Genomic DNA, 115,343 nt, shown 5'->3' on the forward strand with positions numbered 1-115,343 from the left:
ACAACCGCAGAGTCGATTGTTATTCCACCAGTGGAAGCAGTCCAGATCACAGTAGAGACTACTCCTGACACTGAGGAGACTGGAACAGCAGCTGGGGCTGGGACGGAAGCAGCGAATGGAAGCAATAAGGCTGACAATCACGCAGCAGATGAGGCCGATTCAATAATTAAGCTGTTAGAGCAGAAATGGGACCTGGCTCCCGGAGTTATTCAGGTGCAGGGCAATAGCAGCAGTGACACTAAACTTTGAACCTTATACTCTGATGCTTGAATTATAGATGAATGCTTGCAATACGAGTCTTGCGCGAAGAACTTTTAGGAGGGATAGAATGGGCAATTGGCTGAAAAAACTGGAGCAATGGGCTGGGGGCGGTGCTGGGAGTCCGAAGCGAAGTCATACCTTTCGCTGGCTGATTATTCTGGGTCTGCTAGGTGCGGCGATTATGCTGTTCAATTCCTTCGTTAACGTGAAGAAGCTGGACAGTGAGAACACGGGGCGTGAGCCGCCAGTGAATCAATCCACACAGTCCGCATTGCTGCAGGGTGAGACAACGACGCCAAATTCATTCGACAGTATTGAAGAGGCCATGGAGAATCGGACGAAGGAGATTCTGGAAAAAATCGTTGGCGTCGGTACAGTCGATATCATGGTCACCGTAGACTCAACAGAGGAGATTGTTGTGCAACGCAATATGAATGATTCTCAGCAGCTTAGTGAAGAAACCGATGCAAGTGGCGGCAAGCGGCATACGACACAGTATACAAGGGATGGCGAAATTGTCACCTACACGCAGTCGGGGGATGAGACGCCAATCATCACGAAGCGAATTAAACCCCAAGTTCGCGGTGTGCTCGTTGTAGCCAAAGGGGCCGAGAACAAAGTCGTACGAGGACTGATTGAACAAGCCATTGAAAAAGGTCTGAATGTGCCAAGTTATCGCATTTCTGTTGTCCCGCGCAAGCAGGAATAGGAGAAGGCTAACAAAACTAAGCAAATGCTTACGAAGCCAGTGTAATTGCGAAGTAGATCATGGGAGTGAAAGCTCCATTAAATTCAAGTTTATGCTTACGAAGCGATTTTAATGCGAAGTAGATCATGGAAGTATAAGCTCCATTAAAATTTTAGGAGGAATAATCAATGAATGGAAAAAGACAAACAATTTGGTTGGTTTCCATGCTCAGCTTGATGGTGGTCCTTTCGGCATACTATTTATTCACAGAGGATTCTGGAGCTTCGGTTCCAAAAGAAACGGCAGGTACTATTCAGGTAGACTCAGCCAAAAATACTGCGGATGCGGCTGATCCAACGGTTGGTGATTCTGGTGTAGTTGTCAATGAAGTAGTGACACAGGGCGAGGTAGCAGCCGACCCGGGTACCGCTGCTGATAACAGTAATGCTGCAACAGCCAATAGCGACAGCTCCGCAATTCTGGATGACAGCACTGCCGGTACAACCAATAGTGCCGACCCAGAAAACACTGCCACTGATACAACTGCTACTAATGCAACGGATGAAAAATCCACTTCTGACCAAACAGCCACCAATACGGCTGATTCAGGCAAGGTTGCAACAGATCCAGCTGTTACGGATAAAGCTGCAACAGATACGGCGTCAACCTCAAAGACGAAGATTCCGGCCAAAGATGACGCAGCGATCCTGGATGAAGTAGCCTCCCAAAGCGTATCGGCAAGCAGCCTATTCAGTAACTATCTTTACGAACGTGAGCAAAAGAACCTGAAGGATCAAAATGATCTGCTCGCCTTAATCAATGACATGGATAAGACTCCTGCAGATAACGCGGTAGCACAGGAGCAACTCCGTACGCTGGAGGAAAAAGAATCTAAAATCACCGGAATTGAAGAGCAGCTTCAACAAAAATACGGTGAAGCAATTGTGAAAGAGGAGTCTGGAGACTCTTATAAAGTCGTCGTGCTCAGTGACAAGCTGGACGTCAAATCGGCCGTAGTAATTGTGGATCTAGTGATGAAAGAATTGAGTGTATCCCAGGACAAAGTCAGTGTACAGTATGTCACCGAGCAATAAGAGGGTTGCATAAAACATAAGAAAATGACGAAAGAGCTCGGGTTCTCCCGGGCTCTTTCCATTTCTAGCGTTTGTGATATAATACATAAAGTTATCTTGAAATATTAGAAAGTATAAGTTTCTGCTATACTTTGCTTATGTTTCTGCGAGAAACGGATACCGTCCCTCTAAGGACGATGCAGCCGGTTCTTCTTATCCGCGATGAAGAGTGGCTTTGAGAGAAAGCTGAAGGAGTGAACTGATATATGTTCAAGTTAAGCGAAATTAAGGAATTAATTAAATTGCTGGACCAGACCTCCTCTGTACATGAATTGGAGATCGAAAGCGAAGGAATGAAGCTGGCTATTCGCAAACCGGATCGCCCTGAAGCTGATGGATCAGCAATTCAGGCGACTCCTTATGCCTACCCCTTTACGCACGCCCCACAGCCGCAGAGCCCGCAACAAGTTTTTTATACGGCAGCCAGCGAGGCTCCTTCTGCACCGCAGCCGCAGGCTACTCCTGTAGAAGGCACATTACATAAAATCGTGTCTCCAATGGTGGGGACTTTCTATAGTGCCGCATCTCCGGAACTAGGGTCATTTGTAAATGTGGGCGACCGTGTTAGTGAGAAATCAACGGTATGCATTATTGAAGCAATGAAGCTGATGAATGAGCTGGAAGCGGAGATTAAGGGTGAAATCGTGTCTGTACTGGCTGAGAACGGTCAGCTTGTAGAATACGGTCAGCCGCTGTTCCTGGTGAAACCGGAATAAACATCCGCAGATAATGAGGAGCGTAAGCTTCGCACAATTTTGGGAGGAAACGCATGAACATTCAAAAAGTGTTGATTGCTAACCGCGGTGAAATCGCGGTCCGCATTATCAGGGCCTGCCGTGAACTCGGCATTTCCACTGTAGCGGTCTATTCGGAGCCTGACCGGGATTCGTTGCATGTTCGCTTGGCTGATGAAGCCTACTGCATCGGGCCAACGGCGGCCAAGGACAGCTATCTGAATTTTACCAATATTATGAGTGTGGCTACTTTAACAGAATGCGATGCTATTCATCCGGGCTATGGATTTTTGGCTGAAAATGCAGATTTTGCAGAGATATGCGAATCCTGCAATATTATCTTTATCGGACCATCACCAGACGCAATAAACCGCATGGGAGACAAGTCCGTAGCGAAGGAAACGATGAAGCTGGCTGGAGTTCCGATCATTCCAGGCTCTGACGGGATTGTAGATGATATTGAAGAGGCACTTATGGTAGCTCGCGATATTGGATACCCAATTATTGTTAAGGCTACTGCAGGCGGCGGAGGCAAGGGTATTCGCATAGCTGAGGATGAAGAATCTCTGGTGAAGCAGATTACAGCCGCCCAACAGGAAGCGCAGAAGGCATTTGGCAATGCTGGTGTCTATCTTGAAAAATTACTGACAGGTATGAAGCATGTAGAGATTCAGATTATTGCTGATAACCACGGTAATGTAGTTCACCTTGGCGAACGGGATTGTTCCGTTCAGCGTCGCCGCCAGAAGCTTCTGGAAGAAGCGCCTTGTTCTGTATTGACACAGGATGTCCGGGAAGCTATGGGCAATGCGGCAGTCCGCGCAGCGTTGGCGGTTAATTATTCAGGTGCGGGAACATTGGAATTTCTGCTTGGACCAGATGGACACTTCTATTTCATGGAAATGAATACCCGCATTCAGGTCGAGCATCCAGTAACGGAAATGGTTACGGGTGTAGATTTGATTAAGGAAATGATTTCTGTTGCAGAAGGAAACACGCTTTCCTTTACTCAGGAAGATATCGTTATTAACGGCTGGTCGATCGAATGCCGTATTAATGCGGAAGATCCTGAACGTAATTTCATGCCTTCACCGGGCAAAATAGGCTTTTATCTTCCACCCGGCGGACTTGGTGTAAGGGTTGACAGTGCAGCATACCCTGGTTATACGATTTCCCCTTTTTATGATTCCATGATTGCGAAGCTAATTGTCTGGGCACCCACACGTCAGGAAGCTATTGCCAAAATGAAGCGTGCTTTGGCTGAGTTTGCAGTAGAGGGCATACATACTACAATTTCGTTCCATCAGAAATTGCTGGAGCATCCTGTATTTTTGGAAGGCAATTTTGATATTAAGTTTCTGGAAGAATATGAAATTTAGGACGACTTCGCTTTGTTTGTCATAAAGTTCGTCAAATGATATAGTATGTTTAATAAGAGACGTGCTTTACGCTTGAAATCATGAACAACTTTTGTTGAAAGGTGTGAAGTCTAAGATGAGTACATTACCGACTGAATACGAACGGACGGAAATCGGTGAAATTCAGATCGCTCCAGAAGTGATCGAGGTTATCGCAGGCTTGGCAACGGTTGAGGTTAAAGGTGTTGCGGGCATGAGCGGAGGATTTGCCGGAGGCATTGTGGAGCTTCTTGGACGCAAGAACCTGTCCAAAGGAGTCAAGGTTGAGGTTGGCCAACGTGAGGCTGCAGTTGATGTATCCGTAATCATCGAATACGGCAACCGTCTACCAGAAGTGGCTGCAGAGATTCAGCGCAATGTTAAGCGATCCATCGAGACTATGACCGGTCTGACTGTTGTTGAAGTGAATGTACACATCCATGATGTGCAATTCAGAAACAATAACAATGTGGACAAGAATGAGGAAACAGACGTGGTTTTGCGCGTGAAATAACAGTCACCGTTCTTCCATAAACCCCCGACAGCACAGTCGAGGGTTTACTCTAATTTAAGGAGGTTATGAGACTCGTGGCCAAAATTTTGGACAGACTTCTGCTGTTTGTCTACAGCTTAAGTATCGGAATATTATCTGTTATAGCCATCCTCCTGTTAAGTGGAGCTATTCCTAGAACTCTGGAGATTAAAGATGAGCCCACAGCTTATATTGCTGCCATTACTGCAGCGGTTGTCCTGTTTCTGCTCAGCATTCGTTTCTTCTATATCTCGCTGCGCCGTGACCGTGCTTCAATGCCTTCAGTGGATCAGCGTACTGAGTATGGTGACATCCAGATCTCCATGGAAACCATTGAGAACCTGAGTCTTAAGGCTGCTGGTAAAGTAAAGGGAATCAGAGATCTGAAGTCGCGGATACGTGTATCCCAGGCAGGTCTTGAGATCATGATTCGTGCTGTGGTGGATGGAGAACATTCTTTGCCGCTCCTCACAACAGAGGTACAACGACAGGTGCATGATTTCGTGCAAGAGACTACCGGTATTCCGGTAGCTGACGTATCGGTATTTATTGCTAACCTCACACAGTCTCCAAGCTTCAAAAGTCGAGTGGAATAGAGGTGAGTTTCCCTGATGTCTTGGAAAGAACTATGGGGAAGTCACGGGGGTAGAATAGTCGGAGTGAGCTCCGGCATCGTTCTCGGATTGATTTATTTAATTAGCGGGTTTTGGGATATGCTGTTCTTTGCACTGGTAGTGTTCATCGGGTATACGTTTGGCAATCGAAAGGATAAAGCGCAGGCTCCGCTGTTTCAATGGCGGGAACTGGTTACGCGGCTGTCCGAACGCTGGCGTCCTTTCAAATGAACCGCAAATAGTCTTACTCCCGGAGCAGGAAGAATAAGTTTGTGTTGCTAGTTGCCTCGGGAAGTAGGCTGTGCGGTTTTTTATTTACGTTTAATTCCATCTGGATTTGGAAAATTTGCTTACAAGAACTGAATTAGAAGCAGGAACCCATGTTGAATTGAAGTGATGCGTATTTCTTACAATTAAACTCAGGAATCAAGACTACATAAGCTTTTTCCTGAGTTTTAATTGTGCGAAATACAATTAATATCCTAATTGTAATCACATGAGCTTTTGAGGTAACCACGTCACTGGAATTAGGGTTACTGGTGAAGAGAGCGGTACTTTTGATAATGAGTTATCCCTAGTTGAGTCGGCGGTTCAATGGCAACATTTTAATGCGATATAAGATTGTAGGAGGAACACATGAAAAGACGTATAGCAAGAGAGATTATTGTCCAAAGCCTGTATCAGATGGAAATGAATGAAGTGGAAAGTGCAGATGCGGTAGAAATGCTGCTGGAGGAAGCTTCGGAGGAAAATGAGACTGAGCGTGTCATCACTGATGAAATTCAGTTGAAGCATTATGTAGTTGAGCATGTAAATGGTGTCTGGGAACACAAAGTTGCCATCGATGAATTGCTTGAACATTATTTGAAGGGCTGGCAGATGAGCCGCCTGTCACGGGTAGATCGCCAAATTTTACGTTTGGCCACTTTTGAAATGGTATTTTCAAATGATGTTCCGGCCAAGGTAGCTGTAAATGAAGCTATCGATTTGGCGAAGCATTTCGGTACCGAGGATTCCGGTAAATTTGTGAATGGCGTGCTTGGTAAAATGATTCAAGAATTAGATACAATCAAAGCCGATCATGCTTAATATCCATAGAGACTAAGTACACAAAAGGGGAGAAGACTTTCATGACAGCAGCAATCATCAGTGGTAAACAAGTATCCGACGAAATTCGTATCGACATTGCCCAGGAGGTTGCTGGGCTGGCAGAGCGCGGGGTGAAACCCGGCCTTGCCGTCGTTCTTGTCGGTGAAGATCCTGGGTCCCAGGTCTATGTTCGCAATAAGGAGAAGTCCTGTATCAGTCTTGGCTTTTATTCAGAAGTGCACAAATTGGATGCTTCGACTTCTCAGGAAGATCTGTTGGCACTGGTAGAGAAGCTAAATAATCAGGATGATATCGACGGCATTCTCGTTCAGTTGCCTCTGCCTAACCATATTGATGAGAAGGCCGTGATTAATGCCATTTCTGTAGAGAAAGACGTAGACGGCTTCCATCCTGTAAATGTAGGTAATCTGATGATAGGTGCGGATAGTCTGCTCCCTTGTACGCCTGCGGGAGTAATCGAGCTGATCAAGCGCACCGGAACCGGGATGGCTGGCAAGCATGCGGTTGTCATCGGACGCAGCAATATCGTAGGAAAGCCTGTATCACTGCTGCTACAGCGTGAGAATGCTACTGTAACGATGTGCCATTCCCGCACGGCCAATATGGCTGAACTTAGCCGTCAGGCGGATATTCTGGTGGTAGCAATCGGGCGCGCGAACTTCATAGACGGCTCCTATGTGAAGCCGGGCGCGGTAGTAATTGACGTTGGTATGAATCGTCTGGATAACGGTAAACTTGCTGGCGACGTTGATTTCGAAAGTGCAAAGGAAGTTGCTGGTTACATTACACCTGTACCGGGTGGAGTTGGACCGATGACGATCACGATGCTGATGAGCAATACGCTGATTGCGGCTAAGCGCCGCCGCGGCTTGGAATAGGTCAGAGTCATGGCGGTAGAGCGGAAAGTCTACTCGATAAAAGAACTTAACGGTTATATCCGCATGAAGCTGGATTCGGATGTTGTTCTCTCAGACGTATGGATTCGTGGGGAAATATCCAATTTCACACATCATAGCAGTGGGCATATGTATTTTACACTCAAGGATGAGAGCAGCCGGATAAAGTCCATTATGTTTGCTTCGCACAACCAGCGCCTGCCTTTTGTTCCGAAGGAAGGCGCACGTGTTATTGCCAGGGGCAATGTGACTGTCTATGAACGGGACGGGCAGTATCAGTTCTATGCGACACAGATGCAGCCTGACGGGATCGGCAGTCTGTATCTGGCGTATGAGCAGCTGAAGAGCAAGCTTGCGCAGGAGGGGCTGTTCGCAGCGGAGCGTAAGCGTCCGCTGCCGCGTTTTCCCAAATGCATCGGTGTGGTCACTTCACCGACAGGAGCAGCAGTCCGGGATATCGTGATAACGCTCCAGCGGCGTTTTCCGCAGGTGCCGATCGTGATTTATCCCGTACTGGTGCAAGGCAAAGGCGCTGCGCCTGCTATTGTAAAGGCGATCAAGACGCTGAACGCCATGGGCGAAGCGGATGTATTGATCGTCGGACGCGGCGGGGGCTCGCTTGAGGAGCTGTGGGCGTTTAATGAGGAGGAGGTCGCGCGCGCGATTTACCAATCGGCTATTCCGGTTATCTCGGCCGTTGGCCACGAGACCGATTTCACGATTGCCGACTTTGTCGCTGACCTGCGTGCGGCAACGCCCACGGCGGCCGCTGAGCTGGCTGTGCCGCACGCGGGCGAGCTTGCTGCTCAGCTGCGCCAGCAGCAGAACCGGCTGCGCCAGAGCCTGCTGCGCCGCTCCCAACGCGGCGGCGAGCGCTTGGCGTCGCTGCAGCGCTCGCTCGCGCTGGTAGGGCCGCGCCGCTACCTGGCGCAGCACACGCAGCGGCTGGACATGCTGCGCCAGCGCCTTAGCGGTGCAGCGGAAGCCCGGCTCAGCCGGGCGCGCGAGCGCAAGACTGTGCTGCAGCATAGCCTGCAGCGCTATAACCCGCGCGACGGTGTGCTCGCCGCTCGGCAGCGCACAGAAAGCATGCGCCGCGAGCTGCTGAGCGCGATGCAGGCACGCCTGCAGGACAAGCGCTCCCGCTTCGGGGCGGAGATGCGCCATCTGGATGCACTCAGCCCGCTTAAGGTAATGTCGAGAGGCTATAGCCTCGTCTATGACCAAGAGGAACAGCATTTGATCAAATCGCTGAAAGAAGTCGAGCTTGGCGATCTTGTAGTGATAAAGCTAAATGATGGACAACTTGACTGCCAAGTGCGGGGAATAAAGGAGGATGCAAAAGACGATGGCGAAGGAAACGGAACTGGATTTTGAGGGAGCTATGGACCGACTGGAGGATATCGTACGTGAGCTTGAGCACGGCGACGTTCCCCTGGAGAAGGCCATCGATTTATTCCAGCAGGGTATGAAGCTGTCGCAGCTTTGCGGCAGCAAGCTCGAGCAGGTGGAGCGCAAGATCGAAATGATTACCCTTGAGGATGGAGAGTTGCGCAAGAAACCATTCGGCGGACGGCTGGAAGGGGATACCGATGAGGCGTAAGGAGCAGGGCCTTGAAGAAAGCTCGACTAGCAAGACTCTGCACCAGCCATTTCAGGATTATTTTGCGGCGATTTGTGATCTTGTCGCTAGCGAATTAGACAGTACTCTCCCAACTGAGTGGGAAGTGCCAGCGAATCTGCGTGAGGCGATGGACTATTCACTCAAGGCTGGCGGCAAAAGACTTCGGCCGCTGCTGGTTATATCCGCTTGCGAAGCACTGGGAGGACGCCGGGAGGCTGCTCTGCCTGTAGCTGCTGCAATAGAGATGGTCCATACCTATTCATTGATACATGATGATCTGCCAGCCATGGACAATGATGACTACCGGCGCGGCAAGCTGACGAACCATAAAGTATTCGGCGAAGCGACGGCTATCCTTGCGGGTGACGCGCTTCTGACGCATGCTTTTTATAGCGTTGTTCAAGCATCACGGCGATACGACATTCCTGCCGAGCGTACACTCTCTATTATTGAGGATCTGGCAGAGATGTCCGGCCCGCGCGGCATGGTTGGTGGTCAAATTGCCGATATGGAAGGCGAACAAGGGCTTACTGATCTGGAACAGCTACGGTTTATACATTTGCACAAAACTGGTGATCTCATAGTCTTTTCTTTACTGGCTGGTGGACGTATCGCCGGCGCGACTGAGCAACAGTTGGAAGCTCTGCGGCAGTTCGGGACATTAATTGGACTTGCTTTTCAGGTTCAGGATGACATTCTGGATCTGGTGGGGGATGAGGGCAAGCTTGGCAAAAAAACAGGCAGCGATATTAAGCAGCAGAAGGTAACCTATCCGTATTTTATCGGTCTTGAAGCTTCGCAAGAAGAAGTGAAGCGTCTGACTGAAGCAGCCCAGAAGGCTGTGTTGGAAGGCGGTTTTCAGGACAGTACACGACTGCTGGAGATTGCAGCCTTTTTAATGGCACGCGATCACTGATTCTACCTTAACAGGGCTATACTTCGATAGCCCTTTCGTTTGTGTTATAATGGGATTTATATTTTACAACATCTAGGAAAGCGGGGAATACACGTGCTGCTTCCACAAATAAATGATCCGCAAGCATTGAAATCATTGTCGGTCGAGGAACTAGCGACCCTTGCGGATGAAATCCGTCGGTTTCTTATCGAGAAGCTGTCAGTAACAGGAGGGCATCTTGCCTCCAATCTGGGAGTAGTGGAGCTCACGCTGGCCCTTCATTTCTGTTATGACAGTCCTCGGGACAAAATGATCTATGACGTAGGGCACCAAGCCTATGTTCATAAGATACTGACAGGCCGCAAAGACCGTTTCGATACATTGCGTAAGTATGATGGCTTATGTGGTTTTGTAAAGCGTGCTGAAAGCGAGCATGATGTCTGGGAAGCCGGACATAGCAGTACCTCTCTCTCGGCGGCAATGGGCATGGCTCTGGCGCGAGATTTAAAGGGTGAAGATAATAAAGTTATTGCGATCATCGGGGATGGTGCTCTTACAGGTGGAATGGCTTTTGAAGCGCTTAACCATATTGGACATGAGAAGCGCAAACTAATGGTTATTCTGAACGACAATGAAATGTCCATCGCTCCGAACGTGGGGGCAATGCACAATTATTTAAGTAAAATCCGTTCGGATCGTCATTATTTGCGTGCTAAAGATGAAGTTGAGGGACTGCTGAGAAAAATCCCGGCAATCGGGGGCCGACTCGCGAAGACTGCGGAACGGGTAAAGGACAGTCTTAAATATATGATGGTACCTGGTGTGCTATTTGAGGAGCTGGGCTTTACTTACCTTGGGCCGGTTGACGGGCATGATCTGGAGAAGCTGATTGAGGTCTTCCACCAAGCGGATAACGTAGCAGGCCCGGTTATGGTGCATGTGCTTACCACCAAAGGTAAAGGTTATAAACCGGCAGAAGCCGATTCTTATAAATGGCATGGGATTTCACCTTACAAAATTGAATCGGGTCAAGTGCTTCAGGCTGTTGGAAATCCAATGTATACAGAGGTTTTCGGTAAGACACTGATCGAGCTGGGGCATCAAGATAAACGTCTAATCGCGGTTACTCCTGCGATGCCGGGTGGTTCGGGGCTCTTCCCTTTTGCCAAAGAATTCCCGGACCGGATGATTGATGTGGGAATCGCTGAGCAGCATGCAGCTACCCTTTGTGCAGCGTTGGCACTTGAGGGTATGAAACCGGTATTTGCCGTGTATTCTACCTTTATGCAGCGTGCGTATGATCAAATCGTGCATGATATTTGCCGCCATAATGCTAATGTCATGTTCGCTATTGACCGTGCCGGCTTTGTCGGTGCCGATGGTGAGACACATCAGGGTGTATATGATATTGCCTTTATGCGTCATATTCCCAATATGGTTATGATGATGCCGAAGGACGAGAACGAACTGCGCCATATGATGAAGACGGCGTTAGAATATAATGATGGACCGATTGCTTACCGCTATGCGCGTACCAATGGGACGGGTGTGGCACTGGATGCCGAGCTGCGGGTGTTGCCAATTGGATCTTGGGAGAAGCTGCGACCTGGTGACGAATATGCCATTTTAGCCTGCGGCCCGATGGTTCAGGTAGCCGAAGAAGCGGCAGAGGTGTTGAAGCGCGAAGGTATTCAGGTTGGGGTGGTAAACGCTCGTTTCCTGAAGCCACTAGATAGCTCTATGCTGCTTGATCTGGCGCGGGCAAATACCGGAATGATTGTGTTAGAGGAAGCAAGCCAAGCTGGAAGCTTGGGCAGTGCTGTGCTGGAATTCTATGCAGAGCATGAGATTTACGACACTCGGGTGCATCTGATGGGCGTGCCTGATCTATTTGTGGAGCATGGCTCTATTAAGGAGCAACGCCAGGAAACGGGACTTACTGTTGAAGCGGTGTGTGGACGTATCAAGTCAATGATAACTTTAAGCACTTATTCATATAAGACGACTTCGTCTTCCTAAGCGGAAGAACGTTAACCCACCAAGAAGAAACGGCTTCGCCGTCCTTTTATGAGCGGTACCCGTTCCTTCGAGAATATAAGGATAAGTTATCGTGTGAAACATATAAATTCTTATATTGGAACAAATCGGGAGATGACCATGGAACACCGCAAAGAGCGAATAGATGTATTGCTTGTAGAACAGGGTTTTTATGAGAGCCGTGAACGAGCCAAAGCCGCTATTATGGCAGGTCTTGTTCTCGCAAATGAAGAGCGGATCGAGAAGCCGGGGATGAAGGTATCCCGAGAAGCAACTTTGAAAGTAAAGGGCTCCGTGCATCCTTACGTCAGCCGCGGCGGACTGAAACTGGAGAAAGCGCTCCGTCAATTCGGTATTGATCTGCAGGGGCGGAACATGCTGGATATTGGCTCTTCCACTGGAGGATTTACAGACTGCGCACTTCAGAATGGAGTAAGCCATGTGTATGCAATTGATGTCGGCTATAATCAGCTCGACTGGTCGCTGCGCAATGATGAGCGTGTAACGGTAATGGAGCGTACGAATTTTCGTTATATGACTCCTCCTGATATTAAGGGGCCTGTACCGGACTTTGCCAGTATTGATGTATCCTTTATCTCACTTAAGATTATTCTTCCTCCGCTAATGGCACTGTTGCAACGTCCGGCGGATATCGCCGCGTTGATCAAGCCGCAATTTGAAGCAGGAAGAGAAAAAGTCGGTAAATCCGGTGTAATTCGTGATTCGGCGGTGCACAAAGAGGTGCTTATTAAAGTACTGACTATGGCTGCGGACCTGGGCTATATTCTTAAGGGTCTTACCTTCTCGCCGATTACTGGTGGAGAAGGCAATATTGAATTTCTAGCTCACTGGACATTGCTGCCGGAAGAAAAAGTTATCGGAGAAGAAGGTATACAGCAGGTAGAGGATTCTTCACCTGCATCACCTTTGCTTAACTTTTCCTCACTTGCTGACGAAGTAATCAAGGAAGCTACTTCAACCTTCAGTGTCAATACAACTCATGGAAACTCATCGCGTAGATGAGTTTCTTTTGCTAGAAAGGGCTGCAGAATTCGTGGTAAGCAGGATTTTGCAGGGCCTCACGCGAATAAATCACCGAGGTGATGGAAGTGGCGGAAAGCTCTGATAAGGTTGTCATGGGTTTAATTGGAGTAGCCTTAGCTATATTTATACTGTACAGGATCTACATATGGCTGCAGAGCTCTCCGCGTTCCTTTATGAAGGATAAAATCCCCCTCAATAAAGTGATTACTCCTCATCCTTCTATAGATTTGCTGGAGGGGGCAGGGTACGAGATCATTGGCGGCAAACTGAAAATTCCGTTGTCCTTTAAGGTTGACGGGTTATCGTTGTACAGCCGGTTGTTTATTGATTACGTTGCCACCAAAGAAGAGAGTTCGTTCTATTTGGTCATGCTGGCCCGTCCACGCAAGCCGCTGGATCTTACCGGCAGTGGATTACGCGATACCTTGCTGCCTTATCTGCTGATCTATCCGGAATGCAGCGGCGTGTTATATGTGAATGTTACGACTGCAACCATTCAAGTCATTAAGCTAGGTAAAGATGATGGAGAATCGAATTAAAGTTTATCTTTTAAATACGGGAGGCACCAATGAAGGGACAAAGACATATTAAGATTCGCGAAATTATAACGCATAAGGATATCGAGACACAGGATGAGCTAGTGGAGACATTACGTGAATCTGGATTTCAGGTCACTCAGGCTACAGTCTCGCGTGATATTAAGGAGCTTTTGCTAATTAAGGTTCCGATGGATGATGGGAGATATAAATATTCACTTCCAACTGATCAGCGTTACAATCCTACCCAGAAACTGAAGCGGGTGCTGGTTGATAATTTTGTGCAAATTGATTTCTCCGCCAACCTGGTTGTAATGAAATGTTTGCCGGGAACGGCTAACTCCGTGGCAGCTCTGATAGACAATATTAACTGGCCGCAAATTATGGGTACCATTTCAGGTGATGATACCATTCTCATTATCTGCCGCCAGCCAGAAGACAGCAAGAATGTAATCGCGCAAATCATGGGATACATATCCTAACTACTATGCTCCACAAAACTAAGCGTATGCTTTCGAAGCGAGTTTTATTGCGAAGTCAATCAATGGGGTTAAGGCTCCATAAAACTAAGCATATGCTTTCGAAGCGAGTTTTATTGCGAAGTAAATCAATGGAGTGATTGCTCCATAAAACTTTCAGGAGGTGCTCTTTTAGTGTTAGAAACCTTGTCAATTCGCAATCTTGCCGTTGTTGAGGCGGTGGATGTACATTTTTATCCTGGATTTCATGTGCTTACGGGGGAGACAGGTGCAGGGAAATCAATAATCATTGATGCGCTTGGACTCATTGCCGGAGGGCGTGGCTCTGCGGATTCCATTCGTTACGGCTGTGAAAAGGCAGAGATGGAAGCGCTCTTCAGTCTGCCTGAGCGTCATCCAGTCTGGGAGACACTGGAGCGCCTGGGTATCCGGGCACAGAAAGAGGAGCATCTGGTTATACGACGCGAAATCACCTCACAAGGCAAAAGCGCTTCACGCGTAAACGGACAATTAGTTAACCTAAGCATGCTGCGGGAAATCGGTGAACAGCTAGTCAACATTCACGGACAGCATGAGCATCAGAATCTGCTGAAGGCAGAGACACATTTGGGATTGCTGGATACGTATGGAGAAGGCTTGATCAGTCCGCTTAAAGCTGTTTATCAAGAGAGATACTCAGCTTTTGCCAAAGTGGAGAAAGAGCTGCGCGAGCTGCAGGAATCCAGTCAAAAGGGCTACCAAATGCTCGATTTATACCGCTTTCAGCTTGAGGAGATTTCATCGGCTGGTTTAATTGCGGGAGAGGATGAATTACTTTCCGAAGAAAGGGTCAAACTATCCCACAGCGAGAAAATGATGGATTCCGTAACCGGTGCCTATGAGCTGCTGTATGACAATCAGGGTCTGGAGTCCATCAACAATGTCATTTCCAAGCTTGAGGATGCAGTCCGTTATGATGAAAAAGGGTTAAAAGCTGTGCTCGAGCAGCTGCAATCTGCCTACTATCAGTTGGAGGATGCTTCGTTCCAGCTGCGTGATTACCGTGAGGATATTGAGTTCAATCCACAGCGTCTCGAAGACATCGAGAACCGGCTTCATCTGATCTCCGGCTTGCGTCGTAAATATGGGGAGAGCGTAGAGCAGATCTTGGCTTATTATGAACAAATTTATCGTGAAACTGATCTGCTGGAGAATAAAGACGAATATCTTGAGAAATTAACTGTCAAACGGAATGGATTGTTATCGCACTTAATGGAAGCAGCGGAAGCACTCAGTGCCGCAAGACAGCATTGTGCGACTGATTTGGCGGTTCAGGTTGAAGGTGAGCTTAAGGATCTCCAGATGGAAAGAACGTCGCTACAGGTCAAGCTAGACACGCTGGAGGACCCGCGGGGTGTGGAGTATCAGGATCGGCGTATCCGTCTGACCCGACAGGGCATTGATAGTGCGGAATTCATGATCTCCCCTAACCCGGGTGAACCACTTAGACCTCTGGGCAAAATCGCCTCAGGCGGCGAGTTGTCGCGGATCATGTTGGCGATGAAAAGTATTTTTGCACGTCATGATGCCATTCCTGTACTCATCTTTGATGAAGTGGATACTGGGGTCAGTGGACGTGCTGCCCAGTCGATCGCGGATAAGCTGTATAAGCTGTCCTCAACCTGCCAGGTATTCTCCATTACCCATCTACCGCAAGTGGCTTGTATGGCCGATCATCAGTACTTGATTCGTAAAAAGGTTGAAGATGGACGCACCATGACTGAGGTGGAATCCTTGTCAGATGAAGGTCGGGTAAAGGAGATGGCTCGGATGCTGGGCGGCGTAGAAATTACCGAAAAAACGCTGCATCATGCACAGGAAATGCTCAATCTGGCCGAAGCCAGCAAAGCTGCTGCTTTGTAAGCGGGACAATGATTGACAGTAATAAAAGCCTGGGGCAAGGTTATCTTATAGGTACGCAATTGGCGACCACCTTTTTCGTCAAGCGAAAGAAGCAAAAGGGAGCGTGACAGCCATTGAAGCCGAACCTCAGGAAGTTAATGCCCGGCCTTTTACTTGCCTTCTTTCTTAGTTTATCAGGCATAACGGGACCCGTCCGAAGCTTTGCTGCAGCACAGGATGAGCCTAGCCAGGCGGCTGTACAGCGAACCCATCCGGAGCTAAAGGTCATCCCGGGAGGTCAGACGATTGGTGTTAAGGTGAAATCTGCAGGGGTACTGGTTGTAGGACATCATCTGATCGAAGTATCTCAGCAGTCTAAGCTTTCACCTGGAGAGAACAGTGGACTTGTGCCTGGTGATTTGATGATTTCCATTGATGGTATTAAGCTGGATGAAGTATCGAAAGTTGCAAAGCTGGTGGAACGCGCCGGTAAAAACAATAATTTGCTTACCATTGTCTATAAGCGAGGTGGGAAAGAACATACGGCGAAGCTGAAGCCCGCGTATGATCGTAACGATAAGGTGTGGAGGCTCGGTCTGTACATTCGAGATTCCGCAGCAGGCGTGGGAACTTTAACCTTTTATGCACCACAGCAAGGGGTGTATGGGGCATTAGGACATGTGATTACGGACATGAACACGGGAACACCCATCGTTGTTGGCAGTGGACATATTGTGCAATCAAGCGTAACCTCAATTTCCAAAAGCCAGGATGGCGATCCTGGTGAGAAGAGAGCACATTTTTTGAAGGAAAGTCAGGTACTCGGAAATGTTGAGAGCAATACAGACTTTGGCATCTTCGGCAAAATGACCCGCAACCCTGAACACAGTCTTTATAAGGAGCCGATTCCGGTAGCTATGAGCGATGAAGTCAAGGAAGGGCCAGCCCAGATCCTGACAGTTGTAAATGGACAGCAGGTGGAACGCTTTAATGTTGAAATCATCCATGTTGCACATCAGGCGGAGCCTGCTACTAAAGGGATGGTGCTGCGCATTACCGATCCTCGTCTTTTGGACAAGACAGGGGGATTGTACAAGGCATGAGCGGCAGTCCTATTGTTCAGCAGGGGCGATTAGTCGGTGCAGTCACCCATGTGTTTGTAAATGATCCTAAATCCGGTTACGGATGTTTCATTGAGTGGATGCTCAGAGACTCCGGTGTAGCTCAACAAGAGAATATGCTTCCCCACAATCTTAAGGCGGTTTAGCCTTAAGATTTTTTTGTCGAACCAAAGCGAAGAAGAACGAACCTTGAAATAAATTATTAATTATAGTTCAACGTTGAAAAAAAATAAAGAAAAATAATATTCGACAGAAGGGAATTGAATTCCTATGTCGAAACCTTAAAAGGAGAGATGACAAATGTTATTTTCGAATAGCAGATATAATTAAGGAGGAAACAGCCAGTGCAGAATATTGAAGTGTTGTTGGCCGATGATAATAGGGAATTCACGAACTTGCTGTCCGAATATATTTCGGAACAGGAAGACATGACCGTAACAGGCATCGCCTACAATGGAGAAGAAGTGCTTCAAATGTTAAGTGGAGCGCATAAGGTCCCCGATGTTCTTATCCTTGATATCATTATGCCTCATTTGGACGGTCTTGGCGTCCTGGAACGACTACGCGATATGGATCTGAATCCCCAACCGAAGATCATTATGCTGACCGCCTTTGGTCAGGAGAACATCACTCAGAGGGCTGTACAGCTTGGAGCGTCTTATTATATTTTGAAACCATTTGATATGGAGGTATTGGCTAGTCGCATACGCCAGCTTGTTGGCATCCAAGGCAGCCTGACTTCTTCCTCAAATATGACTAATTACTCATCCTCCAGATCGAACGTTGTGCCAATCTCCAAGGGCAAGAATCTGGATGCTAATATTACTGCGATTATCCATGAAATTGGCGTACCTGCGCATATTAAGGGCTATCAATATCTGCGTGAAGCGATCACCATGGTGTACAACAATATCGAGATCCTTGGAGCGATCACCAAGACGCTTTATCCTGCCATTGCCGAAAGATTCAAGACAACGCCTTCACGCGTTGAACGTGCCATTCGCCATGCGATTGAAGTAGCTTGGACCCGTGGCAACATCGACAGCATCTCCCATCTGTTCGGCTATACCATTAATATCTCCAAATCTAAGCCGACTAACTCGGAATTTATTGCCATGGTGGCCGACAAGCTGCGGATTGAGCATAAGGTTTCTTGAAAGGGTAAGGATGAATGAGGGTAGCTATGTATAACCGCTATTCATTGGGTTTCCATAATCCTATGAAGGGCGGTTATTTTATTATGTTACAAGAGGTCTGTACACAAACTGTACAATCCATTTAAAAGCAGTACAATTGAACCTATGAGTTGCAAATACGCAATAAGTGATGAAGAAAGGGGTGCTCCTTGATGACAAATAGTAAACTGAATCCTAAGGTTGATGAATATTTAGGTAAAGCTAACAAGTGGAAGAAAGAATATGAGAAGCTGAGAAATATTGTTCTGGACTGTGAGTTGACCGAAGAGTTTAAGTGGATGCATCCTTGTTACACATTTCAGAATAAAAACATAGTCTTAATACATGGATTTAAAGAATACTGTGCGCTTCTGTTTGTCAAAGGTGCTTTGTTACATGATGCCCGTGGCATTCTAATCCAACAAACGGAGAATGTACAGGCGGGGCGCCAGATTCGGTTCACCGATGTTGAAGAAATTATTGCAATGGAAACCATCTTGAAGGCCTACATTAATGAAGCTATTGAGATTGAAAATTCAGGTGTGGAAGTGGAATTTAAAAAGAATACAGAATTCATCATTCCTGAAGAATTTCAAACTAAGTTTGCTGAGCTCCCTGCCTTGAAACCAGCTTTTGAAGCATTGACGCCCGGACGATAAAGAGCTTACCTTCTATATTTCTCCGCACCCAAACAATCCAAAACTCGAACTTCAAGAGTTGAAAAATATATGCAGCAAATTCTGAATGGAAAAGGATTAAATGACTAGGGGGTTAAGAGTAGGTTACATATGTCCCATTTGTGGTTTTGGTATGTTGGAGAAACCTGCATATGATGAACAGGGCAACGAATCATTTGAAATTTGTTCTTGTTGTGGTTTTGAATATGGAGTGGATGATTATAACTACGGACTAATTAATGCGTTTGAAAGTTATAGAAAGGAATGGATTAATAGTGGCTCTAAGTGGTTTTGTCCATCGCTCGAACCTACAGATTGGAATTTAGACATGCAATTAAAAAACATCACGATAATCAATATGCCTCATTACCTTCGAAATATGTAGTGTGAGGTTGATGAAGTATAAATGGGAGGATTTTAAATAATGGCTATGGTGTATTCAGAAATGTTTATTGAGAGTGTGAAACTTGAATTGTTGAATCGTTTGGGATTAAAGAGGGTATATTATCTGAAGCAAATGCATGATGATTTATTTTATGATGCTGTGGGATCGGAAAAAGGAACGAAACATCGATTTCGGGTTAGACCAGCGACGGGAACATTGGATGAGTTTATTTCGGATAAGTGGATGAGAGTGCATAGCTTTAAGATAAAAAGCGTTAATCACTAATACAGTAATCACCATAAAGAGAAGGATATTGGCCATAGAATCCAACTTGGCACCCAGTTCATTTTGTGAAATTGTTTTGCCGACAAGCGATGATAAAACGTATTGAAAGGTTCATTTATTTATCCATAATAAACAAATACCACTTGTTTTGCTGGTGAAAACCAAGTGAAATGGTGGTTTTTTAATGAATAATTAGGATGTGGACTAAAGAATTTCAGGGATTAATTGTTATATTGAAACACAAATTGTTGTGTTGTGTTATGATATAGGTGAGGTGACTTCTATGAACGTTTTCGAGAATGAACCTGATGAGCTGGGGAATTTCATACGGCACATCAGAAAAACTAGAGGGTTGACCTTAAGAGGATTGGAAGATAAGAGCGGAATAAGCTATTCACAGCTCAGTAAAATTGAACGGGGAGAGAGCATCCCACTTAAAGATAACCTGGACAAAATCATTGAAGCTCTTGGAGCCGATCTTAAGAACCGGATGTATCATCTGGCTGATTATATGCCGGATGTTGAATATATCAAGACCTTGAAGCAAGAGTATCAGTTGCCATTGCATAATCAGTCCCAAGATTACATCTATGAGAAGGCTTTTAACAAGCTCAAAGAATTTCGAGCCAAGGAAGGAAAAGAAACTTCGTATGTTTCCTTTGATTCGAATGAGGTCATAGTTTATGAAACCGAATATGGGGCAGGAATGGTAATAGAGAAAATCGAGAAATACAACTTAACCGATGTCTTGAACGATAAGTTTGAGGGGAGTTTAGACTCGTTAAGGAAGCAGCCCCGTAAAGGGAGGCAAGCATTTATATTTGGTGAATGGCTGCGGGAATGTATTTATGAGTTAAAAGAAGAGGATCAAGACCTAGTCATACAAGAGCTGAAGGAGTTTACCCAATTCAAAGTACAACGAATAAAGGGCACTTTTAAGTAAAGGTCAACTCTTAACCCATAAATTTGATAACAAATGAATAATGTTGCCTTTTTTGCAGCCATCTATTCATCTTGATCCATAAACAAACAACTAAAAATGGTTTGACAGAAAAGGGGATATAAAAACTAATGAGAATTAACATGAAATTTACCAGCAAGGGAAAAGCCGCTATCGAGAACTTCAATAACGAGGAGCTGCTGGAGATATTTGCACGTTACATTAAGACTTTATCGAAAAAGTATGACATTGAAGTAGATGTTCCCCTTGAAGTGAATCAAAATATTGTCGTGGATGGAACAATTATCGCGATGGCAGAGAACGTGAAATGCGACGTGGATACCTTCTTCAAGGAACTCAGTAGAGATATTAAAGTGCCACTGAAGAAAAGACTTGGTGGAAAGCTGGAGAACGTTTTTAAGACGGAGTTTATCGAGTAGTCTTAACAGCATCCGGCAATAATACGTAATCGCACATAAAAAAGATAATGCCGGTTTGATTTGGCACTATCTTTTTTTATGTCTTTCAGACATGCATGCAGAGATCATAATCACATGAGGCCCCGGCCGTTTAGAACAGTTTTGATAATTTCTACGAAATCTGGTGAAGCTTTAGAATTTACTGCTAATTCATAGATATTGAGCAATTGTTCATTAGTCAATAGTTCTAGAGAAGACGGACGCGGAGAAGGATGAAAATGATAATTCATTAGATTCCTCCCTCAGTTATCTGGAATTTAGAAAGCTAGCCTCTCCAAATGGTACCATTTGGAATAAGAACCGTCTCCTGCCATTCGCCCTCTGTATTTATCTTTACATATGATGGTTAATGTGGGATAATATATGATTAAAAGTGATCTGCATCACAATGATCCCGGCACCTAAGCGGTACCGGGATCGTTCGATCAGTGTTAGAAGACATAAAGATGCTTTACCCTGACGGGTTTTTATTGTGTATAGATAAATATTTCTTGATACGAGAGCCATTAGATTCTGATACCGTAGTAAACTGTTCTCCGTGATCGAAAAAAACAATTTTTCGATCGGAATCATATTGTTCGATATTATGAATATTGACAACATTACTGCGGTCAAGCCGTTCGAAGCCTTTATCCCCATATGCAGTGAAGAGATCGGAAAGAGTGGTGGGGAGAACAAACTCGCCTTCTTTCGTATGGACGAATATTGTATTCTTGTAATTAGAGAAATACAATATATCTTCTTCCTGGATATCCCTGGAGGAACCGTCGTTCAGTAAGACACGCATGTTTTCCCCATCCTTGTTAGATTACTTCCGGAGTTCTTTTGGAATTTCTGGGCTGTGGTACAATGGTTTTAAGACGGTAGCAAAAAAACGAGCGGATACTGCTAAGACGGATGATGTTTGCTTAGCGAATGCCTTTTTCATGATTTATTCTCCTCCCTTTAGGAATTATGGTCCAAGATTGGACTAAAAAACTGAGTCCAATTGTAGACGACACAATCAAAAAATTGGATGAAACTAAAAGTAAGGAAAGTATTTTAAGCAGCGGGTATAATCGTAGTGGAATTTGACTGTTGTAATCAGGATTAGGGGCAAATAAGAACATAATAGCTAGACTCAAACTATTTATTATCCAAATATAATTTAGGGTATATCCCGATAAATGCGGGATTACTGTACAGAGAAGGATTGAAAAAATATTACAGGCACGAGCAGTTCTAAAATGAACTCCACCAGATAACATACGCAATAAAGAAAGACAAAAGAAAACAATGATTGTTGCTTCTAACTCTCCAGAAAGCCAGCCTAGTAGCACTGAGATTATGAAGGTAGTCAATGTGTTAAGAATAATGGTGAGAGAATATTTCATAATCTCAATGGAATGTGTTTCTTCGGGATTTATACTTTTAATAGTTCGCGCAATTTTATAAGCCAATGTTTCCATGATCGCTCCGATCTTTTTTATAAGATAAATAAAGATATCCATAGAGTACGAGAGCGTAGGCAAGCGGAATAATGAAATAAAATTGCATAAGATGATTAGAAAAGTATATGGTTGATAACACGATAATAAAAGACGGTAAATTCAAGGCGAACAAAACCTGATCACGAGTTGAGATATTAATTCTTCCGGCGGGCTTGTCAGGAACAAAATCGAAACCTTTACGTTTTTTACTAATATACATGCCAATTATTATAGCTGTAGTGGCTGTTAATATTTGCAATAAATATACAGAAAACAAGGTGGATTGGTTTAACAAAAAGTAATAAAGGGTTTGTATCAAAGAATAGGCCTGATAGGTCATACCAGTCATAATTGCGGCGTAGAAAAAGTGAATCCGAAACAAAAGCCACATAAAACAAAATATTAAAATGAATTGAAGGCAAACGTCCATTTCAATTAATCCATAATCACTTCGCAGCACAAAAGAAATGAAACCCATTATCAAACTTGCGAATACCATTTCTATTGGATACAAGTCAATTTTAAAGGTTTTGAAAGCTAAGAAAAACAATGCGTAGGTTTCCAATACCGAGAAAGCCATATAAAGCACAAAATCCACCATCCCTACACTCCCGATACCAGCTTAACAAATCCCCAATCTTGCAATTATTATACATAATGTTCTAAAATACAACAACGGGAAATTACACTTATCACCATTTATTTATAAAATATTGTAAATGAGAGGGGTTCTACCATGAGCCAACGTCCAGAACGAAGTGAATACGGAGATTTTTATGCCCAGTATATTTCTTTAGTGCCTGCTGAAGGGGAGCTTTATGATATTTTCAGAAAACAATCGGATGATATGTTCGTCTTTCTTGGTGGATTGAGTGAAGTTGAGGGGAATTATCGTTACGCACCGGAGAAGTGGAGCATCAAACAAATCGTTGGTCATTTGATCGATAGCGACCGCATTATGTCATATCGTTTGCTGCGTATCTCCAGAGGAGATACGACGCCATTGGCAGGATATGAAGAGAATGATTATGTGAAGGCCGGTCAATTTGAGAGATTTTCCTTAAATGAGCTGCTATATCAGTACAAGGTAGTGCGGGAGTCAACGCTGGTATTGCTCGCAACTCTGCCGGAGGATGTCTGGGAAAAAGTGGGGATCGCCAATAATGCTTCAATCTCAGCAAGGGCGCAGGTCTGCATATTGATCGGGCATGAGCTTCATCATTGGGAAGTGATTAAGGAGCGGTATTTGAAATAGCTGCCCTACGTTTGATCAAGCTCAGTTTTTTAAAGTGAAAGGCAATCTGCTTGCAGCAGGCATTCGACATCGTTCCAAAATTGAAGGCGGCACACGTGATACGACACATCGCGCATATACTGGAGGCAAGCTTCAGCAGCAGCACAGTCTCTACGTCTGTAAGGAAGATGAGCACCGAGCATTGCCGTTTATCCGCTAATGAGACAGCATTTTGCGCTTCAAGGCTATAAAAGTCACAAACTAGCCAGTCTCCGGATTATGGGATACTGGCTAGTTTTCGTTTTTGATCCATAGCGGCCTGCTTCAACAGGTATGGGACACGGTTTTAGATGTTAGGAGTAGTTTCCGCTGAACCCAGCGGAGAGGACGGAACGATTGCGGAAAAGCGGCAGCGTTCGCCTTTGTCTCCGGATGTACACGGCTAAGTGTAATTCAATACATCTGGAGACAACAGCGATTGGAGCAACGTTCCGTTCGCGGAGCATCCGCTCACAACAACTTATATTATGGCTTTTTGGCTACTACTGTTATAACGGTGGATTCTTGTGACATTTGCGGCATACCGGATAGTAGGCTTCATTTCCACCGATCTGTATTTGTTTGCCACTGTATACGGGTTTGCCGTTTTCAACACGCAGTGCCATAGTGGCCTTACGCTCGCAGAACCAGCAAATGGTCTTCATTTCCTCGATTTTATCAGCGTAAATCAGCATATATTTGCTGCCTTCGAATAGATTGTTCTGAAAATCATTTTTGAGTCCGAAGGCCATTACCGGAATGTTGAGCTCATCTACAATGCGGACAAGCTGGAGAATTCCATCCTTGGTCATAAACTGGCATTCATCAATGAGTACGCAGTGCGGCTTTCGCGGGTTGCTGCTGACGATCCTATAGATATCTGTATGTTCATCGATAGGTATAGCTTCTTTGCGCAGTCCGATTCGGGAAGATACATAACCCACTTCGTCCCGATCATCGATGGAGGGTGTGAAGATGAGCACGGACTTGCCCTGCTCTTCATAATTATGTGCAACCTTTAATATTTCAATAGATTTACCGCTGTTCATTGCCCCGTACTTGAAAAACAATTGTGCCACGACCATCTATCCCTTCTTAAATAACCAGTAATTAAGCTCCGAAAATGCGACTTTATTACAGTATCATATTCGTAGCCTGTGTTACCAGTGAAAATCGTAGGATGAAGGATCTGGATACCTTGCCTCTATAAAGTTCATTCTAAAAGTGTTGTGTTATAATTATTGGAAAATGGTCAGAAGGGAAGTATTGTTCATGCCAGAAAAATTGGTTGAATACAAGGAGCGGCTAGCCGTTCTTCAGGAAAAAGGCGGGATATCCGCAGAGGCTCAAGTCTTGCTGGAGGAGATACTCTTGGATCTTGCCGAAAAAAATCGCAGTAATAAGGCCATGCGCCAGGTGATTTTGAAAACGGGAAAGGCTTCTACGATGTCCACCCGTTTACGGGAAGCGCTGTATGAATAAGTAGAGAACATGGGTAAATATAATATACGATTGGAACCTGAAAATATAGGATGCCTTCTAATAGATATACATCTTCGGAAAGCGGCCGTCTGATGGAGGAATGGTTATGGTCTTTATTTTTTCTTTTCTCAAAAAATACAGGGTTGCCGCTATCGCTGCTCTGGTGATGATGCTGATTGAGCTTGCTGTTGAGCTGTCCCAGCCCTTATTGATTGCCAAAATAATCGACCAAGGCATCCGAGAGCAAAAATCCTCAGTAGTATGGCTATGGGGCAGTGTGCTGATAGGAAGCGCGGTTGTGGCCTTCATTGCGGGGGTGCTCAGCTCTTTTTTTGCGTCTCATGCCAGCCAAGGTTTCGCTTTTGATCTAAGGGACAAGCTGTACGAAAAGGTGCAGTCATTCTCCTACGAAGTCTTTAACCGCTTTGCTGCTTCATCGTTAATCACGCGCCTAACCAGCGACGTATCGCAACTGCAGGATACTCTGTTTATGAGTTTGCGATTTATGACTAGGGTGCCGCTCGTTGTTGTGGGATGTGTCATTATGGCGCTGGTCGTGCACGTAAAGCTGGGATTGGTGCTGACGCTGACCCTACCTATATTAATTATTTTCCTGTATGTGGTTATGAAGAAAGCATCGTCCTTGTTCCGCAAGGTACAAATCAGGCTGGATGGGGTTAATGGCGTAATACAGGAGAATCTTACCGGTATTCGTTTGATTCGTGTATTTGTACGTATGAATCACGAGATTGGCCGCTTTGCTGCTTTCAGTGGGGATCTAATGAAGGTTACGGTGTCTGCACTGCGCTTAACGGAAACTACGATGCCTTTTATTCTGCTAATTGTAAATGCGGGGATATTGGCGGTGCTGTGGTTCGGTAGAATCGAGATTTCAACAGGTGATGCTACATTAGGCCAGACTGTCGCGGTTATCAATTATTCCTTGCGGACGATTGGGGCGATGTCAGCTTTATCCTGGATTGTGGTTACCTTTTCCCGGGCACGCGCATCCTCACAGCGTGTTGTCGAAGTGATGTCCGCTCATACGGAGATGGAGGATCTTGAGAATGCTGTTACACAGACGAATCCACCGGCTGTATTGGGCGGTGTGAAATTTGAAGGTATCAGCTTCCGCTATCCTGGAAGTAATATTTCGGTTCTCGAAGATATTTCCTTTGAAGCCAAGCCTGGTGAACGAATCGCGATTATGGGGGCAACTGGCTCGGGCAAGTCCTCGCTGGTGGGGCTGATTCCACGGTTGTATCAAGAGACTGATGGGGTCATATGGATTGATGGGGTAGAGAGCGCCAAGCTGGAGATTTCCAAGCTTCGGGGAGCCATCGGCTATGTGCCTCAGGAAGTATTGCTCTTTACCGGATCGGTCCGCGAGAACATTGCTTGGGGCAATGAGCATGCCACTCAGCAACAAATTGAGCAAGCGGCAGCGGCAGCGCAGATCCATGCCACGATAACAAGTCTGCCGGGCGGCTATGATACTATACTGGGCCAACGTGGAGTTAATCTATCCGGTGGACAGAAACAGCGGCTGACCATTGCCAGAGCTCTGGTCAGGAAACCTGCAATCCTGATTCTGGATGACAGTACCAGCGCACTTGATGCCGTAACTGAGGGGCTGCTGCTTGCCGCGCTGAAGGAGATATCCTGTACAACATTCCTGATCACACAGAAGATTAGTTCCACTGCATCGGCGGATCTGATTCTTTTGCTGGATGAAGGTCGGTTAATCGGTCGCGGGACGCATGAAGAATTGCTGGAAAGCTCGCAGCTATACCGGAGAATTAATGAATCGCAGATAGGGGGGATGGTGCAGCATGTTCAAAGCATTAGTTGAGCCTTTTCGCCATCCTAAGCCAGTAATTGAGCTTGGAGAGGGAAGAAGCCTGGGTTCGGCCACGGGCCGCAAACCGAAAGCAAAAGCAAAGGATTGGGCAGGTACACTGAAGCGGCTCTGGAGATACCTTGCCAAACGTAAAGCCAGGTTGGGTCTGGTCTTGCTGATGGTTGTGCTCAGTTCAGCGTTAGCGCTGCTTGGCCCTTATATGATTGGTAAAGCGGTCGATGTTTATCTGGAGGGTACAGGTGGACAGTCTTGGGGTATTTTTCTGATCAGCCTAGCACTTGTATATATATTCTACTCTTTGACCTCCTGGCTGCAAAATATTTGGATGATCGAAATTGCCCAGGAAACGATATTCCGGATGCGTACTGATCTATTCAGTTATCTACATAGGCTGCCAATTTCGTTCTTTAACAAGAGACAGCAAGGAGAGATCATGAGCCGATTGACCAATGATATTGAAAATGTCAGCTCAACGCTTAACAGCTCGGCGATTCAGATTTTCTCCAGTATTTTGACACTGCTTGGCACTGTGGGGGTAATGCTGTGGCTCAGCCCCCTCCTAACGCTGCTAACGTTTATTGTTGTGCCTTTGATGGCGATAGGGATGCGCTGGATCACACGGCGAACCGGTCCACTATTTAAGGAAAGACAACGTAACATGGGTGAACTGAATGGTTATATTGAGGAAACGTTATCCGGACAGCGCATTATTAAGGCTTTTTCACAGGAAGAACGGGTTATCAACGGTTTTCGTGAACGCAACACACGGATCATGCTGTCAGGGTATTGGGCACAGGCGATCTCCGGCTTCATTCCCAAGCTGATGAATGGACTGAACAATCTAAGCTTTGCCATTGTTGCCGGAGTTGGTGGTCTGCTGGCGATCAACGGGTCCATCACAGTCGGAGTAATTATAGTGTTTGTGGAATATACACGCCAGTTCACTCGGCCGCTGAATGATCTGGCGAACCAGTGGAACACGCTCTTGTCGGCGATTGCCGGAGCGGAGCGGGTCTTCGAAGTGCTGGATGAGGAGACTGAGGCGAAGGATGAGGGCGCAGCGATCTCGCTGGATAAAGTGGAAGGTGCAGTGCGCTTTGCCGGAGTATCCTTTTCGTACGATGGAGGCGCAAATACACTACAGGATATTAGCTTTGAAGCAAAGCCAGGTGAGATGATCGCTTTGGTCGGGCCAACCGGTGCAGGCAAAACAACGCTGATCGGGTTATTATCCCGGTTCTATGATCCGAACGAGGGCAGCATAACGCTGGACGGGAAGGAACTTACCTCGATCCGACGTGAGAGTTTGCGGAGCAAGATGGCCTTTGTCCTGCAGGATTTATTCCTGTTCAAGGGAAGCATTCGCGATAATATCCGCTACGGCAGGCTGGACGCCTCCGATGCGGAGGTTGAACAGGCTGCTAAACTGGCTAATGCTCATTCTTTTATTATGCGGATGCCGGATGGTTACGAGCGAATGCTCTCAGCAGATGGCAGTGGGATTAGCCAAGGACAGAAGCAACTGCTGGCCATTGCACGGGCCATTCTCGCCAATCCTTCCATGCTGGTGCTCGATGAAGCGACGAGCAGCATTGACACGGTGACCGAGATCAAGATTCAGGAAGGGCTGCAGGCGTTGATGAAGGGGCGTACCAGCTTCGTGATCGCACACCGACTGAACACGATTCGTGCCGCTGACCGGATTCTGGTACTTGAAGGCGGCCGTTTGCTGCAGCAAGGCAATCATGAAGAACTGCTGCGTCAAGGAGGACTCTATAGCGATTTGGTGCAGGGTAAGCGTAGAGTGACCGCCGAGGTTGAAGCCTAAGACAAAGTGAAATGCAGATACACGTGGATTACAATAAATAAGGCGAGAAATCCTATAGCACGCAGGTGCGTCACTAAGGATATCTCGCCTATACTAGTAATAGTAAGAAAAGAAGTTGCTTAAGAACCAGCTTCCGGCGGTGTAGCCTGTTTAACCTGCTGTTTCTCCTTGAAACGTGGGCCGACATAATTGCGTTTGCGGTCGCGGGCTAGAATCCAGCCACCCAGGAAGGTCATTCCAGCTGCAAAGATCAGAAGTCCGCCCCCAAAATGAAGCCATGCAAAAGCAGGGGTTACACTATCATCACCATGCATGGATATATAGTTGAAAATATCGTCTTTCATCATAATAAAGCCCTTCATGGCAAACAAGCCGGGAATGACAAGAATAAGGATGGCAATGAAGCGTGAAATCAGCAGTTTCATAAGTATCTCCTACCCTTCTTAGCCCATTGGATTCCTCATTATGATAACGCTTCAACAGGGAAAAGTCTATTTGAAAGGATTTGTAATCCTATTAAAAGAGAGTACAATATATTAGGTTAAAGAGAACTTAAGTGTATGACTGGAGGATATATCATGACAATTACATGTGACGTGGCCATACTTGGCGGAGGAACCGGAGGTTATGTGGCGGCGATTCGTGCGGCTCAGCTTGGGAAGTCCGTTGTTGTTATCGAAATGGACAAACTGGGGGGCACCTGCCTGCACCGAGGCTGTATTCCAAGTAAATCGCTGCTGCGCAGTGCAGAGGTATATGCTGAAATAAATGAGAGCGAGAGCTATGGCATCGAAACTTCAGGTGTACAACTGGTATTCCCGAAGGTACAACGTCGTAAGGAATCCGTGGTGGAGCAGCTTCATCAAGGTGTACAATATTTGATGCGCAAAAATAAAATTCAAGTCTTAAAGGGCAAGGGGCGCGTCATCGGTCCTTCTATCTTCTCCCCGCGCAGCGGAGCTGTGGCGGTTGAACTGGAAGATGGAGAAATGGAGACGGTAGTGTCTGGAAATCTTATTATTGCCACTGGCTCACGTCCGCGTATTCTGCCAGGGCTGGAACCGAATGGAAGGTTCATCCTATACAGTGAAGAAGCGTTGCAGATGGAAGAACTGCCGTCTTCCATTATTATTGTGGGTGGCGGAGTCATTGGCGTAGAATGGGCCTCGATGCTGGTCGATTTCGGCGTTGAGGTGACGGTGGTCGAAGTCGCAGGACAATTGCTGCCGCAGGAGGATGAAGAGGTAGCTCGTGAGCTGCAGCGATTATTGAAGAAGCGTGGCGTCAAGATATTGACGGGTACAATGGTTGACGCGGGTAGCTGTAAAGTGACTGACGCCGGCATTACAATTGAAGCCCGCAAAGGAGAGCAGAGCCAAAGGTTATCCGCTGAGAAGCTGCTTGTGTCAGTAGGTAGAGTAGCCAATATTGAAAATATTGGACTGGAGAACACAGACATTCATTATGATAAAGGTGTTATATCTGTGAATTCCAATATGCAGACTAATGAACCGCATATTTATGCTATTGGTGATTGTATCGGTGGACTTCAGCTGGCGCATGTCGCCAGCCATGAAGGAATTATGGCAGTCAATCATTTGTCCGGCGAGAAGCAACATCCTTATCATGCACATCTTGTTCCCCGCTGTGTCTACACACGGCCTGAAGTGGCAAGTGTCGGTTATACGGAGAAGGAAGCGAAGACGCTGGGCCATGATATTGTGACTGGGAAATTCCCGTTCTCAGCGATCGGAAAAGCGATTGTATACGGTCAGAAAGACGGATTTGTCAAAGTTGTCGCTGATCGCACTAGTGGTGATATTCTCGGTGTGCAGATGATTGGCCCGCATGTTACTGATCTGATTGGGGAAGCAGCATTGGCACAGGTGCTGGATGCAACACCTTGGGAGATCGGCGAGACGATCCATGCTCACCCGACGCTTTCGGAAATTATCGGCGAAGCGATGTTAGCTGTGGACGGGCGTGCTATCGGGTTCTAGGATTTTCTTATCTTTTCTTTTTAGGTGCAAAGGGATTATAATAAGCCTAAGCCAAGTTTTAGTACCTGGTTATAAGATCAGGGTATGGTTGAACTTCACTAAAATTTTAGGAGGTACCTCTTGTATGGAATCTCAAGGTACTGTAGAAACCGTTAACCGACATAAGCAACTTGGACTCAGCGACGGCCAGGTCATCGATATGTACAGATATATGCTGCTCGCGCGCAAATACGACGAGCGCAGCCTACTGCTTCAACGTGCTGGCAAGATCAACTTCCATGTCTCCGGGATTGGTCAGGAGGCTGGACAAGTGGCTGCTGCCTTTGCGCTGGATCGGCAAAGTGATTATTTTTTACCTTATTATCGTGATTATGCATTTGTGCTTACAGTAGGAATGACCACGCGAGAACTGATGTTATCTGTTTTTGCCAAAGCCGAGGACCCGAACAGTGGCGGACGGCAGATGCCAGGCCACTTTGGAAGTAAGCGACTGCGTATCGTGACGGGCTCAAGCCCAGTAACTACGCAGGTGCCGCATGCGGTTGGTTTTGCGCTCGCGGCCAAGATGCAGAAGAAGAAATTTGTCTCCTTTGTCACGTTCGGAGAAGGCTCCAGCAATCAGGGGGATTTTCATGAAGCGTGTAATTTTGCCGGAGTAAATAAGCTCCCCGTCATTATTTTTTGTGAGAATAACCAATATGCCATCTCGATACCTGCTCATAAACAGCTTGGCGGCAAGATCAGCGACCGAGCGTTGGGCTATGGATTTCCAGGTGTGCGTGTAGACGGCAATGATCCGCTAGAGGTGTATCGTGTAGTTAAGGAAGCACGGGAAAGAGCTATCGCAGGTGAAGGTCCTACGCTGGTTGAAGCCATGATGTATCGTCTGTCTCCACACTCTACCTCTGATAATGATCTGGCTTACCGGACCAAAGAAGAAGTGGACGAGAACTGGAAGAAAGACGGTGTGGCCGGATTCCGCAATTACTTGATCGCACTGGGTTTATGGAGTGACGAGCAGGAACGCGACATGATTGCCGAGTGCAATCTGGAGCTGAAAGAAGCTATCGAATACGCCGACAATGCACCGTTCCCTAAACCGGAAGATACGCTGCTGCATGTGTACGAAGGAGGGGTATAACTCATGGCTATAATGGAATATATCGATGCGATCCGGCTGGCGATGAAAGAAGAGATGGAGCGCGATGAGTCCGTATTTGTGCTAGGTGAAGATGTTGGCCTTAAGGGCGGCGTATTTACCACAACGAAAGGTCTGCAGGATCAGTTCGGAGAAGCACGTGTATTGGATACACCACTGGCGGAATCGGCTATTGTCGGTGTAGCTATAGGGGCTGCTATGTATGGCATGAAGCCAATTGCTGAAATGCAATATTCCGACTTCATGCTGCCAGCGACGAATCAAATTATTAGCGAGGCGGCTAAAATTCGCTATCGTTCCAACAATGACTGGAACTGTCCGATTGTGATTCGTGCCCCGATTGGTGGGGGGATTTTTGGCGGATTATATCATTCGCAGTGCCCGGAATCAATCTTTTTTGGCACACCAGGGCTGAAGATTGTGGCACCTTATTCGGCTTATGATGCCAAAGGACTTCTAAAGTCCGCTGTGCGTGATCCTGATCCTGTCATGTTCTTCGAGAACAAGAAATGCTACAAGCTGATCAAAGGAGAAGTACCGGAAGGCGATTATACGGTCCCGATTGGAGAAGCGAATCTGCTGCGCGAGGGAAGCGATATTACAGTAATCGGCTATAGTCTGCCACTGCATTTTGCCATGCAGGCTGCGGAAGAGTTGGAACGTGAGGAAGGCATTACCGCGCATATTCTGGATCTGCGCACACTTCAACCGTTGGACCGCGAAGCGATTATTGCTGCAGCCCGCCAGACTGGGAAGGTGCTGATTGTCCATGAGGATAATAAGACCGGAGGAATTGGCGGCGAAGTGGCCGCTATTATCGCTGAACATTGCCTGTTCGAGCTTGACGCACCGATATTCCGCCTTTGTGGTCCAGACGTGCCGGCTATGCCAATCAGTCCGCCGATGGAGAAGTTCTTCATGTTGAGCAAGGACAAGGTTAAGGCAGAAATGCTGCGGTTAGCGCAATATTAAATTTAAGTGGATCATGCGAAATCAGAAAAGCGATGCTCCATAAAACTTTAGGGAGTTGAAAAAATGTCAGACAACCAAACGTTGACCGATGTGATTATGCCGCAGTTGGCGGAATCATTGGTATCAGCAACGATCGGCAAATGGCTGAAGAAGCCGGGTGACCGGGTAGAGGAATACGAGCCACTATGTGAGCTTATTACAGATAAAGTAAATGCTGAGCTACCCTCCACTATAGAAGGAATTATGGGCGAATGGTTAGCGGAGGAAGGCCAGACTGTTAATGTAGGGGAAGTTATCTGCCGTATTGCTGTTTCTGTAGCCGCTCCAAAAGCTACCCAAGGTACAAGCAATGCTGCTGTGCAGGCTCCTTCAATGGTGTCTGGACAAAATGCGACCCCTACGGGTGATTCGTCGATGCGGGCACGTTACTCTCCAGCAGTGCAGACCCTCGCTGCGGAGCACGGTGTTAATTTAACGGCCGTATCAGGAACCGGTATGGGAGGTCGTATTACACGCAAAGATGTACTGTCCTTTATTGAAGGCGGTGGAACCTCTGTCGCAACAGCACCAACAGCTGCAATAGCGACACCACCGACACATCAAGTCACTACTGAGGAAGCAAATCAAGCTCTACAGCCGGATCGTCACTCCGGTCTGCACTTAAGCGAATCACCACGTATTCCTACGATTGAAGTAGAGGGTGGACGGGGCAGCAGTTCGGAATTCTTGATCGATGTAACCCCCATCCGAAATACAATCGCCACCAGAATGCGTCAAAGTGTATCGGAGATTCCACATGCCTGGACCATGATTGAGGTAGACGTTACCAATCTCGTGATGCTGCGGAATAGGCTCAAAGATGATTTTAAACGCAAGGAAGGCATTAATTTGACCTATCTGTCCTTTCTGATGAAGGCAGTCGTGAGCGCTATTAAGGATTACCCGATCATGAACTCTGTTTGGGCCGTAGACAAAATTATCGTTAAGCGTGATATCAATATTTCGCTAGCTGTAGGTACAGAGGATTCAGTAATGACGCCAGTGATCAAAAAAGCCGATCAGAAGAATATTGCTGGCTTGGCTCGTGAGATTGATGAATTGGCGCTGAAGACCCGTGAAGGCAAGCTGCGGCTTGAGGATATGCAGGGCGGAACCTTTACAGTTAATAATACAGGTTCTTTCGGTTCGATTCTTTCTTATCCAATCATTAACTATCCGCAGGCAGCAATAGTGACGTTCGAATCGATTGTGAAGAGACCTGTTGTAATTAACGATATGATTGCAGTGCGTTCCATGGCCAATATTTGTTTATCGCTGGATCACCGGATTCTGGATGGGGTAATTTGCGGCCGTTTTCTGCAGCGCGTGAAGGATAATGTTGAAGGATATACACCTGATACCAAACTTTATTAAGAAGAAACAGCTTCACGTGAAAAGGGGACCTGACGGTATGAATAATACAGATGCACGTGAACTGGAAATATTATATATACCGCTAATGGAATATGGTGCGGCCTGGGAGCTGCAAAAAGAGTCCGTCCAGGCCATAGATGCTGGCGAGCAGCCAGAACGGCTTATTCTTTTGCAGCATCCCCCGACCTATACGATTGGCTCCCAGAATCATCCAGAACATCTTCTCCTGAATGGCGAACAGCTTCAGGAAAAAGGAATTGCGTTGTTTGAAATCGACCGGGGTGGAGATATTACATACCATGGTCCGGGTCAGCTGGTTGGATATCCACTGCTTAAACTTGGAGAGGAAGGCAAGGTAGATCTTCACGAGTACTTGCGCAGCTTAGAGGCTGTAATTATTGATTATTTGGCTTCCTATGGAATTGTTGGAGACCGCAAGCCTGAATATACGGGCGTGTGGGTAGGCGACAAGAAGATTTGTGCCATTGGTGTCAAATTCAACAAGAGTAAGCTCCGTAGAGGATTTATCACTAGCCACGGTTTTGCGTTTAATGTCTCGGAGGGCATCGCTGAGAAAGGCTTCCAAGGAATTATCCCCTGCGGTATAACGGAGTATGGGGTAACTTCACTGGAGGAATGCGCAGGTCGGATGTTTGAGCTGGAGGAGGTAGCGAAGGAACTGGTTCCTCACTTCCTGAAGCATTTTCCGTATGATAAGCATAGCGCCTTCAGCAGCTCGGTTCAAGCTGATCAATAAGCAGGCTAATAGCGGCCAGGGAGTCCCTGGCCGCTATTATTAACGAAAGCCTAGGCAGTAATTATCCTGCAAGAAAAGGCTCAATCATAAATAATACGGTAGATGCGATCATAGCTAACAGCATGACGTAAATAACAACACGGAACCATTTTTTTTGACGTTGCATGAGTGACTCCTTTAGTATTAGTTTAAGTTATAAGCATACAGATTTGTTGACGTAGTACAACCATTGTACCGTATCCGTGAAAGAGAGGGAAGTCTAGTGATAGCACAAGATCGATTGATCCAGGAGTTTATGGAGCTTGTACGTGTAGATAGTGAGACAGGAAATGAACGGGGAATTGCTGATGTTCTGAAGAGTAAATTTAACGCCTTGGGATTGGAAGTCATCGAGGATGATTCCCAGGAAAGAACCGGGCATGGAGCAGGAAACCTGTTCGTGACCTGGGCAGCAGAGCATGGTGGGGCTGGTCCCAAGCTGCTGTTCACCTGTCATATGGATACTGTTGTTCCCGGTAAAGGAATTAAGCCAACACTTGGAGAAGATGGTTGGATTACAAGTGATGGCACTACCATTCTTGGAGCAGATGACAAGGCCGGCTTGGCTGCGCTATTTGAAGCCATCCGGGTCATTCAGGAGCAGAGTATTCCGCACGGACAAATACAGTTTGTGATCACAGCAGGTGAAGAATCCGGGCTGTTAGGCGCACGTGCGATGGATCCAAAGTATTTGGATGCAGACTTTGGTTTTGCACTGGACTCCAATGGTGAAGTTGGAGCTATCGCCGTTGCTGCCCCGACACAAGCTAGAGTAACTATGCAGATCTTTGGGAAGTCTGCTCATGCTGGCGTCAATCCAGAGGATGGGATTAGTGCTATTCAAGTAGCCAGTAAAGCGATTTCGGCAATGAAGCTTGGACGTATTGACAGCGAGACAACAGCCAATATTGGCAAATTCGCTGGCGGCGGACCTACGAATGTAGTCTGTGATCATGTACAGCTGGATGCAGAAGCTCGCAGTATTGTACAGGAGAAGGTTGACCTGCAGATAGCTTCCATGCGTGAAGCGCTGGAAACGACAGTTCGGGAATACGGTGCAGAGTGTGAATTCCGCAGCGAAATTATTTACCCTGCCTTCAGCTTTAATGAACATGATCCGGTTGTTCAGCTTGCTGATCGTGCAATATCCTCCATTGGCTTACAGCCTCGGCTGTTTGCATCCGGTGGTGGCAGTGACGCGAACGTGTTCAATGGCCTTAAGGTTCCTACCGTTAACCTATCAGTTGGTTATGAGCATATTCACACCACAAAGGAACGTATTAAGGCTGAAGATATTATAAAAGTTGCCAAACTAGTCGTTGCTATCGTTAAAGAAAGTGTTAAAGCTTAAGACTAGAGCAGCTGATGTACACTAATCAAATGAAGGAGCTGTCCCCAGGTTAACAACCTAAGGGACAGCTCCTTATGTTATACCAACAGATATGAATGAGTTCAAAGTATAGTTTTATTATCCTACTTTAGTGGATGTGCCCCGGTTGTCTGCATGCAGAGATAAAATGTAGGACAGGGGCATATCGCGTCCATATTGCTGTATCCATCCGGCTAGGATAGCTTTTATTTGCTCCGGTTTTCCAACTATGGTTACAGCGGATGAGCTTGTACGGCGGAGGACATCTTTCATATCCGATTCCTTCTTTCACGGTGAATTTGCTATAATACACCCTATGCAGAACAGAGATAAAGGAGACCAGAAAACGATGAAAAATTATGAAGTGATCAGCAACCCCAAGCTGGACGAAGAGACGATTTCCACACAGCCGATTTTTGAAGGTAATATTATTACCTTGCAGGTGGACACCGTAAGAATGCCTGACGGCAATACCGCAACCCGCGAGGTGATTAAGCATCCTGGTGCTGTGGCAGTGCTCGCGCTGAATCAGAATAAAATGCTGGTCGTAGAGCAGTACCGGCAGCCAATGCACCGTACCGAGGTGGAGATTCCGGCAGGCAAGCTCGATAAGGGTGAAGATCCACTTGCAGCAGCCTATCGGGAGCTTCAGGAGGAGACAGGTTTTCATAGCGGTGATATGCATCACCTGAAATCGTTCTACACTTCTCCCGGCTTTGCCGATGAGATCATTCATATGTATGTAACGGAAAATGCGCAAACAGGGGATATGTCGCTGGATGAGGATGAGTTTCTGGAGGTATCAGAGCTTACACTTGAGGAGGCCTACCAATATATAGCGGACGGGCGTATCGCCGACGCGAAGACAATAATGGCGGTATATGCCTGGCATCTGTATACGTTAACCGGACAATGGCACTAGAAGCGGAGCTGAAGAGCTGCTACTGTGACCTGCATGTTCATATTGGCCGAACCTCGGAGGGGCAACCAGTCAAGATCAGTGGCAGCCGCGAGCTAACCTTCGCCAATATTGCTAAAGAAGCGGCGGAGCGTAAAGGGATTGAACTTATTGGCATCATAGATAGCCATGCACCTGGTGTCTTGCGTGATATCCGGGAATCGCTCGAATCCGGAGAAATGGCAGTTGCCGAAGGCGGAGGGATTGCTTACCGAGGGACGACGATCGTGCTGGGAGCGGAAATTGAAATCCGTGAGCCAGGACGAAAGGAATGTCATGTGCTCGCCTTTATGCCGGACGTGGAGACCATGACTGAATTCAGCAATTGGATGAGCCGTCATATGCGGAATGTGAACCTCAGCTCCCAGCGTCTGTATGTTCCAGCCAGAGAACTGCAGGATGAAATCTATGGGCGGGGCGGGATTTTGATTCCCGCACATATTTTCACACCTCACAAAGGATTGTACGGCTGTGCAGCGGAAGTGATGGCTGACATTTTTGATCTCGACCGGATTGCGGCTGTGGAGCTGGGTCTAAGTGCAGATTCGGAGATGGCAGGCTATCTTTCCGAGCTAGACAGGTATACCTTCCTGACGAATTCAGATGCTCATTCTCTAGGCAAAATCGGCCGTGAATACAATGTTATGGAGCTGGCCCGTCCTTCTTTTGCCGAGCTGTGCTTAGCCCTTGAACGTAAAGAGGGACGGCGGGTTAGTGCCAACTTTGGACTGAATCCCCGCCTAGGTAAATATCACCGAACCTACTGTGGGGGTTGTGGCAGCATTATTGACGAAGCTTATGCCACCTCCGAGCGCTGCCCCTATTGTGGAAGCCTCAAGCTGGTGAAAGGTGTATTTGACCGGATTATGGATATTGCTGACCGGGAGTTCCCAGCTGTGCCCGCGTTTCGTCCGCCTTACCATTACCAGGTACCCCTAGAATTCATTCCAGGGTTGGGTAAGGCTAAGCTGAACAAGCTATTGCAGGCTTTTGGCACAGAGATGAACATTTTGCATGGGGCGGGTGAAGACGAAATCGCGGTGGTGGCTGGCGCTGATTTGGCTTCACAGATCGTTGCTGCCCGCTCCGGGACACTTGCGCTATCCGCAGGCGGTGGAGGAACTTACGGCAAAGTTGTCCAGCATCGAAAGTAACCGCTTGTGTCTAAGTTAAGGACAAGTCATAGATTGGGACGTTTCCTCATATGGTGTAACATGTGAGCCAGAAAGGAGAACGTCCTGATGCGTAATTTCCGACAGATGATAAAGGAACAGACGCCTCTATATATTTTTGTTGCTGTATTATTTCTGGTAGGGGTTGTCTTCGGGGCGCTTATCGTCAGTGCGCTGACTATGGATCAGCAGCAGGAGCTTGGGGATTACTTGGGAAACTTCTTCGCGACCGTTGATCAGCAGGGGCTGCCAGCAGCACCGGAATCCTACTGGAGCATCGCTGCACTAAACCTGAAATGGATTGGGCTGATCTGGATTCTTGGATTATCGGTGATTGGCCTGCCGGGCATCTTAATTCTTGATTTTCTCAAAGGTGTATTGATCGGCTTTACGGTTGGTTGTCTGGTCAGCCAATATTCGTGGCATGGGTTGCTGTTCGCGCTTGTCTCGGTCGCCCCGCATAATCTAATACTGATCCCGGTGCTACTTGTGTGCAGCGCGGCGGCTATAGCTTTTTCATTACTAATGATTCGCAGCCGTGTGCTGGGCCAACGCCGGACGACGGTGACTCGTCCATTTGCCATGTATACCTTACTGTCCTTCCTAATGGCGCTGCTGATTCTGGGAGTATCCTGCTTCGAGACCTGGGTAACCCCGTCCATGATGCGCTGGGTGACGCCTATGTTGGTAGTTATAGGGTCGTGAACACTGGAATTAAAGGCTTTTAAGTACAATAAAATTATTCGGGATTTGGAATGTTACCAAAGTGAATTTTCACTTTTTTGGTAGCATTCTTTTTTATTATTAGCTGTGACATGAGTATGTCGGAAAATAAGCTAACTTTATTCAACGCTGCTTTCAAAATCTGCTTTAGTAAGCTGCCTCGACTGAAAGTAATATTTGTTGCCAATCCTGCCTCGTAAATCTGTTCTAAGCACATGGAAATCTTTCTTTTCAACGTCTATTATTCGGAATTCAGGTTCCTCTTCTTGTTCAATATATTTCAGAATTAGATACATCATAGCTTCATTTTTCTTTAATTTCATTTGGGGAAAATCCTTTCAGAACGTTAGGAGATACCGGATCACATCGCCTTTGATTATAATAAAGTTTAATTCCTCATTTCTTAAATGCTCCAGATATACTGTCAGTAATAGGAATATTTTTCTATAAAAGTTTTGTTATATATATCTTAACCGGGTTGTAAAAGCGTTTGACTTCTCAAAGCGACACGCCCTATAATGGAAGAAGCGGTTTGAAGCCCGGTGCGGTAATTATCCAAGGGGGAGGCAGACAATGGAAGCCCGGATAGACAAGATAAAGCAACAGTTACAATCCCAAGGATACAAGCTTACCCCCCAACGGGAAGCTACCTTAAGAGTGCTGCTGGAGAACGAAGAGGATCATCTAAGTGCTGAAGACGTATTCATGCTCGTGAAAGAGAAAGCACCTGAGATTGGTCTCGCTACCGTATATCGTACCCTGGAATTGCTTAGTGAGCTGCATGTCGTGGAGAAGATTAACTTTGGTGACGGAGTTGCCCGATATGACCTGCGAACAGATACGGCGAAGCATCATCATCATCATTTGATCTGTGTACAGTGTGGTACTATGGATGAGATTCGTGAAGACTGGCTGGGGCCGCTCGAAGAACGGCTCGATAAGGAATATAATTTCACAGTGCTTGACCATAGACTGGATTTTCATGGAATCTGTCATCGTTGTAAGGATAAGGACAAAGATAAGAATAATACGGACGGGATTCGTCCTGAGTAATCTTATAGATAAGAATTTACTGTGATAAGCTCTCCCCGGTTATTTTGCCGGAGGGGGCTTTTTAAATGATTAGTCTGCTGTGATCATACATAACCCCCATTGCTGGCGCATATGGTGTAGGACGAGTATAAGCTCCATAAAACTTAAGCGTATGCTTACGAAGTAAGTTTTGCGAAGTGTATTCATGAAGAAGCTTATGCTATCAAAACTTAAAGTTTATGCTTACGAAGTAAGTTTTATTGCGAAGTAACTCAAGTGGAGTATAAGCTCCATAAAACTTTTTAGGAGGAGTCCTTATGATTGTCTCTTTGCCTAAAACGGTACGTCGGCTTTATATGATGATCATGTTTGTTGCTCTGAGTTATCTGCTGTATTATGCGCTGAGTCTGCTCGGGGAATGGGTTAGTCCGATCGAAGATTATGGTATTCCGGAGGGCTCAGCAGTACGGGCGTTTCATGATGGTGAGCCCGTCACACGCAGCGACGATGGTCTTAACACAAGACAGCGACTCCGCTTCTACTACTGGTATGGGGAGTGAAATACTGCTTAGAAGCAGGAAAAAGATAGAACCCTGTCGAATGAAGCTAGGGTGAGTTTCTTGTGATTACTATCTCACAAAGAGTAGCTGCGTTAGACAGGAGCGTGAATTGATGAAGTCACACTTGCAGCCCTTTCTGCTTTATTTGTCCGAGGATAAAGGTTTATCCTTGAATACATTGGAATCCTACGGACGGGATGTATCGCAGTTTCTGGAGTTTGCCGAAGGGCGGGGCGCGACACTACCGGATGAGATAAGAAGATCTCATATTATGTTATATCTCGGTGAACTGCGTGGTGCCGGGCGCGCAACCGCAACACTTAACCGGAACACGGTGTCACTCCGCGCTTTTTTTCACTATTTATTGAAAGAACGTATAATTGGACAGGACCCGACCTTGGATATGGAATCGATTAAGCCGGATAAGAAGCCACCTATGATACTTACTGTTCTGGAAATCGAGCAACTGCTAGCAGCCCCTGATGAGACCACTTCCCATGGAATGCGTGACAAAGCGATGCTGGAGTTGCTGTATGCTACAGGTATTCGGGTATCTGAGTTAATTTCGCTGAATGTAGATGATGTGCACACGGATATGAAATATGCTCGTTGTACGGGTACTTCCGGCAAGGAGAGGGTTGTACCGATTGGTGCTATGGCTGCACAGAGTGTAGAAGTTTATACTGTTGGTAAGCGGGACATGTTGCTGCGGAAGTGCAAGACTGAGCCGGCTCTGTTTCTCAACAGTCTGGGCGGGCGTTTAACCCGGCAGGGGTTCTGGAAGATTATTAAGAAATACGCGCGGGAAGCCCATATCGAACAGGATATCACACCGCATACTCTGCGGCATTCCTTTGCAGCTCATCTGCTTGAAGGTGGTGCTGATCTGCGTTCTGTGCAACAAATGCTGGGTCATGCTGATATTTCAACTACCCAGATCTATAGCGGAATCGCTCGTAAAAATATGAAGGAAGTCTTCGAAACGCATCATCCTAGGGCGCGATAAATGAGTAAGATTGTTATGCTGGAATCATACTGTAAGAAATAGTCTGCGGGATGCCCGCAGGTTATCTAGTTGGCTCGAAACGGATACCTAACCGCGGTACAGAATATCGCTAGTTTTGGAAGCAACGTCTCTCCAGAACACGGTACAGCCGTTTCTTTCTATTGAAATGATGAATCAAATGTTGGAGATAACGAAGGAGTGAAGACGACAATGTCATCTTTTAAACGGATAGGTTTTATTGTTCTTGATAGTGTAGGTATCGGTGAAGCGCCAGACGCTGCGGATTTCGGTGATCTGGGTTCCCATACGCTAGGTCATATATTAGAACGAGTTCCTGGGTTAAAGCTGCCTAATCTGCAACAGCTTGGACTTGCAAATATTGCTCCATTGTTGCCGCTTGAGCCAGTGACTTCCCCGACGGCTTATTATGGCAAGATGCAGGAAGTTTCGGTTGGCAAAGACACGATGACAGGTCATTGGGAGCTGATGGGGCTGAAGATTGAGGTTCCCTTTAATACATATCCTGACGGATTGCCTGCAGCCTTGATTGAGAAGTTCGAAGCAGCAACTGGACGCAAAGTAATCGGCAATAAACCAGCCTCGGGCACAGAAATTCTGGTGGAGTATGGTGAAGAGCAGATGAAGACTGGAGCATGGATTGTTTACACTTCTGCAGACAGCGTGTTCCAGCTTGCGGCACATGAGGACATTATTCCACTGGATGAGTTGTACAGAGCTTGTGCAATCGCTCGTGAGCTGACAATGGCCCCTGAGTTCTCTGTAGGCCGGGTCATAGCCCGCCCCTATGTTGGTGAACCAGGACATTTCGTACGCACCTCGAACCGCCATGATTATGCGGTGAAGCCACCGCAACCAACGATTATGAACGCGCTCGAGGATATCGGTAAAGATGTGATTGCAGTAGGCAAAATCAACGATATTTTTACGGGCGAAGGGGTTACGGCAACCTACCCGACTAAGAGCAACGAGCATGGAATCGAGATTACAATTGCAGAGCTGCGTAAGCCTTTTAATGGATTGCTGTTCACAAATTTGGTCGATTTTGATTCCTTGTATGGACATCGCCGCGATCCGGAAGGATATGGCCATGCGCTGGAGGTATTTGATCAGGCACTTCCGGAGATTCTCGCGAGCTTAGATGAGGATGATCTGTTAATCCTCTCCGCAGACCATGGGAACGATCCAATTCACAGCGGAACAGATCATACACGTGAATTTGTACCACTGCTGATTTACAGCCCAAGATTTACGACTCCAGGCAGTCTGGGTATTCGCCAGACCTTCTCGGATGTAGCGGCGACGATCGCTGATAACTTTGGAGCGAAGGCACCACAGTACGGAGTAAGCTTTTTAGCAGAATTACAATAAGCAGATCGCCCACCATACTTTTAAACTTCGAGGAGGCACATCAATAATGAATGTAGTAAACCAAAGTGAAATTCAGGAAGCAGCCCAATATATTAAAGACAAAAGTCCGGTAGCTCCGGAGATCGGCCTGATCTTAGGCTCCGGTCTCGGTGTGCTGGCTGACCTGATCACGGACGAGATCAGCATTCCCTATCATGAAATTCCACATTTCCCTGTATCCACTGTAGAAGGACACGAAGGCGAGCTGCTGATCGGGTTGATCGAAGGTCGACGCGTAGTGATGATGAAGGGCCGCTTCCACATGTATGAAGGGTACGGACCGGAGACAACGGCGTTTCCAGTACGTGTGATGAAGGAGCTAGGCGTAACCAGTTTGTTGGTTACCAATGCTGCCGGTGGTGTGAATTTGGATTACACCCCTGGTGATCTGATGCTGATTACGGATCACCTTAACTTGACTGGACGCAACCCGTTAACAGGACCTAATGATCCTGCATTGGGTGTGCGCTTCCCAGATATGTCTTCAGCATATAGCCGCCGCCTGATTGAGGTAGCGAAAGAAACAGCTGCTGAGCAGAACTTCGAGTTCAAGGAAGGCGTCTATGCTGGCCTGCTGGGTCCTAACTACGAAACTCCGGCCGAAATCGTGATGGTGCGCCGTCAGGGCGCTGATGCAGTGGGCATGTCTACCGTATCGGAAACCATCGTGGCCCGCCATGCGGGTATAGAAGTGCTGGGCATTTCCTGCATCACCAATATGGCTGCCGGAATTTTGGATCAGCCGCTCAATCATGCAGAGGTTATGGAGACTGCTGAACGGGTGCGCGAGCGTTTCCTGAAGCTTGTACTGGCTTTTATTCCGAAGATGTAGGTTCTAAATACACATACAATTACACCAAATACACAATTCATATTTCAGGAGGATTAACATATGACACAAGTAAATACCCCAACAGTTGCATACGGTGTGCAAGTAAAGGAAGCCGCTGATTATATACAATCTAAATTAGGTGCTTATTCCCCTAGCATCGGTCTGATCCTCGGCTCTGGTCTTGGTGATTTGGGCGATCAAATTGATGATGCGGTATATCTGCCTTACGAAGAAATTCCGCACTTTCCACGCTCAACAGTCGAAGGCCATGCGGGTCGGTTCGTCATTGGCAAGCTGGAAGGCAAGGATGTTATCATCATGCAGGGCCGTTTTCATTTCTATGAAGGTTATGCTATGCGCAAGGTTGTACTGCCAGTCTATGTAATGGCTAAGCTTGGAGTGAGCACCCTTGTAATTACGAATGCGGGCGGCGGTATGAATAGAGCATTTAAAGCCGGTGACTTGATGCTGATTACCGACCACCTGAATATGACGGGTGACAATCCATTGATCGGCCCGAACGATTCCGAGCTGGGTGTGCGTTTCCCGGATATGTCTCGTGCTTACGATCCTGAATATATTGCTCTAGCGAAGAAGTTGTCTAGTGAAGTCAAAGGCACTGACGGTGAAACACTTGTCCTGCAGGAAGGTGTATATGCTGGGATTAGCGGCCCGACTTACGAGACACCAGCCGAACTCAAGATGCTTGCCTACCTTGGTGGGGATGCAGTGGGTATGTCCACAGTTCCAGAGGTTATTGTAGCGAGTCATAGCAAGCTGCGTGTACTTGGCATTACTTGTATTACTGATATGGCTATTGGTGATGAGCTTGAGCCGCTGACCCATGAGCAGGTCGTAAAAGTAGCGAATCTAACCAAGCCGAAATTCATCGGTCTTGTGCGCGCGTTTGTGCGCGAAGTACAGGCATAAGATGAGAGCAGTCGATATTATCCAGAAAAAAAGAGATGGCGGAGAGTTGAGCCGTGAAGAAATAGCATTTTTGATCCAGGGCTACAGCAAGGGTGAAATTCCGGATTATCAGCTTTCGGCTTGGGCGATGGCTGTTTATTTTCAAGGGATGAATGCCCGGGAAACTGGCGATCTGACACTGGAAATGGCCATGTCCGGCGACCAGGTGGATCTGAGCCCAATTGCTGGAATCAAAGTAGACAAGCATTCTACTGGCGGTGTAGGCGATAAGACGACGGTTGTGTTGGCACCCTTAGTGGCATCAGCAGGAGTTCCTGTAGCTAAAATGTCCGGCCGTGGGCTCGGGCATACCGGTGGTACGCTCGACAAGCTGGAGTCGATCCGTGGTTTCTCCGTGGAGATGGACCGCGAGCGGTTCTTTGACCAGGTCGGAGAAATCGGCGCAGCGGTCATAGGTCAATCAGGCAACATCACGCCTGCAGACAAAAAGCTGTACGCGCTGCGTGACGTTACGGCAACCGTGGAATCCATTCCACTGATCGCCAGCTCCGTCATGAGCAAAAAAATTGCTGCAGGCGCTGACGCGATCGTGTTGGATGTCAAAACCGGCAGCGGCGCGTTTATGAAGACGCTGGACGATTCTATCGCGCTGGCACAAGCAATGGTGGACATCGGCACCCATCTGGGCCGCAACACCGTCGCGGTAATTAGCGATATGGACCAGCCTCTGGGATACGGCATCGGCAACGCCCTGGAGATAAAGGAAGGGATCGCAACGCTAAACGGTCACGGTCCTAAGGATCTGCAGGAGGTCTGCCTCATTCTGGGCAGCCATATGCTTGTGCTTGGCGGCAAAGCCAAGGATGAAGCTGAAGCGCGGTCCATTCTCATGAGTCATATTGAGGATGGCAGTGCGCTGGAGAAGCTTAAACAGATAGTTACCGCACAAGGTGGAGATGTCTCACAGATTGAGGCGCCGGATACTTTACCTACGGCCTCCCGCTTCATCGAAGTGAAGGCAGCAACCGGAGGTTATATTGAAGGTATTCAAGCGGAGGAAATCGGTGTTGCCGCTATGCTGCTTGGTGCCGGACGTGAGACGAAGGAATCTGTAATCGATTTGGCTGTTGGAATTCAGCTGTCCAAAAAGGTTGGCGACGCTGTGGCAGAAGGCGAGATCCTTGCTGTTCTGCATGTGAATGATGCCAGTGACAACAAGGTACAGGAAGCAGAAAGCAAGGTGCTGGAAGCCTATCGTATTACTTCTCAACCGGTTGCACCACAGCCGCTGATATTTGCCCTTGTGACTAAGAATGGGGTAACCCGGTATTAGGATTAGGTTATGCTTTTGAGTTGAGGTCGCGGTTCTTTAGATGGCAAATGACGCAGCATTAGCGGGAAATCCTCCCGCTAAATGGGTATATGAGTGATCCTGCGCCTGATAGAAGGCAGCAGCTATATATTTAATCTATACAAAATCCTTACGGACGCAGCAATGCGTTCCGTAAGGATTTTTTTATGTTAGACTCTCAACCTGCCCGCAAAGGCAAACGTAACAGCTCAACGATATAGAAACGGCGGCAAAATATATTTTAAATTTGATAAGTTAACTGAATATCACTATAATTATATGAAAATAAGACTCAGTTGGAAGGAGCTGGATTATAGTTGGAGAAGCGACGAGAACTCTGGATTGATGCTGCCAAAGGCTTGAGTATTATTTTTGTAGTCATGGGTCATTCTGGAGATGGACTGGCCACTCATTATTTATTCTGGTTTCATGTGCCGCTGTTTTTTCTATTAAGTGGAATGGTATTCAAACCAATTGACCCCAAGCAGTACTTAAGTTGGGTATGGAAACGAACGCGGGGGCTGATGACACCCTACTTTGCCTACGGATTGCTCATCACGATGATACTGCTTATATGTACCTTTGACCTCAAGAGTTTTGCCGGGAATATCGTTAGACTTCTATATGGCGGCCTGTCACTGACCGGTCCGTTTGGCGTACTGTGGTTCATCACCTGTCTCTTATTTACACAACTACTCTTCGGTTTCATCGTCCGATTTACAATGAGAACGCAACTCCTCTTGATTGCCTCGTGTTATCTGCTGGCCCACCTGATCGCTCTCACTTCCTTAAGAAGCTTCAACCTCCCATGGAATATCGATGTTGCCCTCTTAGCTATTACATACTACGCCCTTGGATATTACGGGAAAACATGGATCCCTCTACTGATTAGCCGAATAGCTGCATTACCGCTGCTTATTACACTATGCGCCGGTTTTCTATTTCTGGATAACACAGGAGTCCTGAGCTACAGCCTGAATATGAAATATAAGGAGTACGACGCGCTGCTGCTTGATTTGGTCATTCCCATGTTATTTTCTCTACTGATCTGTACGATTTCCTTCTGGTTGTCCAAGTCCCTGCCGCTAAAAGGTTTAGGTTATCTGGGACGCAATACGATAGCAATTATGTATCTGCACCTGCCTGTTAATTATGCACTTAAGTATCTCCTCGGCATAGAGTATGGCCTCATCGTGTTTACTGTTATTGGTATCGGAATACCGGTGCTTATTACGCTGATGGCAAGCCATTCTCCAGTGTTGTCCAAGCTATTTCTTGGTCATAGCGGTAGCAGACGTTCTGTTATAAGTCTTGGGAAGGGTACAGCTGCCCCTCGCTAAAGTTTCTCGGTTGACAATAACAATTATTTACGTCCAATTGGAATAATTTTCACCCTTTCTGACGAAACTGGAACACAGTACCTGTGAAATGAAGGTTAATGTTCAGGAGGGGAACCATTGTGAGAAAAATGCATTTTGCAACGATGTTAATTGTGCTTTGTGTTGTTGTTTCGGCCCTTGGACCGATCTCAGGCGTTTCTGCAGAGGAGAAAAGCAAGGACTCCGGAAGCAAAATAGCTGCTGTTGATCTCGCACCGGGGGCGCGCTCTGCCATACTTATGGATGCCAATACCGGCACTGTGATTTATGAAAAAAACAGTCATGATAAGCTGCCTCCAGCAAGTATTACGAAGATTATGACAATGCTGCTTACGGTTGAGGCGCTGGATGAAGGGCGGCTGCAGTTGACGGATAAGGTGCGGGCGAGCGAATATGCGGCTTCAATGGGTGGCTCGCAGATTTTTCTGGAGCCTGGTGAAGAAATGACGGTGGACGAGATGCTCAAAGGGATCGCTATGGCTTCTGGCAATGATGCATCTGTGGCTATGGCGGAGAAAATCGCGGGTTCGGAGAGCGCTTTTGTCGATCTGATGAATCAAAAGGTGGAGGAGCTTGGCCTGAAGGATACCCATTTCGCCAATTGCAATGGACTACCGGCTGAGAATCACTATTCTTCCGCACATGATATTGCTGTAATGAGCCAAGAGCTGCTGAAGCATGAGCGCATTATTAAATATACCGGCTCCTATCAGGATTATCTGCGCAAGGATTCGACCAAGCCCTTCTGGCTGGTGAATACGAATAAGCTGGTGCGTTTCTATACGGGAGCCGATGGGCTGAAGACTGGCTATACGGCAGAGGCTAAATTCTGTCTGTCGGCTACAGCGGCCAGGGATGGCCTGCGTGCTGTGGCTGTCGTGCTGGGCGAACCGAACACGAAGACACGCAACAGCGAGGTTTCGGGTATGTTCGATTACCTGTTCTCGCAATATAAAGTACACACGATTCATAAGGTCGGAGATACCATCGGCACGCTGAAGATTGAGAAGGGCGTGAAGTCGGAGCTGCCGCTTACGGCGAAGGAGACCTACAGCGTTCTTTTGAAAAAAGGAGTGACTCAGGAAGGTATTCGCAATCAGGTAGTATTACCGGAAAATGTGAAAGCTCCTGTAGCCGCAGGGCAAACGGTTGGCAAGCTGGTTGTCTACCAAGGGACTAACGTACTGAAGGAATATGAGCTGAAGGCAGGCGAAGACGTGCCGAAGGCGGGCTGGTGGAAACTGTTCAAGCGAACGGCGGGCTCTTTGTTTACGATTGATTAATTGGTTGTATTTTGTAGATTGCTTCTATGCTTTCTGTAGATTCATAGGGGTTTTCTTCTAGTTTTGTCGGGAGGCAGGATTCCTGATTTGCCGCGTAGAAACCTAGTCCTTGAAGGGAAGCAACATCGTGTTCAAGGGTGGTTTCAAAGCAACGAAGAGGAGAGTGGCAAGCATGAATTCTCATGTGGAGATGGAGCAACACCGGAGTGTGCTGATTGTCCGTTTGTCAGGGGAACTGGACCATCACGCAGCGGATTATGTACGCATGGAAATGGATGATGCGATTATGCGGGGCCAGGTACTGCATCTGGTCCTCAGTCTGAAGGAACTGCAATTTATGGACAGCTCCGGACTGGGCGTTATTCTCGGAAGGTATAAGTCGATTCGTAGTAAAGGTGGCAAAATGGTAGTATGCGACGCCACCGCACCCGTACAAAGGCTGCTGGAAATGTCGGGCCTGTTCAAAATTATGCCCTTATATGACGACGAGAGCGCAGCTCTCTCGGATCTGGAGGTTGCGTTATGACAAAGAGCCAAGCCAGGAACTTCATGAATGTACAGTTCGCTGCATTGTCTGAGAACGAATCGTTCGCGCGTGTTGTTGTGGCGGCCTTCGTCACCAGGCTGGATCCTACGATGGAAGAGCTGAATGATCTGAAGACGGTTGTGTCTGAGGCAGTCACCAACTGCATTATTCATGGGTATGACAGTGACCCGAACGGTATTGTCACGATATCAGCATCGATCGACAATGAAACGGTACATCTCACCATAGAGGATCAAGGACGGGGCATTGAGGATCTAGAGCTGGCTCAGCAGCCGTTGTACACCTCCAAGCCGGAGCTCGAGCGGTCGGGCATGGGCTTTACCATTATGGAGAATTTCGTGGATGAGTTCGAAGTCACAAGTGAACCGGGTCGCGGTACCTCCATCTCAATGAAGAAAACCATTGTCTCGAAAAAAGCTTTATACAATTAGGGGTTGGAGCCATGGATGCAGAGTCAAAAAAAGCTCCGCCGACCTATTTGGACGATGCGGAGGTCAAACGTCTTATCGCGCTCAGTCAGGCCGGAGATAATCTCGCCCGCGACACGCTCGTAAACTGCAATATTCGCCTGGTCTGGTCAGTAGTGCAGCGGTTTATGAACCGCGGGTATGAGCCTGACGATTTGTTCCAGATTGGCTGTATCGGGCTATTGAAGTCCGTCGATAAATTCGACCTCAGCTATGAGGTCAAATTCTCCACCTATGCCGTACCGATGATTATCGGCGAGATCCAGCGCTTCCTGCGCGACGACGGCACCTTGAAGGTCAGCCGTTCGCTCAAGGAAATGGCCAACAAGGTGCGGAAGATGAAGGACGAAATGTCCAAAACTCTGGATCGCCTGCCGACCATCGGCGAAGTTGCACTGGCGCTCGGCGTGACACCCGAAGAAATTGTCTTCGCCCAGGAAGCCAATAAGCCGCCAACCTCGATCCACGAGACCGTGTTCGAGAATGATGGTGATCCGATTACGCTGATCGACCAGATCGCTGATGAGTCGCAGGAGCGCTGGTTCGACAAGCTGGCGCTGAATGAGGCCATCGGAGGCTTAAGTGAACGCGAGCGCCTGATCGTCTACCTGCGCTACTACCGTGACCAGACCCAGTCCGAGGTCGCGAGTCGTTTGGGCATCTCTCAGGTGCAGGTGTCACGGCTGGAGAAGAAGATATTAGCGAATATACGTGAGCAGATTGCGCAGTAAGTGCAGTAGGTAATGAAGTGACGGGTAGCAAGTGTTGATTAGAATGGAAAGTCTTGAGTGAGTACTTTGTGAAGAGCCGCCCTCGCTGGGCGGCTTTTTGCATGTTATGCTGTCCTTATATTTTCGCGGTATGATTAGTGTGGAATTTATCGAAGTATCGGGGGGCAGGCATATGCTGCATATTGTTAACGAGATAGCATAGGTGAGAAGCTCAAGCAAGGGGTTGTGCAAGGTGATGTTCTGGTGTGGAGAGAAATATATTCGGCCGGGCCAATATTCGAAGATCCTGCTGGGGAAAAAGAACGGTCCCTGCGGGCCCAAGTTCTGGAGGATACTCTAGGCATTCCAACTGGTGAATATACGAGGGGCTGTGAGGAACAAGAGCAGCGCCTCCGCGAATTTAATATGTACGATGAAGTGGTATTGTGGTTTGAACATGATCTATTCGATCAGAGTATGCTGGCCTATCTGTTGCACTGGTTCAAAGGTCAGCAGCTTGGGTATACGAAACTAAGTCTGCTCAACATCGGAGAATTTCCGGGAATTGAACCGTTTCATGGTCTGGGCCAGCTTTCTTCAGCGCAGTTGAAGACCTTATACGGAACCTGGCAGACCCTTGGACAAAAGGAATTGGAACTTGGCAGCGAACTTTGGCAAGCATACGCCGCTCCAGATCTCCGTAAGATGGCTGATCTGCTCGAGCAGAGAAAGGCAGAATTGGCGGCGTCCGCCCTGTCTTTTGCCTACGCTGCTTTTCAGGGACATCTCTCTCGTCTTCCTTCGGTGCAAAACGGACTTGGTATTGTAGAACAGACTACGCTGCAGGCTGTTCGTGGGCGTTGGGACACTTCAAACGGCATGCCTATCCAAGTATAATTTAATTTGTGAAGTTTCAGGTAAGGAGGGGAAATCATCAGAACTTTAGTCATTAGTGACATACACGGGAGTTATCAGGAATTCAACGCGCTTTTGAACAAAGTGAACTATGGTTCCTCCGAAGACCAACTCATCTTGCTAGGTGATTATGTAGATAGAGGGCCTAACAGCAAAGCTATTGTTGAACAGGTTAAGAATCTCCATGAAGAATGCGGAGTTGTCGTTCTAAAAGGGAATCATGACAAAATGGCCTGTGATGCACTGCTGAATGAAGATGATAAACTGGATACACATTGGCTTAATAACGGCGGATTTCATACGCTATTGAGCTACATTGATATGGAATCTGATTTTTCTATGGATGATTTTGGTTGGAATGATTACATGAGAATGAAGGAATTTATCCGACATGAATACAAACATCACTTGGATTTCCTAAGTTCCTTACCGCTGTATTATGAAACGGAAGAGCATATTTTTGTACATGCGGGAATCAATCCAACGGCAGAGGATTGGAAGGATCAGAATGCCTATGATTTTATCTGGATCAGACAACCGTTCTACAGGAATCCAGTAACTGCAACCAATAAGATTGTAGTCTTTGGACATACATCGACAGTTGATTTACATAATAGCGAAGAGATATGGTTTAGCCCACATGGAGACAAGATAGGCATAGATGGTGGTTGCGCCTACGGCCAACGACTTAACTGCTTGGAGATTTGTGACGGTGAATATAGAACGCATTTTGTGAGGCAAGGGGAACGGTAGTGAGTGGGATGTGGACACAATTATGTATAAGAAAAGCCGACCGCATTTGGTCGGCTTTTCCCAAATTAACTAACACCTCTAGAATTTAATGAGATCGCTGTGACATCATATTATTTCTTTTTATTACGTTTTATTAGATAAAGTGTAGAGAGTATCATAAGCACAATCAGTATGGCCTGAACTATAATTGGGTAATCCCCTTCCAAATAAATTAGCATGATTTGTTAATTGTACACCATAGGGGTTGATTAAAGTTTAGGAGTGATATTATTTATATTAATTTAAGACATCTAACAATAAATGAAATATCAAATTTAGAAGGCTTCGCTGAAGAATTCGTCGTTGATGAAGATGTTCCTCTTTCTATTTGGTATGATAGCATTCTCAATGTAAGGCTCAAAGACTTGAATGATGGTGACGTAGCAAAGCTAATAAGACAAATGATACATTTACATTCCATTATTCCAGAAGCATTAGAGAGGTTAAAAGAAAACCCAGTTGCTGGTTATTTAGGGGATGGAGAAGTTTTAGAAGCAATAGCGAAAGTCGAAAAAAGAGAATGGGATAAGAACCCTGACGTATGTGAATCAGTAAGTTCATTTATAGATGGTTTCATACATTTATTTGAAAACAACAAACTGAATTTCCCAGAAGATGAGGAGAGATTCTCTAATCAAGAAAGAGAAGAATACTATCAAATGTTAAAAGAAATAAGGACGACGATCGAAAAATCTGAATAAGCTGAATTGAAATATTCACTACAAGAGGTGTGAGAAAGATGAAGAGATTACAATGTCCATGTTGTGGCTATTTCACTGTAGAAAGTGAGGATGAGGTTATAGTAGATATCTGTGATGTGTGTTTCTGGCAATACGATCTTGTGGCCCATAATTATCCTGATAATAATATAGGTGCCAATCATATTTCATTGAACCAAGCAAAAGAGAATTACAAGGAATTTGGTGTTTGTAAGAAGGGATTTAAAGATATGGTTAGAGAGCCAATGACCCAAGAATTGCAACAAAATAATTTGGAATGAATTGTGGGAAAACTAAGGAGTTAAGTATGCAAATAAAAAAGAGGAACATTCTGAGAGCTATATTTGCGATTGTTATCTTTCTGAATGTAATTATTATTTCTTTTGAATATACTGCATTTGAGCGTAGAATATTGTTGTTTGAAATGATTCGTGGGATGATTATTCTCTATCTGGTTATAATTGAGTTTACCCTTTCAATATTTAAAAACTTCAAAATTCTTAATAAATACTGGAAGAAGACTATAATAATGATTATTTGTATTTTTGCATTATTCACTACAATCGTTTGTAGTACAAGCGTTTATCAACTTTCTGTGGATACATATCTAGGATATCAATCTAAAGTCGTAACTATTCTGGAGCGTAATTGGCAGTATAGTACTAGCGATAAAGTTGAGGTTATTGTTGGCGGAAGAATTCAGACGTACTCACTTGCACCAGGATATGTTGAGGTGAATGTTGGTAGTACATATTCCGCTCATATTTTTGAAAAGTCGAGGATAATTCTTCTAGTTAAAAAAAGTGATTAAAGTTCTGGTAAATCTGTGGAATTGATTGTTCTTCCATTGAACGATGGAATGCCTCTATTTCCCCCCGGATTTCATCCGCTAAAGCGGAATAAAATCAAGAAATCGGGAGACAACAGCGGCCGGAAGTCCAAACATTCACCGCAGTTACGATTAAAGCCGATTCAGCAAAATCTTAAGTAAGCTTATAATTATTATTTTTCTTAAATACCGTGTGTTCAGATACAGAACGGATTCTTGTCCTACATAAAGTGAACCAGCAGTGAGGTCTACTTCTTAATATATTCCGAGAAATGCTCTTGGAAATATAGAGAGTCGATATCCGCGCGCAGATGATGATGCAGCAAATCGTCGATTTTATCACGTTCATCTTGGATGATGTAGTCGGCCATCAGTTGATGTTCTTTTTGGATTTCTGTCAATTTATCTTGTTGTAACATATGCAATTTACGGTAACGGATATAGTGTACATTAAACTGCTGAATCAGATTCCACAGAAATCCACGTCCAGCCAAAACGAATAACGCTTCGTGAAAGGCATCGTCAAGCTGCAGGAAATGATCCGATCCGTCCTCTTGGCTGATGCAGTCTTTTTGCATGGCGAGGATATGTTTCAGTTCATGTACTCCTTTAAGCGACAGATGGCCCGCCAGCCCTTTCATAATTTCTTTCTCCAAGGCACTGCGGAGATAAATGATTTGTTCGACGGATTCCAGATCAATATATGAAACGATATTTCCCTTCTTGGGGTAAATATCTACATAGTTTTCTTGAGACAATTGCTTCAGAATATCCCGAATGGGAGTACGCGAGAGCTCAAACCGTTCAGAAAGTGCGGTCTCGCTGATCATAGTCCCTGGTTTCAGTTGCAGCGACAGGATCTCATTCTTTAATTGGTTCATGATTTCTTCTTTTGAGGCCATTTCAATTCCAACTTTCTTCGTCACTATTTTCACAAACTAGTATACAACAAATCAGAAGATTATAAAGCATGAATAAATAGAGAACGTTTACAAAGAAATAGTATGGTTATCGAATCCTTGTTCCGAAAAGTGTTGACAAAGGTCGTTAAGTTATTTTATGATCAATCTATCTTGTATACAAGATATCGAGTTGTTATTCTATATACATCGGAAAAAGCAGGTTACTCCCGTGGTATTATGTAGCATTTCCTTATTTTGTTGTACACATAACGATTACAAGGAGGATTTTATTATGAATATGACTTGGAGATGGTACGGGGAAGGGAACGACGATATTACTTTGGACCATATACGGCAAATTCCGGGCGTCATGGGGATCGTCTGGTCATTGCATGATAAAGTGGCAGGCGAAGAATGGGATATGGCCAAAATTCAGGAAGTTGCTGACCAAATCACAAGCAAAGGCTTCAGCACGGCCGTCGTCGAAAGTGTAAATGTACATGATGATATTAAGATTGGTCTGCCTAGCAGAGATAAGTATATAGATATTTATATCGATACGATTAAAAAATTGTCCAAAGTAGGCGTTAAAGTCATTTGCTATAACTTTATGCCGATCTTTGACTGGACTCGGACAGAGTTGTACAAGGAACTACCGGACGGATCAAATGCTTTGTTCTATGAGAAGGCTGCTATTACCGATAATCCCCAAGAGATGGTCGACAGAATCCTGCAAGGTTCCAAGAACTTTACAATGCCCGGCTGGGAGCCAGAACGTCTGTCCAAGCTGGATGAATTATTCAAGGCTTATGAAAATGTTACGGAAGAAGTGTTGTTTGACAACTTGAAGTATTTTCTGGAGCGTATTATTCCGGTATGTGAGGAGTACGACGTCAAAATGGCGATTCATCCAGATGATCCGGCATGGCCGATTTTTGGATTGCCGCGTATTATTCGCAGTAGAAACCATATCAGACGTTTCCTTGATCTGGTGGACAGTCCGTATAACGGGTTGACCTTCTGCACAGGTTCACTCGGCAGCAATCCAGAGAACGATCTACCGGCTATGATCCGCGAATTCCACGATCGTATTCATTTTGCCCATATTCGCAATGTTAAAGTGTTCGAGAATGGTGATTTTATTGAAGTATCGCACCGTGGAAAAGACGGAAGTGTGGACGTGGCAGAGGTGGTCAAAGCTTATCATGAGAACGGATTTATTGGATATGTTCGTCCCGATCATGGTCGACACCTCTGGGGTGAAGAGAAACTTTGCAGACCGGGTTACGGCTTATATGATAGAGCGCTGGGCATTATGTACTTGCTTGGTGTCTGGGATAGCTTGGACAATGAAAAGGCTAAAGGAGGCAAATAAATGTTACGTCTGGACAGAAGTAGTCTTCAAAATAATAAATCGGCATGGACAGCAGCGGGCGTAGAATTGCCCCAATTCGATTATGACCAGGTTGCAGCGCAGACCCAGACAAAGCCGGAGTGGATACACTTTGGAGCCGGTAATATCTTTAGAGGATTTGTGGCGAACGCCCATCAAAAATTACTCAATCTCGGAGTTGCGGATACGGGTATTATTGCGGCTGAAACGTTTGATTTTGAGATGATTGATAAGGTATACAAGCCCTATGACAATCTGACTTTACTGGTGCTGATGAATGCAAACGGAGATTTTGAGAAAAAGGTAATCAGCAGCATCGTTGAAGGAATTACAGCTGATCCCACCCGAGTGGAGGATAACAAACGCCTCGTTGAAATCTTTGAGAATCCAAGCTTGCAGATGGCTAGTTTCACAATTACGGAAAAAGGCTATTCCCTGACAGGGCCATCCGGTCAATATATGGGTATTGTGGAGCAGGATATAACGAACGGACTGGATCGGCCGATCCATGCGATGAGCATTATTGCCGCGTTAGCCCATCGCCGCTATGTGAAGGGCCAGTATCCGTTGACTTTTGTCAGCATGGATAATTGTTCCCATAATGGCGACAAGCTGAAAAATGGTGTCGTAACGATTGCTAAAGAATGGGCGAAGAAGGGTTTTGTAGAGCAAGGGTTTGTTGCTTATCTGGAGGATGAATCCAAGATCACATTCCCATTATCCATGATCGATAAAATCACCCCCCGCCCTTCAACTGAAGTGCAAGAAGCGCTACTTAAGCAGGGAATTGGTGAGATGGATGTTATTATTACCTCGAAGAACACCTATACAGCTCCTTTTGTGAATGCGGAAGTCAGTGAATATTTGGTCATTGAAGACAAATTCACGAATGGCAGACCGGCCCTGGAGCAAGCTGGCGTGATCTTTACAGATCGGGATACCGTGAACAATGTAGAAACGATGAAAGTGACTACCTGTTTGAATCCGTTGCACACCGCTCTGGCTGTGTCCGGCTGCTTGCTGGGATATACTTTGATCGCGGATGAGATGAAGGATGTTACCTTAAGAAAATTTGTCGAAATCATTGGCTATAAAGAAGGTTTGCCAGTTGTGGTCGATCCCGGAATTATCAGTCCTAAACAATTTTTGGATGAAGTGTTGAACGAGCGCTTTGCCAATCCCTTTATCCCGGATACACCACAACGAATCGCTACAGATACCTCGCAAAAGGTCGGCATTCGCTTTGGAGAAACGATCAAATCTTATGCACGGAGAGATGATCTGAATCCGGCAGATCTGACAGCTATTCCACTCGCTATCGCTACTTGGTGCCGCTACCTACTCGGTGTTAATGACGAGGGTGAAGAATTTGCTATCAGCTCCGATCCATTGCTGGAAACATTACAGTCTGCCCTGCAGGGTGTTGCGCTTGGAGACACTACCTCTAATGTGCAAGCTATCCTACACGACGAGAAGATCTTTGGTGTTAATTTGTATGAGGTAGGTCTTGGCGAGAAGATTGAGACGATGTTCCATGAAATGCTTGCAGGAACTGGAGCAGTACGCCGCACTCTTGAAAAGTACATTGGGTAACTGAAAGAGAAGAATAAAGTAAAGACGATTGTTCATTGATTTTTAAATGAATGGTCGTCTTTTTGATTTTATGGATTATAATGGGCTCAAAACCAAAATCAGCAGTTGACCTGTGGTGAGAAGAGCCGCTAGGGTTCAGAGGGTTCTTACGATCACTGTTAAAACCCGATTTCCTGATTGAACAATGAATATAAACTTTATGGAGGATTCAATGGAAATTTGCAGTATTCAAAAAGAGCGGTATTTTATGGAGAGATATGATGAATTAGAATCAAATAATAGGAAAGATGAAAAGATAAACAATCTAGATATTTTAGATATTGTTCCCAATCAACTCAGTAAAATAGAAGCCCAAAATATTGATTTTTTAACGCTATATAAAGAATATGAAGAGAACATAAAATCCTTTTTCATAAAAATATTTAAGGCTAACACTCAAAAAATTTATATTAGGCCTCGGCAAATTATTAATATCAGCGCTAATTATCTAGCGGTTAAGGGATTCTCAAGCTACGATAAACGATTTATCAAAGAATTCTGTTCTTACAAAAGAAGATTAATTCTAGTCAATGAACTTATTGAATTCGAATTAATCTTGGAATTATCGATAAGAGAAGTGGTGCTGTCTGATTTTTATACTGACGAAATAGCTATTCAAGGTAACTTTGATCTTTCATTTCCTATATTTTTTCATTCGAATAAAATGAAGGATCTCGCTAAAAAATATGCCAATGAAGAGAATCTTTATATTCGAAGTGTTCAATAGTGATTTCAAAATAATTCTTTACCGTACGTTCTCAATATGCTAAACTGATTTTGCAGACAGAAGCCATAGCGAACATAAGAGAGCGGGAATGCTCATGGTATGCAGGAGCTTGTCACCTACATGGGCATTCAGCGAAGAAGCATGTACGATACGTTTGGAGACAAGCATGCTTTATATATGGAAGTGAGAGGACGTGTTTTTTAAATAATGCATGGGGTTTAAGTGTAATGGTCAAAGCAACTGAAGATACTGAAAAACTAACAAGCATTATGGATACAACCTTAGCAGTGCTCAATTATTTTTTTTGCTAAATGTAGAATGATCATTCTCAATAAGAGACTAAGGAGAATATAAAATGACAACAAATACAGAGAATCTTAAGGGTAAAGTAGCATTTATAACGGGCGGTAATCGCGGGATCGGCTTGGAAACTGCACGTGAACTTGGTAAGCTTGGTGCTAATGTTGTAATTGGTGCACGTGATTTGGAAAAAGGCAAAGCTGCTGCGGAAATACTTCGTTCTGAGGGTATCCAAGCTGAAAATCTCAAATTCGATATCACTCTAGCTGAAGATCGTCAGGGCGCTTATGACTTTTTGGAGCAACAATATGGAAAGCTGGATATTCTCGTTAATAATGCTGGTGTGCAAAAAGAGATGGAACATCTCCAGCCCATTAATGAAACTAGCATCGTTTCGCCAGCAGTTCTACGTGAGACATTTGACGCCAATTTCTTCAGTCTCGTGGAGTTCACTCAACAACTGCTGCCACTCATTCGCAAATCACCTGCCGGCAGGATCGTCAATCTGTCCAGTATTCTTGGTTCACTTACGCTTCAAGCCAATCCAGACGCACCAATATACGGCATGAAATTGCTAGCTTATAACACCTCTAAAGCGGCATTGAATTCATTCACGATTCATCTTGCACATGAACTTAAAGATACTCCAATCAAAGTTAATTCGGCTCACCCGGGCTGGGTGAAGACCGAAATAGGCGGTAAGTACGCGGACACGGATGTTAACGATGGCAGCAGAACAAGCGTGCAGCTTGCGACTTTACCCGCCGATGGCCCAACCGGTAAATTCTTTCACTTAGGTGATGAACTGCCTTGGTAAGCTTTAAGAACTAAATACTGAACATTTACAAACAGTCGCCTCGAGATAGTATCGGAGACGACTGTTTTTTCGTGTTCGATAAGCATTATTTCATTGAATTTTAAAATATTCCATATATTATAAAAATATGAAGGAGGGTAACTAGTGTTGAATTACAGAGAGCTAACCATTAATGAAATTTGTAAGATTGAAGGTTTTCACGAAGAAATAGTAGTGGAGAAAAGGGTGCCATTATCGGGATGGTTTGCAGGCATAATGGATGATAAGCTTAAAGATTTGCCTAATGGTTCAATCGCCAGATTAGTAAGGCAGAATTTCCACTTGAAATATGTGATTCCGGAGGCAATCTTGAGATTGTCCAAGAACCCAATTGCAGGAAAGCATTACGAGGGGGAACTTATTAATTCAATAAATGCGATTGACAATGATTTTTGGAAGAGTAACTTGATTTTATGTAAAGAACTAAAGGAACTATTGGAGAAAATTGAAACTAAGGAAATCAACCTTCCACAAGATTTTGAATGGTTTATGGAAGAAGAGGAGCAAGATTATTATGAGAATGTAAGGAACGTGATTTTAAAAATAGGTATGGAATTGTAGTCATCGACTTAAATAAGGTTGAATCAATGAAAATTCAGCACAATATGAATTTATGGGAACTTACGAACCATTCGAAGTTGAATACGCAGCCGAAATGGCAGAAGATGATAGTAATGTGTCAATTTATAGGTACATACCAATAAGTGCGATAGTGGGGCTGATTCCATGAAAGAAGAATCTGAATTAAAAAATGATATCTCTGCAACTGTGCACAAAATCGTTGTTTTAATGAGGAAAGACAGCAAAATACCAAAGGAGCAAATATTAGTATTGATAAATCATTTGGAGGAATTTAGAAAATTCTCTAAAGGACAGGAAGTTATATCTAAAAGACTGGCTTATGAGTTATTTTATTTATATACAAATATTACCAGTTTGATATCTTACAATGAAGATAAAGATATCAGTATAATTACTGAATTATATATGGTAATTTCCTCAGTATTCAATGACTTTCTATACCAATAATTGGATGATTAGGTTAACGATATTTAAACAAGATATGCAGTAGCATTTGATGGGCAGATTGATAGAGGCTGGTATAGATTCGATACATTATCATACTTTTTAATGGGGACTGGGTAAGACACCTCTAAAACATAACAAATACTTTAAAGGAGAGTATCAGTCGTGAACAAATATATTAATCATATAGATAGCTTTTATCAAGCGCAAAGAGGTTTTGTCTATTTAACTTCATTTCATTTAACACGAGATACAGAGTTAGAGGGATTGAAGGTTTCTGTGCAGATAATTCTTGCCAAATCAACATTTGATCACGATGAACACATAGTAATAACTTTCACGGGAGTACAAGATCTAAAGTTAGGATCTTTAACGATATTATATCCTTTAGCTTTTGATATCATTGATGTTTCTAAAGACCAGTTAGAGGGTGTCAGATACAAAGTTGATGAATCTGAGGGAAATGTATTTAGTTTCTATTGTAGTCAGATTACATTTGAAATCTTAGGGTAGTTTGGTCTTAGTATTTTTCCAATCGGTGTATGGAGTAAATGTGTATTTTGCACGAAAGTATCTGCTTTATTTTAATGAAATATCCGCTATAGTTCGTAACATTGTTATTTTAATAAGAAAAGAAAGAAACATACCAAAGGATAAGATAGAAATCTTAATAAATGATTTGGAAGATTATAGGGTAGAAGGGACATGGTTCATTAATGGGTGATAATAAAGATAATGATATTGTACCTGCTAGGCGAATAGGAATGTATCACATTGGTTGGACTTACGATGAATTAATCGAACATTTATCAGAAGGGTTTAAGCAAAAAGAACTTGAACAACAAATTACTCTTCAAACGAGTAATATTAAGTTTTGGATTAGTAAAGGTAGTAGAACGGTAACACAGATAATGGCGTATGATAGGTTCGACGGGAAATTTCTTGAAGAGATCGGTATTGGAAGTTGCCTTAAAGATATTACACGACTTGGAATTAAGTATAAACAAAATGAAAATGATTATGTATATGAGTTGCCTGATTATCCTGGGATATGCTTCGAGTTAGAAGATATTGATGAATGGGACGAGTTAACAGCTCCTATTGAGTATATATCTATCTATGAAACTAACTTGAATTGAGTTTCTTTTTTTCTTGAACTCCCCTGGTAATCCTCAAAAATTAAATACTGAACATATAAAAACAGTCGCCTCGATGTAGTATCCGAGACGACTGTTTTTCATATCAATCCTTACCATCCAAGCTCCTGTCCCTTAATTTCCTTCGCCCACAACTCCTGCAGGCGCTTCACATGTTCCTCTGGCATAACCGCATCACTGGCGGCGATATTCTCAATAAGCTGGGTGCTATTTCTAACACCTGGGATCACTGTGGTTACTGCAGGGTATGCAAGGATGAATCTTAGCGCGGCCATGGTCATCGTGGTCTCTTCATTGGTAATGAATTTGATTTGCTCAAGCAGGGCGGCGCGTTTCTCAATGATCTCTGGGGACCAACGTTTTCTTACGCCGGCAAAGGTACTCTTGCTGTTGTATTTTCCGGACAGCCAGCCCGAGTCCAGCGGCACCTTGACGATGATCGCAATGCCTTTGTCTTGCGCAAGCTTGAAGGCTTCTGCAGTCTCCTGATAAAAGATATTGAACATGACCTCCATCACGCCGATATTCGTATGCTGAATAACCTCGAGCATTTCCGGGACGGAATCCACAGAGACACCGTAGGATAATATTTTCCCCTCGGCTTTTAGAGTCTCCATTACGTCATAATGACCATACTTTCCATCCAGAACGTTAAAGGGAGGATTATGTAAAATAACGGAATCCACATAGTCGGTTTGCAGTCGGATTAAGCTTTGTTCTACGGAACCTCGGATCTGATCTGCAGCATAATCTATACTGCCATCGGCTCTATGGCCGAATTTGGTGTTAATTACGGCGCCACTCCGTCTTCTGGCCAAGGCGGTTCCGAGTAGCTCTTCGCTTCTACCCTGTCCATAATTGGGAGCGGTATCAAAAAAGTTCAGTCCTCTATCCAAAGCCTCATGCACAAGCGAGATTGCCGCTGTATCCTCCATGGCCTCCCAATCCTGTCTGTTGCCAAGCTGCCAAGCGCCAAAGCCAATTTCCGAAACGGATTTCCCCGTATTGCCATACTGTCTTGTGTTCAATATGCTTCTCTCCCCGTACATATAATAAGGTCCATGCCCCGTATTTTAGACTTTTTTCACCTAGGAAGCAAACTGGATCGTCGGTCAGCGTGCGACTTTAAGCCCGTTGATAGATAGTGTATTGTATAAGAGAAACTTGAACTCAAACCGCTATCCTATTAATAGGTATGCAGGAGGTATTTATGTCTTATTCACAAATTACGAAGAATGCGTTAGCCCGTTCGCTCAAAAAGCTCATGCTGACCCAACCGCTCCACAAGATCACCATTCAGCAGCTTACGGCGGATTGCGGAGTGACTCGGCATACTTTTTATAATCATTTTCAGGATATTTATGAGCTGCTGGGCTGGGTCTATCAGACAGAGATTATCGAGGGTCTTGAGGAATACCGTAACTGTGCTGGCTGGAAGCAGGGCTTCCTGAGCGTGTTGTATTATACGCAGAGCAACAAAACCATTTGCTTGAACACTTTTCATTCGCTTGGACGTGAGCATCTGGAAGATTTCTTGTATGGTATCATTTATGATGTGATTATTAAGGTCGTGAATGAGCTGGATGAGGAACGGAATGAGCAGGCAGCGCAACAGGCCAAACAGGAGATTGCTGATTTCTACGCACTGGCTATATTGGAGCAGGTCATCCATTGGCTAAAGACAGGGGCAAATACGGACCCAACCCAGATCGTGGACAAAGTCGGCAGAATTATGGACGGCAGTATCACCAGAGGTCTGGAGAACTATCAGATCAGCAAATGATAAATGACACAAAACCATACTTATGTGTAAACGCTGCACATTTGCGCTTAGCTGTCCATAGAATTCTTCCTCCTCAGTGGGTATATTGAAGGCAGTTGATAGGCAAACCACCTACTGAAATTGAGAAAGGAAGAAGAGAAATGGGAACATACCAAAGAATTAATCCATTAGTACAGGAAGGTATCGCATCCAAAAAAGCATATTTAGTTGGCGGAGGCATCGCCTCGCTGTCTGCGGCAGCCTTTCTAATCCGTGATGGGCATATGCCCGGGAAGAACATTCATATTCTAGAACAATCCGCCATTTACGGCGGTTCGATGGACGGTGCAGGCAATGCCAAGGACGGTTACAGCGCTCGGGGTGGACGCGAGATTGAAGAACATTTTGAATGTTTTATGGAGCTGTACGGATTTATTCCATCCTTGACCAATCCCGACCGGACGGTGCTGGATGAGTTCCGTGAGCTGAACCTTGCCGAACCGATTGAATCTCATTGCCGTTTGGTTGAAAATGAAGGCCAAAAGGCTGACTTCTCCTCGTTAGGTCTGTCGACCGCACACGCACTGCAGCTAGGCAAGCTGACTTTAGCTACGGAAGAGAAGCTGGGTGCAGTCACCATTGAACAGTTCTTTGATCCGACCTTCCTGGAAACGAACTTTTGGTATTTCTGGCGCTCAATGTTTGCTTTTGAGAATTGGCATAGTGTGGTTGAGGTTAAACGATATATGGAGCGCTTTATGCATCTGATTTCCGGCATGAACCAACTGAAAGGCATCCTGCATACCGAATACAATCAGTATGATTCGTTGATTCTTCCGCTGCTGAAATGGCTGGAAGCGCAAGGCGTCAACTTTGATAAAGGCCATCAGGTGGTGGATCTGGACTATGATATGGCTAACGGTGAAACAACCGTAATTGGAATTCAGCTGCTGGTGAACGGATCACCGAAGACTATTTCGACTACCCGTAATGATCTGGTCATGGTGACCAATGGTTCTATGACGGAGAATTCCACTCGGGGTGATATGGATCATCCGGCCATCCCCAATCGCTCGCTAACGGAACGGGGCTGCTGGAGTCTATGGGAAAATCTGGCGGCTAAGTCTCCTGATTTCGGCCATCCAGAGGTGTTCTGCGGCGATATCGACAAGACTAAATGGTTGTCTTTTACCATGACCTTTACCGATGACGAAATCGTATTCCCGTATTTGTTAGAACTGACTGGTGATTTGCCAGGTATGGGCGGCGTCGTTACGATTAAGGATTCCAACTGGATGATGTCATGGACCGCACCGAAGCAGCCTCATTTCATCAACCAGCCGGAGAACGTCAAGGTACTGTGGGCGTATGGTTTATTCCCTGATGCTGAAGGCAACTTCATCAAGAAGAAGATGGCCGACTGTACCGGCAGCGAGCTGCTTCAGGAGCTGTGCTATCATATTGGACTGAAGGATCGTATCCCGGAAATTCTGGAACATACAACCAACGTCATTCCTTGCATGATGCCTTATATTACTTCACAGTTTATGCCTCGTGTGTTGGGTGACCGTCCGGAGGTTGTTCCGCAAGGCAGCACTAACTTTGCTTTCCTCGGCCAGTTCGCCGAAGTGGCGGATGACTGTGTCTTTACTGTGGAATATTCAGTGAGATCAGCTATGATGGCGTCCTACCAATTGCTGAATCTTGAAAAAGAAGTGATTCCCGTCCATCCGAGCAAGTATGACATTCGTGTGCTGCTGACAGCGCTCAGAACCTGCATGGGCAACAAAACGCTTCCGCTAGATAAAACATTAGGCCAGCTTTTGAGTGGAACTATCATTGCTAAGCTGCTGTAAATATATGAATGAATGAATGATAAGGGCCTGCTTCTTGAAGCAGGTCTTATTTTTTTGCGTGTAGCAGTTGGGAATGAACAAGAACATATTGGATAATTATAGGAGGGAGATGTATAGTGTTAATGAGTTATAGGGAGCTAACCATTAGGAGGCAAATCTATTGACTAAACAATCATAGAAGTAGATTCGATATTTGGTCTCGTTTGGCGTAGTCCTATTCGCAATTTGTATATTTGTTAACCCCCTTTAAAGACTCTACACAGGTTTAATGATGCTTAACTTGAGTTTAGTAATGTTGGTTCAATTGTTTGAGTTGAAAGGTTCAGAGCGGGGACCACGTGGAGATTATCAAAGGGTAGTATCATTGATCGCCTGCGCTGCATATCTTGCTTCTTCACTTTATGCATTCAGTACCCTTTAATTGAAAAAAAAGAGTAAACAAGATATCAAAAATCAGAGGTTGACTTTACGTGAACACAGCGTAGGGTCGGAAGAACCCTCCGAACCCGTAGTAGCTTAATTCACGAGCGATAAAACCAGAGAAAGAAGAGACCCAAATGGCAATTCTAGAAGTAGAGAATCTCTCTAAAGAGTATAAAGGCAAAGCCAAAGGAAAAGGAAATGGAAATGGGTATCAAGCCCTGCGAGACATCAGCCTGAACGTGGACACTGGAGAGTTTGTGGCGATCATGGGGCCCTCGGGCAGCGGGAAGACGACGCTTTTGAATATCCTCAGCGGGATTGACACGGAATATAGTGGGGTGGTACGGATTGCGGAGACCAGTATAAGTGAGATGACCAAGAACGAGCTTGCGCTTTTTCGGCGGCAGCGGATGGGGTTTGTGTTTCAGGATTATAATCTGCTGGACAGTCTGACTCTGCGCGAAAATGTAATGCTGCCGATGGTGCTGGATGAACGTGAAGTTGACGAGATTAACGCTAAGACCGATGAGACGCTGCTGCTGTTCGATATTGATGAGGTAAAGGATAAATACCCATACACAGTGTCAGGCGGACAACAGCAGCGAGCGGCGATCAGCAGAGCGATAATTAATGATCCGGATGTGATTTTTGCGGACGAGCCTACAGGGAATTTGGATTCCAAGTCTTCAAGCACAGTGATGAAATGCTTCAGCCAGCTGAACTCTCAACAAGGAGCAACGATCGTTATGGTTACACATGATCCGTTTGCGGCCAGCTTTTGCAGCAGAGTGGTATTCATTAAGGACGGTACAGTCGGCATGGAGATTGCCAGAGAGGGTGCGCGTAAGGATTTTTTTGACACTATACTGGAAACGCTGGCGGTTATGGGAGGGGGAGAAGATGACCTTTAGGAGAATGGCCTTTCAGATATTTAAGGCTAACTTTAGAAGATATCTATTGTTTTTCCTGTGCAGCAGCTTTACGATCATGATCTTCTTCTCCTACTACATGCTGTACACGAACCCACAATTCAATAATCCTTATGAAGTAAATGGGATGATCTCCAGTAATCTAATTGCGCCTCTTTATGTAATCCGTGTGTTCTCTGTGTTGTTAATTATTTATGCGCAAACGACCTTCGTGAAATTTAGAAAAAGCGACTTTGGGCTGTTTATGGTCCTCGGCATGTCGACTCAAAATATCCGCAAGATTATGTTGTTGGAGAATGGTCTAATCGCCATCATTTCCATCGTTACCGGATTAGTGGCAGGAACGATCTTTGCACCGCTTTTTTATATGATCGTCTCACAAGTGATTGATTTGGAGAATGTCTCATTTACATTAACGTTGGATAGCTATCTTTATACCGCTTTATTTTTTGGCGCAGTGTATGTTATAGCGACTGCCGGCAATCTGCTCTTAACCTGGAGATACAGTATAGTACGTCTATTAAAAGAAAGAAGGACCGCAGACCGCAGTCTGATCCACGGAAAACTGCCCGGTTTCATCGGAATCGCTCTGCTGGGCCTTGCTGTTTATGATCTTCTTAGCCATTTAACTATAAATAACTCCAATGTTATTTTCAGAAGTATGGCCATTACTATGATCGGAGTCTTCTTAATATTATCCAGTCTGGGGGACTGGGTAAAATTCAGCTTGTCTCGCTCAGCAAAATCCTATCATAAGCATATGGTGTTTAGTTCTGATCTGAGCTACAAGCTGGGTCGTTCCCGGATCATCCTTTTGCTAATTACTATCTTGATCACTTTTAGCCTCTTCCTCAGCAGTATGGTCCTTTTTTTATCCAACGAATCGCAGGAAACTGCTGTTAAGCATAACCCATATCAAATCGCGTACATAGAGGCGTTCGGGAAGAACCAAATTTCGGAAGAGACATTAAATAAGATCGTTAATAAGGGTGAAACGCCGCTTACTTCTCATCGAGTGCTGGAATATATCGAGCTATTTCCTACAAAAGTATTTCTGGATCAGAATATTAATACTCTAAGCGGGAGTACTTATAAAGTGGAACAGGGTCACTTTCTAAATCTAGCATTAGTGGACCAGAGTATCGGTGACGCAAATAATATATCAGAAATGTCGACCTACGACATAGAGCTTGCTTCTGGTAAGAAGACGCTGCTCTCGCAAGGCTCAATCGTGAGTATGTTATTTAATCAAGTCCCACTTCTTATTAACGGGCTGCAGATCATCGTCAGTGAACAGGATTATACGGAACTCAAAGCGCTTCATCCAGAGATCGGACAGCTACATCTGCTGAATTTCAAGGATTGGAAGCGGACCGCCGACATCGACAACAAGCTAAATACGGCATTAGCACAGTACAATAAGGATAATACGGATACCTGGTATGGGGATGATCGGAAGGATGCCTTCGCATTTGGAACAGTTTCAAGAATAGGTGAATTTACCACCCTTAAACAAGCGAATCAATTTGGACTTTTTCTATTTGCGTTCGTAGGTTTATTGTTTGTTGTGTCCTCTGCCGTGGTGCTGCATTTTAGTATCCTCATGGAACTGGAGAGAGAGAAGACCAAATACAGGAAGCTTGCCAAGATCGGCATGACCTCCAAGGAAGCCGCAAAAATGATCGTTAAACCGTTTAGGCTGCTGTTTTTTCTGCCCTATGTGCTGAGCATCGCTTTCGCTACTTTTTATTTTGTATATATGGCAAAGGTTATTAATCACAAAGCGCTGGAACCTTTAGGTCTTTCACTAATGGCGGGAGGGTTGTATTTAGTCTTTCAACTGTTTTTTTATCTGCTGTACACAAGGGCTTATACTCGTAAAATGATAGCATACATGGGATTAGACACTTGAGCTGAACAGTTCCCATCATGAGAATTCCTCAGGATAGGTATAATAATTTGATTTTTTTTGATTATAAATGATACTTTTGATCAATTTTTTATGATATATTGATTGAAAACGCTTAAGGAAAGGGTGATATATATGTTAAGAGAACAGAAAATTATCAGTTTATTGCAAAAGGCCTCGCCTTTGACTATAGAAGAGCTCGCATCCTCACTAGCCGTATCGGAGCCTACCATACGCCGCGATTTGGCCGCGATGGAAGAGAAGGGGCTAATTCTTAAACAACGGGGGGGCGCGGCGCTGCCAGGCTTGGGCTTTGAACCGATGTTCAACCAGCGACAGCAGCATAACCGTGAGCAGAAGCGCCAAATCGCCAAGTATGCGGCCAGCCAAATCCTGGAGGGTGAAGTTATTGCGCTTGATGTGGGGACAACGAGTGCTGAGCTGGCTAAAGAATTACTCAAGCTCTCCAATCTGACGATCTTTACTTACTCCCTGCAGATTGCGCTTATCCTCTCCCGTAGCCAGCATAATATATACATTATTGGTGGGCAATGTCGGAAATCGGAACAGTCGATGGTAGGTTCCATCGCAAAGGACACGATTAGCCAGTTTAACTTTGATCGATTCTTCATGGGTCTGGCTGGCTTCAACAAGGAGCAGGGACCCACAGATTTTATCTTGGAGGAAGTTGAAATTAAGCGACTTATGATTGAGAAGTCGAAGCGGGTGATCGCCTTGGCCGATAGCTCCAAATTTGGGGGTTCATCGTTAGTCAAAGTGTGTGAATATGACGCGATTGACGAACTGATCACGAATCAGCTGGACATAACGGCAGAAGATTTAGATTACCGTGGGAAACTTACCTTCGTTTAAAATCGTTTGTCTCTTGTTAAGTTACAAGCCGGGAACCGGACTGAGAAGCCTCTATTTGCTCGAAATCAGACGATTTGGCAGTTTGGCGGACTCCATGGACGCTATTGACTAAATTTTATCCCAAAAGGACCTGTTTTTGCTTCAATAGAGTCTCCTGAGTCCGCTGCATGTTTCCCACACCCCTCGAAAGTGAAATAGCAGCTTTACAGTCCGCCTGGTTGGAACTGCAACTATTCAGGCTTTGTATGTTACACACAATAACTTATATAGATGCAAAAATCCGGTTCCACCTATGCACTATGTGCAAAGGACAGAACCGGATTTTTTATATACTCCGCTTCTTTTCAATTTACCCGAGCTTATTCTCTCAAAAACACACAAATCATAACACATTAAGTAATATTAACTAACGCATATTGATTTTACACACTCTTTCTGATCTTTATTTGCGCATAAATGATAAATATTTGATCAAAAATAGACGTATTTATGATTATTGTTGACAATCTATTAAATTTTGAAATATAATCAATTCAATTCATAGTTACTTACGAATTTTATGTTAAGTAATATAACATTAATGACGAGCATAATACAGCCGCTGATTTTTCTTCCTTTAGAATTTATTTCCTTAATATTCTCTTAAGTTGAAAGGAGCTGATGGATCATGGCTGTCCAGCATCATTTGAGCCCTACCCCAGAAACAGTACATTGGGGTTACATTGGAGGTATTCAGGAGCCTGTTCTTGATGTGTTCCCAGGTGATTCCCTTATCCTTCGTTCTGTATCAGGAGATCCAACAGATCTCGTTCCAGCGGAATGGATTCCCGATGAGTTGCGGTTAATTCATGCCGAGGTCAAGGATCGGGGCCCAGGTGTACATATTCTTACAGGACCTATTCGTGTGATTGGGGCTGAACCGGGTGATACGCTTGTCGTGCAGATTAAACGTGTGGATATCGATGCACCTTACGGCTTCAACTATATCGGTCCAGCGTCGGGGCTCTTTTATCATGAGTTTGATGAACCGGATGTAGAGATTATTACTTTTGATGAAACTAGGCAGTTTGCGGAGATGGGTAGAATTAAGCTTCCGGTCAGACCCTTCTTCGGAATCATGGGCGTAGCTCCACCGGAATCGTGGCGGCGCATCTCTACTGTCGTTCCTGGCCGGTATGGTGGGAATATTGATAATAAACAATTAATTGTCGGAACTACACTTTATTTACCCGTTATGCGCGAAGGAGCTCTCTTCTATGCAGGAGACGGACATGCTGCACAAGGGGATGGAGAGATTGGCGTAACTGCTATCGAAACCGCTCTGGAAGGCGAGTTCCAGTTCGAATTAATTAAAGGAACTAATCAGCGCTGGCCTTATGCAGAGCGTAACAGCTTGTTGATCAGCATGGGCTTTGATGAGCATTTATCAGCCGCCCTTATGGCTGCTGCCAAACAGATGGTTGAGCTGCTGCAGAACCGACATGGGTTATCTTACAAAGAAGCCTACCGCTTATGCAGTGTGGCTGCAGATTTTCATATCACTCAAGTCGTTAATGGTGTAAAAGGCGTTCATGGAATGTTGGATACTTCAGTGATCAGAGGATAGAAGAAAGTTTAAGCGAACAGGTGACAATTAAGGGAGGTAAACGAAATGCTCTCGAAAGAAGATAACCAAAAAATCACTCAGGTAAGTGAAGGAACACCGACCGGTTCTGTATTCCGAAGATATTGGATTCCCGCCTTTCTATCCGAAGAAGTGGAATCAGGAGGGGCACCTTTAGCGGTTAAATTACTAAATGAGAAGCTGGTTGGCTTCCGCAACCCGGAAGGTAAGGTAGGACTTCTAGGTGAATTCTGCCCCCATCGTGGAACCTCGCTGAAGCTTGGACGCAATGATGACTGCGGCTTAACTTGCATTTATCATGGCTGGGCATTTGATGCGGAAGGGGCATGCACGAACATGCCATCCGAACCGGATTATAGCAAGTTCAAGGAGAAGATCAAACAGAAGAGTTATCCGGTGCACGAAGCCGGAGGAATCGTCTGGACTTATATGGGACCTGCAGAACTGCAGCCACCGGTGCCCGATTTTATATGGACTGCATTACCCGCCACGCACCGTATGGTCGCCAAGGTGTATCAGGAGTGCAACTACTTGCAAATCTGGGAGAATGAAATTGACTATATGCATGCCGCTTTTGCCCATCTGGCTCTGAAGGAACAGAATTTTAATGAAGGGGCTCTGAGCACAGAACTGGGAATTAATCCTTCCCACCCACTGGTTACCTCGAAGAACCCATTGCTCTCTGTGCAGATGACTAACTATGGATTCCGCAATATGTTCGTCGGCGAGACTGACAAGGATCACCAGTTCATTCTGGAAGCGCCGGTTCTGATGCCAAGCTTCGCGTTTACACCGCGTGTACCAGAGGAGGATCATCTCTTCCATGCCTACGTTCCTATCGATGACACTACGACTTGGTCCTATGATGTTCACTTCACACTGGAGCGTGCTCTGAATCATGATACGCAGCGTGAGCGCCGAGGTCTGTGGGTTGATGAAAACCATCGGAAAATTTACAACAAAGATAACAATTATAAGCAGGATCGCGAATTGATGAAGGAGGACAGCTTCTCTGGGATTCTTGGAATCAGCAATCAGGACCATGCGATCACTGAAACCATGGGACCTATCGTTGACCGTTCCCAAGAGCATCTTGGAACCAGTGATGTTGGTGTGCTGGCGCTGCGCCGGATGATGCTGAAGAGCATTAAATTGGTTGAAGAAGGTCAACCACCGATTGGGCTAGATCCTTCCATCCCGATCAACAAGATATTCAGTGAAGGGGTCGTAGTACCTAAAGGAATCCCCTTGAAGGAGGCCTGTCCGCTAGATCCGATGTTCTCGCCGATCAAACCGGAAACTCAATTCGCTGAAGAAACGAATTGAACTATATAAATACAGCACTTAGCCGTTAGGCGACAAAAATGCATGCAAACGAGGTGAGAACACTGACATCTTATTCACTGGGTATAGATATTGGCACAACAGCCGTCAAGGTCATTCTTTTGTCTGAGCAGGAAATTGTCTTTCAAACAAGTGCTACCCATGAACTGATGTCCCCTTCTATCGGTTGGGCGGAAGAAGATGCTTCTGTGTGGTGGAGCAACACTATTAAGGCCGTACACGAACTGCTTGAAGCTTTCCCCTCGGCTGTGGATGATATTGTTTCGATTGGGGTTAGCGGTATGGTTCCAGCCATTGTTCTGCTCGGTCCTGACAACGAGCCGCTGCGTAATACCATTCAACAAAATGATGCCCGGGCGATTTCTGAAATAGAAGAAGTAAACCAGACTTTTGATCAATTGAAATTGTTCGCTCAGACTGGTGGTTATACGAATCAGCAACATATACTGCCGCGACTGCTCTGGGTGAAACGACATGAACCGGAAGTCTGGAGCAAGGTGCGTACGGTGCTTGGTTCTTATGATTACATCAATTATAGGCTTACAGGAACAAAGTCTTTGGAGATGAATTGGGCCGTCGAGAGCGGGATGTTCGATATTCGCACCCGTACTTGGCTGGATGAACATATGAAATGGCTGGAGATTTCTGCTGACATGCTGCCCACGGTATATGAATCCGCTGAGATTATCGGAATGGTATCGGAAGAAGCGTCCCGGTTAACCGGACTGAAAGCTGGAATTCCGGTCATTGCAGGCAGCGCGGATCATGTAGCTTCGACATTGGCTGCAGGAATTGTAGAGCCGGGTGACCTGCTAATCAAATTTGGCGGCGCGGGAGATATATTGTATTGCATGGATGAAATTGCGCCATCGCCTCAACTCTTTTTCGATTATCATGTCCATCCGGACTTTTACTTGTTAAATGGCTGTATGGCTTCCAGTGGCTCACTAGTGAAATGGTATGCGCATGAATTCCTGCGTGATGACTCCCCTGATTTGTTCAAGAATCTGGATGAAGAAGCGGAGCAGGTGCGGCCGGGTTCGGACGGGCTGGTGATTCTCCCTTATTTTCTGGGCGAGAAGACGCCGATCTTTGATCCCCAAGCTCGCGGAGTGATGTTCGGCCTCAGTCTTTCCCATCATCGGGGGCATATCTTCCGCGCTGTGCTGGAATCAGTCATTTACGGCTTCAGGCATCATATTGAAGTGCTGCGTGACCTTGGCTATGAGCCAAAGCGAATACTGGCCACGAATGGTGGAGCCAAAAGCCGTTTCTGGTGTCAGATTGCCGCCGATGTGCTGAATGCGGATATTCGTTCTTATCCCGCACATCCGGGATCGGCACTAGGTGTCGCTTTTCTGGCTGGGAAGACTGCCGGGCTCTACCAAGAATGGGATGACATCAATCGTTTCCTGAACGTTTACCGCGATTTCCAGCCGCAACCGTCACACGCCGAAGTCTACGATAAGGCCTATGACGTTTACCGCGCATTATATACGACATTGAAACCGCAATTTACCAAGGTCAATGCATTCTACACCCATTGGAACGATCCTGCAGGAGCGGGAGATGACGCTAAGGAGGAACTGGCATGAAGGGATTATCAGGACAGACGGCAGTAGTGACCGGTGCAGGAAGCGGCATTGGCAGAAGCATAGCGTTGCGACTGGCTATAGAAGGTGCGATTGTCGTTGTGACAGATATGAATGTGGAGTCCGCCAAGGAGACATTGTCTCTCTTGAATGTAGATGAAGGTCAGAAGCATAGCGTGTGCAGTCTTGACGTTACGAAGAAAGAGGGCGTGTTATCCTCCTTCGCAGACATCCATGAGGAGTACGGAGCAATTGATATTCTGATCAATAACGCAGGTGTATCCACCATGAACCGGATTGAGGATTTAACGGAGCAAGAGTGGGACTTTAATTTTGATGTCAACATCAAAGGAATCTTCCTCTGTACACAGGCCGTCTACCCTTATATGAAGGAACAGAAGAAAGGCCGGATCATTAATACCGCTTCTATGGCTGGCAAGCGCGGCGTTCCACTACTAGCTCATTATGCAGCTTCCAAATGGGCGGTTATCGGCTTTACGAAGAGTGCTGCGATCGAGATGGCGCCGTACAACATTACCGTTAACTGTGTATGCCCCGGATTCGTTAACACCGGCATGCAGAGCCGTGAATTGAAATGGGAAGCGGAGCTGCGCGGGATGACTCCAGACGAAGTACGGGAAGAGTACATTCGTATGACCCCACTGGGCCGACTTGAAGAAGCGGAGGATGTAGCAAGGGTAGTATGGTTTCTAGCCTCGAAAGATGCTGACTTTATTACGGGCGAAGCGCTGAATATTACGGGTGGAGCAGATCTGTTATAAGTGGGGGAATGAAGATGAGGTTTGATGCCGCGCACTATCCTAATGCTTCAAGAAGAACGGCTGTGTACGCCAGAAATGGAATGGTAGCTACTTCCCAAAGTCTTGCTGCACAAGCCGGACTGGATATGTTAAAAAAAGGCGGGAACGCCGTAGATGCTGCCGTTGCTACTGCAGCCTGTCTCACCGTAGTTGAGCCGTGTTCCAATGGCATCGGTGGAGATGCTTTTGCATTGGTCTGGATGAAGGATGAGCTGTACGGATTGAATGCGAGCGGCCCCGCTCCTGCAGGTATTTCGGCAGCAAGCTTAAGACAAGAGGGCTTGACGGAAATGCCGATCTTTGGCTGGACGCCCGTTACTGTTCCAGGAGTCCCCTCTGCTTGGGCGGCGCTCTCGAAGCGATTTGGCCGACTTCCCTTCCATGAACTGCTTGAACCTGCTATTCGATATGCAGAGGAAGGATTTGCGGTTTCCCCTACAACGAGTTTTTTCTGGAAAAAAGCGTTTAAGGAATATCTTGAGCACATGCAAGGTGAGTTGTTCAAACCTTGGTATGATCTGTTCGCTCCGGGAGGCCGTCCTCCTGAACCAGGTGAAATCTGGTCCTCTCCAGGGCATGCCGATACTTTGCGCAAGCTTGCAGCAAGCGAGGGTGAATCCTTCTACCGCGGAGAATTGGCTGATGTGATCGATACGTTCTCCCGCGAAACTGGAGGGTACCTGCGCAAATCCGATCTGGCGAACTATAAGCCAGAATGGGTCCAGCCGATCAGCAGTACCTATAAAGGTTATGAAGTATGGGAGATTCCACCGAATGGTCAAGGAATTGTTACGCTGATGGCTTTGAATATTCTAAAAGGGATCGAAGCTCCACCAGCAGATACAGAGGAATTCTACCATCGTCAGATCGAAGCGATGAAGCTCGCTTTTGAAGACGGACTGTGGAGTATCACCGACCCGAAGCATATGGGAAAGAGTCAGGTTGAATATTTGCTCTCCAAGGAATATGCCGACAAGAAGCGCAGCCGCATCACCCATGAAGCTTTGACTCCAATGTCGCTACCAGTCCCGCAAGGCGGCACCGTCTATCTGGCGACAGCCGACAGCGAAGGCAATATGGTCTCTTATATTCAGAGTAATTATATGGAGTTTGGTTCTGGGCTCGTCGTTCCCGGTACAGGCATTGGCCTTCATAATCGCGGCCATACATTTTCTTTGGACGCCGACCATGCCAATTGTCTACAGCCCGGCAAAAGAACATATCACACGATAATTCCCGGATTTCTGTCCAAACAGGGCCAAGCAATAGGTCCCTTCGGAGTCATGGGGGCGTTCATGCAGCCCCAAGGGCATTTGCAGGTTCTGCTCCATAGTATCGATCATCATCTGAATCCTCAAGCTGCGCTGGATGTGCCGAGATGGAGATGGGAGTCAGATAAAGTAGTCATCATCGAAGCTTCCTTTCCGCAAGAATTGGCTGATTCCCTTCGGGCAAGAGGTCATGAGCTTCAGGTAGAAGACAATGTCGGATTATTCGGCAGAGGGCAAATTATTTGGCGCAATCCAGAGACCGGCGTCTTGTGCGGAGGAACGGATCCACGGACAGACGGAGTTGTAGCCACTTGGTAGTTTCATAAAGGAAGTGAGCGCGTTGGCTTTTTTTCAAATAGGAAGCAAGCTCTTTGAAGCAGATTTGGTCGTGTTCGATAAAGATGGTCTGCTCTTTGATTCCCAGTACTTCTGGAAAGGTCTCGCGGAATGCAGAATGCAGGCGTTAGCAGAATGGATCGGGCCGGAAGGACTGGCGGAGTGGTGCCGTTTATTTGGAATAGAGGAGGATCAGGGTGTCGTTCATCATGTGAACTCCAATGGGATTTTCGCCTTGGCACCTCCCGGGGAAGAAGTAATCATAACAGCAGCACTCATTCATAAATACACTGGCAAAGACTGGGGCGAGTCCAGACAATCATCTTTTAACGTATTCGATAGTACGGATCGTACCTTTGATGTTATAAGCGCCTTGAAGCCGAAACCGGGTTTCCCAGATATTTTCACCAGACTAAATACAGCCTCAATTCCGTTTGGGATCGCCACTTCGGATGAATATGAACGGACCCGGCAGTCGGTAGATCATTTTGCAAAATTTGCTGATTTGCAGTTTGTGATTACTCCGTTTGATGTGTTACGAGGAAAGCCTCATACGGATATGCTCGATCTGATCTCAACGCGTACGGGTGTTACTCCTGATCGAATTCTCATGATTGGCGATTCATTTGCAGATATGCAGATGGCCAGCGATGCAGGCTGTATAGGCATCGGTATACCCGATGAGCCGGACATGTTGCGGAAAATGTTGCCTTATGCAAGCTGCATTATCGAATCCTTGGAAGAAATTAAGCTTATCACCATGGAAGATGGACCTAAAAATTGACTACAGGGAGAGATATCCTATGACATGGTTAAAGGAAATCATTGGCACGGAAAAGGCGATTATTGCGATGTGCCATTTGCAGGCATTACCTGGAGATCCTCACTATGATGAGCAAAAAGGAATGGCTTATGTCTTGGAAGCTGCAAGAGCAGATCTGCTGGCTTTGCAGAACGGCGGAGTGGATGCAGTTATGTTCTCCAATGAATTCAGTCTCCCCTATCTGACAGATGTTCGGACCGAAACGGTGGCTGCGATGGCTCGGATCATCGGTGAGCTCATGTGTGATATCCGAATCCCCTTCGGTGTGAATGTATTGTGGGATGCCAAGAAGTCGCTTGATCTGGCTGCTGCTACAGGCGCATTGTTTGTTCGGGAAATCTTCACAGGTGTGTATGCCAGTGACTTCGGTCTATGGAACACGAACGTAGGAGAGACCATCCGCCATCAGAAACAGGTCGGTGCTTCCCATGTTAAGCTGCTGTTCAATATTGTGCCTGAAGCGGCCCAATATTTGGCCGGACGGGATATTGAGAGCATTGCCAGATCTACGGTGTTCAACAACCGCCCCGATGCGCTGTGTGTATCCGGCCTGACAGCCGGAGCAGAGACGGATGCTGAGGTGTTGAAACGGGTCAAAGACAAAGTTCCAGGGACGGTTGTGCTGGCGAACACCGGCATGCGCTTGGACAATCTGGAGCAACAGCTGAGTATTGCAGATGGAGCAGTGGTAGGGACAACCTTCAAATATGACGGCAAATTTGAGAATGCGGTAGATGAGCGGCGGGTAAAAGCGTTCATGGATAAAGTGAAAAGCTTTCGAGCTTCGAGTGGCGTTCTAGTAGAAGCGGTACAGCAGCCTTGAAGAACGTCCATAGTGCTGTGAAGGGCGGGGCAAGGTACAAGACGACGCATGCTGGTACAGAAATGGGTTCCGTCCAACTGAAGATCAGCAATATGGAGGAATCCGTTGAATTCTATACCCGAGTCATTGGACTTGAGGTTCTGAACCGGTATCACGGTCTGGTCCGCTTAACGGCAGACGGCATTCATCCCCTGATTGTATTGGAGGAAATTGCTGATGCCATCATTATGCCGGAACAGAGCTGCGCGGGTCTTTATCATTTTGCTCTGCTTGTGCCAACCAGACGGGATCTTGGCCTTGTACTACGGCATTTGCTGGATCTGAACGTTCAGCCAGGCTCTGCCGATCATGATGTAAGCGAAGCTTTATATCTGTCTGATCAAGATGGCAATGGCATTGAGATTTATTGGGATCGGCCCAAAGAAGACTGGACGATGCTGAGTAGTGGCGAGATTCACATGAGTGCCGAGCCGCTAAATCTGCACAGCCTGCTAGGTGAGGCGGGAGGAGAGACATGGAGCGGTATGGCCAGTGGCACCAAGATGGGACATGTCCACCTGCATGTTCGAAATGTAGTCGAATCCGAAGCTTTCTATAGCCGGCTTCTCGGATTTCAGCCGACGCTCCATTACGGACCCTCGGCGGTCTTTATCTCCGCCGGAGGTTATCATCATCATTTGGGATTGAATATATGGGCAGGGGCTAATGCCCCCTCACCACCGGAGAACGCGGTCGGATTGTCGCACTACACAATTGTTAATCCCGATCCCGGACATATTGAAGAAATTATCAATGAGCTGGAGAAACAGGATATAGCCGTGGATACCCGCGGAGATGGTTGGTACTTTCACGATCTCAATGGAATACAGGTACGCTTGACCACTTGTCCGATTTTATAAGAAACGTCAGGTTACGGGGGAGGGATACTTTTGAGGAATAAAACAGCAGAAGGACTGCGGCAAACGGTTTTTATGGGGCCGGCAATCATAGTCTTTGCAATCGTCGTGTTCTTCCCTTTCATCTACGGTATTTATTTCTCTATGACGGATTGGAACGGGATTTCCATAGGGCATTCCTGGGTCGGTCTGGACAATTACAAGTATCTGCTCAAGGATACTGATTTTCTCCGCGCATTCTGGTTAACCGCTCGGATCGCAGTGGTGATCACATTGTTAATGAACATCGCGGGTTTTGGAGTAGCACTCCTCTTAACCCGGAAACTGCGCTATCGCAACCTATATAGAACGGCATTCTTCTTGCCTAACGTATTGGGCGGTTTGGTTCTGGGTTTCGTCTGGCAATTTATTTTCACCAAAGGCTTTGAGTTAATTGGCGAGAAAACAGGTTGGACTTTGTTTGGAATTCCTTGGCTTGGCAACAGCACGACAGCTTTCTGGGCACTGGTGATCGTAAGCGTCTGGCAAGGCATGGGCTATGTCATGGTTATTTATATCACAGGCTTGTCAGGCATCTCCACGGAACTTCTGGAAGCAGCGCAAGTGGATCGGGCGAGTACCTGGGTGATATTGACCCGGATCAAGCTGCCACTTATTATGTCCTCGATCACAGTATGTCTGTTCTGGACGATCAATGTAGCCTTCAAAATATTCGACCTGAATATATCCCTGACCAATGGCGGCCCCTTTCGTTCCACTGAATTCGTGACCTTGAACATTTATAATGAGGCTTTCCGCAATAGTAATTTTGGTTTAGGCTCCGCAAAGGCGGTCACTTTTTTTATCGCAGTAGCCCTGATCACTTCTATTCAAGCCTATTTAACTAAACGCAAGGAGGTGGAGGCTTGATGAGGGCATCTTTAACGCAATCCCGGAGAATCCGTACAAGCTTGATCAATGATTCAGTGTCTCGCCCTCGCGGGATCCGTATCGGCTGGCTAGAAATTTCAATCGGCATCGTCGCCATTGCCTATCTGTTTCCCTTATACATTGTGTTGACCAACTCCTTGAAACCGATGAATGAATTGCTAAGCGACATGATCTCTTTTCCACAACAAATCATGTGGAATAATTATGTGCAAGCCTGGAATTTTCTCGATTTCCCCAAGGTTTTATCTAACTCTCTCCTCATCACCATCTTTAGTAATGCAGGTGCTGTTGTCTTCTCGGCGATGGCGGCCCACCAGATGGTGCGGCGCAAATATAAATTCAATAATATTATGTTTGCCATCTTTGTGGCATCCATGATTATTCCCTTACAGGCGGTCATGATTCCGCTGGTGATGATTGTTCGGCAAATCGGACTGATGGATTCAATATTCGGTATCGTCGTCTGTTATTGGGGTTTCAGTGTTTCCTTTTCGATCTTCCTGTTCCATGGTTTTGTGAAATCACTGCCGTATGAAATTGAAGAAGCTGCTTTAATAGACGGCTGCAACCCCTACACCCTGTTTGTCCGGATCGTGTTCCCGTTGCTTCGGCCGGTCGTAGCTACAGTTGTTATGCTCAATACCTTATGGTTTTGGAATGATTTTCTCTTACCTTTGCTTCTCTTGCAGAATCCAGATCTCAAAACAATACCCGTAGCTATCAATACATTGTTTGGACAGTATATGAAAAAATGGGATTTGGCTTTACCTGCAATGGTCATGGCGATGGCGCCGGCTGCCCTGTTCTTTCTGTTCCTACAGCGCCAGCTCATCGAGGGAATCACGAGCGGAAGCATCAAAGGATAACAATAAATTCTGTCCTGAAGAACGCAGCTGACTCTTCTATATAATCTGTACCAAACCATATTTCAAGGGGCATTAATCATGGGTAAATCGAAGGTTCTGTTCAAGGTTGCGGCGTTATGTACGGCAGTGATGGTAGTAGTTGCAGGATGTTCGACCAATGTCGCTAGTAATGACAGTGCCACGAGTACCACTGGTGCTTCTACTAATACGGGGGCCAGTGCAGCGCCAGCCTCGGGTGAGAAAGTAACTCTAAAGCTCTTATTGAATAAGACCGAGTCTGTTGAATCCTTTAAAGTATTGGAAAAGGAATATGAAACAGAATTCCCAAATGTAGATCTGCAAATCGACTTGACGATGGGCAGTGAATTCGGAGCTGCGCTGAAGACTAGGTTTGCCTCTGGACAAGGGCCGGATATTTTCTCATCTGCGGGATACAAAGACTTTGAACTCTGGAGTGAACGAGTTGAAGATTTGTCTGCTGAGCCATGGGTATCCGATGTGGTGGACGGTGCATCAGATGGGGCGTCGATCGATGGCAAGCTGTACGGATTTCCATTATCTATCGATGGTTACGGATTTATGTACAATAAAGATCTCTTTGCCAAAGCTGGAATCACTGAGCTGCCCACAACATTTACAGCTTTGAAGGAAGTTGTGAGTAAATTGAAAGCCGCTGACATTGCTCCATTTATTACTCCTTTTGGCGAATGGTACACACCGGGTGTCTTTGAAGCGAATAACCCCGTTGCCAAGCAGGTTGATCCGGATCAATTCTTTGCCGATCTTTCCTCTGGCGCGATCACGATCCCGAAGGCTCCCTTGTTTGATGATTGGTTGAATTTGTTCGAACTTGAGTTTAAGAATGCCCACAAAGAGCCGCTTTCTATCGATTACATGACTATGGTTACGGATTTCGCCAATGGAGAGGGGGCCATCACCAACGGTTGCGGATGCTCCCAGCCCCTCGTACTTGCTGCTAACCCCGATATTAATGTAGGTGTGATGCCGATGCCGATTAATGATGACGCAGTGTTGAATGACAAGATTTTCGTAGGCGTTTCGACATATTTATTGGTTAATAAAGATTCCAAAGTCAAAGACGCCGCTAAATCATTCTTAACCTGGCTAAGCTCCTCCAAAGAGGGTCAACGTCTCATTACTGAAGAGTTCGCCTATATTCCAGCTTTTAAGTCAATGCCTAGTAATGCAGAGAAATTGGGTCCACTCGGAACCGACATCAAAAAGTATATAGATGAAGGAAAGACGTTGGGACTTGAATACAATAAATATCCGGAAGGCTTGTCCACAGAATGGGGCTCTACTCTGCAGAAGTGGGTTGCTGGGGAAATCAACAGAACACAGGTGCTTGAAGAATTCCAGGCTTCCTGGGTTAAATTAGATAAATAAAGATGTTAAGTATCGGGAAGATCATAGCTCAATTGGAAAAAGGCTTACCACCCGCTACCCATGAATACGGCGCTTCAGAGTCTCTGTATGTGGAGATGCGGGATGGCAAGCATCTGATGACCCGTGTATACACACCTGTTGGGCAGGCATTATTAGGCTGGCCGGTGGTCTTGATCCGCTTTCATTATCCCGGCATGCTGGATTATCTTGAGCTGACCGCTAAGCTATGGACACGGTATGGTTATGCGGCAGTGTTGCAGAACTGTCGAGGAACGGGTGAATCAGAGGGAATATGGTCGCCATTTGTCAATGAGGAAGCAGATGGACTGGACACGCTGGAATGGTTAAAGTCCCAAGTATGGATGAACGGAAATATTGGCTTGTATGGTGATTCCTACCTGAGTGCCGTTCAATGGGTTGTAGCTGATAAATTGCCTGCTGAGGTGAAGGCGTTGGTCATTTCCGGCTTTACAACAGAACGCTATAGACAGAACTATATGAACGGAATGTTCCGGCATGATGTGTACACAGGCTGGGCGCTTAATAACGCTGGTGTTGGGAGGCTGGAGAAGTATTCGGCTGAGGAACTTTTTCAGACAGCTCTTTCCGTTCGTCCTCATATAGATATGGATATCCGGTTATTTGGGCAGGAACTTCCCTGGTATCGGGACTGGATTACTAATGTTAGTCCTGATGATGAATACTGGAGCACAGGCTTCTGGGCGGAGATGCAGCAAAAGCCTTACCATATTCAGACTCCTGTTCTGATGATGGATGGCTGGTTTGATCAGCACCTGGACGGCATGCTGCGCGATTATCAGAAGCTTCCGGAAGAGACTAGAGCCAAGAGCCGGTACATTATCGGCCCTTGGGTTCATTCACTGCAGAGCGCAGGAGATCTGGAGTATCCGCACAGTGAGATTAATCCTTTGTTGCAAGCCTTGGAATGGTTCAATCATTATCTGAAGGGCGAGGATTACGCGCAAGCCAAAGGTTGTGGAGAGACCTATGTCATTGGCGATGGAAACTGGAAGAAGTGGGAGGGCTGGATCATTCCATCAAGGGAGCAGGTATGGTACTTTAGTCAGGCCACTGTAGACAGCGGCGCTTTGATGGAGTATCCTACTGCTGAATCCGCTAAAGTATCGTTTCGATATGATCCGTACCATCCTGTTCCAACTGTAGGCGGAGCAGGACTGTTAAGATACTTATCAGGAGCGCCTGATGCTTCTAGAGCGGCAAGCGTGCTTCAGCCTTCTCCCGGGTATCGGCAAGATGTGATAAGCTTCATCTCAATGCCTTTGCCGGAGGACTTAACGATTACGGGTATGATCAAGGTTTATCTGTATATTAGCTCTGACGCTGAAGATACTGCCTTTACGGCTGTCCTCATGGAGCTGTTGCCCGATGGAAGGGCCTTTAACATTAGGGATGGTATTACTAGCCTGGCCTACAGCAATGGCTCAGTAAGACCTAAGACTTATACAGCCGGAGATATTCAGGAAGTTGGGATTGAACTATGGCCGATTACCTGGAAGCTGGGGAGAAATTCAAGACTTCGTCTTGATATTTCCTCTTCCAACTTCCCGGCCTATCATGCACATTTGAATGCGGAAGGTCCATGGGCGGAACAGCAAACTGCGAAAGTGGCTAACCAATCCATTTATTGTGGTGAAGCCTTTCCATCCCGTGTGGTTATCCCTTTCTATAATGAATGACAAGACTGGAGACCAAACATGAGCGAAACGATCAAGAGTTTAGCGGATTTTCCTGGAAATGGCTGGGCATGGATGAACGAGCCTAAGGAATGGTCCATCACTGAGAAGAAGTCAATTGCCATCACCGCCCCGCATGCCGCTGATTTTTTTAATGATCCGGCAACGAGCAGTAATGTATCCACAGCGCCCTTTCTGTATACGCCAGTCACAGGCGATTTTACTGCCGTGATGCAGCTAAGTGTAGTAATGAAAGAACAGTGTGACTCAGCCTGTCTGATGATGTGGCAGGACGAGCAGAATTGGGCCAAAATTTGCTTCGAATATATGGATAAGCAGCCTTCGATCGTTACGGTTATTACACGCGGAAGATCAGATGATTGCGTCTCGCGACAGGTGGCTGTTCCTGATCCATGGCTTCGCCTAGCGAGATTTGGCAACTGCTTTGCCTTTCATTATTCAGAGGATGGCATAGATTGGATGATCGTACGCTACTTTCAGCTAGATGTTCCCCAAGAGGTAAAGGTAGGTGTAGTCGTTCAAGCTCCGTTTGGTGTAGAATGTAAGGCCGTTGTTGATTCCTTGGATATCTATGTGAATACGAATGAGGATGTCCGCGTGGTGGATGGTGCAGTTAGAGCCCATTAGATAAGCGTTCAAAGCTAGTGTGAATTATATAACATCCCCCGAATTTACATGGGTCCCTAAGGGGCTACCCAATTAAATTCAGGGGATTTATTATGAGGATATAGGCGTTTCCACTTTGACTGCCGCGAACTCCCGCTCATAGATAGCATTCACCTTCTCTAGAATGGTCGGACCTTGTTCAATGAACTTCAGCTCTCGAACGTTTCCATTGACCAAGAAGACACCTGATGAATATTTGTCTGCCTGTAGAGCGGCTTCATACAATAATGTTGCACCTTTGGTCGGAGGTGCGAAGAAGAACTTCATCAGCGGCTTCAGATAGATCGGTATACCTGATTTCTTCCCTTTTCGCAGCGTATTGTTTGCTCCGGGGTCCACGCTCAATAGTTTAATTCCTTCGGCGGCAAACAGGGGGGCGAGCTCACGGGTCCATAAGGAAAGCGCCAGCTTGGAAGTGGCATATGATCCGTATAACTTAACGAATACTTCTGGACGCTCAAGCTTGTCGGGAGCAAATTCTTTGAGATATTTAAAAGCACTGGTAGAGGTGTTTATGACCGTCTTCATGTTTCCTCTCAGCAATTTCTCTTTCAGCTCCATTAGAATTACATAAGGCACGACCGTATGCAGCTCGAACTGCTTCTCGCGTCCCTGCTTGGAATAGCTTAATTCCGGCAGACTGCCGCCCGCATTATTGAACAGTAAATCAATCTTGTCTACTTCTGCTGTGATCTGCTTGAGCGCAAGCTGCAAACTGTCGAAGTCGGTTAGTTCTGCCTTATAGAATCGCAGCTGCTTGTTGCGTAGTGCCTCCTTAATTGAAGTATCGTCCTCGGGGAATGCGGAACGGATGAGAGCAATGACCTGCCAGCCGTCAGACAGCAGCTTCCGAGTTATCGCAAGTCCAATTCCGTTATTTGCGCCTGTGATAAGGGCGGTTCGATGGCCTGGTGGGGTTGTCATTAATTATTCCTCCATGGAAAATTGATAGTTAATCAGCTTGCGTTGCTAAACCAACAATCGTTGTTAAGATGCTGCTTATCTAGTATACTAAGGCTTAAGAAATAGGGGGTCAACCAGCAGAATCGATGTTCTGTATACTTTAGCAACACTGAGTCAGATCTGTTGGTAAAGTTGTTCCATACCATGAGGATAGGGTGGATGTATGATAGCTAATGAGAATGATCCACGTGTAATACGTTCCAAACAGTTAATTAAAGATGCCTTTACCAAGCTCATGATGGATCGTGATTTCGAGTCGATCACCGTGAAGGATATCACGGAGCTAGCCACCATTAACCGAGCTACCTTCTATGCGCACTATGTGGATAAGTACATGCTGTTGGAAGTGCTTTTTCTGGAGTTCTTTGACCAAACCCTTGCCAGAAACAAGATTGATGACAGTTCCTTTAGTATTGAAACCTTGGAGAAATTAATAATGGCCGTCTGCGACTACTTCATGTATATTAACAATGCCTGTAGAAAGATTAGTTCATCCGTGATGTCCCTCATGGAAGAGAAAATCATCTCCCGCTTGGCTGCCTTCATTGAGGGAATCGCTAAACCATGCGTTGCTGAGCCGGAGCATTTCTCAGAAGAATTAGAGCTTTCCATTATTATTGTGAGCTGGTCGATTTATGGAGTTGCTTTACAGTGGAACAACCACAAAACTTCTTCGAAAGAGGAATTAGCAGTGAAGTCGGCTAAGCTGATCCAGCATGGAGCAAATGGATTGCTACTCTTATCTACTGCCAAGGGGGTATCTTAAATGAAAAAAATATTATTTAGGATTGCAATGACGTTATTGTTGTTCATTTTTATTGCCATCGTATTGTGCTTCTATTTGAATCAGTTCACGTATGCTTACGGATTAATCATGGTGCTGTTCATCGTATTTGCTGGAATGGGGCAGCTATCTAAGCTGAAGAATGAAGAATATATGTATCATAAGTTAAATAGATCTGATGAATATGAGGATTATACCCGCTAAAGACAGCCAGCCCCGATCACTCGGAGGCTGGCTATTTTTTTACTGTGGTAAATGGCAGATCATATTTGTCCATTGCCAAACTAAGGGAATATAAATTACAATACTATAAAGAATGGTATTGATAATGATAATCAATTTCATAGAAGAGTTGTTATTAAACTCAGATTTGGGGGAGAACAAAGTGAGCAAAACACTGGAATTATATGATGTCACGATTATTGGCGGGGGACCTGCGGGGATGTATGCTGCTTTTTATAGTGGAATGAGAGATTTGAAGACAAAGCTGATTGAAGCGAAAGAAGAACTTGGCGGGAGGATGCTTATTTATCCCGAGAAAATGATCTGGGACGTAGGGGGTGTGACTCCGATTCTATGCCGTCAGCTGATCGATCAGCTAGGGGAGCAGGCGCTGACATTCGATCCAACTCTCGTGCTAGGGCAGCAGATTACGAATCAAGAGCGACAGGAGGACGGAACCTATATACTGACCACGGCCACCGGAGAGAAGCATTGGACACGGACGGTGATTCTGGCGATTGGTTATGGAATTCTGCAAATGGCGAAGCTTGAAATTGCGGGTGCAGATTGTTACGAGGTCACGAATCTGCATTATACCGTTCAGGAGCTGGAGCCCTTTCGAGGCAAGCGGGTGCTGATCTCTGGAGGTGGGGACTCGGCAGTGGATTGGGCCAATGAGCTAGAGCCAGTTGCAGCAAGTGTAACAATCGTACACCGTCGTGAGCAATTCGGTGGCCATGAGCAGAATATCGCGCGCATGAAATCTTCAACGGTCGATGTGCGAGTGCCTTACGCTGTGAGTCATCTGCAGAGCAGCAACGGAGAAACTATTGATCAGGTAACGATCAGTCATATGGAAACGGGGGAGACCGAGCAGCTCGAGGTGGACGCAGTGATCGTGAATCATGGTTTGAAAAGTGATTTCGGGCCGCTGAAGGAATGGGGCCTGGATATGGGTGAATGGTGTGCGAATGTCAACAGCCAACTGGAGACTAATCTGCCGGGTATCTTCGCTGCCGGTGACTTTGTAGACCACAGCAGCAAGGTCCGCCTGATTGCCGGCACTTTCACTGATGCTGTTCTAGCGCTCAACAGTGCCAAGTTGTACATGGACCCGTCAGCTCCCAAAGTGGCTTATGTATCCTCTCATAATGAACGTTTCAAGGAAAAGAACAAAGCGTTAGGCGTAGGCGATGATCATTAGATGAGGGAAATGTAGTCTTCCACTTCGAAGCTGTAAAAGCTACAAAAACGAGTCAGTCTCTGGATTATTGGAGACTGACTCGTTTTTGTTTTATGGAGTAAGCGATTGGAGCAACGGTCCGTTCGCGGAGCGGCCATTTCATGGCTTATAGTTTCTTCTGGATTCCATAAGTTGCATAAAAATAATGCTGAACGCGAATAGTATCTTCAGGAGGTGAGGTTGATGTCTATTTCCAGCAGCTTAACAGATAATCTGGATCAACTCATAGAAAGACTGGGGAACAGTCCTGATATTATCATTCGGAAGTTCACCTTGATGACTGCACAGATTCAAGTTGCTGCTATATATGTTGAAGGCCTTATCGAGAACACTATGGTTGAAAAGTATGTTGGGCATATGATGTCATTTGATTCTTTTGACGATAGCGATCCGGAAATAACCTCAGCGCAAGATATTTTTACATTTATGAAAGAAAAAGCACGAAACATAAATGAAGAAAAGATTATCAAGGATTGGGATGTGCTATTTGAAGCTTTGTTCTCCGGGAATACGATTCTTCTGATCGATGGAATTGGAGAAGCGATAAGAGGAAACACAAGTGGTGGTGAGGTTAGATCGGTTACGGAAGCCACTACCCAGGTAGCGATCCGTGGTTCTAAAGAAAGTTTTACGGAATCCTTAGGGACAAATCTCTCTCTGGTACGCAGGAAAATAAAAAGCCCCAACTTATGGATTGAAACGATGAAAATCGGTGACGTGACCCAAACAAATGTCTCAATCATGTATATTCATGGCATTGTTAACGATAAAGCCCTTCTGGCCTTGAAAAAAAAACTGCAGGCTATTGACGTTGATGCCATTTTGGAATCAGGCTACATCGAACAATTAATTGAAGATAATGTGTACTCTCCATTTCCAACCTTATATAACACGGAGCGCCCGGATAGTGTTGCCGGAAATTTACTGGAGGGTAGGATTGCTATTTTTGTGGATGGCACGCCTTTTGTTTTGATTGCTCCAACTTCATTTTTTATGTTTTTCCATGCTGTTGAAGATTATTATCAACGGTTTGATATTGCCTCATTGATTCGCTTATTAAGATTTATGTGTCTAATTATTTCGTTATTTGGTCCCGCTGTGTTTGTTGCTGCGCTCAATTTTCATCAGGAAATGATTCCCACCTCACTGTTAATTAACTTGGCCTCGCAAAGAGAGGGCGTTCCTTTCCCGGCATTTGTTGAAGCGCTCATGATGGAGGTTACTTTCGAGATTATCCGTGAAGCTGGAATTCGTATGCCATCCCCCATTGGCCAGACTGTATCCATTATTGGCGGCTTAGTGTTGGGACAGGCTGCAGTACAAGCTGGAATTATCTCACCTGCGATGGTAATCGTTGTTTCGCTAACGGGTATCTCCAGCTTTGCGACACCCGCCTTTAATATGGCTCTTTCGATACGAATCCTCCGCTTTTTTATAATGTTTATCGCGGCATTCATGGGGCTGTATGGCATATCGATCCTCCTCTTTATTTTGATTGCTCATATGTGCAGTCTGCGCTCCCTCGGATTTCCATTTATGACTCCTTTGGGTCCATTTATTGCCGAGAACCAGGGAGACTCGCTCATCCGTGTTCCCTTGAAATTTATGAGGAAACGGCCACGAATGATCAGCCAAAAGAATATTACACGTATGGCAACAGATAAGGGGAATCGGGGAGATTCAGATGAAAGTTAAATGGATTATACAACCTCCCATTTATATGGTAATGCTATTACTGTTGACAAGTTGCTGGAACAGCAGAGAACTCAATGATATGGCCATAGTCACTGGTATAGGAATGGATAAAGTCCCGAATACAGAGGAGTATGTGGTTACCTTTCAAATTGTTAATCCTTCAGCAACAGCTACGAGTGTGGGTGTAAGTACAGGCCAGCCGCCGATTACAGTCTACACATCAACTGATCGGACCTTATTTGGAGCCTTGCGTAAAACATCAAAAAAGGTAGCAAGACAGCTTTTTTTTGCACATACACAGCTTCTGGTTATTGGAGAATCTCTGGCAAAGAGCGGAATAAACGGCATATTTGACGTATTTGAAAGATCTCACGAGCTTCGGCTTAACTCTATAGTAATTGTATCCAGGGAAACGGACGCATCTTCTGTTCTGAAAATACTGTTACCCATCGAGAGCATCCCCGCACTGGCTGTGGTTAAGAAGAATAAGAATACGGCTAAATTATGGGGCGAAAATAGGGCAATAAGTGTATTCGAGCTCATTAACAGTATAACTGGCGAAGGGGAACCGGTTATCAGTGGAGTTCGGATCTTTGGGGATTTGGTAAAAGGAAGGAAGAAAACATATCTGGAACAAAGTGAAGTAGAGGCGGTCATATCTGTGAGCGGGTTGGCTGTATTTAAGGAAGGAAAGCTGAAGGGTTGGCTGGATGGTCCAGAGGCTAGGGGGACGTTATGGGTTCAGAATAAAATAGAACAGACCAGTATTAATATCGATTCTGAGAAAAAACAAGATTCGATTGCCATCGATATTAGTCATTCAAAAACAAAAGTGAAGGTTAAGCTTAGGGAAGGGGTGCCGGTCTTTCACATCTACATCGATGAGGAAGGTTCTGTAATTGAGTCGCAAGATTTTGTAGACTTAAGCAAGAGAAAAGAACTCCAAAAATTGGAAGTGGAACTCGCAAAGAAGACAAAAGAAGAAGTGGTGAAATCTTTGCAAGCTGCACAGAGCATGGGCTGTGATATTTTCAATTTTGGAGATGAATTAAAGCGTAAAGATCCAAAGGCATGGGAAACCGTGAAGAACCAATGGTCAGATATATTTGCCAAAGGGGAACTTGATGTCCATGTGCAAGTATACATTCGCAGTACAGGAATGAGATTAAAGCCATTCCTGCCCAATACAGATTAACAGGTATCAGCTGGAAAGGTGGGGCAATCCGCATTATGAGAAAAGAAGTTATTAGTGCCAGTCAATTATTTTCCATGATTTTTTTGTTTGAAATGGGTACGGCGCTCGTTGTTCCAATAGGCCTTGAAAGTGGACATGCCGTCTGGATATCCATATTGTTCGCCCTGCCTGGAGGCATTCTGTTATTTCTTGTTTATATTTATTTACATCGACAATACCCTAAGCTGATCATCAGTGGGTATACTCAGAAAATTTTGGGCAGATTCCTGGGTTGGCCACTAAGCTTATTATATATTCCGATTTTTATGTATAATGGCTCCAGAAACTTACGAGAAGCCGGAGACTTGTTAATAGCTTCTTCCTATGACCGAACGCCCATATTTATCATTAATGCCATGATGATCATCGCGGTGATCTATATACTGCGTAAAGGCATTGAAGTTTTTTCCAGAACAGCTGAAATCTATTTGCTGATCATTTTTGCGATGGGTTTAATTTGCTGCTTTGTGGTTATAGCTGCAGGCCTCATTAAATTCGAAAATTTGTTTCCACTACATGCGAAGGACTGGAGGGATGCATTAACTTCAGCTTATCCTAGTATTTGGATTTTTCCGTATGGTGAACTCGTATGCTTTACTACAATATTAACTCATATCAGCAAGTTTCGTGTGGCCAAGCGGACGGGGATTGCGGCAATCACGCTAAGCGGTCTACTGCTCAGTTTCACACATGCTATCGAAATATCGGCACTTGGAAGCGATATTTACGCCAGAGCTACTTTTCCATTGTTCACAACGATCACTTTAGTTAATTTGGCAAATTTCATTCAAAGGTTGGACGCGCTTGTTATGTTAACCTTAATTATCGGTGTTTTCTTCAAAATGACTATTTACTGTTACACTGCTATGGCAGTGACTGCGGATTTATTTAAGGTGAAGGATATGCGGAAATTGGCGGTTCCTATAGGAATTGTAGTTCTCTTTAGTTCATTTGCCAGCGCAGAGAATTATTCCATTCATCTGGAGGAAGGAAAAGTTTTCATGAAATATATATTGACATACATGTGTGCAGGCATTCCCATAATGCTGTTCATTGTACATTACATACGTAAAAGTCTGGGTTTTTTGAAATGACATCATTTAGTTCTTTGTTTACGTTTCTTAAAGGAATCGGTTATAGCGTTAATAAAGGGAAGGCAAATAAAGACAACCATAAGTATACTTTCTTGTATGTTTGTGTTGACAAAGGCGCCATAGATGGAGTGGAAAGACATCGAAAGACTTAGTCCTGACAATAGATCAATGATGACAATAATAGACAGTCCCAAAAAGGCGAGCAGGAAATAAAGAAATAAGATCTTCATGTTGGGAAATCTCCTTAGAATAGAAATGTGATGATTCAGTCTGGAAATAGTAGACTAAAGCTATTATTTCCACTTGAGTAAGTCCGTAATCATTGAAAATAACCTCGCACATCAACGAGCGGTATTCCTATTGACGCTAAGCACTCTTATTAGTAGAGTTTATAATACTCCGGTAGTGGAGGATTATTGGGCAAGAGGGAGATGATATTCCATGACGACCTGGAATCTGCAAGGGACGGTAAGCCATTTGCTAATCTGTAACGGAAGCAGTTGTAAGAAGAATAAAGGCGAAGAGGTTGCCGAAGCCATAGAGGATGAGATAGAGAAGCAAGGTGCGCAGAGTCTTATCCATACGACTGTGACCCGTTGTAATGGGCGATGCGATGATGCCTGTGTAGTTATCGCTTACCCAGAAGGTGTGTGGTATAAAGAAATAACGCCCAAATCAGCAAAAGCTTTGGTGCGGAAGCATTTGCAAGGCGAGCGGCTTGAAGAGCAGGTTGTATATACCTATGATGAAATGCTGATAGCAGCAACTGAACGGGGTGCTAAAGGCAAGAAGAAAAAGTAACAGTAACAGTAACAGTAACAGTAACAGTAACAGCCCTCTTTTCATACGGACTCAATAAGTAAAAATTACAGTGAATATGATCAAAATACCGTCAAAGTGCTGACGGTATTTTTTTTATAATAAATACATATTCAGGTGAGACCTATAAACGAAACAATTGAGGTGTAGACAATGGGGCAAAATATTGAGACTTTAACGCAAAAGCCGCCAACTGTGCGCAAACGCAAAGGGTGGTCACTGCAAAAAGGGGAAACGCTGTCAGGTTTTCTGTTTGTAAGCCCGATGCTGATCGGAGTATCCATTCTGGTGCTGATCCCGATTATAGCTACGATGGTGCTTGGCTTTGCTGACTGGAACTTTGTTCAAGGCTTTGATGGCATCCGCTGGGTGGGGTTGCAGAATTTCATCAACCTGTTTCAGGATGAGATGTTTATCCGCTCGATTCGCAACAACTTTATCTTTCTGCTGACCGTGCCGATTTACTTGCTGGTGTCCATGGTGCTGGCGGTACTAATCGACCGTTATGTGTATCTGAAAGGTTATTTCAAAATTGCCTATTTCGTTCCCTATGTATCCATGACTGTAGCGGTAGCCGTAGTTTGGCAGGTGCTGTTCCAGCCTTCGTACGGGCCAATTAATGAAATGCTGAAGGCGATCGGAATATCCGATCCACCGAAATGGATTGCTGATCCGCATTTTGCGCTGATCTCGATCATGATGATCTCCATTTGGATATCCATCGGGTTCAATATGATTATCTATATCGCCGGGCTGCAGTCCATTCCGAAGGATTTGTATGAAGCTGCGGATATTGATGGCGCTAACGCCTGGACGAAGTTTAGACGGATTACCTTTCCATTGCTGTCCCCGACTTCTTTTTTCCTGCTTGTAACGGGAATAATCGCTACTTTTAAGGTATTCGATATTATCGCCGTCATGACGCAAGGGGGGCCCATTGGCTCGACAACCATGATGGTTTGGTATTTATATGATACAGCCTTTGTGAATCTCAAAGTCGGTTACGCTTCGGCGATCGCAGTTGTGCTGTTTGTCTTCGTGCTATTGATTACCTTTGGCCAATGGTTGGCTGAGAAGAAATGGGTCAATTACTAAAGAGAGAGTGAGGGGAGAGAAATTATGCAAACGCGCGAAGGCCTCAACTGGCGCAAGCTTGTAGTTACAATTCTTATGTTCGCAGGAAGTGTTCTGTTTCTGCTGCCATTCATATGGATGCTTATTACCTCGTTCAAAATAGAGACAGATGTCTTCACCTATCCGATTCAGTGGATTCCCAAGCACTGGAATGCTATTGAGAACTATAAGGAAGTCTGGTTCGGGGATTATCCATTCCCTTTATATTATTGGAATTCAATTAAAGTGGCAGTGATTACCACAGTAGTATCATGTCTCATATCTGCAATGGCCGCCTACGGGTTTTCCAAAATCAAATTTGCTGCCAGCAACTTTCTCTTTATGATCGTGCTTGTGACGTACATGATTCCAGGACAAGCCATTCTGATTCCCCAATTTATTCTGTATCGTAATATTGGGCTGTTCGACAGCCATCTGGGCTTGATTATGCTCGGCAGCTTTAGCGTATTGGGCACATTCATGCTGCGCCAATTTTTTATGGGACTGCATCAGGAATTTATTGAATCCGCCAAAATCGATGGAGCGGGTCATGCCCGTATTTTCTGGTCTATCGCCATGCCGCTAGTTAAGCCAGCTGTCGCCACTTATGCTATCCTGCGATTTATCTGGACCTGGAATGATTATCAGAATCCGCTAATCTTCATAAGAAGCGATAACCTGTTGACCCTGCCGATTGCGATCCAGAAATTCACTTCAATGAGTGGAGAATTCTATTCCTTAATTATGGCGGCAGCCGTATCTGCTATACTCCCATTAATTATTATCTTCATCATCGGTCAAAAAAGCGTTATCGAAGGCATCGCACTTGGCGGTGTGAAAGGGTAATAAAAAATACGGAATGAATAGCCATTTTAAATAGAAGTAAAAATAGTTTGGAAAAAGTAAATATTGTTTCATGCCCCTTGTGAAAGCGTATTCTATACTTTAGTAGTGAGACAGTGATCATAAATTAAATGCTCATAAAATTGTAGGAGGGTTATACATGATGAAGAGAAAAGTTTGGGCAGGCGCAATTACAGGGGTGCTGATGTTAAGCCTGCTATCCGGCTGCGGTGGCTCGAACAACAATAACGCGGCTAACGGAAATGCGGCCTCCCCGGATGCAACTAAAGGTACAAATGCTGCTGCAGAAAAGATTAATCTGCGCTTGTACACGTACGGCACGGAAGAAGCTTATAACTGGAAGCATACGCTGGATGCGTATCATGCATTAGAACCGAATGTTACGGTGGAGCTTGTTCAGTTAAGTGAAAAGGGCGATACGCAGGAGGCTTCCAAGAAGCTTGACCTAGAGGCGGCATCCTCTGCGCAGATGGATGTTCTGATGTTCAGTGATGCAGCGGGGTATGCTCAACGTGTAGCGCTTGGTATGGCTGAACCACTCGATGATTATATTGCTAAAGACGGTTACAAGGTAGAGGAAGATTACAAGGTGGATACCCATCTGGATGGCAAGGTTTATGCACTTCCAGGCAAGTTTAATCCCTGGTATGTGCTGCTGAACAAGAACCAGTTGGATAAGGCTGGTCTTGCGGTTCCTACCGATTGGACTTGGGATGATTTTGCCGACTATGCGAAGAAATTGACTACAGGTGAAGGGGCTCAGAAACGTTATGGTGCTTACTTCCATGGCCCACAGGCAGGCGGCTGGATGGAATTCCTGAAGCTGAAGATGGAGAACCAACCACAGAATGCTGAATTCCTGAAAGCAGATGGTACTTCCAATCTGGATGATCCTAACTTCAAGGCTACGCTTGAGCTGAGACTGAGAATGGAGAAAGAAGATCAATCTTCGGTTCCCTATTCCGATATGATCTCGCAGAAGCTGGCTTACCGGACTCAATTCTTCAATGAATCCGCCAGCATGCTGTTGATCGGAAGCTGGATGAATACGGAAATCGGCGGAACGGAAAAGGTGCCTTTGAACTTTAATGTTGCGGTTGCTCCATTCCCTAAGAATAATGCTGCGGATGAAAATGGACTGACTCCAGTTACAACGGACTATGTAGCGGTAGCTGCTAAATCCAAGAACAAGGAAGCCGCTTATAAATTTGTACGCTGGTATACAACAGAAGGACAATTGGTTCAAGGCAAGAACATCCCAGCCTGGAGCAAGGTAACTAGTGATCAGGTAGAAGGTATTATCGATACGATCCTAGCTGGCACTAAAAACCCGGAAAAGGTTGATAAAAAATCATTGGTAGACACATTAGTAGCTTCGAAAGCATCGGCTATTATTCCTCCGGCAACTTATCAAGCAGAGGTCTACAAGGCGATAAACGAAGAATACGAGAAAATGATTCTTGGCAATCAGGATGTGGACACAACGGTCAAGAATTCCCAGGACCGGGTGAATAAGATTATTGCCGCCAACAAAAAATAAATTTATTGGTATAATGAACCCAAATTGGGGGCGGACTCCTCGTCCCCCTTTTTTTACTTTAAGGGGGACATCCATGTTTAAGAGACTCAGAGAGCTTGCGCCTACATCCATCCGGCACAAGTTAATTATTGCTTCTATAGCTTGCATCCTTGTTCCCGCGGCCCTAACTCTAATCATATATAATTCTTTGACTCAGGAGGCAGTGCAGAGGCAGGCCATATCCAATGCGGAGGATTCATTAAAGCTGGTGAACGGCTCAGTGATCAACAGGTTGAAGGGCATGCTGACGATTGCCAATTACGTACAGGTGAATCCAGGGTTGAAAGCCTATCTAAAGTTAGTAGCCTCAAATAATGAAGTCGGAGATAAATATCAAAGATTTATGGACGCAAACCGCGTGCTTGAACAGCTGGATAGCCTGACGTTTGTAGGCGAGGCAAGTTATGTCACCGTCTTGCTGACTAACGACTCGTATTTCATGAATTATTCAGTCAGCGATTACAAGCCTTTGGATATTAAGAAGAAAGCCTGGTTTGAGAAGCTGACGGAGTTAAGGGGTTTGGATTCCTATTGGATTGGCGTCGAACCCACGGATTATTCTTATGACAAGTTCGATCATCCGTATCAAGTGACGCTTGCCCGCACCTTGAGGCTGGACAGCGGAGGTATTTACGGGTACGTAGTTGTAACCATCATGGAGGATCAGCTCAATCATATATTCGGCAACCTGTCAGCAGGGCAGAAGGTTGTCCTGCTGGATGAAGCTGGAACCATCGTGTCCGGCGGTGATGCGGGCAGTATCGGTAAGCCCTTTCCCTATGCCGCGGCAACGAATGGTGTGAAGGAATCGTCAATAGTATCCATAGCTGGGGATAAATATCTGGTGGCACAGCAGCAGATTCCCTTCAACGGCTGGCGGCTGGTGCTGATGCAGCCATATAAGGAAAGCATCGTAGATATCAGCTCGATTTTTAATCGGGTATTTGTCATTCAGCTAATTTCATTCTTTATATTTCTACTGCTGCTGATTACGCTGGTTAGAGCTTTCACAAAGCCATTGGTACGTCTGGGTAAAGTGACGACGGCGGTACAGCGTGGCAATCTGATGGTGCGCTCCGGCGTAAGAGGAAATGATGAGATTGGGCGACTGGGCTTCTTGTTCGATCAAATGCTGGACCGGGTTAAGGAAATGATTGTCGAAGTGTCCGATACTCAGGCGCGCAAAAGAAAAGCGGAGCTAAAAATGCTGCAGGCACAGATCAATCCCCATTTTCTCTTCAACGTGCTGAATTCGATCCGCATGAAGGTGATGAAGCGAGGAGACCCGGAGAGCGCAAAGATGATCGGTTCCCTGTCCATGCTGCTCCGTATGACGATTAGCCGTGAGGAGGATGAAATTTCCCTGCACGAGGAAATGGATCTGGTCGCTCATTATGTAGCTTTAATGAACCTGAGGCAAAAGGAAGAGGCGGAGCTTCAGCTGGATATTGCTCCAGAAGCTTTTCTCATTAAAGTACCACGCTTCTTTCTCCAGCCGCTCGTTGAGAACGCACTCATTCATGGGCTTAGCCAGCAGCCTGGGCTGATTAGCATTCGGGCGATCATGCAGGAGAAGTATGTTCTACTTACGGTTGAGGATAATGGACGGGGGATGGATGCCTTACAGCTGGAACGCATCTATCGGAAAATGGATTCGAGTGAAGGTTCGCTTCCTGACAAGGAGGAGGGGAACAGCTCGTTCTCAGGTATGGGCCTGCACAATGTTGTTGAGCGGATGAGAATACTATTCGGGGATGCTTTTGACATTAAAATGTACAGTGAGCTGGGAAAAGGGACCGCTATCGAGATGCATATTCCACATAGGGAGGAGTTGCGGGATGTATAATGTCATGCTGGTGGACGATGATTATCCCGTCATTGAGCTGTTATCCGAGACGATCAAGTGGGAAGAGCTTGGCTTCCGCCTGATGGGAATGCACGAGAATGGCCAAAGTGCCTGGGAGCATGCACAATTGGAGATGCCGGATATTTTAATTACGGATATTGGGATGCCGCGAATGAATGGACTAGAATTATCTGCCCGAATCAAGGAGCGGAAGCCAGGTGTGCGGATTGCAATTTTATCCTGCCATAACGAGTTTCAATATGCACAGGCGGCGATGCGCTTAAACGTGCAGGACTACTTGCTGAAGGATGCGCTGGACCCTGAGGATCTGGTTCAATTATTGCGCAGATTCAAACTATCTATGGACGAGGAGAATCAGGCGGGCTGGGAGAATTCACGCATGAAGCATCGGTTCGGAGAGACGAGAGAGCTGCGCAAGGAGCAGAGCATCAAGAACTTTATTCATCAGCCTTTGCTCTCATCTGAGAAGTGGCGGGTAGAAGCTGCGGAGTACGGATTGTTTGAGAATGGGGAATACTGCCTGCCCGCTATTGCCTATTTGGAGGATTACCGCCATGTTAAATACCGTTTCACTTCAGATCAGACGCTGCATTTTGCTGTGAGCAATGTTATGAATGAAGTGCTGGACGGGATGAAGCCCAAAGGATTGTATGTTGGTTATAATGTGAAGGCTTCGTTTCTGCTATTCTCCTATAAGCCAGGACTCCAGACTAATATCTATGCGGAAGCGGCAGCCAGCCTGAAGATGATTCAGGCTACCTTGTTCCGAGTGCTCAAGATTAACATGTCCTTCATTACAGGCGAGGGTTGTGAAACGCCTGAGGCGCTGAAGATGTGTTTGAATGAGCTGGTAGGCGGCGAAGAGCAGCGATTCTATCTGGAGCAGAGAGAGATTTGCAAGAAGAAGCCTGTGTTGGAAGCGGGCATCAGGCAAAGTCTATTCACCTACTATGATGAGGCTAGTACAGAGTTGCGGGAGGTGCTGCTGGGCAGACAGCCGGATCAGGCGCGCGTGGTGTCAGAGAAGTGGATCTCACTTATCAGACAGGAGCGATATCCGTCAGAGACAGTCAAGGATTGGACGCTAAAGCTACTGCTTGATTTGAAGCTGAAGCTGCATTCGCTGCAGTCCGTCCGCCCTGCCTATTCAGCAGATACCCTGCATAAAGAAATTGTGGATATTGATTCACTGTCGGCTCTGCAGGAGTGGCTAAATAATCATCTGGAATCCATCGTTGCTGCCAAAGGAGCAGGGGCTGGAGCAAGCAAAAGAGTAGAAGTTAAAGAGGCCTGTCAGTATGTTTCCCTCCGCCTCGGCTCAAGGATCAGTCTGGATGAGGTCGCAGATCACCTGCATTTGAATGCGAGCTATTTTAGCAGGCTGTTCAAGAAGGAGACGGGGATTACCTTTATCGAATATATTACTAGACTGAAAATGGAAAGAGCCAAGGAACTGCTCGACGGAACGAATTGCAGCGTGGGTGAAATCTGTGAACAGCTTGGATATGACAACCAGAGTTATTTTATTAAGACCTTTAAGGTGCATACAGGAGTTACTCCGGTGGAGTATCGGGGTTAGACAAGTATTCAATGAAGGGCGGAGTGAAATGGAGAGGTTCGAGTTGTTCCCGATAGTCTCTACAATGGAGCCAGTAGATCTTCGGCTGTATTACCCAGACGGTGATCAGGAAAGCTTCTGGCGCTCGGTAAGGGAGTCCCCGCTATATGAGAACGAGCGCTCTGAGATTCGTGCGGAAGGGAACCGTTTGCGTGGTTTGCCTATTCCTGAGCTCACTTATTCGCTATTTTCAATATATTCTCGTTTGGGGTCAAGGCTGGAATATGAGCGGGTTTATTTTGAACGAAGAAGAATTCTGAATACTTCTGTGTTTCTGACCTTACTAGAGCCGGAACGGGAAGAGCATCTGACTGCTCTTGAAGATATCCTCTGGTCAATCTGCAATGAGTACACCTGGTGTCTGCCGGCTCATGTGGGGGAGAACCCTATTACGGAGACGATTGACCTGTTCTCGGCAGAGACGGGCTTTGCGCTCAGTGAGATAAGCTGTCTTCTTGGAGAACGGCTGCCTTCCTTGCTGCAATTCCGCATTAGGGAGAATGTAATCAAGCGATTGTTCATGCCATATTTAACCAGCGGACCTTACCATTGGGAGACCGCTACACATAATTGGGCTGCGGTCTGTTCAGGTTCGATTGGCGCGGCTGCTCTCCTGATGCTGAAGGACTCTGAAATACTCACCGACATTCTATTGAAGGTGCAGGGCACTATGGAATATTATCTGCAGGGCTTCGGTGAAGACGGAGCTTGTCTGGAGGGACTGGGTTACTGGAATTATGGGTTTGGTTATTTCGTCTATTATGCGGATCTTCTCTGTAAACGCAGCCTTGGAGAAATCGATCGGTTTAAGCGTGAGCAGGTTCAAAGCATCGCTATGTTTCAGCAGAAATGTTTTCTCGGTGGAGAGCTTGTCGCCAATTTCTCTGATTCGCAAGCCGTGGGCAGCGTACAGCTCGGACTTAGTCATTATATAGCAGCTGTTTTTCCTGAAGTGGAAGCGCCACCATTATCGCTTAGAGCTGCATATAGTGAGGATCACTGCAGCCGCTGGGCTCCGGCCTTTCGAAATTTGATTTGGAAAGATTCGATCCATGCACGGGTAGAGTGGGGGAGTGCCAGCTATTATCTGCCAGATGCGCAGTGGCTACTGTCCCGTCATGTTAGTGAAGCCGGAGCGTTTGGTTTCGCTGCTAAAGGCGGCAGCAATGATGAGCCGCATAACCATAATGATCTCGGTCAATTCATCCTCCTCGGGGAGGGGACGGTTTATCTCTCTGATCTGGGCAGTGGTGAATATAAGGCAGGTTATTTCGGGGCAGAAAGGTATTCCCATGATTGCAATGGCTCGCAGGGTCATAGCGTGCCTATTATCGATGGGCAATATCAGATTGCGGGTGCGGAGTCTTCTGCTAGGGTGCTGGAAGCTTCCACTTCTCCAGAGGAAGATATGCTGGTATTGGAGTTGGCGCAGGCTTACGCTCATGAAAGTCTCCAAAGTTTGACTCGTTCCTTTGTGTGGCGGACCGGGGAACTGCCTTCTTTAACGCTGAGTGATGAGTTCCACTTTAACAAAGCTCCGGCAGCACTGATTGAGCGGATGGTGACCTTTTGTCTGCCTGTAGTTGACAAAGGGTTTGTAATCCTTAAAGGACTGAAGACGCGGAGCCTTTGCATTGCCTATGATGATCATCTGTTGCATCCGGAGATTTCGGTACACACCTTCCATGACCACTTCGGAGTGGAGAAGGCCTGGTATGGTGTTGATTTTCAGGTTAGAAAGCCAAGCACGGAAGCACGGTATGAGTTTGAATTCCAATTCATAAATAATTCTAAATAAAAGAATGGCGGTGGCTAAAGATGACGGCTGAAACTAAGCTGGAATGGGTAGAGGAAGCGTGGAGTAAGGCACTGGAGAAGACACAGAAGAACAGCCTGCGTATTGGCGCGGGATTTCCTCATGCTGCCCAAGGCGGGAAATATGTACTGGAGGAGCCATTTTGGTGGACGGCGGGTTTCTGGCCAGGACAGCTGTGGCTGCTATATAACGAAAGTGGAGATGAGTCACTGAAGGTCATTGCTGAAGAGTGTGAGCAGCGGCTGGATGCAGTGCTGAACGAATATGTGCGCCTGGATCATGATCTCGGTTTCATGTGGACATTAACGAGTGTGGCTTCGTACAAGCTGCTTGGGAATGAAGCCTCCAAGATCAGAGCCCTTAAAGCGGCGAATTTCCTGGCAGCCCGCTTTAATCTGAAGGGAAACTTCATCCGGGCGTGGAATCCGTGGTTCGAAGGCGAGGACAATCGGGGATACGCCATCATCGACTGTGCCATGAATATGCCGCTGCTATTCTGGGCATCAGAGGTCACTGGAGATCCACGTTACCGTCATATCGCCGAGGCGCATATGGATACCGTGGTGAAGCATTTCATTCGTCCGGACGGATCGGTGTATCATATCGTCCGTTTTGATGCGGAAACTGGAGCATTCATCGAAGGCATTGGTGGACAGGGTTATGCCGCAGAATCCGCCTGGTCGCGGGGAACCGCATGGGCCATCTACGGGTTGACGCTGGCGTATCATCATACTGGCAAGAGTGAGTATCTTTATACAGCGCAAAAGGTCGCCCATTTCTTCCTAGCTCGCCTACCTGAGGATCATGTGCCGCATTGGGATTTCCGCGCACCGGCGGAAGATCGTGTGTTCCGCGATTCATCGGCTGGAGCTTGCGCTGCAAGCGGCTTGCTGCTGCTGGCTGACAAGGTCGGAGAGCTGGAGGCGCCTGTATATCGGGAGCCTGCTATCAAGATGCTGGAATCTCTGTACCGCAATTACGGTACATGGGGTAATGATGCCGAGGAAGGTTTGATTCTTCACGGTACAAGCAATTATCCGGCTGGACAGAATATTGATGTTCCGTTAATCTACGGGGATTTCTTCTACGTTGAAGGCTTGGCCCGACTGAAAGGTAAAGGTCCTTTCTATTGGGAGTAGGCAGCAAGAATAGTTGTACTTGTGTTGGCTTAAAGCGGGAGTATGCCGAGATTTAGCTGTACGCAATACAACTAAAGTCAATTGATCGGTTCATTTTTCCATAATAAGTGTAAAGAGTGCAGTTACGGCTAACTTGGCGTTCAAACCCTGCGCGGATGCTTAGATGCTTGGATCTAAAACTTTCTATATAGGAGTAACTTGAAGTATTTTTTTGATTGTAAAAAGTACAATAGATATCTCTTTTTTTCGGCTTAAAAGGCATTCTATTGCACTTTGTGCAGTTGAATTCTGGTAATTGAGCATAAAAGGTTTTATTTTAGATTTTCTATTGCACAGAGTGCAGTAGAAATGGAATCTGATACGGTTCGTGTTGAATCTACTGCACAAAGTGCAATAGAACCGTCCGTGTGAGCAGGTTAAGTTTAGCTGCTTATGAGGTTAGGTGCTGAGAACTGGAATCTAGCGAAGCGTGGCTCCGCAAACTTTTAAGGGAGAGAAAAGTGATGAGTAAGTTAATAAGTAATCCTCTGGGGGACATTGCAACAAATCCGCTGGAAACGAAGGCCGATCTGCAAAAGGCATTTCGTCAGCTTGTATATCCGCTGAAACCCCATTACAGCGCGGGAAGAGCTCGATTGAAGCTGGGAGTGACTGGAGTCCACTACGGTCCTGCGATTGCCGAAATGGAGGGATTCTCTAGAGTTTTGTGGGGAATTGTACCTTTGCTTGCGGGAGGCGGAGAAGATGAACTCTGGGGGGTATGTCTGGATGGTATTCGCAGCGGGACAGATCCAGCGCATAAGGAATACTGGGGAGCAGTAGCCGATTACGATCAGCGGCTTGTGGAGATGGCGGCGTTTGGATTCGCACTATCTCTGATTCCGGAACGAATATGGGGTCCATTGAACGAGCGGGAACGCTCCAACCTCTATGAGTGGTTGAACCAGATCAATACTCATCCCTGTTATGACTGCAACTGGTTATTTTTCAACGTGCTGGTCAATATGGGATTCCATAAAGCAGGACTTCCCTATGACGCTGAGCAAATGGAACGTAATTTGTTGCGCATTGATGATTTTTATTTATCCAAGGGCTGGTACAGCGATGGTGTAGGTGGGCATATTGATTATTATGTTCCGTTTGCCCTTCATTATTATGGTCTGCTGTACGCCAAGCTGATGGGGAACGAGGACCCAGAGCGGGCCCGTGTATTCAAGGAGAGAGCTGTGGAATTTGCTGGAGAGTTCCTTCAGTGGTTCGCTCCAGACGGCTCTGCACTTCCATACGGAAGAAGTCTGACTTACCGGTTCGCGCAGTCCGCTTTCTGGGGCGCATTGGCCTATGCTGAGGTTGATGTTCTGCCCTATGGCGTGATCAAAGGTCTTGTCCTGCGTAATTTGCGCTGGTGGTTCCAGCAGCCGATCTTTGATGCTGAAGGTGTGCTGACCATTGGTTATGCCTACCCGAACCTGGTTATGGCCGAGAACTATAATTCGCCGGGCTCCCCGTATTGGTCACTGAAGTCCTTTTTGCCGCTTGCACTAGCGGAGGATCATCCTTTCTGGCAGGCAGAAGAGCTGCCACTTCCTGAACTGGCGAAATTGTCGGTACAGCGCCCTGCTCATCTTGTGATTTGCCGTCAAGTAAGTACAGGCCATCTAGTTGCCTTTAACAGTGGTCATCTCACAACGAATGAGCATACACATACTTCGGCAAAATATGAGAAGTTTGCGTACTCAACGGCATTTGGTTTCAGCGTTCCCCGTTCTGAATGGGGGCTGGCCCAAGGAGCATTCGACTCGATGCTGGCACTTAGTGAAGGCAACGACAATCTGTTTCGGGTGAGAAGAATGAGTGAGGTCTCACAGATCGAAGACAATGTACTATTCGCCAAGTGGAAGCCTTGGTCCGATGTTGAAGTGCAAACTTGGGTCGTGGCCGGTCTTCCTTGGCATATCCGCATTCACCGTGTGCACACTTCAAGAGTTCTGGAGGCTGCTGAGGGAGGATTTACCGTAAAGCTGGATCTTGATCTACAGGAGATTACTCCTGCAGGTGGGACCGGGATTGGGGCAATCTGTAGTCAGGGACGAAGCGAAATTCGCAATATGTTGGGCTACGACCAATCTGAACTAATCCGACCTCATACCAACACCAATGTATTGCAGCCACGAACTGCAATCCCTACCTTGCGGACGACTCTAACACCCGGAACGCATTGGCTCGTCGCAGCAATCTATGGTGAACCTAATGTGGCTATTGAAGCGGCACCACAAGAACCTCCAGCAGAACAATTGAATGTGAGTATAGGTGATCGGGAAATTACCATTACTACTTCTAATGGCAAGCATATAATCATTGCGTTGGACAAGTAGACTTATGTTATAATACTTATTCGAAATGGCAGTTCAGCACCGGAAATTCTTCGGTGCTGGGCTGTTTATTTTTGTGGGAAAGAGGATTATCATTGAAAGAAAGGTATATTTAGGGGGAATCTGATTATGTTTGAAAGATTTAATGCAGATGATAGGGTGTTGTCCGGCAAGGCATTTGCACAAGATGAGCTTCAACACAATTTGATTCATTTTATCAGTGGGATTGTGGATGCCACCAAGCTTAAATCTAGCGACGGAAATCTGATCTTTACCCAGTCCGCTGGGCATAATCCTTGGCTATGGGTGTCAAACGAGCTTGAACCTGAACAGCGGGAAAAGCTTGTACAGGAGTTGGTGGAGTATGTGAAGGATGATGGTTATCGTGGAATATCCGCGGAGCCGGATACGGCGAAGCTGTTTGCCAGAGCTTTTTGTGAAGTTAAGGGAGCTCTCTTTCATACCTCGATGATGCTGGAAGCCTATCATTGTCCTGAAGTGATTAAGCCTCTGAACGTCAGAGGACATCTGCAGCAAGCAGCTATGGAACATACCGCTACGATCGCGGGATTTATGGCAGGTTTCTCGGAGGATGCGTTTGGTATGCAGGCAGCCAAACTTGAGATTTTGCTGTCAATGGCTGAAGAAGCGGCTGGTTCCGGCCAAATGTTTCTATGGATGGTTGATGGAACTCCCGTATCTATGGCTAAGATAGCTCATCGCTCAACCAAGCTCGCCCGCATTAACGATGTGTATACCTTACCGTTTCACCGTAAACAAGGATATGCCAGCGCACTCGTGGCCGAATTATGTGCACAATTACTCCAAGAGAAGTTAACACCGATGCTCTATGCCGATGCCAAGAACCCTGATTCCAACAAGGTCTATCAGTCGATAGGATTTGTGGAGGCAGGGAGAATTGCAGATATAAAGTTTGATTAGTGGAGAATGAAGGTATTCTTATTAGGAGGGCAAGATGCAACGGATTCTAATCATTGGGTCGGCAGGGGCGGGTAAATCAACATTGAGCAAGAAGCTTGGAGCTATATTACATATTCCTGTTATCCATCTTGATAAGTACTATTGGAAGCCGAATTGGGTCGCATCCGAGAATCTGGAGTGGGATCTGTTCGTGGAGGAGCAGACGGCGCAGGAGGCGTGGATCATGGACGGCAATTACTCTCGAACACTTAAGATGAGGCTGGAAAAGGCGGATACAGTTATTTTTTTGGATATGTCGAGAGCACTATGCATTTACCGTGTAATAAAGCGTCGTATTCAATACAATGGATCAACTCGTTCGGATATGAATGAGGGGTGCAGAGAGCAGTTGGATTGGGAATTTATCCGTTGGATCTGGAACTTTAAGAAACGCTCCAGGTTGAAGATTGTTAGTGCACTGAGAGAAACTGACGGGGAGAAGCAGGTGATCATTCTGGATAGCCGTGCAAAGATTCAGATATTCTTGGAGCAACTCTCTTTTCGAGAAATTTGACTTGTAGCGCTCACGTTGACTATGCTAATACAAAGTAAAATCAGTTAACACTTTTGTACAAGTGTTTGCAGTCAGGGGGTTAGGGAAATGGAGAGGCTGCAGGTCTGGCCGGAGAAGTTCAGAAAGTTTTTTTTGAACAATAAATTTGTGGTATCCTTGCTTATTTTATTACTGATAGGAATTAATGTAATGGTATTCTCCAAGATATCGTTTATCTTTAAGCCTGTCATTGTATTGCTGCACACGGTAGCGGGGCCATTGTTGTTAACGGGTATCGCATATTACCTACTTAATCCGCTGGTAGACCGACTGGAGAGAAGAAGCGGGGTCAAACGCGCGTATGGAATTGTAATTCTGTATTTGCTGATTGCCGGGATCATAACTCTGGTGCTGTTGACGGTTATTCCTATTATTCGCACCCAGTTAGTAGGCTTGATCGATAATTTCCCTAAGTACAGCGCTCAGATCCAGGAACAGTTCTGGGATATGACCGGCAGCAAGTTATTTGGGCAGATTCAGCAGAATGTAGGAACCGATTTTACGGATATTACGAGTAGGGTCACAACCTGGACTACGTCCTTCCTAAACAATGCTTTGAATGGTGTGGGAAGTTTTGTAGGAGCATTAACGGAGATTGTGCTGGCAGTGGTGACTACTCCATTTATATTATTTTACCTGCTTCGGGATGGGAAAAAGCTTCCTGAATTCATTCTGAGATTCATTCCTACAAGACTGCAGCATCAGACTAAATTGGTCATGTCTGAAATGAATAGCCAAGTTGCTTCCTATATTCGTGGGCAAATTATCGTCAGCTGCTGTATCGGTGTGCTGCTTTATATCGGCTATCTCATTATTGGTCTGGAGTATTCGCTTGTACTGGCAATAGCTGCTGCCTGTACTGCAGTTGTGCCCTATCTCGGTCCGGCGATTGCCATTGCACCTGCCTTAATCGTAGCGTTAGTCACCTCACCGTTTATGTTCCTGAAGTTAGTCTTCGTCTGGACAGCCGTGCAGTTAATTGAAGGCAAGTTCATCTCGCCGCAAATTATGGGGAAGTCCCTGAAGATTCATCCGATCTCGATTATTTTTGTTATTATATTTGCCGGTAAAATGTTCGGAATTCTTGGCATCATCCTCGCAGTACCTGGTTATGCGGTATTCAAGGTAGTGTGTACACATGTCTTTCAGTATTTCCACTTACGTTCAGGGTTATATAATAAGATTGAAGAGGAAGAGGAAAAAGAATAACACGAAAGGATGATTGCAATGAAAGGACCTGTAGCAGTAACCACTTACGGTGAACTTCAAGGAAGACAAGAGAATGGCGTAAACGTCTGGCGCGGTGTCCCTTTTGCACAACCTCCTGTCGGAGAGCTTCGCTTTCGTGCGCCGCAGCCACCGGAGTCCTGGATTGGACTCCGAGACGCTTCCGAATTCGGTCCGGTCAGCCCGCAGCCCCTAGATAGCCGGGGTACCCGATTTGGCGGGGGGAATCCGCCACATTCGGAGGATTGCCTCTACTTAAATATTTGGGCACCTGCTAATGGTGGCAAAGAGCTGCCGGTTATGGTCTGGATTCATGGCGGGACCTTTATTACTGGAGCAGGCAGTCAACCGTTATTCGATGGGACCAGCTTTGCTGCCCGTGGCAATGTCATTGTGGTATCTATAAACTACCGGCTTGGACCGTTTGGATTTCTGCATTTATCTCCACTGGGAGACGGATTAGCCTCCAATCAAGGACTGCTGGATCAGATCGCGGCGCTCACGTGGGTGCAGCGTGATATTGCTGCCTTTGGCGGCGATCCCAAGCGTGTAACGGTATTCGGTGAGTCCGCAGGCAGCATGAGTATTGCTGCCTTGCTGGCGATGCCTGCCGCGAAAGGTTTGTTCGCTGGTGCAATCATGCAAAGCGGAGCGGCCCAAACGCTGCAGTCCGGACAGGCGGATGCTATTGCAGCTGCATTGCTGGCCGAGCTTGGGATCTTTTCCGCTAGCGGGGCTGGATTGCTCCGTTCTCTTCCGGCAGAGACGATTATTGCAGCCGCTGAACGAATGACCTACAAGCTGTCCGGCGATTCACTCAGCATGTTCTTTCAGCCGGTAATTGAACCGTTCACACTGCCGGAGAATCCGGCGGATGCCTTAGCGAAGGGTTCGGCAAGTGGCATCCCGCTGCTCATTGGAACCAATCGGCATGAGGGGAATCTGTTCTTTCGTGAGGGTTCCGCAGCTGGCTTCGAGCAATCACTTCAAGCACTCGAACTGCTTATGGGAACAGGGAATCTGTCAGAGGTCGCTCGCCATTATCCAGCATCATGGGAGGGGCAGGCTGAAATCCTGACGGATCTTTACTTCTGGAGTAGTTCGGTAGTCTTCGCAGAGAGTCAACAGGCTCATGCTCCTGTCTGGATGTACCGGTTCGACTGGATCGTTCCCGGTCATCCGTTTTTTGGCAAAGCAGTACACGGTGCGGAAATCGCCTATGTGTTTAATAATCTGTCTTTATTGTCACAGTTTGGATTAGAGATTACACCTTCTATGACAAGTATGGCAGAAGCTATGCAGGAGGCTTGGATTGCTTTTGCGCACTGCGGAGATCCAGGCACGACTCAACAACCTTGGCCGCAATACAGACCGGGGGATCGTGCTACTCTTATTTTTGATAAAAAAATTCGTATTGTGCATGATCCTGAACCGGAGAAGCGTAAGCGTCTAATCCATAATATGGGGAGGAACAGTCTATGACAGCTATCCAGGAGGCAGGACACAGGCATCTACAACGTGTATTAAGCCATACTCACTGGGCTAATCTAGAGATATTAGCGGCATTGCAGAAAGCAGATACTGTACCGGAGAAGTTAATCTCGGTATTTGGCCATCTGCTCTCCGCGGAAAAGGTCTGGCTGGAACGCCTGAATGAAAGAGACAGCTCATCCTTGAGCATCTGGCCCATCTCTCGGCTTGCGGAGTGTGGGGCTCTCATTCAGGAGAATTATAGCGGATATCTGATGTTCCTAGAACAGCTTAAGGATACCGATTTGGATACCCTGATCCCTTACCAGAACAGTAAAGGAATAGCTTTTAGCACATCTATTTTTGATATTTTGAGTCATGTATCCTTGCACGGAAGCTATCATCGCGGTCAGATCTCCTCGTACCTGCGTTTGGAAGGTTATGAGCCTGTAAATACGGATTATATAAACTTTTCTAGACTTGAGGAATACGAAGCTTAAAGATCATCCCATAATATACAAAAGGGTCGTATTCAAAGTCATGACAAATGGCTTCGGGTACGACCTCTTTTGTGTGTTAGTAGAACTGCTCAGCTATAGCCCCAAATACTCTTTAATACCGGCAACTACTGCCGCGGCTATCCGCTGCTGATAATCAGCCGAATAGAGCAGAGACTCATCATTGGCATTACTTAAATATCCGCATTCGAGCAGAATGGCGGGCATTTTGGTTTCTCTTGTGACATATAGACTGCTCTTGCGTATACCACGGTCTGAAAGTCCACTGGCGGGAACAAGATGTTTGTGCACAGTAGTGGCGAATTGTAGACTTTCTGGACGAGAGTAATACGTCTCGAAGCCACTAGGATTGCTTGTACTGCCTGTCGGAATACTATTGGCATGGATGGAGAGGAAGAGATCAGCCTTTAAATCGTTGGCAATCTTGGCTCTTTGCTGCAAAGTGGGATAGCTATCATCACTGCGGGTGAGCACAAAAGCGATATTGGGTTCATTTTTCAGTAATTCCGCTACTTTTAGCACTGTTGCTAGAGTGAAATCCTTCTCGCTGTGTTTATTGAGACTGACGCTTCCGGGGTCCTTTCCACCATGGCCGGCATCAATGACAACCAGGCGTTTGCCTGAAGTAGCAGGTGGGGTTGCAGAGGGAAAAGTAATACCTGCCGGATCTGCAATTGTAGTAGCAGTGCCTGTTGGTGAGGCAGGATCAATTCCTGTTCCGTTAAGATCAATAATAATAAGTCCGTCATTGTTATTAATCACACTATAAGTTTTGGCGCTATTTAGATCAATGACCACCCGAATCGCTGCTGGCGAATTGCTGAACAAGGAATACCGGACAGCGGAGACATCTGGATATCCTGTAACAACCATCTGTCCACTCTGACTGTTGGCGAGAGACTGACTCTGACTGAAGCTCGGTGCAAAACGGGTGTTTGGCAAATCTATAACAATCCGGTCTTTAGCAGTCATAGTGAATGTACTCGGGGACAAATTGCCATTCACGGCAATAATAAGCCGGTTGTCACTGAAGCTGAGATTGGTCAACTCTGCCTGATTAGTGTGTTCGCTTGCAGACTCCCCATCAGCGGGTGATCCGCTAATCTCTGTTTTGGTCTCGGGCAGGAGAGAAGGTTCGGAATCCGGTACAGCTACCTGATTGGTTGCAGTAGAAGCGTTATACCCTGCAGCCTTAGCAGTTGAAGTGAGATATACCGTTTTGGTAAGGTTATCCCAACCCACCGTAGTACCTGTCTCCTCCCCAACGAATCTCAAAGGAACAAGAGTAATGCTCCCGCTGAGAAAAGGAGGGTTATCCAGTTGCACCTGCCTGCCGGAGACCTCAGCCGTTGTATTATTCACAACTAGCTTTAGCGTCGTATTAGCCTGCTCAATGATCGCTGTCTTTGTGACATTATCCCATTTCACTGAATAACCAAGCTGTTCGGTTACGAGTCGAAGCGGAACCATAACACTACCGTTTACAATCTGCACTTGGGCATCTTTTGAGATCGTAAGCTCGTTACCATCCAGGTTAATATGTGTCTCGACAGATTCGGCATGACTGCTTCGCGGGAATACCACTATCAACAGGATCAGTAGCATCGCCAAAAAACCATATTTCTTCATGTGTAATCCCTACCATCCCTGTTTATTGGTCCTATGTATTATTCCTGCGTATTTTCTTTGCTGCCACAAGTGGCACATATAATGCTTTAACGACAAATGTTGGCAAAAGTTGCGGGACATTTTAGCTGGGAATATGATTATTTAGACAAGGAGAATAAGGTCTGATCATAGGAGTTATATCGGTAAATAAATAGGAGAAATGAACAGCGGATTTCCTGTCGAATGCTGCTTTAAATGCTGTATTTTGTGAAACAACTATGTATATTTTCATAAAGGACTAGACGAAACGGCAGATGAGGTTTATCCTAAGATTGTGAAAAAAATAACGGAATACAAGATTCTCGGGGTAAGGTGAAATTCCTGACCGGCGGTGATGTTCAAAGCGAACTAAGCCCGCGACTCGTTTTCTCTTTTCTACAGAGGAAGCGACTGATCTGGTGCCATTCCAGAGCCGACGGTAAAGTCCGGATGGGAGAGGATCATAAGATAAAGGCGCCAGGAGTCCTTCCTGTCAGCCTTTATTGATAATGGCCCCCGAACACTACCCTTTAGGGTAATTCGGGGGCTTTTGGTCTCTTATCGAGGGTTTGTATCGACAAGGAGAATTGGAATTATGAGTAATGTAACTGCTACATCATCCGAAGTTCGTACAGCACCTTTACGCAGTGGTTTTTGGCTGGTTGTGCTGGGTGCAGCATTGTGGGGCGTTGACCCGCTGTTTCGCATCATATTGCTAAGATCGCTGACCTCCTCGCAAATTGTCCTGCTGGAGCATGTGGTGCTTTTCCTGGCTGCTGCACCAGTGTTGTGGCGCCATCGCGCCGAGCTAAAAGGCATCCGCCTCCGTCAGGCAGGGGCATTATTGGTTGTTTCCTGGGGTGGATCTGCCGTAGCCACGATCCTGTTCACCATGGCTTTATCCAGCGGAGATCTGAATGCGGTACTCCTGCTGCAAAAGCTGCAGCCGCTGTTCGCCATCGGACTCGCCGCTCTAATCCTTAAAGAACGTCTGCCCAAAAATTTTGGGCCATTGATCTTAGTGGCACTGGCAGGCACGTATTTACTAACTTTTGGCTGGAGTATTCCTTTTGGACATGTTAACAGTTTTATTGGTGTCAGCAGTCTGATGGCGCTGGGAGCAGCCGCACTCTGGGGCGGTTCAACTGTAATGGGACGTTATCTGCTCGGCTCCATGAAATACGAGACCGTGACTTCGCTGCGCTTCATTATGGCCTTGCCTTTGCTGTTTGTGATCACCAGTCTGGAGAATGCTCCGTGGCAGATTCATGGCGGATTGGGTACTTCGGCTGCGATTGCGATCAACCTGCTGCTGCAGGCGTTGCTGCCCGGATTGCTCAGTATGCTGCTGTATTATAAAGGGCTCAGCACGACCAAAGCTTCCTTTGCTACCTTGGCGGAGCTCAGCTTCCCTATGACAGGCATAGTCCTTAACTGGATGGTGTTCGGTCAGTTGGTTACCCTACCGCAAATTATCGGTTTTGCGCTAATCTGGACGGCGTTATTCTTTATATCCAGCCAGCAGCCTAAACCGCAGATACTACCCCAAGCGTAGCCTAGTTCAGATAACTGAATTTAACATAGTACGAGGGATGTCTTAGAGGCCAAATGGTTTTTAGGATATCCCTTTTTTTGTATAGAGGTAAGAATTTAGAGGTTTCATCCATTTCTTCTTGAATAGAATGCTAAAACTGCAGAAATGTTTCAGGAGTGATCTATGGTGTCTTTTATGGAGCGTTTACAATAAGAAAGTTACGATGCAAAGTAAGAGCATTAGTACAGAACAAACGCAGTACAATGCTTTTCTGATGCGGAATATCGCCTATGTGGAAGTCACAGTCACTGGAATGAACAGGTAGGAAATGGGCTGCTGCAAACGATGTGAAAATATGGGGAGTGCCTGCCTATCACACGTTTTGGGGATTTGTGCCAAGCGTTGCTGTGCAGTCTGCTTTTTTGGCTATGCGTCGGCAGGTATTGTTTGTACAATAAGAGCTACGACAATACGCTGGGGTGTGAAGAGAAAGTGTATAAATTCAATTTATTTACCAAAATCGTCAGTGTGATGGTCATCTTACTGATTCCAATTACACTTCTTTATATTTATTCCAATAAGACGACTACTGATGTACTGCGGAGTGAGCTGAATACATCGAATAGTGATCAATTGCGCTTTTTTCAGAACCAGGTGGAGTCTAATATGGAATTGCTGGCCTCATGGCCTATTCTGTTGATCCATGATCCGGATATTCTCAGTCTCAAGGATGAGCAGTTGGAGCTTGGGCAGCTGAATCTTCATACTATGAATCTGATCAAACGGATTCAGACCAAAATCAGCATTCAAGAAAGCTCCTCCAATTGGAAGAGCAAATTATATCTCTTTTCCCCGTCTTTACAACGGCTCGTTGTTGAGAATGATGTCACAACCTATAAAGATGCAGATTTATTGCAGGAAGTGAAAGCAGGCTGGCAGGTGAATAAGCTGCAGGATCAGAGTGGGGATCGATTTCTGTTCTCCTGGTTCTCTTTCACGCCGTTTATGTCCGAATTCTCTCCCAAGAAGGTCAACTCTATCATGAAGGTAGAATTCGACAGCCGGATTATAGAGGATATGCTGGATAAATTCAAAAGTGATGGTCGTAGAGATCCCTTCTACTACAAACAAGGGACCGGGCTGATTTATAACCACAGCGCTAACCTGTTATTTGTCAATAAACTGGTCAGACGGCTGGAGCAGAAGCAGATAATGGGAAGTGAGAACCAGACGCTGGATATTGAGGGTGAATCCTACAGTGTTAATATTGTATATTCTGATAAAATGGGCTGGTATTTGATCGATTATATTCCCTTGTCAGAAATATTACAGCCCATTCATACCTCGAATCGCTTATTTTACATATCCGTCAGTGCTTTGCTGTTAATGGGCAGTTTGATAGCCTATTTATTATATGTCCAGGTGCAGGTGCCTGTAAGACATTTGATAGGGGGCTTTCAAAGGCTGAAACAGGGTGACTATTCGGCCCGGGTCGAACTCAAGGGGAAGAATGAATTCAGCTTTCTATCCGGTCGGTTTAACAGTATGGTTGAACAAACTCAAGAGCTGATCGAGAACGTCTTGATGGAGAAAATTCACGTGCGGGAAGCACGGCTGAAGCAGCTGCAATCACAGATCAATCCGCATTTTTTCTATAATTGCTTGTCCTTTATTACAAGTATGGCGAAGCTCGAGAATATGGGGGCTGTTGTTGCCATGTCGCATAATCTATCCCGCTACTATAGATACACGACAAGACAGGAACGTGATTTGGTAGCTTTATCGGAAGAGACGGAATTTGTGACTCACTACCTGGAAATTCAGGGGATGAGAATGAGCAGACTTCAATATACGGTAAATATACCGCCCCAAATGCTGAAACTGGAGCTTCCTCCATTAGTGCTGCAGCCGCTGGTTGAGAATGCAATTTTGC

Annotated in this window: 114 protein-coding genes, 3 pseudogenes and 1 riboswitch (2 of these 118 only partly in view); of the genes and pseudogenes, 104 read left to right on the forward strand and 13 right to left on the reverse strand. The window is 45.9% G+C overall.

Annotation, left to right across the window (positions count from 1 at the left end):
• The 24 genes and pseudogenes from spoIIIAF to H1230_RS10620 form a co-directional block, all read left to right on the forward strand.
• On the forward strand, positions 1-249 hold the end of the coding sequence (spoIIIAF, locus tag H1230_RS10505) for a stage III sporulation protein AF (protein ID WP_239715418.1). It extends 531 nt beyond the left edge of the window; 249 of the gene's 780 nt are visible here — the last part of the coding sequence; the start codon falls outside the window, past its left edge; its stop codon occupies positions 247-249.
• 79 nt (positions 250-328) lie between these two features.
• Entirely contained in the window at positions 329-970 is a 642-nt protein-coding gene (gene spoIIIAG, locus H1230_RS10510) for a stage III sporulation protein AG (protein WP_239715419.1), read from the forward strand.
• Positions 971-1,137: 167 nt separating this feature from the next.
• The gene (locus tag H1230_RS10515) at positions 1,138-2,043 is read left to right on the forward strand and encodes a SpoIIIAH-like family protein (protein ID WP_239715420.1); all 906 of its coding nucleotides are present in this window, start codon (positions 1,138-1,140) and stop codon (positions 2,041-2,043) included.
• A 245-nt stretch (positions 2,044-2,288) separates the two neighbouring features.
• Complete coding sequence (gene accB, locus H1230_RS10520; RefSeq protein WP_239715421.1) at positions 2,289-2,798, forward strand: acetyl-CoA carboxylase biotin carboxyl carrier protein; 510 nt, start codon at positions 2,289-2,291, stop codon at positions 2,796-2,798.
• A 53-nt stretch (positions 2,799-2,851) separates the two neighbouring features.
• Positions 2,852-4,195: an acetyl-CoA carboxylase biotin carboxylase subunit gene (gene accC / locus H1230_RS10525; protein WP_239715422.1), complete on the forward strand. Its 1,344-nt coding sequence runs from the start codon at positions 2,852-2,854 to the stop codon at positions 4,193-4,195.
• 115 nt (positions 4,196-4,310) lie between these two features.
• Positions 4,311-4,727: an Asp23/Gls24 family envelope stress response protein gene (locus H1230_RS10530; RefSeq protein ID WP_154118567.1), complete on the forward strand. Its 417-nt coding sequence runs from the start codon at positions 4,311-4,313 to the stop codon at positions 4,725-4,727.
• Between the two features lie 74 nt (positions 4,728-4,801).
• Positions 4,802-5,341 carry an alkaline shock response membrane anchor protein AmaP gene (gene amaP, locus H1230_RS10535; RefSeq protein WP_239715423.1) on the forward strand — a complete coding sequence of 180 codons (540 nt, stop codon included), beginning with the start codon at positions 4,802-4,804 and terminating at the stop codon, positions 5,339-5,341.
• A 15-nt stretch (positions 5,342-5,356) separates the two neighbouring features.
• On the forward strand, positions 5,357-5,590 hold the full coding sequence (locus H1230_RS10540) for a DUF2273 domain-containing protein (RefSeq protein ID WP_239715424.1): 234 nt from the start codon (positions 5,357-5,359) through the stop codon (positions 5,588-5,590).
• Positions 5,591-5,995: 405 nt separating this feature from the next.
• Positions 5,996-6,448, forward strand: a complete 453-nt coding sequence (gene nusB, locus H1230_RS10545; protein ID WP_239715425.1) for a transcription antitermination factor NusB — start codon at positions 5,996-5,998, stop codon at positions 6,446-6,448.
• A 41-nt stretch (positions 6,449-6,489) separates the two neighbouring features.
• Positions 6,490-7,347, forward strand: a complete 858-nt coding sequence (gene folD / locus H1230_RS10550) for a bifunctional methylenetetrahydrofolate dehydrogenase/methenyltetrahydrofolate cyclohydrolase FolD (protein ID WP_239715426.1) — start codon at positions 6,490-6,492, stop codon at positions 7,345-7,347.
• Between the two features lie 9 nt (positions 7,348-7,356).
• The gene (gene xseA, locus H1230_RS10555) at positions 7,357-8,742 is read left to right on the forward strand and encodes an exodeoxyribonuclease VII large subunit (RefSeq protein WP_239715427.1); all 1,386 of its coding nucleotides are present in this window, start codon (positions 7,357-7,359) and stop codon (positions 8,740-8,742) included.
• On the forward strand, positions 8,714-8,968 hold the full coding sequence (gene xseB / locus H1230_RS10560; protein WP_154118561.1) for an exodeoxyribonuclease VII small subunit: 255 nt from the start codon (positions 8,714-8,716) through the stop codon (positions 8,966-8,968). The genes xseA and xseB overlap by 29 nt, the downstream gene beginning before the upstream one ends.
• Positions 8,958-9,905 carry a polyprenyl synthetase family protein gene (locus H1230_RS10565; protein ID WP_239715428.1) on the forward strand — a complete coding sequence of 316 codons (948 nt, stop codon included), beginning with the start codon at positions 8,958-8,960 and terminating at the stop codon, positions 9,903-9,905. The genes xseB and H1230_RS10565 overlap by 11 nt, the downstream gene beginning before the upstream one ends.
• A 93-nt stretch (positions 9,906-9,998) precedes the next feature.
• The gene (dxs, locus tag H1230_RS10570) at positions 9,999-11,903 is read left to right on the forward strand and encodes a 1-deoxy-D-xylulose-5-phosphate synthase (protein WP_239715429.1); all 1,905 of its coding nucleotides are present in this window, start codon (positions 9,999-10,001) and stop codon (positions 11,901-11,903) included.
• A 138-nt stretch (positions 11,904-12,041) separates the two neighbouring features.
• Complete coding sequence (locus H1230_RS10575; protein WP_239717251.1) at positions 12,042-12,944, forward strand: TlyA family RNA methyltransferase; 903 nt, start codon at positions 12,042-12,044, stop codon at positions 12,942-12,944.
• A gap of 86 nt (positions 12,945-13,030) precedes the next feature.
• The gene (locus H1230_RS10580; RefSeq protein ID WP_239715430.1) at positions 13,031-13,504 is read left to right on the forward strand and encodes a hypothetical protein; all 474 of its coding nucleotides are present in this window, start codon (positions 13,031-13,033) and stop codon (positions 13,502-13,504) included.
• 29 nt (positions 13,505-13,533) lie between these two features.
• Positions 13,534-13,983, forward strand: a complete 450-nt coding sequence (gene ahrC / locus H1230_RS10585) for a transcriptional regulator AhrC/ArgR (RefSeq protein ID WP_154118556.1) — start codon at positions 13,534-13,536, stop codon at positions 13,981-13,983.
• A gap of 171 nt (positions 13,984-14,154) precedes the next feature.
• On the forward strand, positions 14,155-15,882 hold the full coding sequence (gene recN / locus H1230_RS10590) for a DNA repair protein RecN (RefSeq protein ID WP_239715431.1): 1,728 nt from the start codon (positions 14,155-14,157) through the stop codon (positions 15,880-15,882).
• Positions 15,883-15,995: 113 nt separating this feature from the next.
• Positions 15,996-17,128 (forward strand): annotated as a pseudogene (gene spoIVB, locus H1230_RS10595) (SpoIVB peptidase).
• Positions 17,129-17,326: 198 nt separating this feature from the next.
• The gene (spo0A, locus tag H1230_RS10600; RefSeq protein WP_239715432.1) at positions 17,327-18,139 is read left to right on the forward strand and encodes a sporulation transcription factor Spo0A; all 813 of its coding nucleotides are present in this window, start codon (positions 17,327-17,329) and stop codon (positions 18,137-18,139) included.
• Between the two features lie 191 nt (positions 18,140-18,330).
• Positions 18,331-18,924 (forward strand): annotated as a pseudogene (locus tag H1230_RS10605) (YdeI/OmpD-associated family protein).
• A 334-nt stretch (positions 18,925-19,258) separates the two neighbouring features.
• Positions 19,259-19,504 (forward strand): hypothetical protein, encoded by a 246-nt coding sequence (locus tag H1230_RS10610; protein ID WP_239715433.1) that lies wholly within the window; start codon positions 19,259-19,261, stop codon positions 19,502-19,504.
• A 283-nt stretch (positions 19,505-19,787) separates the two neighbouring features.
• Complete coding sequence (locus H1230_RS10615; protein ID WP_239715434.1) at positions 19,788-20,447, forward strand: helix-turn-helix domain-containing protein; 660 nt, start codon at positions 19,788-19,790, stop codon at positions 20,445-20,447.
• Between the two features lie 128 nt (positions 20,448-20,575).
• Entirely contained in the window at positions 20,576-20,884 is a 309-nt protein-coding gene (locus tag H1230_RS10620) for a hypothetical protein (RefSeq protein WP_154118551.1), read from the forward strand.
• 490 nt (positions 20,885-21,374) lie between these two features.
• Here H1230_RS10620 and H1230_RS10625 read toward each other — a convergent pair whose 3' ends face one another.
• From H1230_RS10625 to H1230_RS10635, 3 genes are all read right to left on the reverse strand, one after another.
• Positions 21,375-21,710 (reverse strand): LytTR family DNA-binding domain-containing protein, encoded by a 336-nt coding sequence (locus H1230_RS10625; protein ID WP_239715435.1) that lies wholly within the window; start codon positions 21,708-21,710, stop codon positions 21,375-21,377.
• Between the two features lie 121 nt (positions 21,711-21,831).
• Positions 21,832-22,371: an accessory gene regulator ArgB-like protein gene (locus H1230_RS10630; RefSeq protein WP_239715436.1), complete on the reverse strand. Its 540-nt coding sequence runs from the start codon at positions 22,369-22,371 to the stop codon at positions 21,832-21,834.
• On the reverse strand, positions 22,352-22,993 hold the full coding sequence (locus H1230_RS10635; RefSeq protein WP_239715437.1) for a hypothetical protein: 642 nt from the start codon (positions 22,991-22,993) through the stop codon (positions 22,352-22,354). The genes H1230_RS10630 and H1230_RS10635 overlap by 20 nt, the downstream gene beginning before the upstream one ends.
• A gap of 135 nt (positions 22,994-23,128) precedes the next feature.
• Here H1230_RS10635 and H1230_RS10640 point away from each other — a divergent pair, with 135 nt between their 5' ends.
• Both H1230_RS10640 and H1230_RS10645 read left to right on the forward strand, forming a co-directional pair.
• The gene (locus H1230_RS10640) at positions 23,129-23,647 is read left to right on the forward strand and encodes a DinB family protein (RefSeq protein ID WP_239715438.1); all 519 of its coding nucleotides are present in this window, start codon (positions 23,129-23,131) and stop codon (positions 23,645-23,647) included.
• Between the two features lie 34 nt (positions 23,648-23,681).
• On the forward strand, positions 23,682-23,846 hold the full coding sequence (locus H1230_RS10645) for a hypothetical protein (RefSeq protein WP_239715439.1): 165 nt from the start codon (positions 23,682-23,684) through the stop codon (positions 23,844-23,846).
• Positions 23,847-24,174: 328 nt separating this feature from the next.
• Here the strand turns inward: H1230_RS10645 and H1230_RS10650 are convergent, their stop codons facing one another.
• Positions 24,175-24,744, reverse strand: a complete 570-nt coding sequence (locus H1230_RS10650; protein WP_239715440.1) for a thymidine kinase — start codon at positions 24,742-24,744, stop codon at positions 24,175-24,177.
• A 193-nt stretch (positions 24,745-24,937) separates the two neighbouring features.
• On the opposite strand from H1230_RS10650, the gene H1230_RS10655 reads away from it, so the two are divergent.
• The 3 genes from H1230_RS10655 (at position 24,938) to H1230_RS10665 (ending at position 28,836) form a co-directional block, all read left to right on the forward strand.
• A complete protein-coding gene (locus tag H1230_RS10655; protein ID WP_239715441.1) occupies positions 24,938-25,147 on the forward strand; it encodes a hypothetical protein in 210 nt (69 codons plus the stop codon).
• Positions 25,148-25,253: 106 nt separating this feature from the next.
• On the forward strand, positions 25,254-26,999 hold the full coding sequence (locus H1230_RS10660; protein WP_239715442.1) for an ABC transporter ATP-binding protein: 1,746 nt from the start codon (positions 25,254-25,256) through the stop codon (positions 26,997-26,999).
• On the forward strand, positions 26,980-28,836 hold the full coding sequence (locus tag H1230_RS10665) for an ABC transporter ATP-binding protein (protein ID WP_239715443.1): 1,857 nt from the start codon (positions 26,980-26,982) through the stop codon (positions 28,834-28,836). Before H1230_RS10660 ends, H1230_RS10665 begins: the two co-directional genes overlap by 20 nt.
• Positions 28,837-28,955: 119 nt before the next feature.
• On the opposite strand, the gene H1230_RS10670 is transcribed toward H1230_RS10665, so the two are convergent.
• On the reverse strand, positions 28,956-29,261 hold the full coding sequence (locus H1230_RS10670) for a DUF2627 domain-containing protein (RefSeq protein WP_239715444.1): 306 nt from the start codon (positions 29,259-29,261) through the stop codon (positions 28,956-28,958).
• A 153-nt stretch (positions 29,262-29,414) separates the two neighbouring features.
• Between H1230_RS10670 and lpdA the strand changes: the two genes are divergently transcribed.
• The 5 genes from lpdA to lipB all read left to right on the forward strand — a co-directional run bounded on the left by lpdA (position 29,415) and on the right by lipB (position 35,137).
• Complete coding sequence (gene lpdA / locus H1230_RS10675; protein ID WP_239715445.1) at positions 29,415-30,836, forward strand: dihydrolipoyl dehydrogenase; 1,422 nt, start codon at positions 29,415-29,417, stop codon at positions 30,834-30,836.
• Between the two features lie 124 nt (positions 30,837-30,960).
• Positions 30,961-31,977: a thiamine pyrophosphate-dependent dehydrogenase E1 component subunit alpha gene (locus tag H1230_RS10680; RefSeq protein ID WP_239715446.1), complete on the forward strand. Its 1,017-nt coding sequence runs from the start codon at positions 30,961-30,963 to the stop codon at positions 31,975-31,977.
• 3 nt (positions 31,978-31,980) lie between these two features.
• Positions 31,981-32,967, forward strand: a complete 987-nt coding sequence (locus H1230_RS10685; RefSeq protein WP_239715447.1) for an alpha-ketoacid dehydrogenase subunit beta — start codon at positions 31,981-31,983, stop codon at positions 32,965-32,967.
• Positions 32,968-33,030: 63 nt separating this feature from the next.
• Entirely contained in the window at positions 33,031-34,380 is a 1,350-nt protein-coding gene (locus H1230_RS10690) for a dihydrolipoamide acetyltransferase family protein (RefSeq protein ID WP_239715448.1), read from the forward strand.
• Between the two features lie 37 nt (positions 34,381-34,417).
• Positions 34,418-35,137, forward strand: a complete 720-nt coding sequence (lipB, locus tag H1230_RS10695; RefSeq protein ID WP_239715449.1) for a lipoyl(octanoyl) transferase LipB — start codon at positions 34,418-34,420, stop codon at positions 35,135-35,137.
• A gap of 61 nt (positions 35,138-35,198) precedes the next feature.
• Here the strand turns inward: lipB and prli42 are convergent, their stop codons facing one another.
• A complete protein-coding gene (prli42, locus tag H1230_RS10700) occupies positions 35,199-35,303 on the reverse strand; it encodes a stressosome-associated protein Prli42 (protein ID WP_154118534.1) in 105 nt (34 codons plus the stop codon).
• A gap of 96 nt (positions 35,304-35,399) precedes the next feature.
• Between prli42 and H1230_RS10705 the strand changes: the two genes are divergently transcribed.
• Positions 35,400-36,527, forward strand: coding sequence for a M20/M25/M40 family metallo-hydrolase (locus H1230_RS10705; protein ID WP_239715450.1), 1,128 nt, complete (start codon positions 35,400-35,402; stop codon positions 36,525-36,527).
• A 117-nt stretch (positions 36,528-36,644) separates the two neighbouring features.
• Here the strand turns inward: H1230_RS10705 and H1230_RS10710 are convergent, their stop codons facing one another.
• Entirely contained in the window at positions 36,645-36,818 is a 174-nt protein-coding gene (locus tag H1230_RS10710; RefSeq protein WP_239715451.1) for a hypothetical protein, read from the reverse strand.
• 76 nt (positions 36,819-36,894) lie between these two features.
• Between H1230_RS10710 and H1230_RS10715 the strand changes: the two genes are divergently transcribed.
• From H1230_RS10715 to spoIIM, 3 genes are all read left to right on the forward strand, one after another.
• Positions 36,895-37,467: an NUDIX domain-containing protein gene (locus tag H1230_RS10715; protein WP_239715452.1), complete on the forward strand. Its 573-nt coding sequence runs from the start codon at positions 36,895-36,897 to the stop codon at positions 37,465-37,467.
• Positions 37,458-38,657 carry an endonuclease Q family protein gene (locus tag H1230_RS10720; RefSeq protein ID WP_239715453.1) on the forward strand — a complete coding sequence of 400 codons (1,200 nt, stop codon included), beginning with the start codon at positions 37,458-37,460 and terminating at the stop codon, positions 38,655-38,657. Before H1230_RS10715 ends, H1230_RS10720 begins: the two co-directional genes overlap by 10 nt.
• 87 nt (positions 38,658-38,744) lie before the next feature.
• On the forward strand, positions 38,745-39,380 hold the full coding sequence (gene spoIIM, locus H1230_RS10725; RefSeq protein WP_239715454.1) for a stage II sporulation protein M: 636 nt from the start codon (positions 38,745-38,747) through the stop codon (positions 39,378-39,380).
• Between the two features lie 137 nt (positions 39,381-39,517).
• On the opposite strand, the gene H1230_RS10730 is transcribed toward spoIIM, so the two are convergent.
• Positions 39,518-39,721, reverse strand: coding sequence for a hypothetical protein (locus H1230_RS10730; protein WP_239715455.1), 204 nt, complete (start codon positions 39,719-39,721; stop codon positions 39,518-39,520).
• Positions 39,722-39,971: 250 nt separating this feature from the next.
• Here H1230_RS10730 and fur point away from each other — a divergent pair, with 250 nt between their 5' ends.
• From fur to H1230_RS10815, 17 genes are all read left to right on the forward strand, one after another.
• Positions 39,972-40,451 carry a ferric iron uptake transcriptional regulator gene (gene fur / locus H1230_RS10735; protein ID WP_239715456.1) on the forward strand — a complete coding sequence of 160 codons (480 nt, stop codon included), beginning with the start codon at positions 39,972-39,974 and terminating at the stop codon, positions 40,449-40,451.
• A 296-nt stretch (positions 40,452-40,747) separates the two neighbouring features.
• Positions 40,748-40,990 carry a DUF4227 family protein gene (locus H1230_RS10740; protein WP_239715457.1) on the forward strand — a complete coding sequence of 81 codons (243 nt, stop codon included), beginning with the start codon at positions 40,748-40,750 and terminating at the stop codon, positions 40,988-40,990.
• Positions 40,991-41,102: 112 nt separating this feature from the next.
• Positions 41,103-41,996, forward strand: coding sequence for a site-specific tyrosine recombinase XerD (gene xerD / locus H1230_RS10745; RefSeq protein ID WP_239715458.1), 894 nt, complete (start codon positions 41,103-41,105; stop codon positions 41,994-41,996).
• A gap of 210 nt (positions 41,997-42,206) precedes the next feature.
• The gene (deoB, locus tag H1230_RS10750) at positions 42,207-43,385 is read left to right on the forward strand and encodes a phosphopentomutase (protein WP_239715459.1); all 1,179 of its coding nucleotides are present in this window, start codon (positions 42,207-42,209) and stop codon (positions 43,383-43,385) included.
• 46 nt (positions 43,386-43,431) lie between these two features.
• Complete coding sequence (locus tag H1230_RS10755; RefSeq protein ID WP_239715460.1) at positions 43,432-44,256, forward strand: purine-nucleoside phosphorylase; 825 nt, start codon at positions 43,432-43,434, stop codon at positions 44,254-44,256.
• A gap of 60 nt (positions 44,257-44,316) precedes the next feature.
• Positions 44,317-45,186 carry a purine-nucleoside phosphorylase gene (locus tag H1230_RS10760; RefSeq protein WP_239715461.1) on the forward strand — a complete coding sequence of 290 codons (870 nt, stop codon included), beginning with the start codon at positions 44,317-44,319 and terminating at the stop codon, positions 45,184-45,186.
• 1 nt (position 45,187) lies between these two features.
• Entirely contained in the window at positions 45,188-46,519 is a 1,332-nt protein-coding gene (locus H1230_RS10765) for a pyrimidine-nucleoside phosphorylase (protein ID WP_239715462.1), read from the forward strand.
• Positions 46,520-46,854: 335 nt separating this feature from the next.
• Positions 46,855-47,877 carry an acyltransferase family protein gene (locus H1230_RS10770; RefSeq protein WP_239715463.1) on the forward strand — a complete coding sequence of 341 codons (1,023 nt, stop codon included), beginning with the start codon at positions 46,855-46,857 and terminating at the stop codon, positions 47,875-47,877.
• Positions 47,878-48,005: 128 nt separating this feature from the next.
• Entirely contained in the window at positions 48,006-49,199 is a 1,194-nt protein-coding gene (locus H1230_RS10775) for a D-alanyl-D-alanine carboxypeptidase family protein (protein WP_481857169.1), read from the forward strand.
• 172 nt (positions 49,200-49,371) lie between these two features.
• A complete protein-coding gene (gene spoIIAA, locus H1230_RS10780; RefSeq protein WP_239715465.1) occupies positions 49,372-49,725 on the forward strand; it encodes an anti-sigma F factor antagonist in 354 nt (117 codons plus the stop codon).
• On the forward strand, positions 49,722-50,177 hold the full coding sequence (gene spoIIAB, locus H1230_RS10785) for an anti-sigma F factor (protein ID WP_239715466.1): 456 nt from the start codon (positions 49,722-49,724) through the stop codon (positions 50,175-50,177). The genes spoIIAA and spoIIAB overlap by 4 nt, the downstream gene beginning before the upstream one ends.
• Before the next feature lie 11 nt (positions 50,178-50,188).
• A complete protein-coding gene (sigF, locus tag H1230_RS10790; protein WP_154118518.1) occupies positions 50,189-50,944 on the forward strand; it encodes an RNA polymerase sporulation sigma factor SigF in 756 nt (251 codons plus the stop codon).
• A gap of 243 nt (positions 50,945-51,187) precedes the next feature.
• Entirely contained in the window at positions 51,188-51,820 is a 633-nt protein-coding gene (locus H1230_RS10795) for a DUF1835 domain-containing protein (RefSeq protein ID WP_239715467.1), read from the forward strand.
• 36 nt (positions 51,821-51,856) lie between these two features.
• Positions 51,857-52,591, forward strand: a complete 735-nt coding sequence (locus tag H1230_RS10800; protein WP_275591246.1) for a metallophosphoesterase family protein — start codon at positions 51,857-51,859, stop codon at positions 52,589-52,591.
• 305 nt (positions 52,592-52,896) lie between these two features.
• Entirely contained in the window at positions 52,897-53,331 is a 435-nt protein-coding gene (locus H1230_RS10805; RefSeq protein ID WP_275591247.1) for a contact-dependent growth inhibition system immunity protein, read from the forward strand.
• 38 nt (positions 53,332-53,369) lie between these two features.
• A complete protein-coding gene (locus H1230_RS10810) occupies positions 53,370-53,630 on the forward strand; it encodes a CPCC family cysteine-rich protein (RefSeq protein ID WP_239715470.1) in 261 nt (86 codons plus the stop codon).
• Positions 53,631-53,656: 26 nt separating this feature from the next.
• Positions 53,657-54,160 carry a hypothetical protein gene (locus H1230_RS10815; RefSeq protein ID WP_239715471.1) on the forward strand — a complete coding sequence of 168 codons (504 nt, stop codon included), beginning with the start codon at positions 53,657-53,659 and terminating at the stop codon, positions 54,158-54,160.
• 266 nt (positions 54,161-54,426) lie between these two features.
• Here the strand turns inward: H1230_RS10815 and H1230_RS10820 are convergent, their stop codons facing one another.
• Complete coding sequence (locus H1230_RS10820) at positions 54,427-55,059, reverse strand: GntR family transcriptional regulator (protein ID WP_239715472.1); 633 nt, start codon at positions 55,057-55,059, stop codon at positions 54,427-54,429.
• Positions 55,060-55,372: 313 nt separating this feature from the next.
• On the opposite strand from H1230_RS10820, the gene uxuA reads away from it, so the two are divergent.
• From uxuA to H1230_RS10860, 9 genes and pseudogenes are all read left to right on the forward strand, one after another.
• Positions 55,373-56,455, forward strand: coding sequence for a mannonate dehydratase (gene uxuA / locus H1230_RS10825; RefSeq protein WP_239715473.1), 1,083 nt, complete (start codon positions 55,373-55,375; stop codon positions 56,453-56,455).
• A complete protein-coding gene (locus tag H1230_RS10830; protein WP_239715474.1) occupies positions 56,456-58,066 on the forward strand; it encodes a mannitol dehydrogenase family protein in 1,611 nt (536 codons plus the stop codon).
• Positions 58,067-58,277: 211 nt separating this feature from the next.
• On the forward strand, positions 58,278-58,832 hold the full coding sequence (locus H1230_RS10835; RefSeq protein WP_239715475.1) for a hypothetical protein: 555 nt from the start codon (positions 58,278-58,280) through the stop codon (positions 58,830-58,832).
• A 99-nt stretch (positions 58,833-58,931) separates the two neighbouring features.
• Positions 58,932-59,027: pseudogene (locus H1230_RS31600) on the forward strand (TetR/AcrR family transcriptional regulator); the annotation flags it as partial.
• 160 nt (positions 59,028-59,187) lie between these two features.
• Positions 59,188-59,949, forward strand: a complete 762-nt coding sequence (locus H1230_RS10840) for an SDR family oxidoreductase (RefSeq protein WP_239715476.1) — start codon at positions 59,188-59,190, stop codon at positions 59,947-59,949.
• Positions 59,950-60,093: 144 nt separating this feature from the next.
• A complete protein-coding gene (locus tag H1230_RS10845; protein ID WP_239715477.1) occupies positions 60,094-60,549 on the forward strand; it encodes a contact-dependent growth inhibition system immunity protein in 456 nt (151 codons plus the stop codon).
• Between the two features lie 165 nt (positions 60,550-60,714).
• Complete coding sequence (locus tag H1230_RS10850) at positions 60,715-61,017, forward strand: hypothetical protein (protein WP_239715478.1); 303 nt, start codon at positions 60,715-60,717, stop codon at positions 61,015-61,017.
• 162 nt (positions 61,018-61,179) lie between these two features.
• Positions 61,180-61,527 carry a hypothetical protein gene (locus H1230_RS10855; RefSeq protein ID WP_239715479.1) on the forward strand — a complete coding sequence of 116 codons (348 nt, stop codon included), beginning with the start codon at positions 61,180-61,182 and terminating at the stop codon, positions 61,525-61,527.
• A gap of 203 nt (positions 61,528-61,730) precedes the next feature.
• Positions 61,731-62,153 carry a hypothetical protein gene (locus H1230_RS10860; RefSeq protein ID WP_239715480.1) on the forward strand — a complete coding sequence of 141 codons (423 nt, stop codon included), beginning with the start codon at positions 61,731-61,733 and terminating at the stop codon, positions 62,151-62,153.
• 110 nt (positions 62,154-62,263) lie between these two features.
• On the opposite strand, the gene H1230_RS10865 is transcribed toward H1230_RS10860, so the two are convergent.
• Complete coding sequence (locus H1230_RS10865; protein ID WP_239715481.1) at positions 62,264-63,199, reverse strand: aldo/keto reductase; 936 nt, start codon at positions 63,197-63,199, stop codon at positions 62,264-62,266.
• Between the two features lie 182 nt (positions 63,200-63,381).
• Between H1230_RS10865 and H1230_RS10870 the strand changes: the two genes are divergently transcribed.
• The 18 genes from H1230_RS10870 (at position 63,382) to H1230_RS10955 (ending at position 85,019) form a co-directional block, all read left to right on the forward strand.
• Entirely contained in the window at positions 63,382-63,954 is a 573-nt protein-coding gene (locus tag H1230_RS10870) for a TetR/AcrR family transcriptional regulator C-terminal domain-containing protein (protein ID WP_239715482.1), read from the forward strand.
• Between the two features lie 140 nt (positions 63,955-64,094).
• Positions 64,095-65,789, forward strand: coding sequence for an oleate hydratase (locus H1230_RS10875; protein WP_239715483.1), 1,695 nt, complete (start codon positions 64,095-64,097; stop codon positions 65,787-65,789).
• 557 nt (positions 65,790-66,346) lie between these two features.
• Positions 66,347-67,123: an ABC transporter ATP-binding protein gene (locus H1230_RS10880; protein WP_239715484.1), complete on the forward strand. Its 777-nt coding sequence runs from the start codon at positions 66,347-66,349 to the stop codon at positions 67,121-67,123.
• Positions 67,113-69,053, forward strand: coding sequence for an FtsX-like permease family protein (locus H1230_RS10885; RefSeq protein WP_239715485.1), 1,941 nt, complete (start codon positions 67,113-67,115; stop codon positions 69,051-69,053). The genes H1230_RS10880 and H1230_RS10885 overlap by 11 nt, the downstream gene beginning before the upstream one ends.
• Positions 69,054-69,185: 132 nt before the next feature.
• A complete protein-coding gene (locus tag H1230_RS10890) occupies positions 69,186-69,923 on the forward strand; it encodes a DeoR/GlpR family DNA-binding transcription regulator (RefSeq protein WP_239715486.1) in 738 nt (245 codons plus the stop codon).
• Between the two features lie 667 nt (positions 69,924-70,590).
• A complete protein-coding gene (locus H1230_RS10895; RefSeq protein WP_239715487.1) occupies positions 70,591-71,529 on the forward strand; it encodes an acetamidase/formamidase family protein in 939 nt (312 codons plus the stop codon).
• Between the two features lie 45 nt (positions 71,530-71,574).
• Positions 71,575-72,873, forward strand: a complete 1,299-nt coding sequence (locus tag H1230_RS10900; RefSeq protein WP_239715488.1) for a Rieske 2Fe-2S domain-containing protein — start codon at positions 71,575-71,577, stop codon at positions 72,871-72,873.
• A gap of 38 nt (positions 72,874-72,911) precedes the next feature.
• Positions 72,912-74,486, forward strand: a complete 1,575-nt coding sequence (locus tag H1230_RS10905) for an FGGY-family carbohydrate kinase (RefSeq protein ID WP_239715489.1) — start codon at positions 72,912-72,914, stop codon at positions 74,484-74,486.
• Positions 74,483-75,265 carry an SDR family NAD(P)-dependent oxidoreductase gene (locus H1230_RS10910; RefSeq protein ID WP_239715490.1) on the forward strand — a complete coding sequence of 261 codons (783 nt, stop codon included), beginning with the start codon at positions 74,483-74,485 and terminating at the stop codon, positions 75,263-75,265. Before H1230_RS10905 ends, H1230_RS10910 begins: the two co-directional genes overlap by 4 nt.
• A gap of 14 nt (positions 75,266-75,279) precedes the next feature.
• Positions 75,280-76,893, forward strand: coding sequence for a gamma-glutamyltransferase family protein (locus tag H1230_RS10915; protein WP_239715491.1), 1,614 nt, complete (start codon positions 75,280-75,282; stop codon positions 76,891-76,893).
• Positions 76,894-76,915: 22 nt separating this feature from the next.
• Positions 76,916-77,695, forward strand: a complete 780-nt coding sequence (locus H1230_RS10920; protein WP_239715492.1) for an HAD family hydrolase — start codon at positions 76,916-76,918, stop codon at positions 77,693-77,695.
• A 19-nt stretch (positions 77,696-77,714) separates the two neighbouring features.
• Positions 77,715-78,557, forward strand: coding sequence for a BtpA/SgcQ family protein (locus tag H1230_RS10925; RefSeq protein WP_239715493.1), 843 nt, complete (start codon positions 77,715-77,717; stop codon positions 78,555-78,557).
• The gene (locus H1230_RS10930; RefSeq protein WP_239715494.1) at positions 78,554-79,456 is read left to right on the forward strand and encodes a VOC family protein; all 903 of its coding nucleotides are present in this window, start codon (positions 78,554-78,556) and stop codon (positions 79,454-79,456) included. The genes H1230_RS10925 and H1230_RS10930 overlap by 4 nt, the downstream gene beginning before the upstream one ends.
• 30 nt (positions 79,457-79,486) lie before the next feature.
• Complete coding sequence (locus tag H1230_RS10935; protein WP_345773414.1) at positions 79,487-80,362, forward strand: carbohydrate ABC transporter permease; 876 nt, start codon at positions 79,487-79,489, stop codon at positions 80,360-80,362.
• Positions 80,362-81,249: a carbohydrate ABC transporter permease gene (locus tag H1230_RS10940; RefSeq protein ID WP_239715495.1), complete on the forward strand. Its 888-nt coding sequence runs from the start codon at positions 80,362-80,364 to the stop codon at positions 81,247-81,249. The genes H1230_RS10935 and H1230_RS10940 overlap by 1 nt, the downstream gene beginning before the upstream one ends.
• A gap of 78 nt (positions 81,250-81,327) precedes the next feature.
• Positions 81,328-82,656 (forward strand): ABC transporter substrate-binding protein, encoded by a 1,329-nt coding sequence (locus tag H1230_RS10945; protein WP_239715496.1) that lies wholly within the window; start codon positions 81,328-81,330, stop codon positions 82,654-82,656.
• Positions 82,657-82,688: 32 nt separating this feature from the next.
• Positions 82,689-84,374, forward strand: coding sequence for a CocE/NonD family hydrolase (locus H1230_RS10950; RefSeq protein WP_239715497.1), 1,686 nt, complete (start codon positions 82,689-82,691; stop codon positions 84,372-84,374).
• A gap of 18 nt (positions 84,375-84,392) precedes the next feature.
• On the forward strand, positions 84,393-85,019 hold the full coding sequence (locus H1230_RS10955; RefSeq protein WP_239715498.1) for a DUF1349 domain-containing protein: 627 nt from the start codon (positions 84,393-84,395) through the stop codon (positions 85,017-85,019).
• A 90-nt stretch (positions 85,020-85,109) separates the two neighbouring features.
• On the opposite strand, the gene H1230_RS10960 is transcribed toward H1230_RS10955, so the two are convergent.
• The gene (locus tag H1230_RS10960; RefSeq protein WP_239715499.1) at positions 85,110-85,982 is read right to left on the reverse strand and encodes an SDR family NAD(P)-dependent oxidoreductase; all 873 of its coding nucleotides are present in this window, start codon (positions 85,980-85,982) and stop codon (positions 85,110-85,112) included.
• 202 nt (positions 85,983-86,184) lie between these two features.
• Between H1230_RS10960 and H1230_RS10965 the strand changes: the two genes are divergently transcribed.
• The 6 genes from H1230_RS10965 to H1230_RS10990 all read left to right on the forward strand — a co-directional run bounded on the left by H1230_RS10965 (position 86,185) and on the right by H1230_RS10990 (position 92,293).
• Positions 86,185-86,787: a TetR family transcriptional regulator gene (locus tag H1230_RS10965; protein ID WP_239715500.1), complete on the forward strand. Its 603-nt coding sequence runs from the start codon at positions 86,185-86,187 to the stop codon at positions 86,785-86,787.
• Positions 86,788-87,009: a hypothetical protein gene (locus tag H1230_RS10970; protein ID WP_239715501.1), complete on the forward strand. Its 222-nt coding sequence runs from the start codon at positions 86,788-86,790 to the stop codon at positions 87,007-87,009.
• 181 nt (positions 87,010-87,190) lie between these two features.
• Entirely contained in the window at positions 87,191-88,231 is a 1,041-nt protein-coding gene (locus tag H1230_RS10975; protein WP_239715502.1) for an NAD(P)/FAD-dependent oxidoreductase, read from the forward strand.
• Positions 88,232-88,453: 222 nt separating this feature from the next.
• A complete protein-coding gene (locus tag H1230_RS10980; protein ID WP_239715503.1) occupies positions 88,454-89,965 on the forward strand; it encodes a spore germination protein in 1,512 nt (503 codons plus the stop codon).
• The gene (locus H1230_RS10985) at positions 89,955-91,160 is read left to right on the forward strand and encodes a Ger(x)C family spore germination protein (protein ID WP_239715504.1); all 1,206 of its coding nucleotides are present in this window, start codon (positions 89,955-89,957) and stop codon (positions 91,158-91,160) included. The genes H1230_RS10980 and H1230_RS10985 overlap by 11 nt, the downstream gene beginning before the upstream one ends.
• A gap of 35 nt (positions 91,161-91,195) precedes the next feature.
• Complete coding sequence (locus tag H1230_RS10990) at positions 91,196-92,293, forward strand: GerAB/ArcD/ProY family transporter (protein ID WP_239715505.1); 1,098 nt, start codon at positions 91,196-91,198, stop codon at positions 92,291-92,293.
• A 2-nt stretch (positions 92,294-92,295) separates the two neighbouring features.
• On the opposite strand, the gene H1230_RS10995 is transcribed toward H1230_RS10990, so the two are convergent.
• Entirely contained in the window at positions 92,296-92,523 is a 228-nt protein-coding gene (locus H1230_RS10995) for a YczF family membrane protein (protein WP_239715506.1), read from the reverse strand.
• 211 nt (positions 92,524-92,734) lie between these two features.
• On the opposite strand from H1230_RS10995, the gene H1230_RS11000 reads away from it, so the two are divergent.
• The 14 genes from H1230_RS11000 (at position 92,735) to H1230_RS11065 (ending at position 110,211) form a co-directional block, all read left to right on the forward strand.
• A complete protein-coding gene (locus H1230_RS11000) occupies positions 92,735-93,094 on the forward strand; it encodes a (2Fe-2S) ferredoxin domain-containing protein (protein WP_239715507.1) in 360 nt (119 codons plus the stop codon).
• Between the two features lie 171 nt (positions 93,095-93,265).
• Entirely contained in the window at positions 93,266-94,207 is a 942-nt protein-coding gene (locus tag H1230_RS11005) for a carbohydrate ABC transporter permease (protein ID WP_239715508.1), read from the forward strand.
• A gap of 24 nt (positions 94,208-94,231) precedes the next feature.
• Positions 94,232-95,071 carry a carbohydrate ABC transporter permease gene (locus H1230_RS11010; protein ID WP_239715509.1) on the forward strand — a complete coding sequence of 280 codons (840 nt, stop codon included), beginning with the start codon at positions 94,232-94,234 and terminating at the stop codon, positions 95,069-95,071.
• 157 nt (positions 95,072-95,228) lie between these two features.
• The gene (locus H1230_RS11015) at positions 95,229-96,629 is read left to right on the forward strand and encodes an ABC transporter substrate-binding protein (protein WP_239715510.1); all 1,401 of its coding nucleotides are present in this window, start codon (positions 95,229-95,231) and stop codon (positions 96,627-96,629) included.
• A gap of 73 nt (positions 96,630-96,702) precedes the next feature.
• Positions 96,703-98,514, forward strand: a complete 1,812-nt coding sequence (locus H1230_RS11020; protein WP_239715511.1) for a sensor histidine kinase — start codon at positions 96,703-96,705, stop codon at positions 98,512-98,514.
• A complete protein-coding gene (locus H1230_RS11025) occupies positions 98,507-100,114 on the forward strand; it encodes a response regulator transcription factor (protein ID WP_239715512.1) in 1,608 nt (535 codons plus the stop codon). Before H1230_RS11020 ends, H1230_RS11025 begins: the two co-directional genes overlap by 8 nt.
• A gap of 28 nt (positions 100,115-100,142) precedes the next feature.
• Positions 100,143-101,951, forward strand: a complete 1,809-nt coding sequence (locus H1230_RS11030; protein WP_239715513.1) for a heparinase II/III family protein — start codon at positions 100,143-100,145, stop codon at positions 101,949-101,951.
• A 20-nt stretch (positions 101,952-101,971) separates the two neighbouring features.
• Positions 101,972-103,108 carry a glycoside hydrolase family 88 protein gene (locus H1230_RS11035; protein ID WP_239715514.1) on the forward strand — a complete coding sequence of 379 codons (1,137 nt, stop codon included), beginning with the start codon at positions 101,972-101,974 and terminating at the stop codon, positions 103,106-103,108.
• 503 nt (positions 103,109-103,611) lie between these two features.
• The gene (locus H1230_RS11040; protein WP_239715515.1) at positions 103,612-105,483 is read left to right on the forward strand and encodes a DUF2264 domain-containing protein; all 1,872 of its coding nucleotides are present in this window, start codon (positions 103,612-103,614) and stop codon (positions 105,481-105,483) included.
• Positions 105,484-105,609: 126 nt separating this feature from the next.
• A complete protein-coding gene (locus H1230_RS11045) occupies positions 105,610-106,422 on the forward strand; it encodes a GNAT family N-acetyltransferase (protein ID WP_239715516.1) in 813 nt (270 codons plus the stop codon).
• 34 nt (positions 106,423-106,456) lie between these two features.
• Positions 106,457-106,975 (forward strand): DNA topology modulation protein, encoded by a 519-nt coding sequence (locus tag H1230_RS11050; protein ID WP_239715517.1) that lies wholly within the window; start codon positions 106,457-106,459, stop codon positions 106,973-106,975.
• Positions 106,976-107,062: 87 nt separating this feature from the next.
• The gene (locus H1230_RS11055; protein ID WP_239715518.1) at positions 107,063-108,223 is read left to right on the forward strand and encodes an AI-2E family transporter; all 1,161 of its coding nucleotides are present in this window, start codon (positions 107,063-107,065) and stop codon (positions 108,221-108,223) included.
• 18 nt (positions 108,224-108,241) lie between these two features.
• Positions 108,242-109,723, forward strand: a complete 1,482-nt coding sequence (locus H1230_RS11060; protein ID WP_239715519.1) for a carboxylesterase/lipase family protein — start codon at positions 108,242-108,244, stop codon at positions 109,721-109,723.
• Positions 109,720-110,211 (forward strand): DinB family protein, encoded by a 492-nt coding sequence (locus tag H1230_RS11065; protein ID WP_239715520.1) that lies wholly within the window; start codon positions 109,720-109,722, stop codon positions 110,209-110,211. Before H1230_RS11060 ends, H1230_RS11065 begins: the two co-directional genes overlap by 4 nt.
• Positions 110,212-110,304: 93 nt before the next feature.
• On the opposite strand, the gene H1230_RS11070 is transcribed toward H1230_RS11065, so the two are convergent.
• Positions 110,305-111,858 carry an N-acetylmuramoyl-L-alanine amidase family protein gene (locus H1230_RS11070; RefSeq protein ID WP_239715521.1) on the reverse strand — a complete coding sequence of 518 codons (1,554 nt, stop codon included), beginning with the start codon at positions 111,856-111,858 and terminating at the stop codon, positions 110,305-110,307.
• 333 nt (positions 111,859-112,191) lie between these two features.
• Positions 112,192-112,342, forward strand: a riboswitch (FMN riboswitch).
• 129 nt (positions 112,343-112,471) lie between these two features.
• Between H1230_RS11070 and H1230_RS11075 the strand changes: the two genes are divergently transcribed.
• Both H1230_RS11075 and H1230_RS11080 read left to right on the forward strand, forming a co-directional pair.
• Positions 112,472-113,431 (forward strand): DMT family transporter, encoded by a 960-nt coding sequence (locus H1230_RS11075; RefSeq protein WP_239715522.1) that lies wholly within the window; start codon positions 112,472-112,474, stop codon positions 113,429-113,431.
• A gap of 426 nt (positions 113,432-113,857) precedes the next feature.
• Positions 113,858-115,343 carry the 5' portion of a sensor histidine kinase gene (locus tag H1230_RS11080; protein WP_239715523.1) on the forward strand. 299 nt of this gene lie beyond the right edge of the window, so only the first 1,486 of its 1,785 coding nucleotides appear in the window; its start codon is at positions 113,858-113,860; its stop codon lies off the right edge, out of view.

Origin of the sequence: Paenibacillus sp. 19GGS1-52, from assembly GCF_022369515.1 — a bacterium.
Lineage (GTDB): Bacteria > Bacillota > Bacilli > Paenibacillales > Paenibacillaceae > Paenibacillus_AQ.

Bases quoted from the DNA above. Each gene is read 5' to 3' on its own strand.
- H1230_RS10720 (WP_239715453.1), top strand. From the start codon at position 37,458: ATGGCACTAGAAGCGGAGCTGAAGAGCTGCTACTGTGACCTGCATGTT.
- H1230_RS10990 (WP_239715505.1), top strand. From the start codon at position 91,196: ATGAGAAAAGAAGTTATTAGTGCCAGTCAATTATTTTCCATGATTTTT.
- H1230_RS10925 (WP_239715493.1), top strand. From the start codon at position 77,715: ATGACATGGTTAAAGGAAATCATTGGCACGGAAAAGGCGATTATTGCG.
- H1230_RS10880 (WP_239715484.1), top strand. From the start codon at position 66,347: ATGGCAATTCTAGAAGTAGAGAATCTCTCTAAAGAGTATAAAGGCAAA.
- H1230_RS10740 (WP_239715457.1), top strand. From the start codon at position 40,748: ATGATTGTCTCTTTGCCTAAAACGGTACGTCGGCTTTATATGATGATC.
- H1230_RS11030 (WP_239715513.1), top strand. From the start codon at position 100,143: ATGGAGAGGTTCGAGTTGTTCCCGATAGTCTCTACAATGGAGCCAGTA.
- H1230_RS10765 (WP_239715462.1), top strand. From the start codon at position 45,188: ATGAGAGCAGTCGATATTATCCAGAAAAAAAGAGATGGCGGAGAGTTG.
- H1230_RS11010 (WP_239715509.1), top strand. From the start codon at position 94,232: ATGCAAACGCGCGAAGGCCTCAACTGGCGCAAGCTTGTAGTTACAATT.
- H1230_RS10830 (WP_239715474.1), top strand. From the start codon at position 56,456: ATGTTACGTCTGGACAGAAGTAGTCTTCAAAATAATAAATCGGCATGG.
- H1230_RS10515 (WP_239715420.1), top strand. From the start codon at position 1,138: ATGAATGGAAAAAGACAAACAATTTGGTTGGTTTCCATGCTCAGCTTG.
- H1230_RS10715 (WP_239715452.1), top strand. From the start codon at position 36,895: ATGAAAAATTATGAAGTGATCAGCAACCCCAAGCTGGACGAAGAGACG.
- H1230_RS10530 (WP_154118567.1), top strand. From the start codon at position 4,311: ATGAGTACATTACCGACTGAATACGAACGGACGGAAATCGGTGAAATT.
- H1230_RS11035 (WP_239715514.1), top strand. From the start codon at position 101,972: ATGACGGCTGAAACTAAGCTGGAATGGGTAGAGGAAGCGTGGAGTAAG.
- H1230_RS10910 (WP_239715490.1), top strand. From the start codon at position 74,483: ATGAAGGGATTATCAGGACAGACGGCAGTAGTGACCGGTGCAGGAAGC.
- H1230_RS11015 (WP_239715510.1), top strand. From the start codon at position 95,229: ATGATGAAGAGAAAAGTTTGGGCAGGCGCAATTACAGGGGTGCTGATG.
- H1230_RS11055 (WP_239715518.1), top strand. From the start codon at position 107,063: ATGGAGAGGCTGCAGGTCTGGCCGGAGAAGTTCAGAAAGTTTTTTTTG.
- uxuA (WP_239715473.1), top strand. From the start codon at position 55,373: ATGAATATGACTTGGAGATGGTACGGGGAAGGGAACGACGATATTACT.
- lipB (WP_239715449.1), top strand. From the start codon at position 34,418: ATGAATAATACAGATGCACGTGAACTGGAAATATTATATATACCGCTA.
- prli42 (WP_154118534.1), bottom strand. From the start codon at position 35,303: ATGCAACGTCAAAAAAAATGGTTCCGTGTTGTTATTTACGTCATGCTG.
- H1230_RS11060 (WP_239715519.1), top strand. From the start codon at position 108,242: ATGAAAGGACCTGTAGCAGTAACCACTTACGGTGAACTTCAAGGAAGA.
- H1230_RS10670 (WP_239715444.1), bottom strand. From the start codon at position 29,261: ATGAAACTGCTGATTTCACGCTTCATTGCCATCCTTATTCTTGTCATT.
- H1230_RS11070 (WP_239715521.1), bottom strand. From the start codon at position 111,858: ATGAAGAAATATGGTTTTTTGGCGATGCTACTGATCCTGTTGATAGTG.
- xseA (WP_239715427.1), top strand. From the start codon at position 7,357: ATGGCGGTAGAGCGGAAAGTCTACTCGATAAAAGAACTTAACGGTTAT.
- spoIIAB (WP_239715466.1), top strand. From the start codon at position 49,722: ATGACAAAGAGCCAAGCCAGGAACTTCATGAATGTACAGTTCGCTGCA.
- H1230_RS10730 (WP_239715455.1), bottom strand. From the start codon at position 39,721: ATGAAATTAAAGAAAAATGAAGCTATGATGTATCTAATTCTGAAATAT.
- H1230_RS10905 (WP_239715489.1), top strand. From the start codon at position 72,912: ATGCATGCAAACGAGGTGAGAACACTGACATCTTATTCACTGGGTATA.
- H1230_RS10980 (WP_239715503.1), top strand. From the start codon at position 88,454: ATGTCTATTTCCAGCAGCTTAACAGATAATCTGGATCAACTCATAGAA.
- ahrC (WP_154118556.1), top strand. From the start codon at position 13,534: ATGAAGGGACAAAGACATATTAAGATTCGCGAAATTATAACGCATAAG.
- H1230_RS10850 (WP_239715478.1), top strand. From the start codon at position 60,715: ATGAAAGAAGAATCTGAATTAAAAAATGATATCTCTGCAACTGTGCAC.
- H1230_RS10640 (WP_239715438.1), top strand. From the start codon at position 23,129: ATGAGCCAACGTCCAGAACGAAGTGAATACGGAGATTTTTATGCCCAG.
- H1230_RS10615 (WP_239715434.1), top strand. From the start codon at position 19,788: ATGAACGTTTTCGAGAATGAACCTGATGAGCTGGGGAATTTCATACGG.
- H1230_RS10620 (WP_154118551.1), top strand. From the start codon at position 20,576: ATGAGAATTAACATGAAATTTACCAGCAAGGGAAAAGCCGCTATCGAG.
- H1230_RS11020 (WP_239715511.1), top strand. From the start codon at position 96,703: ATGTTTAAGAGACTCAGAGAGCTTGCGCCTACATCCATCCGGCACAAG.
- H1230_RS10685 (WP_239715447.1), top strand. From the start codon at position 31,981: ATGGCTATAATGGAATATATCGATGCGATCCGGCTGGCGATGAAAGAA.
- H1230_RS10860 (WP_239715480.1), top strand. From the start codon at position 61,731: ATGGGTGATAATAAAGATAATGATATTGTACCTGCTAGGCGAATAGGA.
- H1230_RS10625 (WP_239715435.1), bottom strand. From the start codon at position 21,710: ATGCGTGTCTTACTGAACGACGGTTCCTCCAGGGATATCCAGGAAGAA.
- H1230_RS10985 (WP_239715504.1), top strand. From the start codon at position 89,955: ATGAAAGTTAAATGGATTATACAACCTCCCATTTATATGGTAATGCTA.
- accB (WP_239715421.1), top strand. From the start codon at position 2,289: ATGTTCAAGTTAAGCGAAATTAAGGAATTAATTAAATTGCTGGACCAG.
- H1230_RS10840 (WP_239715476.1), top strand. From the start codon at position 59,188: ATGACAACAAATACAGAGAATCTTAAGGGTAAAGTAGCATTTATAACG.
- xerD (WP_239715458.1), top strand. From the start codon at position 41,103: ATGAAGTCACACTTGCAGCCCTTTCTGCTTTATTTGTCCGAGGATAAA.
- H1230_RS11005 (WP_239715508.1), top strand. From the start codon at position 93,266: ATGGGGCAAAATATTGAGACTTTAACGCAAAAGCCGCCAACTGTGCGC.
- H1230_RS11025 (WP_239715512.1), top strand. From the start codon at position 98,507: ATGTATAATGTCATGCTGGTGGACGATGATTATCCCGTCATTGAGCTG.
- H1230_RS10660 (WP_239715442.1), top strand. From the start codon at position 25,254: ATGGTCTTTATTTTTTCTTTTCTCAAAAAATACAGGGTTGCCGCTATC.
- H1230_RS10955 (WP_239715498.1), top strand. From the start codon at position 84,393: ATGAGCGAAACGATCAAGAGTTTAGCGGATTTTCCTGGAAATGGCTGG.
- H1230_RS10940 (WP_239715495.1), top strand. From the start codon at position 80,362: ATGAGGGCATCTTTAACGCAATCCCGGAGAATCCGTACAAGCTTGATC.
- H1230_RS10760 (WP_239715461.1), top strand. From the start codon at position 44,317: ATGACACAAGTAAATACCCCAACAGTTGCATACGGTGTGCAAGTAAAG.
- H1230_RS10835 (WP_239715475.1), top strand. From the start codon at position 58,278: ATGGAAATTTGCAGTATTCAAAAAGAGCGGTATTTTATGGAGAGATAT.
- H1230_RS10870 (WP_239715482.1), top strand. From the start codon at position 63,382: ATGTCTTATTCACAAATTACGAAGAATGCGTTAGCCCGTTCGCTCAAA.
- H1230_RS10810 (WP_239715470.1), top strand. From the start codon at position 53,370: ATGAAGAGATTACAATGTCCATGTTGTGGCTATTTCACTGTAGAAAGT.
- H1230_RS10680 (WP_239715446.1), top strand. From the start codon at position 30,961: ATGGAATCTCAAGGTACTGTAGAAACCGTTAACCGACATAAGCAACTT.
- deoB (WP_239715459.1), top strand. From the start codon at position 42,207: ATGTCATCTTTTAAACGGATAGGTTTTATTGTTCTTGATAGTGTAGGT.
- H1230_RS11075 (WP_239715522.1), top strand. From the start codon at position 112,472: ATGAGTAATGTAACTGCTACATCATCCGAAGTTCGTACAGCACCTTTA.
- H1230_RS10995 (WP_239715506.1), bottom strand. From the start codon at position 92,523: ATGAAGATCTTATTTCTTTATTTCCTGCTCGCCTTTTTGGGACTGTCT.
- H1230_RS11000 (WP_239715507.1), top strand. From the start codon at position 92,735: ATGACGACCTGGAATCTGCAAGGGACGGTAAGCCATTTGCTAATCTGT.
- H1230_RS10775 (WP_481857169.1), top strand. From the start codon at position 48,006: ATGCATTTTGCAACGATGTTAATTGTGCTTTGTGTTGTTGTTTCGGCC.
- H1230_RS10540 (WP_239715424.1), top strand. From the start codon at position 5,357: ATGTCTTGGAAAGAACTATGGGGAAGTCACGGGGGTAGAATAGTCGGA.
- spoIIIAG (WP_239715419.1), top strand. From the start codon at position 329: ATGGGCAATTGGCTGAAAAAACTGGAGCAATGGGCTGGGGGCGGTGCT.
- H1230_RS10895 (WP_239715487.1), top strand. From the start codon at position 70,591: ATGGCTGTCCAGCATCATTTGAGCCCTACCCCAGAAACAGTACATTGG.
- H1230_RS10820 (WP_239715472.1), bottom strand. From the start codon at position 55,059: ATGAACCAATTAAAGAATGAGATCCTGTCGCTGCAACTGAAACCAGGG.
- H1230_RS10945 (WP_239715496.1), top strand. From the start codon at position 81,328: ATGGGTAAATCGAAGGTTCTGTTCAAGGTTGCGGCGTTATGTACGGCA.
- H1230_RS11065 (WP_239715520.1), top strand. From the start codon at position 109,720: ATGACAGCTATCCAGGAGGCAGGACACAGGCATCTACAACGTGTATTA.
- nusB (WP_239715425.1), top strand. From the start codon at position 5,996: ATGAAAAGACGTATAGCAAGAGAGATTATTGTCCAAAGCCTGTATCAG.
- lpdA (WP_239715445.1), top strand. From the start codon at position 29,415: ATGACAATTACATGTGACGTGGCCATACTTGGCGGAGGAACCGGAGGT.
- H1230_RS10815 (WP_239715471.1), top strand. From the start codon at position 53,657: ATGCAAATAAAAAAGAGGAACATTCTGAGAGCTATATTTGCGATTGTT.
- H1230_RS10915 (WP_239715491.1), top strand. From the start codon at position 75,280: ATGAGGTTTGATGCCGCGCACTATCCTAATGCTTCAAGAAGAACGGCT.
- H1230_RS10970 (WP_239715501.1), top strand. From the start codon at position 86,788: ATGAAAAAAATATTATTTAGGATTGCAATGACGTTATTGTTGTTCATT.
- H1230_RS10885 (WP_239715485.1), top strand. From the start codon at position 67,113: ATGACCTTTAGGAGAATGGCCTTTCAGATATTTAAGGCTAACTTTAGA.
- H1230_RS10965 (WP_239715500.1), top strand. From the start codon at position 86,185: ATGATAGCTAATGAGAATGATCCACGTGTAATACGTTCCAAACAGTTA.
- H1230_RS10635 (WP_239715437.1), bottom strand. From the start codon at position 22,993: ATGGTGGATTTTGTGCTTTATATGGCTTTCTCGGTATTGGAAACCTAC.
- H1230_RS10875 (WP_239715483.1), top strand. From the start codon at position 64,095: ATGGGAACATACCAAAGAATTAATCCATTAGTACAGGAAGGTATCGCA.
- spoIIM (WP_239715454.1), top strand. From the start codon at position 38,745: ATGCGTAATTTCCGACAGATGATAAAGGAACAGACGCCTCTATATATT.
- H1230_RS10900 (WP_239715488.1), top strand. From the start codon at position 71,575: ATGCTCTCGAAAGAAGATAACCAAAAAATCACTCAGGTAAGTGAAGGA.
- H1230_RS11050 (WP_239715517.1), top strand. From the start codon at position 106,457: ATGCAACGGATTCTAATCATTGGGTCGGCAGGGGCGGGTAAATCAACA.
- H1230_RS10755 (WP_239715460.1), top strand. From the start codon at position 43,432: ATGAATGTAGTAAACCAAAGTGAAATTCAGGAAGCAGCCCAATATATT.
- H1230_RS10690 (WP_239715448.1), top strand. From the start codon at position 33,031: ATGTCAGACAACCAAACGTTGACCGATGTGATTATGCCGCAGTTGGCG.
- H1230_RS10565 (WP_239715428.1), top strand. From the start codon at position 8,958: ATGAGGCGTAAGGAGCAGGGCCTTGAAGAAAGCTCGACTAGCAAGACT.
- H1230_RS10665 (WP_239715443.1), top strand. From the start codon at position 26,980: ATGTTCAAAGCATTAGTTGAGCCTTTTCGCCATCCTAAGCCAGTAATT.
- H1230_RS11040 (WP_239715515.1), top strand. From the start codon at position 103,612: ATGAGTAAGTTAATAAGTAATCCTCTGGGGGACATTGCAACAAATCCG.
- sigF (WP_154118518.1), top strand. From the start codon at position 50,189: ATGGATGCAGAGTCAAAAAAAGCTCCGCCGACCTATTTGGACGATGCG.
- H1230_RS10575 (WP_239717251.1), top strand. From the start codon at position 12,042: ATGGAACACCGCAAAGAGCGAATAGATGTATTGCTTGTAGAACAGGGT.
- spoIIAA (WP_239715465.1), top strand. From the start codon at position 49,372: ATGAATTCTCATGTGGAGATGGAGCAACACCGGAGTGTGCTGATTGTC.
- folD (WP_239715426.1), top strand. From the start codon at position 6,490: ATGACAGCAGCAATCATCAGTGGTAAACAAGTATCCGACGAAATTCGT.
- H1230_RS10890 (WP_239715486.1), top strand. From the start codon at position 69,186: ATGTTAAGAGAACAGAAAATTATCAGTTTATTGCAAAAGGCCTCGCCT.
- xseB (WP_154118561.1), top strand. From the start codon at position 8,714: ATGGCGAAGGAAACGGAACTGGATTTTGAGGGAGCTATGGACCGACTG.
- accC (WP_239715422.1), top strand. From the start codon at position 2,852: ATGAACATTCAAAAAGTGTTGATTGCTAACCGCGGTGAAATCGCGGTC.
- H1230_RS11045 (WP_239715516.1), top strand. From the start codon at position 105,610: ATGTTTGAAAGATTTAATGCAGATGATAGGGTGTTGTCCGGCAAGGCA.
- fur (WP_239715456.1), top strand. From the start codon at position 39,972: ATGGAAGCCCGGATAGACAAGATAAAGCAACAGTTACAATCCCAAGGA.
- H1230_RS10960 (WP_239715499.1), bottom strand. From the start codon at position 85,982: ATGACAACCCCACCAGGCCATCGAACCGCCCTTATCACAGGCGCAAAT.
- H1230_RS10710 (WP_239715451.1), bottom strand. From the start codon at position 36,818: ATGAAAGATGTCCTCCGCCGTACAAGCTCATCCGCTGTAACCATAGTT.
- H1230_RS10655 (WP_239715441.1), top strand. From the start codon at position 24,938: ATGCCAGAAAAATTGGTTGAATACAAGGAGCGGCTAGCCGTTCTTCAG.
- H1230_RS10610 (WP_239715433.1), top strand. From the start codon at position 19,259: ATGGCTATGGTGTATTCAGAAATGTTTATTGAGAGTGTGAAACTTGAA.
- H1230_RS10630 (WP_239715436.1), bottom strand. From the start codon at position 22,371: ATGGAAACATTGGCTTATAAAATTGCGCGAACTATTAAAAGTATAAAT.